The sequence below is a fragment of the Brevibacillus sp. DP1.3A genome (assembly GCF_013284245.2).
GTDB lineage: Bacteria > Bacillota > Bacilli > Brevibacillales > Brevibacillaceae > Brevibacillus.
The window spans coordinates 3,479,444-3,594,786 of record NZ_CP085876.1 but is presented as its reverse complement, the minus strand read 5'-3'; the positions used below and the strand labels follow the sequence as shown (position 1 = coordinate 3,594,786).

The following is a 115,343-nucleotide window of genomic DNA, read 5'->3' as shown; positions in this document are numbered from 1 at the left end:
GGCGGTTTATCTTGTTTATGGAAGAAGGGCGCCGAACGTTTGCTGAGGCGGTCATGCTGGCTTACTCCAAGGAAGAGGTTGAAAAGTGGGGCGAAAAGATGATGCATCAATATTGCGAGCTCATGCAAGCGAATCTTTTGATTGTCATCGAAGCAGATCCGCGCCAAAAACAGTTCGAAGATGCTTTCTCGGCAGCAGCAGCGTTCATACAAAATTTGCAGCTGCTAGCTTGGGAGAGAAAGGTCGGAGTAGTCTGGAAGACGAACGATTACAATTGGCATCCGAAGTTTCTGCAAGCCGTTGGTGTTAAGCAAGGAGAGAGAGTTGTGGGCACATTACATCTCGGTTATTTCAACGACAACAAAGTTCCGCGACCGAAGATGCGTACACCGATTCGTGAGCTGCTTACTGTCCATCACGAATAGGTGCCTATCCCAATACTTCATAGAAAAAACAATCGGTCCTCCACGTGAGACCGGTTGTTTTTTCTATTTGTTTACAATTAAATGATTTAAAGAAAATTTTATCTTTTGATTACTATTTCATTTAACATTACCTATTATCATTAGATTGAAAAAGAACAACGTGTGTTCGAACCATGGAGGAAATGGAAATGGAAATGGAAATGAAAAAGCGATTTCTCTTACTAGGTATTCTTTTATTGCTACTGGGTTATCCATTTTTGCACCCTCTTGTAGTGGATGTATGGCAAAAACAGCCGGATGCAACAGCTTTCCCGAAATACAAAGAGATTCGCGTTGAACAAGATCAGATTTATCAGGGCGATCTGTTACTGGTCAACAAGGACGATCCGATCCATTCAGAGGCGGTGCCATCCGATGTGATCCATTTGTCTTCGCATAATTATTTAGTGGAGGGCTATCGCTTGCAAGACAATTCCATTGAATTGTCTGAGAACGCAGCGAAGGCGTTCAACGAGATGGTCCATGCAGCAAGCAGTGACAATGTAAAGCATTTTATGATCAAAAGCGGCTATCGAAGCTTGGAAAAACCGGGAAAACTGGTTGAAGAGAAGGGACATGCCTACGATACATTGCCAGATTGTTTTCACGAACATCATCTGGGTACAGCCGTGGACGTTACATCCACACAAATGAAAATCGACCAATCCCCAGAAGGGAAATGGCTACAAGAAAACGCTTGGAAATACGGGTTCATTTTGCGCTATCCGAGGGAAAAGGTCACAAGCACTGGCGTTCCTTACAATCCTATGCATTACCGATTTGTAGGTTTGCCGCACAGCGCCATTATGCGAGAGCGTCAATTATCCTTGGAGGAGTACGTGAATTATTTGCGGGAGAAAAAGGCAGTGTCAGGGACGATAAATGGTGGAGACTACAAAATTTATTATTATCCAGTGGCGACTAGCATCATGATTCAAGTGCCTACCAATGGGAAGTATGTGCTTTCTGGCGACAATCAGGGTGGTGTCATTGTGACAGATTTTTTGTAGTTTGGTCATTCTTTTGCACAGCGTGCGAAAAAGGCTGCTGAAGCACTCAGCAGCCTTTTTTTGTTGCGCCCAAGAAGATGATTAAATCACACGTCTTCCAAGCTCAAAACGTTTTTCCCAGGAAGTCCCTTTGAATTTGGTTGTCGTAACTCCCGGCTTACCGTACGTATGCAGTAGCTTATTGTCTCCAGCGTAGATGGCAACATGGGTAATGCGAGAAGAAGAGCTGCCATAGCTGCGGAAGAAAACGAGATCTCCTTTTTGCAGCTGATTCTTCGAGACTTTTTGACCGACTTTGGACTGTTGACGTGAGTCTCGAGGCAGATTCACTCCGACCTCTTTAAACACTCGCTGTGTAAAGGAAGAGCAATCAAATGTACGCGTTGTTTTTTTGCTCGAACCAAATTTATAAGGTACGCCTTTATACTTCAATCCTTCTGAAATGACCTGATCGGCAATGTCGGAAGAGGAAGCAGTGCTACTATCTGACTGTTTATTCTGATTACTAACAGTAGTACTTTCCTCATTGGCTGTCAGGTCGATATTCGTACCATCTTGCAGCATTTGATCCAATTGCTCATTTTCAGCCTGTTGATTCTGCTGTTTATCCTGATTAAGTGTAGTTGTGGAGGTGAGACTTGTCTCAGAAGCCGCATAGGCTTGTCCGTTCATGAGAAGAGAAGTCCCCATTAGAATAGCTACGACCGTAGTAGTTGTACCTTTCCAGTTTCGCTTTGTCATGATGTTCCTCCTTCTGAATGGTTGATCTTGATGTGTGTTTCTCATCCACGCTCTTATCGTACAGAACAAAACTAAGATTCCCGGTAGAATTTCATGAGAGTTTCCTGAGAAAACTGTTGGTAAGATATTCAAACGGAGATGATATACATGCCTACACCAGATGGAAAAGGCTATTTGCTACTCGTGGAAGATGAGCATAACTTGGCAAGATACTTACAGTTGGAGCTGGAGAATGAAGGATTTTCGACGGATATTGAATACGACGGGCTTTGCGGATTAGAAAAGGCACTAACGATTGAGTACGACCTCATCCTCCTGGATGTCATGCTGCCCGAATTATCGGGGATAGAATTATGCCGACGAATTCGGGAAACCAAAGATGTCCCCATTATCATGATCACGGCTCGTGGAGAGGTTCCGGATATTGTGACGGGATTAGACAGTGGAGCAAACGACTATCTGGCGAAGCCGTTTGCAATCGAGGAGTTGTTCGCCCGGATTCGTGCCTTATTGCGTCAGCGGGAATCAAAAGCGAACCAGGAGATAGTGGTTGGCCGATTGCGTATCCAGCCCAACGCGCGGCGAGTGTTCCTCGATGAGGAGGAAATCATGTTGACACCACGCGAATTTGATTTGCTTTATTATCTGGTTCAAAACAAGGAGCAAGCGGTCTCGCGAGAGCAAATTCTCACAGCCGTTTGGGGTTTTGACTTTATGGGGAATACCAACATCGTGGATGTGTATATCCGGTATTTGCGGAACAAAATTGAAAGTGATCCATCCGTCAAACTGATTCATACCGTGCGAGGAATTGGATATACACTACGAGATTAAAAGGAGAACGCAGTGCTTACACATCGCAGATACTCGCTCAAATGGAGACTCACGCTGTTCTTTAGCTCTGGCATGCTGGTTTTGCTTCTCTTTTTGTCCATATTTATTTTTTTCAGCACCTCTAATCTCGTCCATCAACATGAGCAAAAATTACTCAATCAGAAGGCAACGGCCATCGCAGCCGATTTGAAAACGGAAATCACCGAAGAAGCATCGCTGACGATTACCTATTTGACGCGTTTGTTAATCAATTACGCTGACGTCAATCAATTCATAAACATTAGCGACCAAAACGGCAAGGAAATCGCTTCGATACAGGGAGCCAATTGGACAAAAGAGCCAGAAGACTATTATGAAAGGACCTTGGTCGCTAAAGAACCTGTGCAGCTGCCGTTCACATCCGAACTTCTGTTTGTGCAAATTTCTACTACGACAGAGGCGCTTGAATGGTATTTTTCCATCTTGCTGACGATTCTTTTTCTCTCTTCCTTTTTTACCTTGCTACTTTCGGCAATTGGAGGCTATTGGTTGAGTAACTGGGGACTTAAGCCTCTCGATCATCTTATCCAGCAAATCCATTCGATTTTCCCTCAACGTCTCTCCCAACGAATTCACCATCATCATGTAGAGACTGAAATCTACGAGCTGATCCATGCCTTTAATCTGTTATTAGATCGTATGGAAGAAGCAATGGTCTATCAGCAGCGATTCGTCACAGATGCATCTCACGAGTTGCGAACACCACTCTCGATTATTGAAGGGTATGTAAGTCTTCTGCAAAGATGGGGGCAGCACAAGCCAGAAGTAAGGGACGAAGCACTCGCAGCTGTTCAACAGGAGTGTAGACGACTTTTCAAACTGATTGATGACCTGTTGGCGCTAGCCAAATTGCAGCATACCTCTCAACTAGGCTCAACGAAAGTCGTGCAGCCATTAACCCCTCTGCTCCTTGAAGTAAAGCAAGCGTGGGTACCGATTTTTCCTCCACAAATTAAGCTGCTTTTTGAATGGGAGGAAGCTCTTGTCCTTTTGATGGATCGAGAGAGGATTCGACAGTTATTGGACATCCTTTTGGACAATGCACGGAAATACACAGATGAAGGACAAGTGAAGGTACGAGCATATGGGGATGAAGAGACCGTGCATATTGTGGTAGAGGATACAGGGATCGGTATTCAAGCAAAAGAGATTCCCCACCTTTTTAAGCGATTTTATCGTGTGGACAAATCCCGTACACGAAAAAGGGGAGGAAGCGGGATCGGTCTGGCCATCGCCCAAGCGATTGTCGCGGATCACGAAGGAAGCATCTCCATTGCTCCTTCCGCGGAAAGAGGCTTGATCGTTCATGTTTTGTTGAAAAAAGCGGGAATGAGTTGACGTTTAAGGGGAATAGACAAAATCATATTGTGCATCTGCTTGAAGTGAGTAAGCAGGTGCCTTTTCCGCGTTTATCAGAAGAGTCTCCATTTCTAAAAAATAAATTGGTAAAAAATAACTATTTAATATATTTTTTCCGAAAAATGGTTGTCTTCAAATTATTAATTTGATATAACAAATAAAGGGATTATTTGGAAAATATCGGGCCCTATATTTTTCTGATTATCCCAAAATTACAATATTTTTAGAGTATGAGGAGGAATTTCGAATGATTTGCAAATACGATTGCCCAAGTGGTTATACTCCATCTGCAGACGGACTAATTGCAAGTAATACCGAAAAAGGTTGCATGAGCCACAAAGATTGCTCGTGGCAACGTAATTACCAACAATACTACCAGCGTTGCATTAAATTTGACGATAAAGTACCCGGAGACTCCTTTACCGATAAATACTGCAATATCTCTTGGGGTTCTTGCTGCTAAAGATTCTATTACATGGGGAGCGGGGAATACCGCTCTCCCTTCATTCATTTCATAAAGAGGAGACCGATAAGACATGATGCCAGAAACAAATCACCGCAGGTTTCTAAAAAGTCAACCAGTACCAATTTATCAAATTGGAAATTATTTACCCTCTGAATTGGTATTAAACAAGCAAGGGGAAACCCTACAATTGGATTGGATTAGAAATGTCCCTTATTCAACAATCATTTTTGTGATGAGTAAAAGGTGTGCAGCTTGTAACTACGATGCAGCGGAAGCATTCATTAACAAGTATCCAAAGTTCACGTATCACATGTTAATTGAAGGCGATGAGGAATACCTTAACGCGATAAGAAACAGATTTCCTGAAGTTCCAATTGTCCAATGTGAGTCAATATTTGTGCAGAAAGAATTAGACTTTTACGGAATTCCATGGATGTTTGGTGTTAACAAAGTAGGGCAAATCGTTGCAGGCGGGTTATGTAGCGAATTTGAATCGATGGAGAGACAAGCACGCCCTTTTATTAACGTGTTTTATCAAAGGACGAAGTCAGTATGATTGTCTTGCGTAAGAATATCAGTATCATCAGATATGTCATGTACAAAGTCTGGAAAATAAACAAGTTTGTCATCATTCTAAATTTGATCATTGCTCTGTTATTAGCGGTACAGACTAACTTAAACGTATTTCTAACGGATCAGCTAGTACGTGCACTGACAACATCCGCGGTTGAGTTAAAGATTGTACTCATGTTAGTCGGATTGATGACTGGATTGGAGGTCCTTTCAACTGTACTCAAGGCATATCAGCAGCATGTAGAAAACAAATTTCAAGCGGAATTTGAAATACATAACCAGGTGGATCTACTTGATCATCTCTATCATGAAGACTTGGTCAAAAAAGAGGACCCGCAATTTTATGGTCAGTATCACCAGCATCATTATGCACTTTCAAAGTATCTAGAAACTTTCTACAACACGATAAACTTATTCCAAGTATTTCTAAACGTAATTTTAAGTCTTAGCTTTTTGTTTGCTTCGTTTGTTGCGCTTGGTTTTTTTGTTATTATCTTCTCCATGTTGCGAGGCTACATCGAATTGAAGATTACCAACGAAAGAGTTCATGTAACGAATGAGATCAATCACACATATCGTGAACACAATTACTTTTTTCAACTCTTAACCGACTTTCGTTATCACAAAGAAATCACCTTAATGCAAATCTATGATTACCTCAAAGTTCAATGGGTTCAAAAGAAGGAAAAAGCGATCGCTAAACAACTGAATATGCAAAAAAAAACCAATGTACATACAACATGGAGTCTGCTACTTTCTCAACTAAACAAGACACTGATTATTGTGACTATCGCGTATTTGATCAGCCAAAAAACATTTACAATCAGTGATTTTGTTGCCATTACTATGGCTTTTAGCATCGCTGAGAATAGCATGGTCAGTTTTATTCAACGCGTAGGATCTATCTATGAGAATAATAAATATATCGAGTCAATTAGATCGACATTGGTTGATAATAAGAATAAACAAGAGAAGTGTGAGGAGGAATATGTCCAAGCTTCCTTCCTAAAAGAAATACGAGTAGACAATCTAACATTTACCTATCCGAATCGAACAGAGCCAGCGATTGAGAACATCCACATGACAATCCAAAAGGGGCAGAAGATTGCTATTTTAGGTGATAATGCAGCCGGTAAATCGACTTTGATCAAAAATTTGCTTGGGCTGTACAAAGCACCACACGACACCATTTTTTTCGATGGGAATGACCTTGGGAACATGCAAACGAGGGACTTATGGAATAAAACGAGTGTGGTATTTCAGGATTTCATCAATTATTCAATGAGCATTCGTGAAAATCTGGCTTTATCCAATATGCATGATTTGCACAACGATGAAAAAATGAGAATCATGCTTAATCGGGTTGGATTAGAAAAATTAACGGAACTTCCTCAGGGGATCGATACGAAGTTGGGTTTTTTATACGACGATGCCACTAATTTATCGGGAGGTCAATGGCAACGATTAGCTTTATGCCGTGCGTTTATGAGAGACTTTGACCTTCTCGTGCTAGATGAGCCGACATCTGCTCTTGATCCTAACAGTGAACTGGAAATCTTTAACCAAATCCTCAATATGTCAGTAGATAAGACAGTTATTATTATCTCCCATCGTGTAGGCATCGCAAGCAAAGTCGACCAGATATACTTGATGAAGGAAGGAAAGATTATTGAAGCAGGTAACCATCATGAATTGATTGCCAAACAAGGAGAGTATCATTCCATGTGGGAAAAGCAAATAAACTGGTATAACATTCCAGTTACTGTATAAATGGAGGTTGAAGCATATGCATAGCATGATCAGTACTCAAATCGAGGAGAACTTGTCTTCTCTCATACTAAAAAATCACGATGGAAGCGAAATCACTGTGAAGGACTATCATTCGAACAGTGCAATCGTATGTGTCTCGCTTTATTGCGTATATTGCGTAGACCTGTTGCCACATTTAAAAGAATTATCGGAAGCATCTGCCTATCATTTTATCGTCTTAGCGAATGGAGAACCGGATGACCATAAAGAAATGATGGAGTATTTCGGATGGGAATTTCCCCTTGTTTTAATGGAGTATGAACAAATGGACGACATCTTTGGAATGAATGAGCTCCCGTTTGTATTATTTCTAACCGAAGGCAAAATAGTTCAGTCTGGTGTGGTGCACAAGCCGGAAGACTTCCATTTTCTCTTAAAGAAGGCAGGATAGGAATATGACAATTATTGAAGGAATGGCATTGGGATTTGGACTGCTGTTCTGCATTTCGTTTTGTGCTAAGTGTATGGATCGGCGAGATTATTTTGAGACGATCAGAAGTTTTGAAATGATTTCTGACAAACTAGTTAAACCAGTTGGTATTGCTGTTCTGGCAACAGAATTGATACTCAGTATCTTCTTCACTCTATTCTTTTGGGTCCAGTTTACTTTTTTGTTATCCCTCCTATTATTAATTGGCTTTTCAATAGCCTTACTCAAGGTCAAACTCGCCAAGAAAAACGTCTCTTGCCATTGTTTTGGCAAAGGTAATGGGGAGACCAATTTAGTGGCGGCACTCATAAGAAATGGATGTTTAGTGAGTATTGCCCTGTTTGGCGTTTATGCTGGGGTGAACGTGGTTCCAAGCATTAACAGTAATCTCCATCAACTATTCATGACTTTCAGTGCTGCACTTGTTTATTTGTTAGCAAAAGAATGGAGCGTCTTGCTGAAGCACCAGTAAGAAATGAGGGAGCCAATTGTTTGAAATTACAGAACTGATAATTTGGTTAGTAATTTTAGCGCTAACCATCTCCAATATTATGATCGTTCGTCAACTTCTCATACTAAAAAGAGAGAATGTTCTTCATTTGCAGAAAATGGGTTTCATAAACGAGCCGAATATACAGATGCAACCAGTGTTCAATGTAGAAGCGACGTATTTGTTTCTAACTTTTACCGATCGAAATAATATCGATTATATAGAACAAGTAAGTTCTTCAATCGGAGCTACTCCCTTGTATGTGATCTACCATGCTCCAAAATGGAAAGCGCATCTTCTTTCAAAAAAAGTTAGCGATAAGGCTAAAGTACTCTATGACGAAGAGCAAGCCATCATGAAATATTTAGGGATTAGCATGTATCCATATTTTATAAACGTGGATTGCACGGGCAATATTCAGAGACAAGGAAAATGGACATTCCATGAACGGGGAGATCACGATAATGGAAGCACAACTATTAATGCTGGATAACGTACATATGGTGCAAATGGAAGATGGAACAAAAGCCTTACAATTAGGGAGGGTTCTGAATACACTCACTGTGGAAACTCTGCCTTTTGTGTCTAAGCTGTCATTCTTTGTGAAATTACAAAATATCCAATCGGATGAAATGATCAACATTGGTATTAATGTCTACGACGAGGAAGATCTAGTTGCTTATACTGGAAAGATGCATGTGTACAACCAACGTCAAAAAGACCAAGTACCAGGTGTAGACACTTGGGCGGACTTGTCCATTACTATGACAATGGCAGGCTACTATAAAGCCATACTTTTTGTAGAAGATAGGGCAACTGCAATGTATTCGTATAATGTAAGAGTGAAAGATATATAATACAATTCCACTAATATGTTCAATCATCGTGATTCCCTATGATAATCATAGGCAATTTGTAATTGTTCCAAAAGATGGTCACTCCTATAATCAAATACGTAGCAATGCTACATAAAATCGATAGGAGCTGATTTCAAATGTTAAAAGCCATTTTTTATCATGCAGGGTGCCCAGTATGTGTAGATGCGGAGCAAGTCGTCCTTGATTACCTGGATCAAACAAAAATCGATATTGAAATTGTCCACCTTGGTACAGAGCGGAATCGCCTTGAGGATGCAGAGAAGGCTGGTATTCAATCAGTTCCTGCTCTCGTGATTGGCGGGAACGTCTACCACATTAACTTTGGTGCAAGCTTGGAAGATGTGAAAAACGGCTAAATGAGAAAAGGAGGTGCTTTTGAGGCGCCTCCTTTTTCCTATGCTTTTACACGACCATGTTTCCATTTACAATGGATAGAAGAATGGAACAGGGAAGGTAAGATACGATCATGATGTTTGATCCCCAACAACGTAAGGAAAATCGCTCAGCTCGTATCATGATGGCTCTATTTCGAATGTCCCAAGCGATTAAAAAGGTGACCCAGGCAGAGAGTGATGAACAGGGACTGTCACCCGTACAAATTCAGGCGTTACTGTTCGCTTTGTATACGAGAAGCGACGTGGCTTCCATTGGTAACTTTGCCAAGGCAATCGGAACGACGCATGTGACAGCTGTTAAGATCATCAATGGACTCGTAACGAAAGGACACATGACGAAAGTACCTAAAAAAGAAGATCGACGAGTGACGCTGCTTCAATTGACTGCAAAGGGAAAAGAAGCAGCATCGAGCCTTGAAAAATGGGGGTACACACTGGAGGAAGCCCTTCATTCTATTCCGGATGACATACTGGAAGATTTCGAGATCGGGCTCAGCTCCGTGATAACAGCGATGCAAAGACGTGGTCATCTCGTTGTAGCGGAGCCCTGTCTAGGCTGCATTCATTTTCGGTCGAATACAGGTGATTCCCATACACCTCATTATTGCGCGTTCATTGAAAAGTACCTCACGCATGAAGCATCCTTGAAAGAATGCCCCGAGCATATTTCCACTGGGAATAACTAAATAATGATAGGCAATACCTATCGAAATGATAACAACGCTGCTATTGAACAATGATTTGCCTCGTCATAAACTGATCTTGACTCTGGCATCATCGAACATCATCGTGTTTTACCGTGGCAATTAACTGCTCCATAAAGACTCGGCTTGCTGCACACAAATACTTGTTTTTCCGGTAAACGATACCGATTTGCGCCGTGATAGTGGGCTGTTGGATCGGAATCGTTCGAATCCGTTTATCATCGATATAGTCGAGGTAGCCTTTCGAAAGTACCGTGACACCAACACCTTGCCCGACCATATTCGTAATCGATTCCATTGTGGTCATCTCCAAAACAGGCTGTGGCGCGAAGCCCAGCTCCTGACACTTTTCATCAATCAACTGACGCAAAAAGTACGTGTTGGGCAATAAAATGGAGGGGGTTTCTTTCAAAATCGCAAGCGAAACAAACGGTTCCTTTGCGATCGGATGATCCACAGGTACGCCTAGGGCCAGATTTTCTGTATAGAGCGGAATGGTTTCTAGATCGTCATGCTCCATAGGCAAAAAAACAATGCCGAGATCGAGTTCGTTTTTCAGAAGACCTTCATAAATATCACCGGTTCTCAACCCAAAAATAGACAATTCAACCTTCGGATAACGCTGGTGAAACTCGATAACAGTAGGCGGGAGCAAGTAATTGACAACTGTCAGCAGTACGCCAATTTTTAATGCGCCTCTGCTTAAGCCTTGCAGCTCACTAATCGCTGCACGTGCCTGTGACAACTCATGAAACACATTATAGCTATGGTGAAGCAATGTTTTTCCTGCTTCCGTCATAACCGTTCGTTTGCCGACGCGATCAAACAAGGGCATACCGATTTCATGCTCAAGCAGGCGGATTTGCTGACTGAGTGAAGGCTGCGCAATGCCCAATTTCTCGGCTGCGCGAGTAAAATTCAACTCTTGGCACAGTGCCATAAAGTATTCTAATTGCTTGAGCTCCAACGACTATCCCTCCGGCGATTTATGATCGAACAATAGGTTTTTCCTATCATTATAGAACAAACCATTATGGATTTGTATGAATAAAAGAATGAGGTGATCGCTTGTGGATATCGAAATCATTTCACTGAATGTAGGTAAACCCAAACAAGTACAGTATCAAAACAAAGAGGTTTCTACCAGCATTTTCAAAAGCCCTGCAACAAAAGCTCTATATCTATCCTTTTTGAATTTCGAGGGAGATGGACAGGCAGATCTGGTCCACCATGGGGGCAAGGAGAAGGCCGTATGCGTCTATCCGTATGAACACTACCCATTCTGGGAAGCTGAATTACAGAGAGAGCTGGCAATCGGTGCCTTCGGAGAAAATCTGACGATTCGGGGATTAGTTGAGACGGACGTATGCATCGGCGATACCTTTCAGCTAGGGGGAGCGATCGTACAGGTCAGTCAACCGAGACAGCCTTGTTATAAATTATCCGTGCGTTACGGTGTGCCCGAAATGTTGGTTAGGGTCCAAGAGACCGGCTATACTGGCTTTTATTTTCGCGTGCTAAAAGAAGGGCTTGTATCTTATACGGATGGATTGATAAGACTCTCATGTCATCCAAAAGCGATAACGGTCTCTTATGCAAACCGAATCATGCATCAAGAAAAAGAGAATATCGACGGCATGAAAAAGCTGTTGGAAGTAGACGAGCTGTCCTCCAATTGGCGAGCGACCTTTACCAAACGATTATCCGGCATAGAAATTGATACGCGCGAAAGGCTGACAGGCAACCAATCATAGCTACAGGTATGTAAATATTTGCTCTTCAGAATAGTTACCTGACATCAGGTAGCCACATAGGCTAAAGGGTAAATCCTTTACACTGGAGAGGAGATTGAGATGTACAACAATTCTTACCATTACTATCAATGGTATTATCCTGTGCTTGCCGGATGGAATAACAACCATTTTCACTATGGGTGGAGTCCTCATTATTACAGCTGGAGCCATGCGAATGGAAATCGATACTGGAATCGTGATCAGAATACCATCGAATTGAGAGATTATGGACCAAAGCCATTTGTCGTGAATATTGAGCAAGCCACAAAGCAAAACAACACATTCCGTACGGCATTATGGACAGGGAAGCACTTGCAGGTGACGCTAATGAGTATAAATGTTGGAGACGACATCGGTTTAGAAAATCATCCGGATACGGATCAATTCATCCGAGTGGAAGAAGGCCAAGGACTTGTTCGGATGGGGGATCGACAAGATCATTTAGATTTTGAACAAAGAGTAAATGATAACGATGCCATCATGGTCCCTGCGGGCAAATGGCACAATGTTATCAATACGGGTAATACGCCGCTTAAAGTATATTCCATCTACGCGCCACCTCATCATCCTTTTGGCACCGTTCATGAGACGAAAGCCAGTGCCATGGCTTCTGAGCAAAGCACTCAATAAGAATCGAGTTGATAGGAAATGGTGCCGGACATCGAGGGAGTGACTAAAAAAAATAGGGGAAGTTATGCCGCTCCTTTTTAAGGGGCGGGATTTTTTTAGTGGGATAGATATTTTCCCAAGGATATTTTCAACAAGCATAGAATATTATCATTATTCACAATCTTCGTTTAAGGAAGGTATAAACCTATGGATAAAGAAGCTCAGAGAATCGACCTTAGACAAGAACAGTTCAACATGAAAGAGCTGCTTCAGTCACTTGTTGAAACGACTACGGACGCGATTTCAGTTAGGGACATGCAGGGTAAAATACTTTTTGTGAATAGTGCTTTTGAAAAAATCTATGGTTGGACGTATCAAGACCTCCGGAATGACCCGTACTGTCTCGTACCTGAAGATCTTATTGACGAGACAAAGGAAATTTTCCACGAGGTTAAATATGAAGGGAAAAATATTACGGGATATGAGACCGTGCGTCAACGAAAAAATGGCCAGATCGTGCAGGTTGGTCTAACAGCTTCCCCTATAAGAGATACAGAAGGAACGATCATAGGCACTTCCGTCATCGCAAGAGATATTACGGACCGCAAAATGGCGGAAGAGGCTCTCATGACAAGCGAGGCAAAGTACCGTATCCTCGTAGAAAATACAAGCGATGTTATTTGTCAACATGATGTACACATGAATAATCTTTTTGTATCTCCTTCTATCGAGCACCATTTGGGATACACACCGGATGAATTTCTGCAAACGAATAGTTTTGATCTCATTCACCCCGATGATGTGAAAATCGTGAAAGACCTGCGTTCCTTACTCTCCACGAATCCCCAAAATGTACAAATGGAGATCAGAATACGCCATAAAAATGGATCGTGGGTGTACTGGGAGTCGCGTTGTGTTCCGATCATGTCTGAGAACAAAGAGGTTGATAGCTTTCTATTCGTTTCACGCAGTATCACCGAGCGAAAACAGTCTGAAGAAGCTTTGCGCAAGAGCGAGGAACAGTATAGATTCATTGCCGAACACACAGCAGACTTCATATCCGTGATTGATAAGAACGGTCACGTATCGTATGGTTCACCTTCACATCTGAAGAAATTAGGTACGAACCAAATTATCATTGAAAACATTCATCCAGAAGATGCATCACTCGTCTTTGAGCGATTTTCCACTATGCTTCAATTCGATATACCTATTACATGTGAGTATCGATACAAAGTGGAAAACGAGAAATGGATCTACCTCGAATCAAAAGGAATGCCTTTTTTCAGCTCGGATGGCGAAAGTCAATACTTTATCAACGTTACACGTGATATTACGGAGAGGAAGCAGAACGAAGAACTTCTCCGCAGAACAGAGAAGCTGTCCGTAATCGGTGAATTGGCTGCAAGTATCGCGCATGAAATAAGGAATCCTCTTACGTCATTGAAAGGCTTTATCCAGTACTTGCGGCCAACGCTATCGGAGGGCGTCATTTTTACAGACATTATGTTGTCCGAGCTAGATCGCATCAACTTTATCGTGAGTGAGCTGCTTGTATTGGCCAAACCGCAAACTCTGAATGTGAAGCGGATTCTTTTACATCCTCTCATTGAAAGTGTGGTAAAGTTTCTCGAATCAGAAGCGAATCTCAACAACATTTCGATCAACACCATATTCAGCCATATACCGATAGCGATTAAAGGAGAAGAAAATCATGTAAAACAAGTCTTTATCAATATATTGAAGAATTCCCTGGATGCTATCACGGCGAATGGCGAAATCAGCATAGAAACCACATGCCTTCATAATAACCAAGTGCTGATTCGTTTTACCGATAATGGTTGTGGTATTTCCCAAGAGCTGCTGCCTAGGCTTGGTGAACCTTTTTATACCACGAAAGAAAAAGGAACAGGCTTAGGTTTACTTATCAGCAATAAAATAATCAAAGACCATCAAGGCACCATCACCATCTCAAGTGAGGTTAACAAGGGTACCATCGTGGAAATCATGTTGCCCATTTCGAATTAGGAAGGTGATCCTAATGAATACTCAAATCGTTGGCAATAAGGTAACATTCACCAAATCCCCACCTACGTGTGCTGAAAAAGCCAGAATTATTAGAGGGGGAGAAAATCATGTGGAGGAAGTTACAGCTTCATCCGCTTGCAGTTCGATACAGTGTGTTTATGATCGGACTGGCGGTTATGGCGTTTGGCATTGGTATGATGATTGAGGCGCATTTAGGTGTTGCGCCGTGGGATACATTGCATATCGGATTACAGAAAACATTTGGACTGACCATCGGCATATGGTCGCAAATCGTGGGAGCCATGATCATTCTCGCTTCCTACATCATTGGCAAGATCCGGCCTAACGTGGGTATGTTTTTAAACATGTTTTTCTTCGGACTGTTTATTGACTTATTCATGTGGCTGAACTGGATTCCTACAGGAGAAACCGTTATAGAACGAGCCATTTTGTTCGTTGTCGGATTGCTCATCTATACGGTCGGCACGGGTATGTATATTTCACCGCGATTGGGAGCCGGTCCACGTGATAGTTTTATGTTAGCTCTGCATGAGCGAATGGGATGGGGCATCGGTAAAGTTAGGATCGGTATAGAGTGCACGGTCATGGTGTTGGGCTTGTTGCTTGGTGGACCCGTTTCTGTGGGAACCTTTGTGACGGCCCTTGCGATCGGACCGCTGATCAAGCAGTTTATTCCGATGTGGGAGCGAATCCTGGCAAAACCGTACGGAACGGCTTAAACAGCGCAAAAGAAAAAGGGTGCTCAAATTGAGTACCCTTTTTCACTTTGTTGCTGCTTGCGTTCAGCCATATAGGATGCGATTCCTAAAATCAGACCCAGTGCTACGAGCATAGCGCCGACCCATGGGAGAGAGGTAATATGAAGATGAGTAATAACCCATCCGCCAATGAAAGCACCAGCTGCATTTCCTAGATTTCCGGCAGAATGACTGGAGGTAGAAGCAAGCGCTGGCGCATTCTGTGCGAGATTCATCACACGCACTTGCAGCCCTGGAAATACAGCGAAAGAAGCAGCGCCCCATAGAAAAATGGTCAATACGGCAGCTATTGGACTGTACAGGGTAAACGTAAAGAGCGTGAGAATGATGCAAATAGTAAAGTAAAGTCCGAGTATGGATGGCATCAGCTTCCAATCCGCAAGCTTTCCGCCCACGATATTGCCGATGGTCACTCCACAGCCAAAGAGGACAAGAATCCACGTTACATGATACTCAGCAAAACCGGTAATTTGCGTCAACAGAGGCGCAATATACGTAAATACGGTGAATAGACCCGCATTGCCCAGTGCTCCGATCAGGAGGTACAGAAGGAGCTTGGGCTTGAGAAGAGCGGTAATTTGCCCAGTGATACTTCCGGTGTTTTTTTGCCGCATGTTTGGGACGAAAACGAGTATTCCGATCAGTGCTATTACTCCCATGATTGCTATAGTGCCAAATGAGGCTCGCCACCCCATGTGTTGACCGATGAAAGTCCCCAAAGGTACACCAATAATATTGGCGATCGTCAGGCCGGCCATCATAATGGAAACGGCTGCGGCACGTTTGTCAGGACTTACAAGACTAGAGGCTACAACAGCCCCAACTCCAAAGAATGTCCCGTGTGTCAAAGCGGTGATCAGGCGTGCCCCCATCAGTATTTCGTAGTTGGGAGCAAAAACAGAGATTCCGTTCCCGAGAATAAATAGAACCATTAGTAGACAGAGTAGCTTCTTTTGGGGAATTCGGTGGGTGAGGACTGTCAGTATCGGTGCACCGATGGCTACCCCTAGAGCATACATGGTAATGAGTTGACCCGCAGAAGAGATACTAACATCTAAATCCTCTGCAACATTCGGCAGTAGACCCATAATGACAAATTCCGTCATCCCAATGCAAAAAGAGCCCACTGTAAGAGAGAGCAAAGAGATAGAAGACTTTTCCTTTTTGGTCTGTTTCTTGGTAGTAGTGTGAGATAACTCCATGAAGTCAATACAACCTTTCTGCATTATAAAATCCCGTTTGTGGTGCGGGTAAAGATTACCTGTTCTACTTTGTTAAGTCAAGGCATTATTTTTACGCTTTATTCGTTATCAAGCGAACCTTCAATCATCCATCTGGCATTCGTATTGTGTCAGAAACCCACTAAGATAGGGGAAGGTACCTATTTGAAACACTCCCCCTGTCTCTTACGATTAGATAAAAACAAAACTTGTAGCTTGGAGGACCAATGATGGATCAAAGTCCAACTTATTTTGAATGCTATGGAGATGAAGGGAAGGTGATGGATAACGGTTATCTGAAGCAAATCTTCGACCACTTGCAGGACGGGATTATTCTCATGGATCAGGAACGAAAAATTATGGTGATGAATCCATCCGCAGAAAAAATGACCGGTTGGAAGCGAGGAGAAAAGGTGCCGTTCTGCTCCTACTGCCAGAGCAGAGAGCTGGAAGAGGGAGAAGAACGATGTTATTTGCTCGCCAAACGGGAGGTTCCCTATTTTCTTTCTGCGATGCCCACGTATGAAGGACGGTACGTTGACATGGAAATGAGCACGGCTGTCATCTATGAAAATGGCGAACAAAACATGCAGGATGTACTTCTGGTCTTGAAAGATATGACGGTCAAGAAAAAAGAAGAGGAGGTCAGAATCTCCAAGCAGGTGCTGCAAAAAACGCTAGAAGCCCAGGAAAACGAACATAAGCGTCTGGCCCAGGAGCTGCACGACGGCGTAGGACAGTCCTTGTATTCCGTTTCGGTTGGTATTCAAGCGATTCAAACGCGTCTCAACCAAGAAGGACAATTCCGGGAATTCATGCAAGAGATCGTGAATGAGTTGGAAAAAGCGATGCAAGACGTCAAGCTCTATTCACTTCAGCTACGTCCGCATAGTCTCGATCAACTGGGGCTGATTCCTACGGTTCGGCATCTTGTTTCTAGCTTGAACAAAGCACATCAGGATGTTTCCATTACCTTTTCTTACAGCAATGTCAGCGATCATTTTCAGCCAATCTTGGAAATTAATCTGTACCGTGTCATCCAAGAAGCCTTACATAATGCACTAAAATACGCGAAGGCGACACTCATTGAAGTCATCTTGTACAACGAAGAGGACCAACTGACTTTGCTGATTCAGGACAACGGAATCGGATTTGTTCGCGATCAGGTTCAGGTCGGTCTGGGTCTCAAACATATGGAAGAGCGAGTGGATCAGATGGAGGGAATTCTTCAGATTCAATCTGTGCTCCACGAAGGTACATCGATCAAGGTAACGGTAGTGGGAGAAGGAGGGAGAGCAGAGTGATACGAGTGCTTTTGGTTGATGATCACACGATGATTCGGAAGGGATTGCGTGTGCTTCTCGAAAGTTACTCTCAAATAAAAATTGTCGGAGAGAGTCATACAGGCAACGATGCTATCCTTAAAGCGAATCAGCTGGAACCCGATGTAGTGCTGATGGATTTGTCATTGCCCAATGGGCTGGATGGGTTTACAGCGAGCAATGAGATTCGCAAGTCGAATCCTTTCGTGAAAATTGTCATATTGACCATGCATGACGAGGAGATTTTTGTCCAGAAGGCTATTACCGTCGGAGCTCATGGGTATATTTTAAAAAACAGCCATGGCGAGTTGCTGTTTCAAGCCATTGCGGAAGTCTACAGAGGTAAGCGCTTTTACAAGACTTCCGTATCGCAAGAGATCATCAATCTATGGCTGAAATCGGATGCCAAAACGATGCCTTCTGTTTTAACGCTACGTGAAAAGGAGCTTGTCAGACTCATTGTGCTTGGCTATACGAATAAGGAAATGGCAGATAAGCTGTTGATCAGCGTCAAAACCGTGGAGAACCACAAAACGAATATCATGCAGAAACTAAGACTGGATTCCAAGCATCAATTGATCCAATACGCCATTAAAAATAAATATCTCGATCTGGCATTTTAATCGCATAGATCAAAAAGTAGGGGACTTCCCCTATATGGAAAAAATATCAGAGGAATAAACTGAATAGAGAGACTACACCTCATGAACCATCATCGTACGATTGGAAACCATATCGTCGTCGAAGGAGGAACTATGGCAAAACAAGCTCATTATACGGTTGTTATCGTGGGAGCAGGCTCAGCCGGTATCTCTGTTGCTGCCCGTATCGTCCGGGCTTCCAAAAGGCTCAAGGGACAAGTCGCCATCATCGATCCCGCGTCCAAGCATTATTATCAGCCTTTGTGGACATTAGTCGGAGGTGGTGCCGCGAAAAAGGAGGAATCCGAGCGCGACCTCTCCTCTCTGATTCCCGCAGGCGTCGACTGGATTTGCGATGCGGTCACCATGTTTCAGCCGGAACAACACACGCTCAGTACGAAGCAAGGAACCATCTTTTCCTATGACTACCTCGTTGTTGCTGCTGGTTTGCAAATAGATTGGGAGAGGGTAAAGGGCCTGAGGGATGCCGTCGGCAAGAACGGCGTTTGCAGCAACTACGCTTACCAAACAGTAGAAAGTACATGGGAAGCGATCCGGAGCTTTAAAGGCGGCACTGCCATTTTTACTCACCCGAATTCACCCGTAAAGTGCGGTGGAGCCCCTCAGAAAATCATGTATCTGGCTGATGATTACTTTCGTAAGTTACATGTGCGCAACCAGTCAGAGATCATTTTTGCATCGGCGAAGGGAAGTATTTTTGACGTTCCTACGTATGCCAATACCCTCAATAACGTCATTCGTCGCAAGAACATCGAAACCAGATACAAGCATAATCTAATGGAAGTGCGAGCGGATTCCAAAGAAGCCGTATTCGAGAATCTGGACACGAAAGAGCAGGTAGTATGGAAGTATGACATGCTTCATGTGACCCCTCCCATGAAAGCACCTGATTTCATTGCAAACAGCGCATTGGCAGACACAGGAGGCTGGCTCGATGTCGATCCATTTACGCTTGCGCACAAAAGATTTCCCACTATTTTCAGCATAGGCGATTGCACGAATCTTCCCACGTCCAAAACCGGAGCTGCTATTCGCAAACAGGCGCCTGTCGTCGAGAAAAACCTCCTCGCGCTGATCAATGGTAATCCATTGGTTGCCAAGTATGACGGTTATACATCCTGCCCGCTCGTAACAGGGTACAACAAACTGGTGCTGGCCGAATTTGATTACAATCTGACGCCGTGTGAAACCTTTCCTTTTGACCAATCTGAAGAGAGATTCAGTATGTACTTGATGAAAAGAGAACTGCTTCCCATCCTTTATTGGAATGGCATGCTTAAAGGATTGATGTAAGGCAGTCTTGAAAGAAAGGGGGGAGAGCAACATTTCGAACGCCAGGAAGGAACAGAGAAGCTCTGACATGTTTTTAGAGGATTTGTCTGATCCAGAAGTTCAGGAAGCAATCACCATATTGATCCGAAAGCTCCCGAAGATAAAAGATACCGTCCTTGCAGTCGAAGAGGGACTTGAAGTAGCCACATCGATCTTACGCGATCAGGAATCACTACGGTATTTGTTTGAGCGCGTAGATGGTCATCTGTCCCGTTTCTTTGTGGAAAAAGAATCGGTAGATGCCCTGTTTACTTTGCTTGATAAGATGCCAAAGCTCGTTAAATATGTCAGCGTTCTCGAACAAGCTGCTGATTTTTTGGAAAGCCTTGGAGAGGATAAGCAATCGCAACAATACTTGCTAAACGGTATGAAGGCGTACATCGCTCCTGTGTCCGCACAAGTGGAGCATGGAGTGGCTGTCTTCCAGGAAGCAAAAGTACGAGCCGAACATAAAAGCGAACCCGTTTCCGTGTTCACGCTTTACAAGCTCATGAAAGATCCCACCGTCCAAAAGACACTTCGCTTTACCCAATCGCTGCTCGAAGTACTCGCGGAAAAATCAAACAAATAACAGACGTGTTAAAGGAGGAATGTATCATGTTGTTGCGTTACTTTTATGATGAAAAACTGGCCCATGCATCTTATCTGGTTGGCTGCCAAAAAACCGGGGAGGCGATTGTGATCGATCCCGCCCGCAATCTGGCTCCTTATTTTCAAGTCGCTAAAGCAGAGGGAGTTACCATTGTAGCCGCAACGGAAACCCACATTCACGCTGATTTTGTGTCTGGTGCCAGGGAACTGGGCGCAGCCTATCAGGCGAAGCTGTTTTTATCCAATGAGGGCGATGAAGATTGGAAATATCAATACTTGGAAGGTTTGAACCATCAGCTTGTCCACGATGGGGATCGCTTTTTTATCGGGAACTTGCTATTTGAAGTTATGCATACGCCTGGCCATACACCCGAAAGCATCTCCTTCCTTTTGACAGACCTCGGAGGGAATGCAGATCGCCCCATCGGGATCTTTACGGGAGATTTTGTCTTTGTCGGCGATATCGGCAGACCGGACTTGCTCGAAAAAGCGGCGGGAATGAAGGGTACGTCCGAGTCAGGTGCAAGAGCCATGTTCCAGTCCCTCCAAAAATTCAAGCAACTGCCGGATTATATGCAGGTATGGCCAGCTCATGGCGCAGGAAGTGCTTGCGGCAAAGCACTGGGGGCCGTGCCGTCTTCTACCGTCGGTTATGAAAAGCTCTTTAACTGGGCGATGACACACTCCAGTGAAGAGGAATTCGTCAAGGCACTCCTGGATGGACAACCAGAGCCACCAACGTATTTTGCAGTGATGAAACGAGTGAATAAGGAAGGTCCTGCCTTGCTTAACGAACTCCCTGTTGTTCAAGAGTTCAACTCGTTTGAACAGGTAAAGGAATCGCTGGAAAACGGACAGATTATCGATACGCGTCCTTTCCAGAATTTTGCGAAGGGGCATCTGGAGGGAACACTTCACATTCCTTTTAACAAGTCATTCGCCAACTGGGTGGGCTGGATCGTCGATTACGATCGTCCGGTTCATGTCATGACTACCCCAGATGAGCTGAACGAGATTTTGCAGGCCTTGCATTCCGTAGGGATTGATCATGTTACAGGCTTTATCGACAGCGGCAAGCTGATGGAAAGTGAAGTGTCTTCGCTCGAGACAATCGAAGAGGTAACACCGTTGGAGATTGCAGAACGGGTGGGAAAGGGAGAGGTTCACGTAGTAGATGTACGTAATCTGACTGAGTGGAAGGAAGGACACATTCCGGATGCACAGCACATCATGCTCGGTACGCTCGCCATGCGGCTGGATGAGATTCCTCACGATAAGCCTCTTCTCGTACAGTGCCGTTCCGGTGCCCGATCCGCTATTGGCGCAAGCATTCTTCAGGCAAATGGATTCAAGGATGTAATGAATTTGAGCGGCGGAATCTTGAAATGGCAAAAAGACGGCTTGGCAGTCGTAGAACGAGGGTAAAACGAATCGAGGTGTTGCAAAGGGTGAGCGTATGACTATCGACCTTGTGATCACACTGTTTGTTATCGGTTTCGCGGGATCATTTATTTCTGGTCTCGTCGGAATCGGGGGCTCCATCATCAAGTATCCGATGCTTCTGTACATTCCGCCCGCCCTTGGATTCGTTGCTTACACAGCTCACGAAGTATCCGGAATAAGTGCAATCCAAGTATTTTTTGCCACCCTAGCTGCTGTTTGGACTCTGCGAAAAGATAAGCTTATTCACTACCAGCTCGTTCTGTACATGGGAAGTGCCATTATCGTAGGAAGCTTGCTTGGAGGGTATGGAGGAAAATATCTATCGGCAGAAGCCATCAATATCGTTTACGCCATCCTGGCCACCATTGCTGTAATCTTGATGTTCCTGCCAAAAAAGCGAATGGACGAACGTGAACAGTACGAGGTTATCTTTCATAAACCAACAGCCGTATTATCCGCTTTGATTGTCGGAGGCGCCTCCGGAATTGTCGGGGCAGCTGGCGCTTTTATTTTGGTTCCCATCATGTTGATCATCCTCAAGATCCCGACAAGAGTTACGATTGCTTCATCTCTTGCCATTACCTTTCTTTCTTCCATCGGTTCGACTGCAGGGAAATGGATGGCGGGGGACATATTACTGTGGCCATCCGTGATCATGGTAATCGCCAGTATCATGGCAGCGCCGCTCGGTACGAAGGTCAGCAAACGTTTGGATACACGGGTTCTCCAAACCATTCTGGCCTTGTTGATCCTAGCCACCACGATTAAGATTTGGGCTGACATCCTTATATTCATACGTGTATGAAGATTTGCTTTTCCAAAATAATAAAGAAAAATCAATTGTCATTGAACAGGATTGACATATCCGAGTAAAATGATAAGATAAAAAAGAATTTTACGATGAAATTAAATTTCATAGAACATTCTTATCTAGAGTGGTGGAGGGACTGGCCCGATGAAACCCGGCAACCTTGGTCTGATTGACCTTACGGTGCCAATTCCTGCGGAGTTATTCTGCGAGATGAGAAGGTGGGAACCGTGTAATTGCCCCTCTTCTTTTCGGAGAGGGGTTTTCTATATTTATAATTCATAGTATTCATATCTTTTTACTTTGTATTATGTGAAGGAGGAAACAACGTGCTTCATTATTCGGTCAAGCGTGGCTTTCTCATGATCGTTACCCTTTGGATTATTGTCACGGTAACGTTTGTGACCATGCACCTGATTCCGGGTGACCCGTTCGCGTCTGACGCCAAAATGCTTCCAGAAGAAGTGGTAAAGAACATGCGGGCGGAGTACAACCTGGATCAGCCAATCACGGTACAGTACCTGCTCTATCTGAAAGGATTGCTGCAATTTGACTTGGGGCCCTCTATCCAGTCCAAGACGAGGGATGTGAACACGCTGATTGCAGAGGGATTCCCCGCATCGGCTGTTCTGGGACTCCAGTCGTTTATTGTCGCACTGGCAGGTGGAATCACACTGGGAATCGTAGCGGCACTCTATCACAATCGAACCTTGGATTTCTTGTCTATGTTTGCAGCCATCATTGGGATCTCCGTCCCCAGTTTTATTCTGGCGCCACTTTTGATCAAGTACATGGCGGTCAAATGGGAGCTTCTGCCCGTTGCTGCGTGGGGGAGTTGGGAGCATTCGATACTTCCAACGCTTGCGCTCGCTATCGGTCCGCTCGCCATTATCGCCCGTTTCGTACGAGCCAGCATGCTTGAGGTTTGGCAACAGGAATACATAAACACAGCGGAGGCGAAAGGGCTTGGCACCTTTTCTATTGTCGTTAGACACGGGATGCGTAATGCCATCCTACCGGTTCTTACCTTTATCGGTCCGCTGTTTGCCAACCTGATGACGGGAACCTTTGTGGTGGAAAAGATTTTCGCCATTCCCGGGCTCGGCAAATACTTCGTGGAAAGTATTTTTAACCGCGATTATCCCGTTATTTTGGGAACGACAGTGTTTTACAGCTTTGTGCTCATTTTTACTTTGTACATCATCGACCTACTGTATCGGGTGATTGACCCGCGCATCAGATTGACGAGTGGAGGGAAGTAGCGTTATGGCCAATCAGGCAACACAACTGGATAGCCTGTTTCGACCAGTAGACCGAAACAGGCTATCCGAAGAAATTCGGAAACGTCCCAGTCTCGGATATTGGCAGGAGGTATTGCAGCGGGTGTGCCGCAACAAGCTGGCAATGCTCGGGTTCTTCCTGCTCATGGCAGTGGTAACCCTCTCGATCATCGGTCCGATTCTCGTTCCCCACAGCCCGCATGAACAGTCATTGACGAAGGGTAATCTGCCGCTGTCGGACGAGCATTGGTTTGGAACGGATGACTTGGGTCGGGACATGTGGGCACGTACCTGGGTAGGCGGTCAAATCTCTTTGTTTATTGGTGTGGCGGCAGCTGCTATCGACCTAGTGATCGGTGTATGCGTCGGCGGGATTTCCGGTTACATGGCAGGGAGGAACAAGCTGGGCGACCGTGTGGACAACATCCTGATGCGATTGGCTGAAATTCTGTACAGCATTCCGTATCTGCTGGTGGTAATCCTGCTGATGGTGGTTCTGGAGCCTGGTCTCACTACGATCATTATTGCCCTTTCACTAACTGGGTGGGTCGGAATGGCCCGCCTGGTCAGAGGACAAATCATGCAGATCAAGCGTCAGGAGTTTGTGCTGGCTGCAGAAAAGTTGGGTACCTCTCATGCCAAAATTATCATCAAACATCTGCTGCCGAATACGATCGGCGTCATCATCGTCAACCTGACCTTTACGATACCGCATGCGATTTTTGCCGAATCGTTTCTCAGCTTTCTTGGGCTGGGTGTGCAAGCGCCAACCGCCAGCTGGGGAACCATGGCCAACGACGCGCTAGCGGTTATGCTGAGCGGACAGTGGTGGCGGCTGTTTTTTCCGGGATTCATGATTTCCCTTACCATGTTCGCGTGCAACGCGCTCGGGGATGGTTTGCAGGACGCACTGGACCCGCGGATCAGGAAATGAGGGGGAGTACATCGTGAAACCATTGTTGGAAGTAGATCAGCTGCGCGTCTCCTTTCGCACGTACGGTGGAGAGGTGCAGGCGGTAAGAGGGGTTTCCTTTTCTGTGAAGGAGGGAGAGACGCTGGCGATTGTCGGGGAAAGCGGCTGTGGAAAAAGTGTGACTGCTCGAGCATTGATGGGGATGATTCCTCCGCGATCCGGTCAGGTAAAAGGCGGTAGCATTCGGTTTCGCGGGCGTGAACTGACGGGGCTGCCGAAGCTGGAATGGCAGCAGGTTCGTGGCTCGCAGATCGGTATGATCTTTCAGGACCCGATGACCTCACTGAACCCCACGATGAAAATCGGTCAGCAGATTGCGGAAGGGCTAATCAAACATCTTAAGCAGACGAAGACGGAAGCAAAGGAAGAGACGTTGAAACTGCTGGAGAGGGTAGGCATTTCGGAGGCGGCGAGACGATTTGAACAATATCCGCATGAGCTAAGCGGAGGTATGCGGCAGCGTGTCGGTATCGCCATGGCGCTTGCTTGCCAACCGCAGTTGGTTATCGCCGACGAGCCGACGACAGCGCTCGACGTGACCATTCAGGCGCAGATCCTTCGTCTGATGAAAGAGTTGCAAGAGCAGTTGAACACCTCGGTCATTTTGATCACACACGATTTGGGCGTCGTCGCAGAGGTGGCCGATCATGTCGCGGTAATGTACGCAGGCGTAGTGGTGGAGAGCGGCCCGGTTGGAGAAATCTTTGACAACCCGCGCCACCCATACACACAAGGACTGTTGCAGTCTGTGCCACGTCTCGAAGCAGGTAAAAAAGAGCGGCTGATCCCCATCGAAGGGACACCACCGGATCTGTTTCGTCCGCCTGCCGGTTGCCCGTTCGCTGCACGTTGCCGATTTGCCATGGAAATTTGCGTAGAGCATATGCCGCAATCGAATTCGTTTTTTAATCAGCATGAGGCGAGCTGCTGGCTGAACGACCCGCGTGCCCAAAAGAGCAGAAGCGTGGATGGTAGCAGGGAGGGAGACACATGGTTGACAACATTGTAGGGGTGGAGAATCTCGCTAAATCGTTTGAGATTGGCGGAGGCCAACGGGTTAGAGCTGTTGACCGAGTCTCTTTTGAAATCAGGCGAGGGGAGACGCTCGGAATCGTTGGGGAAAGCGGCTGCGGCAAGTCTACGCTGGGCAGGACGATCGTGGGCCTGTACCCGGCTACTGCGGGTCGCATTCTGTTTCAAGGCAAAGACATCGCCACGATGGATAGACGTGAGCGATGGGAAGCAAACCGCCACATGCAGCTGATCTTCCAGGATCCGCAGGCCTCACTCAATCCGCGTTTACGGGTGGGCGACATCATCGCCGAAGGAATCGACTCCTATGGTTTGGCAAAAGGAAAAGAGCGAGAAGAACGCATCTATCGGCTGCTGGAGCTAGTAGGATTGCACCCAAGCCACGCAAAACGCTTTCCGCATGAATTCAGCGGCGGCCAGCGACAACGGATCGGAATCGCCCGTGCGCTTGCGGTGGAGCCCAGCTTTATCGTGGCAGACGAGTCCATCTCCGCACTAGATGTGTCCATTCAGGCGCAAATCGTCAATCTTTTAGCCGATCTTCAGGCAGAGCGGTCCATCACCTATTTGTTTATCGCCCATGATCTGTCGATGGTGAAGCACATCAGCGACCGGATTGGTGTGATGTATCTGGGGCAGATGATGGAGCTTGCCCCGAGCGAGGAGTTGTTTGCCACGCCGCTACATCCGTACACGCAGGCGTTGATCTCGGCTATGCCGATCTCCCATCCTGCCCAGCGCGAAGAGCGGGAGCAGATTGTACTGACCGGAGAACCGCCCAGCCCGATTCATCCGCCAAGCGGTTGCCCGTTTCGCACCAGATGTCCGGTTGCCCAAGGCGTTTGCGCCAGAACAGCGCCGGATTGGAAGGAGGTGAGGGACGGACACTGGATCGCTTGCCATCTTGTACAGTAGACAGAGGAGAACAAGGAGGAAATCATAATGAAAAAGGGATTGCTCGCTTTTGCCGCATTGCTGGCGCTCGCTGTACCTGCGCTTTCTGCGTGCGGCAGCGATAAACCGGCTACGTCTTCCGATCAACAGACGGGAGCAGCCGTCAAACAAGTCATTACCGCTAACCTGCGGGGCGAACCGTACACTTTAGATCCGGCATTCGCTTCCGATACCACCTCGTACTGGGTGATTGACCATCTGTACGAAGGATTGTACCGATACAGCCAAAATGGAGACATCAGCGAAGGGGCAACAGAAAAGGTGGAAGTCTCCCCGGACGGAAAAACCTACACGTTTACCCTGCGCCCCGAGATGAAATGGTCGAACGGCGATCCCTTGACGGCGCATGACTACGAATACTCATGGAAACGCGTGCTGAATCCGCAGACTGCCGCCTATGAACCATCCGCACTCTACTACATACAAGGCGCGGAGGCATACAACACGGGCAAAGGTAGCGTGGATGACGTTCAGATTAAGGCAAAGGATGACCGCACACTCATCGTCGGATTGAAAGACCCGATCACCTATTTCCCGAAAATCATGATGAGTCGCGCCTATTTGCCGGTGAACAAAAAAGTCGTGGATGCAGACAAAAACTGGGCGGCCGAAGCGAAAGGCATCGTGACCAATGGCCCGTACACCGTGGAGAGCTGGGACCACAACAGTCAACTGACAATCGCCAAAAGTCAGAGCTACTGGGAGAAAGAAAAGGTAACGATGGAAACCGTCCACTTCAAGATGGTCAACGAAGCAACTACCTACTACCAGATGTTCAAAACAGGAGCGCTCGACCTGATTGACTCCCTGCCGATCGACGTAATTGAGCAAGAAAAAGAAAAAGAAGAGTACAAATCATTCCCGGACTACAGCATTTATACGTACACGTTCAACGTAGAGGAAAAGCCATTCACTAATGCGAAAATTCGTCAGGCCTTTTCCTACGCGATCGATCGGGACATCCTGACGAAAAACGTGACCAAGGGAGGCCAGCTCCCGGCGTACGGTTATACACCATTTGGGGTAAAAACTCCTTCGGGCAAGGACTTCCGAGAAGAAGTAGCGCCTTACTATCAGTTTGATCCGGCTAAGGCGAAGCAGTTCCTGGCTGAAGGTTTGAAGGAAGAAGGCTGGACAGAGCTTCCGCCAATTACACTGAAATACAGCACCGCGGAAAACCACAAGAAGATCGCCGAAGCGCTACAAGAAATGTTCAAGCAAAACTTGGGTGTGCAAGTGAAGCTGGAAAATCAAGAGTGGAAAACGTACATCGATACGTTCAAGCAGAAAAACTTCCAGATTGCCCGCATGGGTTGGGGCGGCGATTACCTCGATCCGCTCGCGATGCTGGAGCTGTATACAGGGAAAAGCTCCCGCAACTTCACCAACTGGGCCAATCCGAAGTTTGACGAGCTGATCGAAAAAGCAAAGGTTGAGCAAAACGAGGAAGCACGCATGAAGCTTCTGCACGACGCTGAAACCATTTTGATGCAGGACATGCCCGTCATCCCGGTTTATTTCAATAACGAAAACTACCTCAACAGCAAAAAGGTCGAAGGCATCCGCTTCAGTGTAACCGGGACACCGGACCTGCGTTGGGCGAAAAGAGTGGCAGAGTAACGATTAATAAAATGCTGTCGTCATTTACTAGAACAAAGAGCAGATTGCCTAAAGCATCTGCTCTTTGTTTTATGAACGCAATAATAGGTTTATTGCGAAACTCGTTTCCCAAATGATGAAAGTATCCTAAAATATAGAAGAAAGGATAAGAGCGCCTTTCCTATGCTGGATCAAGCCATGAAGAAATTCACGAATGAAGGGGTCTACTACAAATGACAATAACTATGGATTCAAAAGAGTTTATCAATCGCCGTCAAAGACTCGCGGAAAAAATGCCTGATCACAGCGTACTTGTCCTATTTTCAGGGGTTGTCAAGACACGCAGCAATGACGATAAATATCCGTTTTCACCGAACCGCAACTTCTATTATCTAACGGGCATTGCGCGAAGCAACCTCATTCTCATGATTACGAAACGCGCTGGCATCGTGACCGAAACGTTATTTCTTCAGCGCCCAAATGAGCTGGAAGCGAAATGGACAGGGGCCGTCTTATCAGATCAAGAGGCGAAAGAGCAGTCTGGTATCGAACACTTTGACTATCTCGATGAGTGGCTGGAGTCATTTGGAACCTTTATGAGGCGCTGTGAAGGCAAGTACTCGCTCTATCTTGACTTGTATCGCTATCTGTGGAGCGACGAGCAGACTCCTGCAGAGACTTTTGCCGAAGACGCACAAAAGAAATACCGGACCCTGCAGATTCACGATGCGGGCCCATGGCTGAAAGAACTGCGTATGGTGAAAAGTCCGGCAGAGATCGTAGAAATCAGACGTGCGATTGCGATCACAGATGAAGCAATCCGGCGCATGTGGTCGCATGCACGTCCTGGAATCATGGAATATGAGCTAGAGGCGCACTATGATTTCACGTTGAAGTCGCATGGTGTTCGCGAGCTTCCTTATTTACCTATTATCGCTAGCGGAATCAATGCTACTGTCTTGCACTATGAAGCGAATAATCAGCGTGCGGAAGATGGTGACTTGGTCCTCCTTGACCTCGGTGCAACATCGAACTACTATGCGGCTGATATTTCGCGAACGTTTCCCGTGAATGGTCGCTTTACAGAACGTCAGAAAGTGATCTATCAACTCGTGCTCGAAGCAGAAATCAAGACCATCGAAGCAGTCAAGCCTGGTGTCACACTCACACAACTCAATGATGTCACGAAACAAGTCCTGACAGACGGCTTACTGCGCCTCGGCCTCATCCAAGAAAGCAGTGAGCTCCCCAAATACTACTATCATTCCGTGGCTCATCACCTTGGACTGGATACGCACGATGTCTCGGATTACAGTGCTGCTTTGCAACCTGGTATGGTGATCACGATTGAACCTGGTCTGTACATAGAGGAAGAAGCGATTGGCATTCGGATTGAAGATAATGTGTTAGTAACAGAAGACGGCTGCGAGGTGCTCTCACCGCAGATCCCGAAGGAAATCGAAGACGTGGAATTGTTGATTGGCAAAAAGGAATAGCGAACGCTTACGAGCGAATGGATTCATCCATTATAGAAAAAAACATCCTTTCGATAGGATGTTTTTTTCTATTCAATTTTTTCTTAGTTGTTGAATTCTTGCATATTCATTTATACTTGTTAATGTAATAATTTGTAAAAATAGGAGGTGCTTAACATAAAAGCTCTCGCAAGTTCATTAGAAAGGGACGTCCCTGTGCACCTAGGAACATCCCCGAAAAGAGAATTAGAAGGTGCCCCGAAAAGTAAGTGCACGATCTGGGGCGCGGGAATAGAAGCAAGTCGCCATCACTTAGATCTAGAAACAAGCATCGAACAACTACGACAACAAATGATTGAATTGGCAGGAACACATGGTCTTACTAGTGACGCAGTTTTGGGTGTAAGCCAGCAATTGGACAAATATATTGTGATGGCACAAAACACCCATAAAGCAGATAGCATCTGGTGAAGGATTCACTATCGGCCTACTAAAAAATGATCGCAAAAGAGGAACCACCGAAGGATGAAAAATCCAGTGCGGTGGTTCTTTTTTTCTCTCGTCTCCCATGCCATCATTATAGACGGGGGCGATGAAGGATGTTCCAGGATTTCAAGCTTGTTGGTGACCGTCCAGTCGCGATACAAGTGAAAGAATACGTCAAACGTTTAATAATCAAAGGCGCGCTTCAGGCGGATCAAAAGCTGCCCTCCACACGAGAAATGAGCAGTCTGCTAAAAGTGAGTCGCAATTCGGTGATTGCAGCCTATGAAGGCCTAGCCGATGACGGATTTGCGTATGCGATTCCCGGCAAAGGCAGCTATGTTACCGCTATGGAGGGCCATTTGGCTGCGGATAAAGGAGGAGCTGACGGCTCCGACTCCTGGCAGATCGACTGGAAGGCACGGATGAATGAATATGCTGTATCCGCTGCAGAGCTGGACATGATGAAGCAGGGCATTCGCGCCAAAAAAGAAACTATTTCGTTCACAAGCATCGCGCCGGATGAACAGTTGTTTGATCTGGGGGATGTAAGGCGAGCCTTTATGGATCGGATGGCAATCGAAGGGCAAGTGCTGCTCAATTACGGGTATGCCAAGGGCTACAAGCCACTGATCGATTACTTGATGCGTTATATGGAGAATAAGGGCGTCGATGTAAGCGGCAAGGATATGCTGATTACAAGCGGGTTTACAGAAGGTTTTGACATAGTACTGTCAGCACTGCGCCCTTCTGCTCGCCGTGGAGCAGCCATTTGTGAAAATCCAACTCATCATACAGCGATCAAGAATTTAAAGCTGCAGGGATTTGAGATTACTGGCATTCCGATGGAGAGTGATGGTATTGATGTAGAGCAGCTCGAGGCTGTATTGCAGAAGCAGACAAACAGCTTCGAGCTGGCCTATTTGACTCCTTCCTATCACAATCCGACAGGCATTGTCATGTCGCCAGCGAAGCGCAGTGCCGTTATGAAATTACTGATGCGCTATCAGATTCCGGTGATCGAGGATGGATTCAATGAGGAGCTGCGCTACTCGGGAGCGCATGTTGCGCCATTAATCGCAACAGCAGGGCAAGGAAACGGAGTCATCTATATAGGTAGCTTCTCCAAAGTACTGTTCCCTGGATTGCGAGTGGGCTGGGTGCTCGGAGACAAGGCACTAATCGATAATCTGGAAAGCATTAAGCGTGCACGAACCATTCATACATCAACCATCGATCAATCGATACTCTATCAATATTTGCTGAATGGAAATTTCGATAAATATGTAAAAAAGGCCCGTATGGAATATAAGCGCAAATATGAGCTGACGAAGGCTTGCTGTGAAGCACATCTCCCCGAGGCACAATTGTCTGGCGACGGGGGCTTGCATTTGTTTCTTACCTTTCCGATAGCGGTAAATACACGCCAACTGCTAGAAGCTTGCACAGAGCACGGTGTCATTTTTGCACCGGGGGACAAATTTTTTATTCAAGAAGGAACAGGGACGAATACCTTGCGACTTGGTTTTTCACGAGTAACGGATGAAAATATCGAGCGGGGGATTCAGATCATCGGCAAACAAGCGCGTCGCTTTCTTGAGACATAACGATTACAAGCCGCACAACCATTTGAGAAAAATGAGGTGTCATCATGAAGATAGGCGTTATTATGGGTGGTATTTCTTCTGAGCGTGAGGTTTCACTGAAGACTGGTCAAGAGATGATCAATCATTTGGATCGCACTCGTTATGAGGCAGTTCCCATTGTCGTTACGCAGCGAGCGGATTTAATCACTCAGATTCAGCAGGAAGGCATCGATTTCGCGCTATTGGCGCTGCATGGCCAATATGGTGAGGATGGCACGGTACAGGGAGCGCTGGAGACACTGGGTATTCCATATACAGGAAGCGGTGTCCTGGCAAGTAGCCTATGTATGAATAAGCAACTGTCCAAAATGCTGCTGAAGGAGGCAGGCATTCAAACGCCTGTAGGACTTTACTGGAAGGACGTTTATGATCCTCAGGCCGTAGAGCAATTAAGTTACCCGGTGATTGTGAAGCCGAACATGGGAGGATCCAGCATCGGTGTCCAGCTCGTGCATAATGAGAAGGAGCTGCTGTCAGCAGTTCAGGAAGCCCGCCATTTGGATCAGGGAATCTTAATTGAGCCCTATTTGAAAGGGACGGAGCTTACCTGCGCAATTCTGGATGGCGAAGTACTACCGATTATCGGCATTCGCTCCGCGCATTCAGAGTGGTTCGACTACCGAGCGAAATATGAGGACGGTGGCGCGGAGGAGAAGGTGATCGAGCTTCCTTCCGTTACTCAGCAGCGTGTCCGCGAGGCGGCGCTCGCCAGCTACCGACTGCTGCAGTGCAAGGTCTATGCAAGGGTCGATATGATTTTGTGTGAGGATATGCCTTACGTGCTAGAAGTGAACACCTTACCGGGGATGACTGCCAACAGCCTGTTTCCAAAGAGTGCAGCTGCAGCAGGTATGACTTTTACACAGCTGCTGGACCGTATTATTGCGAGCTCTCTCCATGAGCGGAAACAGGAATGGGGGAACACTGCTAACGACTAGCAATTATGCTAGTGACCTAACGGAAGAGAAACCCTACATGTAGTGGGGTTTCTCTTTGTTTTCATTGACTAGAGTAGTGAATGACTACGGAACACTTTACGATACGATCTCCGTTGTTTCGATAAATGTGAGGCCTGTCTGCTTTAAAAATAAGAGTATCCTCAGGCTCAACTATATAAACTTGTTCATTGACAACAACCTCTAGCGTGCCTTCATTTACGAGAATGAATTCCTCAACCCCTGTTGAATGCGGTTCTGCTATATGCTCGCATCCTGGTTCAAGGGTTACCAAGAAGATCTCAAACTGTTGTTCTGGATTGTACGGTACCAGTGGATATACACGATACTGTCCGTTATTTTCAATAATCGGATTTACTTCCTTCTTTTTTACGATCGTAACATTCGGCTTGTATTGACTAACGAGTGAAGAAAAGGATAAGCGCAACCCGCTAGCTATTTTCCAAAGGGTTGTGATAGTTGGAGCCGACTTGCCTCTTTCAATTTGTCCTAACATTGTTTTGCTAACTCCTGTTATTTCAGAAGTTTTATCCAAGCTCAAGTTTCTTTCTTTCCGAATACGCTTTATGTTCTCTCCAATATTTGTCTGAAATTCCTCCATTAAATACCCTCCATCGAGTACGGACGCTATATTGCACGCATGTACGTTATACTTTACAATCGAGCTATATATAGTTTGAAGCAGACACTATATAGTCCAAAATATACGAAAAGAGGCGCTATGTCTATGGAGAACACGATTTTATCGGGCGTTCATCAAGCGATTGGTAACACTCCCATGGTTCATCTTTCTAGGCTAACAGAAAATCTCGATGGAAATATTTTCGCCAAACTGGAATATTTAAATCCAGGCTTTAGCAAAAAGGATAGAATCGCCTTGCAGATCATTGAAGAGGCTGAGAAGGCTGGAATACTAAATCCAAATGATACTGTGGTGGAATTAACGAGTGGCAATACAGGGACAGGGCTTGCGATAGTTTGCGGAGTCAAAGGGTATAAATTCGTTGCTGTCATGTCAAAAGGAAATTCAATGGAAAGAGCGAGGATGATGCAAGCACTGGGAGCAGAAGTTGTTTTAGTAGACCAAGCGCCTGGTTCTCCAATAGGGCAAGTTTCTGGAGAAGATCTTGCTAAAGTGGAAGAAGTTGCGGAGCAAATAACAAAAGAAAGAAATGCATTCCGTGCAGACCAATTTCATCACATTGGCAATATTCATGCTCATGAATTTCACACGGGGGAAGAAATTTGGAAACAAACGAATGGAAAAGTAGACGTTTTCCTTGATTTTGCAGGTTCTGGTGGCACTTTTACAGGTTGTGCAAAAACGTTAAAAAAGTATAATCCCAACATTCGGTGTTATTTAGTTGAACCAAACACCGCACCGTTCTACTCTGGCAAAGCTGCCACTAACCTCAATCACAAGATCCAAGGTGGGGGATATTCCATGGATTTACCTCTTCTGGATAAAAACTTGGTTACAGACTACATCCATGTTACAGATGAAGAAGCGACACAAGTTACAAGAGAACTAGCAAGAAAAGAAGGAATATTCGCAGGATTTTCTTCAGGAGCAAATGTTGCGGCTGCCTTACAGCTTTTGAAAGGGAAAGAAAAAGGAGCAGATATTGTGTTGACGATTAATGATTCAGGGCTCAAATATTTAAGCACAGATCTCTATGAATAACCTTCAACCGTCCGATCATGTAAACCTTACGAGTTTACGAAGCCAGGTGACAACAAGCACCAGGCTTTTTCATGTTCAAATTACACTACGGTGAACGCATGATCATCAGTTGACATATTGCCCCTTGAATCTCAAGTTACTAGAGGTTTTATAATTGGTTAGGAGGTGTTGTAACGTGCACGGAAAGGCGAGGAACAGATTAGACACCACACAAAATCAACAAACTGAACGAACAACGAAGGACGTGAAGTTCTTCATCGGACAAGTGGCGAAAATGACAGGCTCTTCTGTACCCACTGTTCGGTATTATGACGAGATCGGCCTGCTTTCACCTGCTGAGATAACTCCTGGAGGTCATCGTATGTATACGGCAGAGGAAATATGGCGGTTAAAACTGATCCTAACCCTTCGCTATTTAAACTTTGGGATTGATGAGATCAAGAGAATGTTAGCTGGGGATATACCTGTTGATATGGCGATAGAATGGCAAATTGAAGCTTTGGACATCCAAATGCGTACTCTTGCCAGCATGAAATCCATTTTGGAACAAACAAAGGAGAGTAAGGGTGGCAGTGATTCTTTGAGCTATATGCACGAGCTAATTGAATCCATTTCTACAGATGCATTGGAACGAGAAAAGTTTATTTTGGAAAAAATGGTTTCGTCCGTTTTTCCTGAACAATTCCCAGTTGAATGGCGAGAAATATTTTTGTTAGGGGTTAACGTCTCTTCGTTGCTGGAAGGCAAGCTTTCGGCAGCACAAACGGCTGCATTAGATGAGTTGGAGGAAATGTTTAATGATCCACAGATTGTCCAGGAGATGCAGCAAGATGTTATGTCCTTCCTAGAAGTAGTTCACCTACCTAAGATCACTGTGGAGATGTGGAGCGCCAGAATGCTTAAAAACCTTAAACAGTTGTTGAAAGCAGCGGAGCAACATGCACCCCCAGACAGTCCTGTCGTACAGGCGAATATTCAAGAGTATGTCTTGCTGTTTGCCGATGTTGACGAACTCCCTGTCTCGCAGTCATTTTTCCGTCGATTTGCTGAAAGGTTGCTTTCAAACCAATCAGAAAATCTCGAACGCTTCAGAAGAATTTGTTCAATCCTGTACCCAGGTCTGCAAGCGTATATGAAAACAAATGAATTATTCTACCAAGGATTACAGTGGAAGCTTCAACAACTGGATGAAGAGTAATGCACTCTTTGTTACAGCTTGCGAAGGAGGTGAAATCATCTGTCATCATCGGAAGTTGTTTCCAAAAGAAAAGGCTAGGAGGTGGCATGCTGACACATGAAGAGAAACAAGCGAAAAACGTACAGTGTCTTTTGGAGGGGATTTGTCACTCTATGTTTGTTCTTGGTGGTTGGTTGCAGCACGCAAACAACTGTGCCAGCCGAGCAACAGGAGAGTGCTGAACCTAAAACGGGTGGAACCATTACAGTAGCGTACCCTTATGAACCGGATACGTTAGATGCTCACATGTCTGCTGGATCTGCTGGGGTCTATACCTGGTTGCTCGGTGGATCACTGCTATATAAGGATCCTGCCTCAAACGAATACAAGCCCTCTCTGGCTAGTGACTATAAAATTTCTGAGGATGGCAAAACGTGGACCTTCACCATTCGTTCCGGGATTACCTTTCACGATGGAACACCTCTGACTGCAAAAAGTTTTAAGGAAACCTTCGATCGTGTTCTCAATCCGCAGACAAAAGCAAAAACAGCCGCTGAAGTAATGGCTCCAATAAAAAGTGTGAAAGCGCCAGACGATCAGACCCTCGTTCTGGAACTACATGAACCTAATACTGCCTTTCTCGATTCGCTAGGGAATTATGTAACACAGCCGCTATCGTTAAAAGCGATTGAAAAGGCAGGAGAGGACTATAGCCGGAGTCCTGTCGGAGTAGGCCCGTGGAAGTTTGAGAGCTGGAAAACGGGCGAAGGTGTCACCTATGTTAGAAATGAAGCTTTTCAGTGGGGAGAGCCATATTATGAAAATCAAGGTCCTCCAAGAGCAGACAAACTTGTCATAAAAGCGATTGCTGACAGCCAACTCAGGTTGTTATCGCTAGAGAGTGGTGCTATCGATGTAGCCACGGAAATACCTGTGAAAGATGCAAGTTATTATCGGAATAATTCGAAATATGAAGTGATAGAGCGCTTACGCCCTGGTCTGGGATTATTGATGGAGATGAATCTGAAGAGACCACCATTTGAAGATATTCAGGTGCGAAAAGCATTTCAAATGCTCGTCAATAAAGAAGCCATTATCCAAGCTGTTACGCAGGGAGAAGGCGAAGTAGCCCATACACCGTTATCTCCATCGACGCTAGGGTATGACAAATCCTTAGAGAAGTACGGGTACGCGTATAGTGTGGACGAAGCACAGAAATTGTTGGACGATGCTGGTTGGAGAGTAAACGGAAATGGTGTGAGAGAAAAGGACGGAAAAACACTGAGTCTGAAGTTACTCAGTACCGCAGATTTTGACAAAGAAGCCCAATTGCTCCAAGCCATGCTGAGAGAGGCTGGTATCAACATAATGATTCAGAATCTGGAAATAGCAGGGTACATGCAGGAAGTCGTAAAAGGAAATTTTGATGTAACGTTGATATCCGGCGCCTATGATGACCCTGATATTTTATACTTTTATTTTCATTCCAGCGGTGTCTACAACCTGTCTGGTGTAAAAGATGACAAGCTGGATGCCCTCCTTTTAAAAGGGCGTACAACCATACAGACTGATGCCAGAAAGCAAGTGTATATGGATGTACAAAAGCAACTGATTGAGCAAGCGTATGTTGTCCCTCTCTATTACGAGAAGGCCTTTACTGTCATAAACGCTCGAGTAAAAGGAGTAAAGTGGACATCTGTCATGCCGACATATAATGACAGCTGGGTCGAGAACTAACTACATGTCAACAAAGGAGAGAAGCGCATGCAAAATATTGGATGGATTGATTCTTTTGAAAAATATGCTCAAAAAATGATAACAGACGGTCAGGTTCCTGGTGTTTGTATGGGATTAGCAAAAGATGGTCAAATCTTCTATAGTAACGAAATTGGCTTCCGTGACGTGGAACGGCAGTTAGGAGTTACAATCGATACGGTCTTTGGAATAGGATCGATAACAAAATCCTTTACCTGTGTGGCGGTCATGCAATTACAAGAAGCTGGTAAGTTATCCGTACATGACCCTGTTGTCAAATACTTGCCGGAATTCCGTCTGAAAAATCTTGATGTGGGGCAAATCACGATTCATCATTTTATGACGAATACGAGTGGAATTCCCCCCTTGCCAACATTTTTTGCAAGTGTGATGCGAAGCTTGGAAGAGAATGAGATAGAAGACCATCCATTTCTACAAAACTATACAGATGATGAGCTACCAATCGATACGTACGAAGACCTGATGCGTGTTATCGCTTCATTAGATTTAGAGCTTTTAGGGCCACCAGGTACAGAGTTCAGTTATTCGAATGATTGTTTTGCCTTGCTGGGAGCGATCATTACGCGCGTCAGCGGGATGTCATATGAGGCTTATGTTAAGGAGCATATCATAGATCCAATCGGGATGGAGCACACGAGCTTTTTTCTGGAAGAGCTGAATGGCTATGAGAATATTACAAATCTGTATATCAAGCAAGACAGAGGTGATCACAAGGAAGTGATTCCATCTCTGAATTGGTGGGATACTCCCTCTTCTCGTGCGGCAGGATTCCTAAAATCAACGGTGCGGGATATGCTGCAATATACGGACATGTTCTGCAAAGGTGGGCTTATAGCAGGGGGAAAACGTATCCTGGCACCTGAAAGTGTACAACAAATGATGACCCCTTATTTTCCGACTGATATGGCACCTGGTCAATTTTACGGGTATGGCTTGGTCATAACTACTGACTACTACGGAAAAACGCTAGTTGAACATAGTGGTGGTATTAAAGGGGTTACGGCTCAGATGTGCTTCTTTCCCGAAACAGGACTGGCCGGAGTGGCACTGTCCAATCTAGAATTGTCGCCGGTTTTGGCGGTTATGGTGGGTGCGCTAAATAGTCTGGAAAACCGCCCTCCAGAAACCTCTCATCTGGTTAGCAAGATTGATTTCCTAACCGAGGAAGCGATGAATCAATTCGTGGGGGACTATCACTCTAGTGAGTTTGGGACATTGCCGATCCGATTGGAAGATGGTCAACTGATGCTCTCCTTTTTGGGAGAAAACTACGTAATGAGACCATTTGCTGAAGATATCTTTGTAGTCCGGGCTTTTGGAACAGATTGCTCTGCACGGTTTATTAGATTAGAAAATAATAAGATTGCTCGAATGGCTTTTGCTGGAAGACAATTTACTATTCAAGATAAAAAAACGAGTGGGGGAAACGAAAAATGACCCAGCAAGCCAATGTAAGTGATACGAGATGCCGCCAGCTTGATGAGCTTTTATCAACGATTGCTGAACAAAACAATTGGAACGGCAACATCCTGATTTTGGAAGAAGGGAAACCTTTTTATCAAAATTCCATAGGATTCGCCAATCTGGAAACGGCTGAGAGATTGTCACCGCATTCGGTATTTGAACTCGCATCAGTTTCCAAGGCGTTTACAGCAATGGGCATCATGATCCTGCAAGAGCAAGGGAAGGTCGACTATACAGATAAAGTCGACAAATTCTTTCCTGATTTCCCTTATGCTGATATTACTGTAGAGAATCTACTTGTGCACACATCCGGTTTGCCAGATTACATGGAGTTGTTTTCTCAATATTGGGATAAATCTCAAATCGCTACGAATCAAGACATACTCGAACAACTAATCAAGCATCGGCCCGACGTGTTGTTTCAACCCAATGAAAGGTATGAGTACAGTAATACCGGCTATGCTTTATTGGCTTCTATCATAGAACACGTAGCTGATACACGATTTGTCGATTTCTTGCAGCAACAAATTTTTCAACCATTAGGTATGCAAAACACGAAAGTGTACAACCGAAGATATTCTCCTGAGTTGATCCAGCATTACGCCTATGGATACGTATATTCTCCTCAATCTGAAGCATTTGTGTTACCGGATCAATCAAGTGAGCACGATTTTGTTATTTATCTGGATGGCATTCAGGGAGACGGCGCGGTCAGTTCAACACTGGATGACTTGCGTAAGTGGGACAGAGCTCTTTACACAGAAAAGCTGGTAAAAAAAGAAACGCTAGAGAGAGCGTTTTCCCCCGTGCAGCTAACTGACAACAGCATATCTCATTATGGTTATGGCTGGCGGCTGCGTGAAGGTCAGGTGACAGGAAAAGTCGTGCATCACAGTGGAGGCTGGCCGGGGTATCGAAGCTACTTGATACGATATATTCAAACAGATAAAACGATTATTTATCTCACAAACGTGGATCAGGAACGTGAGTTGACGGAAAAGGCTGTAGGGGCAATCGAGAATATTTTATTTGAACGACCTTATGTCATGCCCTAGCCATTTAAAAAAGAGGAGCCGCCATCTACGGTTCCTCTTTTTTCGTCCTACACAAGCATTTTTTTCACTAACTGTGTCCGGTTGCTGACATCCATCTTTTCAAAAATCGATTTCAAATGCTTTTTTACAGTGACTTCACTCAAATACAAGCGGGCAGCGATTTGCGCGTTCGTCAATCCCTCCAAAACAAGGGCGGCTACTTCTTGTTCTCGTGCCGTCAGCATGCTCATGTCCAGTGTTGTGACTATGCCCGTTGATGTCGGTGGAGCAGCAGCTGGAATCGCTTCTTCTTCCAGGGGCAAATCCGCATCCAATCCGGATCGTTTGAGTAGCTTTTGCAAATAAGCGGGGAGATGCTCTCCTTGCGTATCACGGAAAAATACGAGGGAGGGTGTTACTCCGTCATAGTTGGTGTGGGTGGCGAATTCAGCTATATCAAATCCCAAACTTTCGTGAGCGGCTTTGAAAAAAGGAAATGGTGCAGGGGAACACAACAAAAATTCTCCGGTGAACATCAAACCGTGCAGCATATGGCCAATGGCTGTATGTTGAGAAACATCCTCGTAATCGTCTTGATGAATCGTGTGAATGAACCAGCCAGCCCGTGTGTGTTCCGGCACGCTAAACCGTTCTAGCTCTTGTTTGGATAGAGGGGTGAAATAGGAACGGGAGCCAGAATGCTCCATCAGGTAAGGAAGGGTTTTTTCGTTGATGGGAACAACTGCGGCAAGTGCCGAGATCGCTCCGTTTTCATTACGCAGAACGCGAAGCACGTCGTACCCCAGCGAGAATAAACGGTCATGATCAAGCCAATTCAACGGGTACAAGGTTTGCTCCGCTGTCAGGTGAAAATCAAAATGGCGGTTTGTGTGCGGATCAAACAGCTTGATCGTTTTAGGGGAGGGAGAGTGCCGCTGATTGCGGATATACTCCAGCAGTTCTTCTCGATGACTAGTATGGATCGATTCGAACGGTTTGGGTAATGGATCGAACCAATTTAAAAAGGCGCGAATGAGTGCGTCACCTAAAAAGAAGGTAAGCTCCAAAGCTTCTGGTGTGCGGACCGAATGCGCTGATTTGGTAAACTTCTCATAATAGTAGTGAACGGCCCGCTTCTGCAAATCTGCAAAATGAAGCGGAGTCCGTGCCCGCATATCCTGGGCAATGGATTCTCTCATCAAGGAATGAATCGTCCAGCCGCTGTCCACTTTCCGTACAAATGAAAATCGGATCAATTGGAAAAACTCGGACGCCGTGATTTCCCTTTTCAATAAAAAAGACAGATTATCCTGATTGAAGTGACGCAATACAGCAGCTGCTTCCACGAGCGGACGCAAATGCTCGCCGGGAACTTCGCGCAGCCATTGACTTACGACAAACGGCAGCGTATCCATTTCCTCATGAAAAGCACCGTTTCCTTCTTGATCTTTCGGTTGCAAGGTAAAGGACAGCAATGAAAGGGTAAGGGGATGCCCTTTGGAGCGACGCCACATTTCTTGGATGATAGGCGGTTCAAAAATGTGACAGTAATGCGCATAGCGCTCAACAGCATCGTAAGGAAGATGAGACAAAGGGACCCTACTGATGAAGTGCCGCCAACCGGGCGAAAGAAGCCAAGCTTCAGACAGCGGATGCCGCCCTGCGATCACGATCAGGATATTCGCGCTTAATCGCTTAAAAAAATATTCGCGCAACCAATGGTCCAAGCCGTCCAAGTTCTCGTAAATGTCGAGAAAGAGGACGAGTCTCTGATCAGCCGCTTTTTCATTCAGCTTCGAAACACATTCCTCCAACAATTGGGAAGGATGGTGCTCTTCTCCCTTATGATAAACGTGCAATGCCTGCAAAATATGCAGGCAAAAATCAGAGGGCGTGTGCCAAAATTGCTCGCTGTCCAAAGAGAGAGTAGCTGCTTGACGCAGATGAGCCTGCCGTCTGAGCTCGTCGAGCAAATAGCTTTTTCCGACGCCTGCGGTCCCGAAGAGATTCATGATTTTTTTGGAGCGCCGCTCATCCGCAAGCAACTTCAAAAAATGAAGGACTTCCTCGGTTCTTCCCACCAATAGACGACTTTCCAGCTCTTCAAGGCTATCCTGATAATTCATAGCATCACCTGCTCCATCACAAGTTTTTCCTTTTTCTTCCTACGATTTTACTACGCTTCTTTTATACTGGGTACTCATATTTATCGCACGGGTATCCTTTTGGATGCATCCTTTCGAGTAATATCGAGCCCCATATTCTCGGTGTTAGGATGAAACAGGCGAGTCAATACGAAAGGATGGAGGGAACATGTCAAAGCTAAGCCGCTTGGGTCACATTTCCTTATACGCGCATGATGTTCGCAGATTGGCCTCTTTTTATGAAACCGCACTTGAATTGGCAGTAGTGAACCCTGGCGACGAAACGGCATGCTTGGCGATTGATCCGCAATCGGGCAGGCATGATTTGCTCATCCTGAACAATCCGCATCATGTGCATCTGGCTTTTTGGGTGGATACGTTGGATCACTTCAAGGAAGTGTGGAGGAGGCTGACGGATCACGGTATTTTGGCACATGGTCCGTATGTGGAGAGCGAATATGCACGTTTTTCTTTTCTTGATCCGGAAGGCAATCATGTGGAGATCATTTGGGAGCATCGAGGAGAAACAACACATCCACAAAGAAGAAAAATCAGCTTTCGGGAGTTAGAGGAATTCGGCGTTAGCCAAGAATGATCGTCCGTGCAATGGAGACTGGCTCGCACAAACTATTTCATTCATTGTGATAAGGGAGAGGGAAAAAGAATGTCAACTTCTACAAACACTTTCAATGCAGGGGGAAATACGCTCGGGATTACGACGATGGCTGTGAATCCGGCTTCCTTCCAAGCAGCACCCCAAATGGTTCAGGATCGAATGACGTATCATAAAGCGGTGCTAGAGTCATTCGGGATTACGTCCCTGTCCAGTCTGGGGGCGCTCAAGATCCGCGGAACGGTTGTACCTCAGTCGGGATTGACGAAACCAACCCCCACGCTCGTCAGTGGGAATACCATGATTCAGTCTGCGTATCGAATCGACTCAACCAAATCTACACCAACGTTGCAAATGTTGAGTGGAAAAGCAGAACTGTTGCAAACCATCCCGTTCCCTAAAAAAATGACGGCTACACTAGCTGTTCCGTCTCCTGCATCGGCCTTGAATATATCGGTCGACACTGCCTATTGGGCCGCATCAGAAATTTATATCGAGGATGGAACCAATGTTATTTTGAAATATCCGCAGCGCTACTTGATCATCATCGCCGAAAAGTTGACGGTCGGACAAAATGTAACGTTTACATGGGAGCGTCCTTACCGCTATGTTCCAGCTAAACGACAAAAACCAATAACACCGCCTGATGCACCGATGTCTTCGACGCTCTCCGGCATTCCGGGGACACCTGGAACACATGGATTGCCTGGAGACCGTGGATTCGACGGCGCTGCTGCTCCTGAACTCGAATTATGGGTCCTCAATATGGCGGGACGCCCTCATTTTGACTTGAAAGGGCAAGATGGCACACAAGGTGGGTTTGGGCAAGACGGTGGAGATGGTGGCAGAGGAGGAAAAGGCAAGCCAGCCGAATTGGATTGGGCAGGTTTCTGCAAAGCTGGAGCAGGAGCAGGTGGAAATGGAGGAAGTGGCGGTGCAGCTGGATACGGAGGCCCGGGTGGCAATGGGGGCGCTGGCGGTCGGCTGACTCTGTACGCGCCACAAACGATCATCCAAAATTATTCGCAGGGCTTTGCGATCACGATTGAGGGAGGCAGCCCGGGGGCAGGGGGAATTCCTGGCAATCCTGGAGCAGGCGGACCGGGTGGCGCCGTGGGTGACACCAAGAATGGAAAATTCGGTACGGCATGTGGTCCCGGGCCGAGAACGGCAGGTCAACCGGGAGTGCAGGGTTCATTTGCCGATGCTGGTCGTGTCGGATATGCGGGAGGCAGATTGTCTGATCCTGTGAGCTTTCGAGCCATCGACGCAGATGAATTCAGACGCAAGCTCCTGGAGCCGTCGATTAGCCATGTATCTCCGCTCTATGCATTCGCAGGTGATACAGTGACGCTGGAAGGAAGTCGGTATACCAAAACCGATGTCGTTCTGATCGATGGCACGGAAACGAAAACCCAGGTAGTAAGTGATACGATGCTCCATTTTGTCTTGCCTTTTGTGACAGGAGGCTCTCATACACTTCAGGTTCGACAATCAGATATGACTCTTTCCAGCAAGGCATCCGTCTTCGTGAATCCACGAGTCAGTTCCGCTCAGCAAGAAAATCAAGTGAAAACGCGAGTGAGACCTGGACAAAAAGTGATCGTGAATGGAAGCGGCTTTTCCGAAGGGTCACGCGTCTTGGTAAACAACCAAGAAATGCCCGAAGTACGGATGGTAAGCTCGACTCAAATGGAATTTACCATGATTCGACCTGCCGATGTGGAGAGCAATCCAGCGGGTGAGCATGTGACCCTGAAAGTACGGCTATCCGATGGCACACCTTCCAATGAAATTCCACTAACACTAGAAACCTTCCATATGCTCGTGATGGGCGATTCCGTGAGCTGGGGGCAAGGCTTGCAAGAGCATGAGAAGTTTTATTCCATCGTGGGTGCAGCCGTTCAGGCCAGAGAAGGAAATATCAAGCAATATACACAAGTACTCGCTCATTCCGGCGCCATTATTGGAGAGGGTAAGGATGATGTAGTGGCCCCCGTAGACGGTGAGGTACCTAAATCATTCCCAACGATCCTACAGCAATGTGCGTTCTTCAAAGGCGAGGCTGACTTGGTGGATCTGATTCTTTTGGATGGAGGTATGAACGATGTCGATGTTCGGACAGTTCTGAATCCTTTCCATCCAGCCGATTTGGGGAAATTACATTATGACTATTTCTTTGTGAGCATGAAGAAATTGCTGGTCGAGGTGACGAATAAATTTACACAAGCCAAAGTCATCGTTACCGGTTATTATCCACCTGTGTCTGAAAAGAGCGATATGGCTGTGGTAGAAGCACTGTTGATCGGCGTAGGGGCCATTGTCGGAGGAGTCGGCGGCGGTGCAGCCGGAGGGATTCTGGGTGCAGCTGAGTTGGAAAAGGTATACAAGCGCTGTGCCCAGCTAGAAGCAGAATCAAAGCTCTACCTGCGCAAAGCAATCGATGAGAGAAATGCGGAGCTCGATAAACCGCGTATCTTTTTCGCCGATCCGAATTTTGGTCCCGAGCACGCTGCCCTGACTGATGACCCCTATGTATTCGGCATCAATTTGGACCTGACTCCACAAGACCTGATCGCAGCTGAACGCCTCGTTTCTTGCACAGAAGCAGGGTGCACGGGCTTGGATTTCGAGATTTGCAAGCGTGCCTCCATCGGTCATCCAAATCAAAAGGGAGCCCAGGCGTACACAAACGCAATCTTGCCTCTTCTGTAAGTAAGCAATAGAATCATAGGATGATTGGCAGTGATAAGCTGTCGGAGGAACTGATGTTCCCTGACAGCTTTTTCATGTGCACAATCCTTCCATAAAAAAAGTTGGAATACCATGTAGATCCGGTGATATAATGTACCCGTAGCTGATCATTGATGGTTAGTAATGATGAATTGCTCAATCATCCTGATCTCACTTATATGTACGTTGGGACGGATAACGAGTATCCTTGGATGCTTAGGAATTAGCCCACCATTAAACAATTTGCGCATGTTCATGTGTTCATGCTCAGGTTGTTTGATGGTGGGCTTTTATTATTTTCTTGGAGGTTTTAAAGAAGATGAAAAAAATAAGCTTTGAACTAAATGGAGTGAAGCATGAAGCGAAGGAAGGAACCCGTATCCTGGATTATTTGCTGCAACAAGAAATAGAGCATCCTCACATCTGCTACTCACCCATAGTAGGGCCCATTCAAACTTGTGATACGTGCATGTGTGAAATTGACGGAAAAATGATGCGGGCGTGCTCGACTCCTATCGAGGAAGGGATGCACATCCTTACATCCTCTGAACGGGCAAAAGGTGCACAGGCAGAAGCAATGGATCGGATCTTGGAAAACCACATGCTTTATTGTACCGTCTGCGACAACAACAACGGAAATTGTCGGGTTCACAATACGGCAGAGCTGCTCGAAGTTGACCACCAAACACGCCCGTTCCGAGAAAAAAAGGAAGAGGTGGATATGTCGCATCCGTTCTATCGTTATGATCCCGATCAATGCATTCTCTGTGGACGTTGCACGGAGGTTTGTCAGGATTTACAGGTAAATGAAACGCTCACCATCGATTGGGAGCGAGAGATTCCTAGATTGATATGGGATGACAATCAATCAATTAACGAATCATCTTGTGTGTCATGTGGTCAGTGTGTGACAGTCTGTCCGTGCAACGCGTTGATAGAGAAATCCATGCTCGGTGAAGCTGGCTTTCTGTCAGGGATTAAAAAAGACTTGTTGAATCCGATGATCGATCTCATTAAAGAAGTCGAGCCAGGTTACAGCAGCATTTTTGCTATCTCTGAAGTAGAGGCGGCGATGCGGGAAACACGGACCAAGAAAACGAAAACCGTATGTACGTTCTGTGGGGTAGGCTGTTCATTTGAGGTATGGACCAAAGGCCGCCACATTCTGAAAGTCGAACCAACGGAAGACTCCCCAGTCAACAGTGTCTCTACTTGTGTGAAAGGAAAGTTCGGTTGGGATTTTGTTAACAGTGACCAACGCTTGACCACACCCTTGATTCGAAAAGGAGACGCATTTGTACCAGCTACGTGGGATGAGGCACTATCACTGATCGCTGAGAGAATGGGTTCCATCAAGCAAAACTACGGAGGCAACGCGCTGGGATTTGTAAGCTCATCCAAAACAACCAACGAAGATGCTTACCTCATGCAAAAACTGGCGCGGCAGGTATTTGAATCAAACAATATTGATAACTGCTCCAGGTATTGCCAGTCACCAGCTACTGACGGATTGCTGGCAACGGTAGGATACGGTGGGGACTCGGGAACCATTCAGGATATCGCAAGTGCCGGACTAGTCATCATCGTCGGGGCGAATCCAACTGAGGGTCATCCCGTTTTGGCAACCCGCGTAAAACGGGCAAAGAAATTATACGGTCAAAAACTGATTGTCTCTGATCTGCGCAAGCATGAAATGGCCGAACGTTCTGATCTCTTTCTGCATCCAAAACAAGGGACCGATTTTGTCTGGCTGACGGCAGTCGCGAAGTACATCATCGATCAAGGCTGGCATAACGAAGCCTTTCTCCAAAATCGAGTAAACGATTTTGAGGCTTATCGGAAAATGCTTGAAAATTACACGCTGGATTACGCTGTGGAAGTAACCGGGCTGATAAAAGAACAGTTGATTCAAACAGCCAAAATGATTGTCGAGGCAGATGGTACTTGCATCTTGTGGGGAATGGGTGTGACGCAGAATATCGCGGGTTCGCATACGTCAGCCGCTATCTCTAATCTCTTGCTGGTAACAGGAAACTACGGTCGACCAGGAGCAGGAGCCTATCCATTGCGTGGACACAACAACGTACAAGGCGCATGCGACATGGGAACACTCCCTACATGGCTTCCAGGTTATCAGCCTATTACGGATGATCAGGCGAGGCTCAAATTTGAAGAAGCATATGGCGTAACGATCTCGAACAAACCAGGCCTAACCAATATCGAAATGCTGGAAGCAGTGGAGAAAGGTGAACTGAAAGCCATGTATCTGATGGGGGAAGACATGGCTTGGGTCGACTCCAACGCCAACCACGTGCATGATACGCTCAGCAAGCTTGATTTCTTTGTCGTACAAGACGTATTCCTGACCAAAACGGCTCAATTTGCCGATGTCGTTTTACCTGCGTCTCCATCCCTGGAAAAAGAGGGTACCTTTGTGAATACGGAGAGACGTATCCAGCGGTTGTATCAAGTAATGGAACCACTGGGAGAATCAAAACCAGACTGGTCGATCATCCAACTGATTGCACAACGCCTGGGCGCAAACTGGAGTTACGAACACCCTGCTGAAATCATGGACGAAATTGCGAGCCTGGCACCCATTTATGCTGGAGTCTCATACGATCATTTAGAAGGATGGAGTAGCTTACTTTGGCCCGTGCAACAAGAAGGTACCGACGAGCCGCTTCTGTACAAAGAACAATTCAACTTCCCAGACGGTAAAGCAAGACTTTCGCTCGTCGAATATGTTCCGCCTATGGAGTATCCAACGGAATTTGATCTTACCTTAAATAATGGACGACTACTGGAGCATTTCCATGAAGGTAACATGACGAATAAATCAAAAGGCATCCAATATAAGCTACCGGAAGTTTTTGTGGAGGTTTCCCCTGAGCTTGCCAGCGAGCGGGGGCTAAAAGACGGTTCATTGGTTCGTCTAGTCTCTCCATACGGTGCCATTAAGCTTCGTGTTCTCGTGACAGATCGAGTCAGCGGCAAAGAGTTGTATGTACCCATGCACTCTGTTAGCCATGAAAATGCCATTAACCTTTTAACCGGCAGCGTCGGGGACGTTCGCACGCAAACCCCTGCCTACAAGCAAGCAAAGGTACGTATGGAGTTTCTTAATGAAGAAGGAATGACTCCACTACCTATGTACAATCCCCGTTATGCGAAGCGAAATCCTCAGATGGGTGTCCAAGTAGAGCGCAAATGGGCCAGAGATGATTATGAACCGATTGCAGATGTAAACATGGTGGGAGGTAAAAAATAATGGCTAGACCGATTTCAAAAGTGGAAGAACCTGTTCTTACCGAAAAAGAAAAACAAGATCAATCGGTAGAAAGTGTCATACAAGCGCTCGCCAAAAATCCGGAAGGGATCCAGGCAACGATCAAGCTGCTCCAGGAACTCCATGCAAGTGGAATTCTTGGAGCACTCAACGCCGCCGTCGAGGCGAAGGAGGATATTGCCAAAATTGTCGTAGGGCAAATGGTACGTCCTCCTGTCACTCATATGATCAACAATGCTATGGCTGCCGCAGGTGGGTTAACTGAGCTAGATCCTGAAATGACAAAAAAGCTGATGGGCGGTGTTACAAAGGGTCTACAAAGGGCAGATGATGCTCTTCGCTCTGGAAAAAAGGCAGGTGTCTTCGATTTGATGAAAGCTCTGCGTGATCCAGACATCAATCGGGCGATGGGTTTTGGCATAAACCTGCTGAAAGGATTAGGAGCGGGCTTAAAGGAATGATGAAAGAGACATCGATCGTGCACTTCTATCAACGGATATTAAATACTTCACTCATCATTCTGGGGCTTGTGTTGAGCTTTTATCTGGTACGCGAACTGTATTTCATTGTGACAGCTGCACTTCTTGGTAATACTAACGTTCATGATATTTTGGAGGAAGTCTTAGCCTTTTTTCTGTACTTTGTTTTTGTTTCTATGATCGTCAAATATTTTAAGGAAGAGTATCATTTTCCGCTACGTTACCTCGTCTATATCGGCATTACCGGCACGATACGTTTTATCATCGTCAATCGTGATGATGCTATGAATAATCTGATTCTATCGCTAGTTATTCTGATCCTGATCATTTGTTACCTACTGTTGGCTCCTCGTAAGAACAAACTGGGAGAATGAAAGGAGAACATCGAATGACGAAAAATCTCGAACATCAATTCAGTATGCTAGTTCGTGAGATTCGAAAAGAATACGTTGGTAACGGCCCAAAAGAAATCGTTACACGTTTTTGTGGTCCATGGGTGATCTGTGAAATGAAAGGGAACCTGACCAATGTAGAAAAATTTATGATTCTGTCTGATGAAGGCAAACGAATGGTACACGATGCACGCACGAAGCTCGTGAAGAATATTTACAACGACCCTGCGGTAGTAGCAAAACTCGAGGATATCATCCACGCAAAGGTCCTGCGGATTTTTTCAGATATCAGTATTGAAGAGGATATTGCCATGACTGTCTATGTATTAGATAGATCAATTTCTTGATCCGTATGGTAGGAAGGGGGAAAACGCTCGTGATTCAACCGGTGTGCGTTTCATCACATGTCCTGCATGATGAATATGGTACGTTGAAGGCAGTGGAAGATTCCATCGTAACAGAGTCACCGATGATTAAGGTTTCACCCGAAAAGATACGTTTCTTCCTATTGTGGGAAAAGTCGGCAAAGTTTTTACTTTTATAATGATGCGAACAAGGGGGCGTTCATAATGCTGAAAGGGGGAAGTCCAGTGATTCCAAGTGAATTGGTGGACGCTTTTGGTCGTGTCCATGACTATCTACGCATTTCAGTAACGGATCGTTGCAACTTGCGGTGTGTTTACTGCATGCCTGCTGATGGAATGGAATTTGAACCGGATGAAAATATCTTGTCTATGAAAGAAATCACAGAGGTTGTGAGGGTTTTGGCCGAAATGGGGGTCAAAAAAGTAAGGCTGACAGGTGGAGAACCATTGGTCCGCAAAGGCATAGAAAATTTGGTATCGGCGATAGCGGAAATTCCAGGAATCGAAGATATCGCTATGACTACCAATGGGATTTTCTTGGCGAGAAAGGCCCAAAAATTAAAAGAAGCCGGCTTGAACCGTGTGAATATCAGTCTGGATACGTTGAAAGCGGATCGTTTTTCGTTGATTACCCGCGGTGGAGATGTCCATCGAGTTCTGGATAGTATAGCTGCATGCCAACAAGTAGGGATAGAACCGATTAAGTTGAACGTCGTACTTATGAAGGGGATCAATGATGACGAAATAGAAGATTTTCTTCAGCTCACGATCGATAGTCAGTTACAAGTTCGCTTTATTGAGTACATGCCCATCGGCCACAACGATATGAGATGGAAGCAATCCTATCTACCTTTGTCCACTGTTTTGGACCGCTGTCATCAATTGGGCTGGAAAGTGGCTGAGAGTCATCATGTGCGAGGCAACGGACCCGCACAAACGTTTCGGATAGAAGGCGCCAAGGGGAGTTTTGGGCTTATTCATCCCGCAGCGATCATTTCTGCGAAACTTGCAACCGACTTCGTTTGACAGCAGATGGAAATATAAAGCCATGCCTATATTGGTCGGATGAGTTTAACGTTCGTAAGTGTATTGGAAACGATGAAGCAGTACGCGACCTCTTTTTCCGAGTACTGCATATCAAACCACTGAATCACGAAATGGCTAAAGCTTTCGTCGATGAGAGTCAAACGCATGTACCAACAGTTAGGCGCATGTCTCAAATTGGAGGGTAGTGTAGACGACATGGATAAAGTAGAAAGCGTGAATCGAATTCACCGCAATGCGGTTCAAGTCATGGAAGCACAGCGCAGAATTGAGCAACATCTGAACCATCTCGGTGTAGAAGAAGTCTCATTGGAAAATGCCTACAGACGTACATTGGCGGAGGATATCATTGCGTCTGACAACATGCCTCATTTCCGGCGTTCCGGGATGGACGGTTTTGCGATCATATCCAGTTCAACTCGCGGAGCATCCCCTGAGTCTCCAGTCCTTTTGGAAGTGATCGACAATATTCCGTGTGGTGCTCTTCCTACAAAAAAATTATCGCAAAAAACAGCCTCCCGAATCATGACGGGAGCCATGGTACCTGAAAATGCAGACGCAGTCATCATGCTGGAAATGACAGACGACTTTGAAGAGCAGGGCAAAACATACATTTCGATTAAAAAAGAAGTCCAGCCTGGGCAGAACCTGACTCCGATTGGTCACGAAATCACAATGGGCGCTTGCGTCCTGCAAAAAGGTACAGAAATCCTCGCTGGTGAGACCGCCTTGTTGGCTACATTCGGTTTCTCCCGCGTCAAAGTATATAAGCGCCCAACCATCGCGATATTTGCAACAGGTTCGGAGCTTTTGCCTGTAGATGCGCCACTTTGTTCAGGGAAAATTCGAAACAGTAACTCTTACATGCTGGCGGCACTTATTCGGGGGTCAGGAGGGATTCCATTACTGATGGGTTCCATCCCAGACGAAGCGGACCAAGCACAAGCTCTTATTCTTGAAGCATTTTCCGTTGCAGATTTCGTGATTACATCAGGTGGGGTATCGGTAGGTGACTACGACATTCTCGTAGATATTTTTGAAAAATGGAATGGGAAGGTCCTGTTTAACAAAGTAGCGATGCGTCCCGGAAGCCCTACGTCAGCAGGGATTTGGAATGATCAATATTTGTTTGCCTTGTCAGGTAATCCGGGAGCGTGCTTTGTTGGTTTTGAGCTATTCGTTCGTCCTGTGATTTTGGGTATGCAGGGTATTCAAAATCGTTACTTGCAGGACTTTACTGCTTTTCTAGGCGAAGACTTTACAAAGGTAAATGCGTATCCTCGGTATGTCCGGGGAAAGTCGTATGTAATCGATGGTAGAGTATTCGTAAAACCTGTCGGGATGGATCAATCAAGCGTTACGGTCTCCATTAAAGATTCCGATTGCTTAATCAAGATTCCACCTGGAGGGAAGGGAATGCTACAGGGTGAGCTTGTCTCCGCCTTGATGCTTAGAGGATAATACTCACCTTGCGGGCGTTATGGTGAAAGTAACGACCGTTCCTTGGAAATAATAGGTAGGAGAGCGCGGGTTGGAAGCGAGAACAGTCAGGTACGAAAGATCTCCTTCTGAATGGTACAATGTAAATATAAGTAGAAATGAATACTATCGGAAGGATGTTTGGCATGAGCGAATCTAATCAGGAGTATATCGTAATCTCCGGTGCGAGGGAAAACAATCTCAAGAACGTATCCTTGCGCATTCCTAAGCGGAAGATTACGATCTTCACCGGTGTATCTGGATCTGGTAAGTCATCGATCGTCTTCGATACGATCGCTGCAGAATCCACGCGATTGCTGAATGAGAACTTCAGCATGTTCGTGCGCAATTTCCTGCCCCGCTATCCGCAGCCGGATACAGACGCGATCGAGAACCTCAGCATGGCGGTTATCGTAGACCAGAAGCGACTGGGGGGCGGTTCCCATTCCACGATGGGCACGATTACCGATATTTCTCCCATTCTCCGCCTGCTCTTCTCCCGAGTGGGCCAGCCTTATGTTGGACAAGCGCATATGTTCTCTTTTAACGATCCACAAGGCATGTGTCCCGAATGTAACGGTATCGGTCGCAAATTAGGCGTCGACATCAGCAAAGCGGTTGACATGTCAAAGTCGTTGAATGAAGGGGCAATCAAGCTGCCGGACTATAAGGTAGACGGTATGGAATGGAATATGCTCGTGCAGACGGGCTTCGATCCTGACAAGAAGCTGAGCGATTATTCGGATGAGGAGCTTGAACAGCTGTTGTACGCTAAGGCGAGGAAAGTGGAGATGCAATTCGCCGGGAAAGCCGTGAACATTACAGTAGAAGGCGTTCTTGAGAAGTTCACCAACAAATACATCAAGCAGGATGTAAAGACGAAGTCTGAGCGTACACAAAAAGCTGTTGCGCCGTTCATCACTGAAGGTCCCTGTCCAAGCTGCCACGGCGCAAGACTTAGCAAGGCTGCACTCAACTGCAAAATCAATGGCCTCAACATTGCAGAGATGTCCTCCATGGAGGTCGGTCGGCTCATCCGGGTCATTCAGGAGATTGACGATTCGGTCGCCGCACCGATGGTCAAGTCGCTGACGGAGCGGTTGCAGCATCTAGTGGATATCGGTCTAGACTACTTGACGCTGGACCGTGAGACGGATACCTTGTCCGGCGGCGAGTCGCAGCGTGTCAAGATGGTGAAGCATCTGAGTGGCAGTCTGGTGGATGTTACTTACATTTTTGATGAGCCCAGCGTTGGTTTACACCCCCGTGATGTACATCGGTTAAATGAATTGCTTCAGAAGCTGCGCGACAAGGGCAATACCGTCATTGTCGTCGAGCATGATCCCGATGTGATCAAAGTGGCAGATCATATCGTCGACGTCGGGCCTCACGCCGGCAGCCACGGCGGTACCATCGTGTATGAAGGAAACTTCCAAGGCCTGCTTGAATCAGGGACACTGACAGGCACCGATATGAAGCGGCCGATCCAACTGAAGCAAGATTCCAGGAAGCCGTCCGGCAAGCTGTCCATCGAGGATGCCACACTGCACAATCTGCGGAACGTGAGTGTAGATATTCCAACCGGAGTGCTGACAGTAGTTACGGGTGTCGCAGGCTCAGGTAAGAGTACGCTGATTAACGATGTATTCCTCAGCAACCATCCGGATGCGATCGTCATCGACCAATCGGCGGTAGGCGTGTCCACGCGCTCGAATCCAGCGACTTACACAGGGATCATGGATGATGTGCGCAAGGCGTTTGCTTCCGCGAACAAGGTCAATCAAGGCTTGTTCAGCTTCAACTCCAAGGGGGCTTGTGAGAACTGTCAAGGTCTAGGTGTTGTGTATACAGACCTTGCATTCCTTGAAAGCGTAAAGCTGCCGTGCGAAGTCTGCGGAGGTAGACGGTTTAAGGAAGAGGTGCTCGCGTACAAGCTGAATGGCAAGTCAATTGCAGAAGTGTTAGAGATGACGGTGGAGCAGGCATTGGAATTTTTTGAGCTAAAAGAGGTAATGCGCAAGCTCCAGGCGATGAGTGATGTAGGGCTGAACTATATTACACTCGGCCAACCACTCAGCACACTCTCTGGCGGGGAATGCCAGCGCATCAAGCTGGCAAGCGAACTGCACAAGAAAGGCAGCATTTACGTGATGGACGAGCTGACGACTGGCTTACATATGTCTGATATCGGTCACCTTCTGGAGATCATGAATCGCCTCGTAGATGCAGGCAATACGGTAATCGTCATCGAGCACAACCTCGATGTGATCAGCCAAGCGGATTGGATTATCGATATGGGACCGGACGGAGGCAGTAACGGCGGTCAGGTGGTCTTCGAGGGCATACCTCCGCAGATCATCCATGCGGAACAATCGATCACGGGAAGATACTTGAAGTAATGCATCAAATCCACTTTCGTAATGTATGGGATTCCGACGTAAAAGCTGCTATGGCATAACGAATTCAGATCTCCTCATGGGAAACCGGGGGAGATTTATGTTATGCCAAAGCAAATGTCAGAAAATAAAAAATAATCTTGACATTGAATTGAGTGATTAGTAAAGTGGTGATTACAAACAACCAATCGATCGATCGATCGACAAAACCCAAAAAGCAAATGATGTAACCGCCACATGTAAATGGACATGAAAGGAGCGCGCTTTTTTGACGAAAGAAAAAATATTTCAAGCAGCATTACGGCTATTCGCAAGAAAAGGTTTTGAAGCAACCAGCATACGTGATATCGCTCTAGAAGCAGAGGTAACCTCCTCCACCCTCTATCATTACATGAAGACAAAAGAGGATCTGCTCGTTGCCATCATGCAAGAAGGGTTACAGACCCTTCTTGGAAATGCAAAGGAAGTGCTCGCTGAGCTTGAAGCACCCGAACAACAATTGGCAGCGTTTGTACAGCTTCATGTTACCAGCCATGCCATTGACAAGCTAACAGCGCTAGTAGTAGATACCGAGTTCCGTGCGCTGACAGGAGATACGCGCGTAGAAATTGCCAGGTTGCGCAGTGAATATGAGCTGCTCTGGCAGCGTATTTTAACGGGCGGATTAGAGCAGGGCGTATTTACGATAGAAAATACCAAGCTTGCCGTCCTGGCTTTGCTTCAAATGTGCACGGGTGTCGCCCATTGGTACTCGCCTGATGGTCCAAATTCATTGGAAGAAATCAGCTTGAATTTTTCCGATATGGCGCTTGCACTCGTTCAGGCAAAGCGGAACGGACAGCAACTGACTGTCTCCGATTTGGATCTGCCTGAACCCGCTCGTTTTTTTATGAAACCATGGCTGGGGGCTGCTGCGCATGAACATTCTTGATGCTCGTGTCCGCTTGCCACAGCAGTTCCGTGAGGCACGCATAGGTGAAATGCGAAATGAGTACGTCGCTCAATATGATGCGGTGTTACAAGTAAGATCGACTATCGCGAAAACGCTCGACGATTTGATTCAAGAAATGAAAGAATCAGGAGTAGACCACGCCATTATGCATGCAGAATACGAATTCGGCGAGGATGGGGATGCGCTGAATGAAGCATTGGCAAAAATCATATCCGCTCACACCGAGCTCTTCTCAGGGTTCGGTACGATTTCAATGGAGCATTTCAGACCGATGCGCGCTGTCCAACAAGTGAGCCGCATCAAAGAGCTGGGTTTTCTGGGAGTAAACATCCAGCCTGCATTTTTTGAGATGCCGATCGATGATCGCAAATTATATCCCGTATACGCAAAGGCTGCCGAGTTAGGCTTGGCAGTTGCTATTCATACGGGAATTAATTATTCGATGATTCATCCCATCCGGAATGAACACCCGCTGTTGCTGGATCAAGTCGCCTGTGATTTTCCGGAATTAACATTGATCGCGTGTCATGGGGGGTGGCCCTGGGTGCCAGAAATGGTTGCTGTAGCGCGCAAGCACCCCAATGTTCTGATGGATTTGGGCGGGCTTTCTCCAAGGTATTTGGGGGTGCAAGGAGCAGGGTGGGAGATGATGTACAGGTTAGCAAACAACCTCTTGCAAGATCAAATCCTCTTTGCAACAGACTGGCCTGTATTTCCTCTGAAACGCGCGATTGCAGAATGGAAGGAATTAAGCATAAAGCCCGAGGTGCTAGAGAAGGTGCTCGGTTCGAATGCAAAAGCATTGTTTTCCAAAATAAAGGCGGAGGTAAAAAAGAATGACAACACGTAAGGCGGTGGTAGAGTGTGAGATCCATCAAGAGATAGGCTGGATTCACCTGAATCGCCCCGAGCGGTTAAATGCGGTGATTCCACAATTGGTAGAGGAGCTGTATGGATCGCTCGATAAGTTGGAACGGGAAGGAGTAAGGGCAGCAATACTGGCTGGTCGCGGGAATGCTTTTTGTGCAGGACATGATTTGCGTCATGAAGAAAAGCCTGCAAGTGAGGCTGAGATTCGTCTTAATTTACAGAAAATTCAAGATATAACACGAAAGATCCAGCGTGTTCCTTTCCCGGTGATCGCTGCGGTCCATGGTTATGCATTAGGAGCAGGCTGTGAGTTTGCGCTCGGATGCGATTTGATCATCGCCGCTCAAGATGCCGAATTTGGCTTTCCGGAAGTGAGTGTGGGACTTAGTGTTACCGGAGGAATCTCGCATATCCTTCCCATCGCAATCGGACTGGTCCGGGCGAAAGAATTGCTGTTTTCGGGCGAAAGGTTCGGTGCATCGCAAGCACTGCATCTAGGACTCATCAACAAGGTAGTGGATCATAAAGTGTTAGCTGAAGAAGCTGACAAGTGGGCGAAACGGTTAGCTGAGCTCCCGCAAGTAGCGCTTGCAAAAGCCAAATTTGCGCTAAATCGCGGGGCACAATGCGATCTGGAGGCAGCTTTTGAATTGGAGATCGAGCATGCGCTGGCAACCGTGCAAACGATCGAATCCAAGCAGGCGGCTGAAGGGTTCCGAAAAAAAAGATCGGTATAGAGAAGGAGGGCTGAAACCTTTTGGACATGCAAGAAATCAAGTCTTTGACGGCACGGGCGGCCAAACGATGGGGAGAAAAAATCGGGCTTGTCTTTGATGAATGGAATGAACAACTGTCATTTGAGGAGATAGAAGACCGTTCCAACCAGATCGCCAACATGCTCCAAGTGCTGGGCGTAGGCTATGGGGATCGGGTAGCCGTCATGCTGAGGAACCAGCCGGAATTCCCGCTTACCTGGCTGGCGTTGGCAAAACTAGGCGCGACTATCGTGCCGATAAATGTAAATTACAAAGAGTACGATGCACAGTATATCCTCCACCACTCCGAAGCAATCATTATCATAACTTCACAGGAATTTATATCCCTGCTACAGAAGATCAGACCTTCCTTACAAACCCTCAAAACAATCCTCTCAGTAGACCAATCAGACGATCCCAACGCTGTCGATTTCAGAACGATGTGTGAAACCGCGCCCACGACTCCAACAGCGCTTACCGTTTTTCCTGAAACTTTAGTCAACATCCAATATACATCTGGTACGACAGGCTTACCCAAGGGGTGTATGCTTTCACATGAATATTGGATCACCATAGCAAAAAAGATGGTCGAGCAGCATCCCAATTTGACCAATTCAGATGTACTGTTAACGGCGCAGCCCTTTTACTATATGGACCCGCAATGGAATTTGCTGGGTGCGATCGCTGTGGGGGCAAAGCTTGTGGTTCTCGATCGATTTCATCCCTCTACTTTTTGGCAGAAAGTACGGCAATATGGCGTTACCTTTTTCTACTGCCTGGGGATCATGCCTACGCTAATGGTCAAAGCACCACGCTCGCCAGTGGACAGGGAAAATAACGTTCGCACCATCCTTTGCTCGGCCATTCCCCCGCATCTGCACCGCGAATTGGAAGAGCGATGGGGCGCGCCATGGTATGAGGTTTTTGGCATGACAGAGACAGGTGGAGATATTTCGGTAAAACCACACGATCATGACCGATTGCTCGGAACAGGCTGCATCGGAAAACCGGATAAAGACCGGACCGTCCGCATAGTTGATATTCACAACCACCCCGTTTCGAGGGGCGAGGTTGGCGAGCTCCTCCTACGGGGCTTGGGGATGATGGATGGCTACTATAAAGATCCTGATGCGACTTGCGCTGCCTTTCAGGGCGGCTGGTTCCACACCGGAGATTTGGTGCGAATGGACGAAGACGGATACATCTATTATGTCGGCAGAAAAAAGGAGATGATTCGCCGGAGCGGGGAAAATATTTCGGCTGCTGAGGTTGAGGAAGTCATGAAAATGCATCCGGCCGTGCAATATGCTGCCTGCCTTCCAGTGAAAGACGAAATACGCGGGGAAGAAATCAAGGCATACGTGGTAGTGAAAGCGGGCCAAACGGTGCCTCCTCACGAATTGATCTCTTATTGCACCGAGCATCTTGCTTACTACAAGGTTCCACGATATTGGGAATACCGCAGTGAATTGCCTCGTACCCCATCTGAGCGTATAGCCAAGCATGTACTGGCGAACGAAAAAGCAGATCTTCGCATCGGTTCCTATGATCGCATGGATGATAGCTGGAGATAACATGCAAATAGAAAGGAAGATAGGGATGAATAGTTGGGTAAAGGTACTGAAAGAGCTGACAGAGGCTGCCGGAGTTCCCGGACAAGAACAGGAAGTGCGAGAATTAATGCATACGTATTTGGAACCGCTTACAGAAGAAGTGTTCACAGATAATCTGGGAAGCATAATCGGGCGAAAAACAGGCCTGGCCAATGGACCCAAAATCATGATGATGGGCCATATGGATGAAGTGGGGTTCATGGTAACGCGTGTCATGAAGGATGGATTCATCGCCTTCCAGCCGCTTGGTGGCTGGTGGTCGCAGGTGATGTTGGCACAGCGCGTGAACATTAAAACAAGCAAAGGGGATATTGTCGGCGTAATCGGGTCAAAACCGCCGCATCTGCTGTCTTCGGAAGAACGAAAGAAAGTGGTTGAAATCGAGCGGATGTTCATTGATATCGGAGCATCCAGTGCAGAACAAGCGAAGGAGCTGGGAATTCGCCCAGGTGATCCGATTGTGCCGATCTGCCCTTTCACGGTGATGGCGAATGACAAGATGTATATGGCAAAAGCGCTCGATAATCGCGGCGGTTGCCTGACAGCCATTGAAGTAATGAAACAGTTGCAAGAAACGGATCACCCCAACATCGTATTTAGCGGCGCTACTGCACAAGAAGAAGTGGGATGCCGCGGCGCATTCACGAGCACGTATATGGTGCAGCCAGATATATTCATTGCATTGGAGACGGGGATAACGTTTGACACGCCAGGAAGCGCCGACTCTCCTAATTTGCCTGATATCAAGTGCGGTGGCGGGCCTACGATTGGTCTATTCGATGGCTCGCTCGTGCCCAATCGGAAATTGCGGGATCTGTTATTTGATACGGCTGAAGAGGAAGGCATCCCTTATCAATATGCTGCTATTGCAGGTGCGGGTACGGACGCAGGAGCTGCTCATATGGTTGGCAAAGGGGCTCCATCCATCGTCATCGCAATCCCAGCGCGTTACATTCACAGCCACGCTTCGATTCTCCATCATGATGATGTGGAAAATACGGTGAAATTACTGACGGCTCTCGTCAAAAAGCTGGATCAAAAAACGGTTGAATGGCTCAGATCGTAGGAGGCAAGGATATGTTCCAAACATGGGAGAGTGGTGTCATTCATGGGGATAAGAAAGCGGGAAACCGCCACGTTTGTGAGCATTGTCCTTTCTTGTTTCGTACTGCTGGCAGGTGTGGCCGGCTGCGGTACGCTAGCCACGAAACCAGATACTGATGAAGGAAAAAGAGATGCCAATATATCCGAGAAAAAGGGCGGAACGATCACTGTTGCGATCGGCAGTGAACCAGATACACTGGATGTCCACAAATCGACAGCGTTAAGCACGGAGGCGGTCGCACTCAATCTAGGGGGGGCTCTGCTTTACAGAGACCCCCAAACAAATGAGGTCAAGCCTCATCTGGCCGAATCGTACTCCATTTCGGAAGATGGGAAGACATGGACATTTCGCATTCGCCAAGGCGTTACCTTTCATGATGGGACACTGCTTACTGCACAGGCGTACAAGCGAACGTTTGAGCGGGCCATGTCTCCGGAAATCGCTCCCAAAGGCGTAGGGATGGTTCTTGGCATCATCAAATCGATCAAAACACCAGATGATCAGACCCTTATTTTGGAGTTGAATGAACCGTCTGCCACGCTTCTCACCTATTTCACTTCCGCGAGCTGGATGCAGCCGCTCTCGGTGGACGCGGTGCAAAAGTTTGGGGATCAATACGGAAGGAATCCGGTCGGTGTCGGTCCATGGAAGATGGAGAGCTGGAAATCAGGAGACTCTATCACGCTGATTCTAAATGATGCGTATCGCTGGGCAACGCCCTTCTTTAAAAATCAAGGACCACCGAGGCCAGACAAATTAGTTCTGAAATTGATTCGAAATCCGCAAACGGCTGTCGCTGCTTTGGAAAGTGGAACCATCGACATCGCTGATCTGCCTGCGAAAGACGCGAAGAAATTCAAGAACAACAATCGTTTTACAGTACTTGAGCAGACAAAGCGCGGCTTGGGACTGTTTGTCGAGCTGAACTTGAACAGCGAGATTTTACAAGATAAAAGCGTACGCAAAGCGTTACAAATGGCAGTAAAGAAAGATGCTATCGTGCAGTCGCATCTGCAAGGCGAAGGAATTGTTGCAGATGGTCCGCTGCCAGCAAATTTGTTCGGATACGATCAATCCATTGCCCAATATGCATACAAATACAACCCCGAGGAAGCGGTGAAGCTCCTGGAAGAAGCCGGATGGAAACTGAATGCACAAGGGATAAGGGAGAAAGCAGGAAAACCGCTTCATCTCGAAATGTTGAGTATGGAAGTATGGTCTCAACCTGCCCAGTTGATGCAAGGAATGTTCAAAGCGATTGGGGTAGACGTGAAAATCATTACTCTGGAAGGTAGCGCAGTTGACCAGTTAACTGCTGCCGGCACATTTGACTTGGCGCTGGATGGATACGTCGCTGATGACCCTGATATCTTGTTTCCGTTCATGCATTCAACTCAGATCGGTGGGATGAATCGTTCAGCCATCCATGACAAAACGATCGATTCCTTGCTGGAAAAGGGACAGGTGACGATGAAGAGCGACGATAGAGCGAAAATCTATGAAGATCTTCAGAAGCGCTCTGTGGAGGAGGCTTTTTGGATTCCCATTTACACGGAAAAACGATTTGTCGTGGTAAATAACCGTGTTCAGGGTCTGATGCTTGATCCATCCGGACTGAAATTGTATCAGGACGTGTGGGTTAAGTAAGCGTGGAAACAAAAAACAAGGAGAACAGGTCATGAACAATCAGGAATGGATCGTGAGTTATGAGGAGTTTGTCCGAGAAACAATGATGGAAAGCAAGGTGCCTGGAGCTGCAATAGGAGTGGCCAAAAACGGACAGCTCGTTTATGCCAAAGGCTTCGGCTATCGTGATGCCGAGCAATGTCAGGTAGCGACAGTTGATACGATATTCGGAATCGCTTCGATTACGAAATCGTTCACCGCTATTGCGATCATGCAGCTACAGGAAGCCGGAAAACTGACGGTTGCAGATCCTGTTTCCCGCTTTTTGCCAGAGTTTCATGTGAAAACGGGAAGTGGAACGGAAGCAATCACCATTCACAACTTTCTAACCCATTCCTCCGGTTTGCCGCCATTATCTTGCGTCGATGAAGCACTCAAGCATGGAATGAACACCTATGAGGAATTGATGACCTATCTGGCACAACTGGAATTTACTTTATTGGGCGCACCAGGTACGGAGTTCAGTTATTCCAATGATTGCTATACGCTACTGGGAGCAATTGTTGAGCGGGCAAGCGGCAAGCCATATTCGACGTACATGAAGGAGCATATCCTTCAACCAGCGGGAATGCAGCATAGTTGCTTTTCTTTGGTGGAGTTGCACGGGTACGAGGATAGGACACCGCTATTTGAGACACCGCCGTTTCAATCATCCGGCGGATTAAAATCAACGCTCACCGACATGATGAGATACACCGAGCTGTTTCGAACGAAAGGTTTGATTGGCAAGGAACGAATTCTTCGCACGGAAAGTGTGCAGCAGATGACCACCCCTTATTTCCGATGCGAACATAACCAATATTACGGGTATGGTGTAGCGATTACACCCAATTTCTACGGTGCTTTGATGCTGGGCCATAGCGGCAGAGAGAAAGGGATCCAAGCCTACATGAGCATCATCCCCGAGAACGGATTGGCTGCCGTGGCGCTCACCAATCTCAGCGGTTCGCCGGCTGCCGCATTGGCACATGGCACGTTTCACTGTATCGAGAATCGTCCTGCGAAATCAACGCATGTCACGTATAAGGAATATGACCTCCCGACAGATCGTCTGCTTGAATATGCGGGCGAGTACGGCTCTATGGAAGGTATTCATCTACAGGTAAGCGTGGATGCAGGCACGCTGATCGTAACGGTCGATCATTCGGACTCATTCTCTTTAAAAGCTATCGACGAAGACGTTTTTCTCACGAACGTTGAAGGGTCGGATCAAACCGTACGCTTTATACGAGACGGAAGTCAAACGGTCATTCGCATGATGGGCTCCTATCGCCAAATTCCCAAGCGAGTTTAGCCGTAAGCAATGAATACGCATTCTGGAAGAGAGGAGTGAACGAATCATGAAACAGTATTTGTTAAATCGGATGCTATCAGGAGTGATTGTCCTCCTCGGCATTTCCATCTTTTCGTTTGCGCTCGTTCATTTTATTCCTGGAGATCCGGTACGGATCATGTTAGGGGAAAAGGCTACAAAAGCACAAGTGGAACAGTTACGTGAACAAATGGGGCTAAATCAGCCCCTTCCTCATCAGTACCTGACCTACATGGAAAAAGTCATCCAAGGGGATTTCGGGACTTCCTTACAAACAGAAAGACCTGTCATCGTGGAAATTATGGAACGGTTTCCGGTAACGGCCAAGCTAGCCTTCGCTGGGATTGGCATCGCGGTCGCGATTGGCTTAGCGATGGGAATTATCGCTGCGAAATACAAAAATACGCTCGTGGACTTTATGCTGATGGCGGTAGCTTCGATCGGATTATCGCTGCCGAGCTTCTGGCTGGGGTTAATCGTAATCATGTTTTTTTCCGTTCAATTAGGCTGGTTTCCAATCGCGGGCGGTACGGGATGGAAGGATCTTGTTTTGCCTGCTTGTACCTTGGGCATTTTGTCTTCCGCGATGATCAGTCGCCTGACGCGTTCCGGTATGGTCGAAGTGCTTTCCCATGATTACATTCGAACGGCACGGGCCAAGGGATTGAGAGAGTCGATCATCCTATTCCGACACGCCTTGTGCAATGTCATGATTCCTGTTGTTACGGTGGTAGGCTTGCAAATCGCGACTCTGCTGGGCGGGGCGGTGATAATCGAACAAGTGTTCAACTGGCCTGGAATCGGCACATTGGCTATCCGTGCGATTTCAGCCCGTGATTTTCCGATGATTCAGGGCATTGTGCTGCTTATGGGCTTTGTCTATGTCTTGGTAAATATGATGGTCGACCTCCTCTATGGTTTGATTGATCCGCGTGTCGACCTCATTACGGAAAAGGAGGGGCGGTAACTTGAATGAGGTGAGCAAAACCGTCGCGCCGCAAGCCAAGTCCCCGATTTTTCCCAAGCTTGCCTTTTGGGGAAAAATCAAGAAACAACGAGCAGCAAAACTAAGCTTGGTGGTGCTTTTACTCATTTCTGCGATCGGAATCGTCGGGCCTTGGATCGCTCCTTATGACCCTACTGAAAGTAATTACGAAGCCTTTTTGCAAGGCCCGTCTGCCAAGCATGTTCTCGGAACGGATGCGATCGGCCGCGATTTGTTTTCCCGTATTTTATACGGAACGCGCGTTACGCTTGTGGTTGCTGTCATGGCGGTCGGCATCACAGTATCGGCAGGAACGATGATTGGTGTCATCAGTGCGTATGTGGGAGGATTTATTGATCACCTGCTCATGCGGATTATGGATATTTTGCTCGCCTTGCCGGGGATCATTTTGGCCTTGGCCATTGTCGCGGCGCTTGGACCGAGTCAAACCAATGCGATGATCGCAATCGGTATTTCTTCGATTCCCAGCTTTGCTCGTCTGATCAGGGCAGCGACGCTCGTGATCATGTCTTCTGGATATGTGGAAGCCAGCAGATCGATCGGGACGCCGAGTTGGTGGATCATTCTTTTCCAGGTTCTCCCCAATATTACGAATGTATTGTTCGTTTACATGACACTGTTCGTGGGGGGAGCGATTCTTGATACGGCTGCGTTGGGCTTTATCGGCTTGGGCGCGCAGCCGCCGACTCCCGAATGGGGGACCATGTTGAACGAAGGAAAAGATTATTTGTCCGATGCCTGGTGGCTTGCGACATACCCGGGATTGGCCATCACCATTGTCGTGTTGGCAGTAAACCGACTGGGAGATGCCTTGCGTGATATTTTTGATCCTCGTACGCAAAAGTAAAAGGGCAATAAGAGGATTGGAGAGGGGACTCCATTTATGGACAATGTATTGGAAGTGACAGGGCTGACAACCCGGTTCACGAAAGAGTCGGGTACGATTACGGTTGTTGATCAGCTTGATTTACATGTGAAAAAAGGGGAGACGCTGGGAATTGTCGGAGAGTCGGGGTGCGGCAAGAGCGTCACTTCGCTCTCGCTCATGCGACTGTTGGACAATACGGCCACTTTGACTGGAAGCATTCGATTCAACGGGAAGGAAGTGCTTGCGATGAGTGAAGCCGAGATGCGCAGTCTCAGAGGCAAGGAAATGGCGATGATTTTTCAGGAACCGATGCATTCGTTAAATCCGGTGTTGAAGATCGGCCGACAAATCAGTGAGGTACTGCACGAGCATGAGGGTGAAAGCAAAGCGGCGGTAAAGCAACGGGTACTGGATTTGCTTACCTTGGTGGGCATCTCCCGAGCGGAAGAGATTTACAGGGATTACCCGCATCGTTTGTCAGGAGGAATGAGGCAGCGGGTGATGATTGCCATGGCGATCGCATGCAATCCGTCATTACTGATCGCTGATGAACCGACGACCGCATTGGATGTGACAATTCAAGCGCAAATCTTGAATCTGATCAAAAAAATCAGAAGGGATATCGGCATGTCAGTGATCATGATTACGCATGATTTAGGGGTGGTCGCTGAAGTATGCGACCGCGTCATGGTGATGTATGCGGGACAAGCGATTGAAACAGCGGACGTACGCTCGTTGCTGCGCAATCCGAAGCACCCTTACACCGTAGGTTTGCTCCAATCGACACCAAGGAAACGCGCAAAGAGGCTTCACAGCATAGAAGGCAGTGTGCCGACACCGGAAAACAAACCCAATGGATGCCGTTTTGCCCCGCGATGCGATAGAGTGATGGCGATATGTTGGGAGCGAAACCCTGTGCTCCATCCAGTGGATCAGCATTCTTCTTGTCGATGCTGGTTATTTACCCAAGACAAGGATTATGAACAGGAAAGCTCGGTGGTAGGTGGATGACGACTCCAATCCTGGAAGTGAAAGGGCTACGCAAGCTGTTTCGCATGAAAAAAGGGTGGTTTCAACAACCGCATTATGTTCATGCTCTAAACGGGATTGATGTGAGCGTCTATGAAGGAGAAACGCTGGGGATTGTCGGGGAGTCAGGCTGCGGAAAGTCTACATTGGGAAAATGTATTCTGCGTTTGCTGGATCCAGTCCAAGGCGAAATTCGTTTTCAAGGTAACGAAATAGGAAAAATGAACAAAAATGAAATGCGTGCAGTAAGGCGAAATATGCAAATGGTTTTTCAAAATCCATTTGAAACATTGAACCCGAAACTAACGATCGGGCACATCTTGACAGAGCCGCTGATTTCGCACTGTATTCCCCGAGAGCAGCGACAAGCGCTACTGGAAGAAACGATTGAGATTGTCGGCATGAGCAAGCAGCATCTATCTCGCTATCCTCACGAATTTTCCGGAGGGCAAAGACAACGAATTGGCATCGCCCGTGCCCTGATTCTTCGGCCAAAGCTGATTATCGCAGATGAGCCTGTCTCCGCCCTAGATGTGTCGATTCAATCGCAAATCCTTAATTTGCTGCAGGATTTGCAAGAACAATTTTCCTTGACCTATGTCTTCATTTCGCATGATTTGAGCGTAGTTGAGCACATTGCCGATAAAGTGGCGGTCATGTATTTAGGTGAAATCATCGAGTATGCTGAGAAAGAGAAGCTGTTTGAACGACCGCTGCATCCCTATACACAAGCATTACTTTCAGCCAAACCCATTACCGATCCTGATGATACGCGCGAGCAAATTGTGTTGACGGGCGATCTCCCGTCTCCGTCTAATCCGCCGGAGGGATGTAAATTCCATCCGCGCTGCCGTTCTAGAATGGAAATATGCAAAGTCGAGTTGCCAAAGCTGTGTGAAATAGAAGGGCAATCAGTCGCTTGTCATCTCTATCAATCATTTCCCGCAATCGATCCTTCTTAAAGCAAGGTGACTGCTCCATAATCCTGGAACTTTTTTGCACGGTACATCGGATAAAAGGAGGAGTGAAATGTTTGATCTTGGGATCCCGTTTAAAAAAATGAATGGCTGTGGCAACGACTTTATTGTAGTAGACAATCGCGATGGCATGTTGAACGAGGTTGCGCTTTCAGCCTTTGTCCAAAATGTATGCAGGCGGGGCACTTCAATCGGTGCGGATGGGTTCATGCTGCTGGAGAACTCCAACATCGCCGATTTTAAGATGAGGTATTTTAACGCAGATGGCAGTGAAGGAGAAATGTGTGGCAACGGTGCAAGGTGCATGTCGCGCTTTGCTTACCACATCGGAGCAGCCAAGGCGAAGATGAGTTTCGAAACGATGGCCGGCATCTATCAGGCAGAGCTGAATCAGAACGGCGTGAATGTCAAGTTCCCCGACGTTCAATTGCAAGCGCTGAAGCTGAATCAACCATATGAGTGGGACGGACCAAGCGGCGTCTACCATTACGGTGTTGTCGGAGTTCCCCACACGGTCTGGTTTGTCGAAAATGTTTTCGCGATAGCGGACGACCAGCTCAGAGAATGGGGACGAATGGTCAGAAATGATCAGCAGCAGTTTCCCAATGGTACGAATGTAAATTTTGTGGAACTGATTGATAGGCAAACGCTTAGCATCAGAACCTATGAGCGCGGAGTAGAGGCAGAGACCTACGCGTGCGGTTCCGGATCGACTGCTGCAGCAATCATTGCCGGTATTTTAGGACATGTAGACACCTCTGTGAACCTGCTCACTCGAGGGGGACCCCTTAAAATTTCTTACCATCTCACAGATTATGCTGCCGAATCCGTTTACTTGGAAGGCAACTCGAAGCTGGTAGCAGAAGGACATTTGTTGCCCGATGCATGGACATGAGAACGCCACACAATATCATCCATGTGGAACAGTCGATCACGGGAAGATACTTGAAGTAATCCATCAAATCCACTTTCGTTGCATGGAGCACGATAATGAAATAGCCGTACCTCATAAAACAGCTCACTCAATGGCATCTATCGCCAATGAAGTGAGCTGTTTTTACACTAGGAATAAGACACAAGATGACATATTTAAAAGTCTAAAATGGGTGGTAGATCAACGAAAGGAGAACTATTTATGAAGCGAAAAATCATTTTAGATTTAGCCGTTACTTTAGATGGTTTTATTGAAGGGAAAAATGGGGAAGTTGATTGGTGCATAATGGACGACGAAATGGGGTTTGTTCATTTCTTACATCAAATCGACACTATTCTTTATGGAAGAAAAAGTTATGATTTATGGGGACAATTTACGCCAGAAATAGAACATACGGATACGGAAAAAGAGATTTGGGCATTGGTTCATAGTAAAGAAAAATATGTGTTTTCCAAGACACAAAAAGGGACTGATCATAAAGCAATATTCATCAACGATCATATTCTTGAAGTAGTCAATCAATTAAAGAACATGCCTGGCAAAGACATCTGGCTATATGGTGGAGCCAGTCTTATTACAACTTTTATCAATTTAGGGCTTGTCGATGAATTTCGATTATCTGTTCTCCCTGTTATTTTGGGAGAAGGAAAACCGTTGTTTATAGATATAAAACAGAGGTTGAATTTGAGTTTGGTGAATACAAAAACGTTCTCCTCTGGCGTTGTGCAACTCATCTATCATTTGAATGGGAAATCATATACTGGATAGATATTTCAATCAAAACAGCGGTGAGTCCAAGACTGCATTTTCAGGTCTTGAGTCGCCGCTGTTTTATTTTTCAGAGTCAGTCCAAAGCCAATTTTTATGGGGCTGGAGGTTACATTATTCACTTCATCACTTTGTAGTTATATAACCAAATGGTAATATAATTACCAATAACAGTAAATTTGAAGTCTCGGAGGGATTGTATGGACGGAAAGATTATACAGATGGATGGACGCCGTGTCGTTAGCTTCGAGCGTTATTTGAACCATCCGGTAGAAAAAGTATGGAGAGCGATCACGAGCCCAGAGCAACTTGCCAAATGGCTAACCGTGCAGACTGAGTTGGATTTGAATGTGGACGGCAAACTTGCATTTCGGTGGGAGAATGGAGATCTCGTACATGGCCATTTCACCAAAGTCGATCCCCCTTACGAGTTGGAGTACACATGGCTAGAGCAAACATCGGGACACTCTATAGTGCGATGGAGTCTAAAGGAAGAAGGGGAAGGGTGCCTTCTACATCTCACACACACATTTAACGGACCCGCTATTGTTCCCGATTTTTTGGCGGGCTGGCATGTGCATCTTGATGTGCTGGATATCGTCCTTCATGAACAGTTTCGCCAGTTTCCTTGGGAACGCATGAAGGAAATACGCGAGAAATATGCTTCTAATTCTAATTTAAGTTGAATGGGGTGAAGCATTGACTTTACTGAAATATTACTTGGAGCATGGGCTTACTTAAGGATTTGTCCCACGGCATGATTTGGAGATACCGATGACAGAGCAGTACGCAAAAAGAACGGCCAACTTCATGAAATTACAACAATAAAAGCAGGGATTACAATGAAAACCATGAATATATTTGAAATTTTGGCTGAGCCGCACAGACGGACTATGCTTGATTTCCTGCGTATCCGTGATCGCTCAGTTGGTGAGCTCGTAGACAAGTGTCAGTTAAGTCAACCGGGTGTTTCCAAACATTTGCGAATCATGCGGGAAGCTGGTTTGGTTACTGTGCGATCGGTTGCGCAAAAAAGCATCTATTCGATACGGCCGGAACCTCTCCAAGAGGTCGATCAATGGCTGGAGTCATATCGTCACTTCTGGTCGAGCAAGCTGGATGAGCTTGAGACATTTCTTGACCACACGGAAGAATAAATAAGCGAAGACAGTTTGAAACCTTGAATAGCCCACCCCTCCTGTTACGGAGAGCATAGTGGGCTATTTGTGCAGTCCGTTCGTTTGAACTGGAAGCATGAAGACAACTGGCTGTATACCATGGACAACCGAGTTCAATCGTTCTATATGGCGTACGGATTGAAGAATAGACGGGGATCGTGGTAGAATTTGTCACGAGATTGCCTCTTTTGACTAATTGTACTGGAGTTGAGATAAGACCATGAAAACGGAAATCATGAATAGATTCATCTCTTACGCACAAGTTGATACACAATCCGATGAGAACAGCGAAACTTGCCCCTCTACACCAGGGCAGCTAGTGCTTGCCCAAATGCTCGTAGACGAGCTGAAAGCCATAGGTATGCAGGAAGTTACGATGGATTCGAACGGTTATGTAATGGCGACCCTACCGTCCAATACAGACAAAGAAATTCCAACAATCGGTTTTCTTGCTCATATGGATACGGCCACCGATTTTACCGGCGCTGGCGTGAAGCCGCAAGTCATTGAAAATTATAACGGACAAGACATTGTCTTGAATGAAGTACTGAATATTGTCCTTACACCGCGCGAGTTTTCAGAGCTGGCTGGCTACAAAGGCCATACCTTAATCACGACAGATGGTACCACATTACTTGGCGCGGATGATAAAGCCGGTATTGCCGAAATCATGACCGCTATGGCTTATCTGATTCGACATCCAGAACGAAAACACGGGAAAGTAAGAGTAGCTTTTACCCCTGATGAAGAAATCGGCAGAGGCCCAGACAAGTTTGATGTGTCCGCATTCGACGCAGTATATGCTTACACGATGGATGGTGGCCCTCTTGGCGGGATCGAGTACGAGAGCTTTAATGCTGCATCAGCGATCATTACCTGTAAAGGGAAGAATGTTCACCCCGGCTCAGCCAAAGGTAAAATGGTCAACGCTGCTAAAATAGCTATGGAGCTGCATGGAAGGCTGCCAGCTAATGAAACTCCTGAGGAGACGGAGGGTTACGAAGGCTTCTATCATCTGTTTTCCATTCAAGGTGACGTCGAACAAACTCAGCTTCGTTATTTGATCCGGGATCACGATTGTAATCGGTTTCAGGAAAGAAAGTCCGAACTGACTCGTATTGTGGAAGAATTACAGAAAAAATACGGAGAGAAGCGAATTGAGCTCGAAATCAAAGACGAATACTTCAATATGCGGGAAAAGATTGAGCCTGTAATGGAAGTAGTGGACATCGCTACACAAGCACTAGAAAACCTCGGAATCGTGCCGATTATTCAGCCGATTCGCGGTGGCACGGATGGCTCCCAGCTATCCTACATGGGATTGCCAACACCGAATGTTTTCACAGGCGGAGAAAACTACCACGGACGGTTCGAGTATGTTTCCGTTGACAATATGGTGAAGGCTGTAAAAACCATCATCGAGATTGTTAAGCTGTATGAGCAAAGATCCTGAAGACGGCTATCCTTCATGTGTAGCATTTTTACGTGGATGTCCTAGGGGTAGAAATTGCATAGGGGATGTTATCAGGAGGGAACTCTCACGATGAAGAAACAAAAAATTGTAGTGGTTGGTGCTGGTATTGTTGGTGCATCCATGGCCTATTATTTATCAAAGCAGAATCAGAATGTCACTTTACTAGAGACGAATTCAACTGCTGCATGTGAAGTCACTAATAAATCTTTCGCTTGGATTAATCCATCGGGCCGGGTATTAGAAAATTTTCGACATTTGTATGATGCATCGATAGCCGAATATCATGAATTAGAAAAAGAGATACCTGATCTAGAAATAAAATGGGATGGATCACTGACTTGGGAAACCCCTACAGATTATGACGAGTCTCGTAAACAACCATTAAAACGGCAGCAAATCATAGAATTAGAACCGAATCTAAAGGAATACCCCGAGGAAGCTTATTATGCGAACGAAGAAGGCGCACTAGATCCAATTTTGACTACAAAACTTTTAGTGAAAAAAGCAGAAGAAAATGGAGCGAACATACTGTTTGATACAAAAGTGATGCAAATAATCACAGAGGGTTCTAAGGTTGTTGGGGTAAACACCTCCCATGGTTTAATAGAATCAGATGTGATTGTATTAGCAACTGGCACAGCTATATCCGAACTCTGTCAGCCAGTAGGCTTCAATGTTCCTGTCGCTCCTTCGCCTTCTATACTGATCCGAATGAAATCGAAAGAAAAGCTGATCCACACCTTAGTTTCAAATTCTATGTTTGAAGCGAGACAACTAACCGATGATACGTTACTAGCAGCGGAAGATTATATCGATGAGTCTGAACAAAATGGACCAGAGGCAGTTGGAAAGCGGGCGTTTGAAATTCTACGGCACAATTTAAAAGGAGGAGAAAAGTTGGAGCTGGAAAGCATCACAGTAGGCTTGCGACCCATGCCTGAAGACGGTTACCCCATTGTGGGATTTCATGACCAAATAAAGGGTCTTTATCTGACCGTTATGCATTCAGCTGTTACACTAGCTCCCATCATTAGCCGCTTAGCTGCGAAGGAGATAATAAACAACGTACAGATGAAAGAATTAGAGTGCTGTCGACTAATCCGATTTTCTCGTGAAATAGATTAATTGAAAGACACCTTTCGTTCAGAGATTACCTTCGCGAACAGCCAGATATATGTAAAGAAATACGGAGAATGAAAGAGGAAGCTAGCGAGCAAAGGGCGGATTCTAGTAGAGACGATTCGCCCTTTGTCATGAGTTATTTTAATCTCTTCACCATGTAACTCCATTTTTTCTCTTTGAATAAAATATGTGATAGGAAGCTGCTTTCTCGCAATTGCGTATGGAACGATAATCGCTGGTAAAGCTGCTCTGCCCGGGGGTTTTTGCCTGCGACGTACAAGCTTAACTTGTCTAGGCTAGGTTGTGTTTGTGCGAAATTCTGCGCCCACTGCAATAGCAGGTTTCCAATTCCTTTGCCTTGATGATCCGGATGGACAACAACGTCTGTAATATAACATTCTCCAGCCTCTGGTTTATGGTCTAAGAAAGATAACCCGATGAACATTTTCAGGAGATTCCATTTTCCAAAACGATGGAAGTTCTTCCATCCAGGAAATGTTTTCATGCTAGTAGATTCGGTCTTCCACTTGATGGATATCGTCCCGATAACTTCTCCCTCTTGTAGCGCGACCATTCGTTGACTTGCAGGATCTGAAGGAACATGATCCAATAACTTTTCGAAAAAAAGGGCGAGATCGCCATCATTGAGCTTCGTAAGGGTTTGGAATTTCCCACGAAACCCGTGAACAAGAAGTTGACCAATCTGTTGATTGAACATAGAATGCATAGGTTCTATCGTAATTGGTGATACAGTCATGATCGGGTTCCCCTTTCGAAATGGGTAGTCGGTTCGATCATAGCTTGTAGTTCATAATGCAGCTGGCTTTGACTAAATAGGGATAAGTAAGATCTTTCAATGAGAATCAAGGGTCCCTGTATAACATGAGACTGAGCTGCGGCATAGGTGTAAAACTGTTCAATCACTTGTTCAAGCTCATCCTCTTCATGGACTAGCCTCTGGGTAGACAGATAGTTGCCGCTGGGTATTGAAAAATCGCCAGGCGCTTCTGTTTCCGTGTATAACGTAAGGGTACTGGAACCATCCTCGATAAAATGAATGTCCGATTCGAACAAGTTCGGGACTGACTTGGCCTGTTCAGCTAACAGTTTGGCGTTTAGCGTCATTTGTGAACTCATTTCGATCCACCGTGCCAAATAAGTGGTTTCACGCCACTTTATTTGGTAGGGATTCGTGTGAGATTGAAAATTCTTTTGTTCATGCAAAACCTTTGTTATGAATTGCTGAAGCTCTTGAAGGCGAAGCAACTCTTTATTTATTTCTCTCAAAGAACGATTGAGTAGCTGCCCGTATTGATCAGCAGAATAGGAAGTCATGCATTCTTTAATCGACTGGACAGGCACTCCCAATTTGCGAAGCAACAGAATATGGGCTAGCTGGTAAACTTGATCCATGCTATACATTCGATACTGATTGTTATCTACGTAAGCAGGTAGAAGAACCCCTTTCTCTTCAAAATAACGAATCTGATGAACAGACACATTCATAAGCTTAGCTAATTCGCTAATGGTGATTTCACTCTTCATAAACGTTACTCCCTTAGGATGTGGTAGAATATCTTAACCATACACCTTAGGTCAGACCTAAGGTCAAGAGGTACGTTCAAAGGTAGACTCTTTTTTAGATGCTCTCGATACCACGGGATATTGACACATCCATGTCTTTGGAGATATTGTAGATATAATAAATCTACAATGGATTTTAATGACAGGAGGCCGATGAGTATGGCGAATATTTGGAATGAGCGCTTTCATTCGGAAGAATATTATTATGGGGAAGAACCTAACGTTTTTATTCAACAACAAGCTTTTCGGTTAGAACAAGGACAAAAAGTGATCGCGTTTGCAGAGGGTGAAGGCCGGAATGCAGTTTTTTTAGCAAAAAGAAATCTTGAAGTGACAGCCATTGACTATGCGGAGAGCGGATTGCAAAAAACGAAAAAACTGGCTCGGAAGCATTCCGTTGACGTACAAACCCAAAAAATTGACCTTTTGGAAGAGGATGTGCCGAGCGAACAGTATGATACCGCGATTATGGTATATGGACATTTTCATAAAAATGCTCAGACGATGGTTCTGAATAAAATGAAAAAGGCAATAAAGCCCAAAGGAATTCTCATGCTTGAGGTATTCTCGGAGAAACAATTAAAGTATGGTACAGGCGGCCCCCAGGAACTTGACATGCTTTATGATCCAAAAGAAATTCTTGCTTGGTGCAAAGGTCATGAGGTGATCCATTTCTTCTATGGCGAACAAGAGCGTGTGGCAGGAAAGGCGCACACCGGATTAGCCCATGTCATTCAACTGGTAGTAAGAAAATGATGGGTATCTGCCCCAATCTCTTTATCCTAATTTTCTTCAATCCGCAGCTTCTTACCAAGTACCGTACCGTCCACACAAATCTTGCATTTTAAATGTTATCAACTCAAAAACCTCTTTCTAAGCTCAAGTTACAATCATCTGACCATTCAGGCGGGAGCAAAGATAACTTGTCACACCTTTCGAAGACTTAATATGCCTATAATGACTTCTTCTAATATTACTTGATCTTAGGTCTGACCTAAGGTGTATGGTTGGAGATATTCACTATGAAATCTTTTCAAGAGGAGAAGGGTAGATGAAAAAGAAAATAATGATTTCCATGATGATCATCGTCCTGCTATTTGGCGGTGCAGGACTATACATATGGGAGCAAAACAGCTTTGATATGATTGAGCAAGCCGTTGAAATCCAGACATCTGAAGGCAAATTGACCGGTACGTTCGTACTGCCTAAAAACTACACGAACAAATTGGGCTTAGTCTTGTTTATACATGGTGATGGACCTATTGATGCCACGCATGATGATGGCTATAAGCCGCTATTTGAGCGGTTAGCCTCTCTTGGTTACGCCTCCTTGTCCCTTAATAAGAGAGGAATGAACGGTTCCGAGGGCAATTGGTTACATCAGAGTATAGATGACCGCGTGGAAGAAGCGCGTGAGGCTATTGCTTGGGCAAAAGAGCAGCCAATGATTGACGAGAAACAAATTGGGGTTTGGGGAGCAAGCCAGGCAGGATGGGTCATTCCAAAGCTCGCCAAGAAGGAACCGCTCGCATTCAGCCTTCTTCTATCGCCCGCCATTAATTGGGTAAGTCAAGGGCAATACCATACACGCAAAAAAATGGTGATAGACGGGTACTCAGAAGCGGAAATTCAAGACAAAGAGGCGTATGACTTGCAAGTACTCACCCTTTTGGAAAAACAGGTCTCCTATGAGGAGTATGTAAAAACCGCTCGCGAAAATAATTTGATGTCAAAAGAAAGATGGACATTTGTGAGCAAAAATTTCTTGTCAGATGCCACTGATGACCTTCGAAATTTCAATTCGCCTGTGCTTCTGCTTCTGGGGGAAGAAGATATACATGTCGATGTGAAGGATACAGAAAGGGTATATCGCGATATCGTAAAACCTGAGCTGCTGACCGTATCGGTCTTCCCTGACGCTGATCACTCCATGTTAAGCAAGCAAACGGCTAATTCAAATATACGTGCAGTCCTCATTAGTCTTTTCGCTCCCAGACAAATTACGATACCGGGTTATATGGATGCAATCGATCAATTTCTAAAGAAACTTCCGAAGCATACATAATGGCGGAAGAACTATTCGATGAGTCTAAACAATGAAGGTGATGCATTCCAATGGTGTTTTGTTGTTGACCTTCACACTATATCAAGGTAAAGAATGTGCTTCACATAAGTCTAACGTATAAGGAAGTGAACATAATGACAAATCCAGTAAGAAGTGCGCCTGTATTTTCACAAACGATCACTGACTTTTGGCGGGAGCAATTTTTGAACGGTGACGTCCTCTATAGTGATGACTCTTTTACTGTTGCCATAAACCCTGCACTTGACGAAGATAGTCGGGTCATGGTGTTGGAAACCTCCGACGGACGTGTTATGGCGGTCTTGACGCCTGCGCTGGCTGATAAGATAGGCCTCTCTCCACGACAATCCTTGTCTGAGTCGATCTTTCGCCAGAAATTGAATGAAGCGGGCGTCACACTGCATGGCGCAGACTATCTTTTTTATTTTTCAAAAGCCGATAAGAACGTATTGCTGCAAGAAAACCTCGAAGGTGACTTACGCCGGTTAACCGTGCATGATGAGGCGGTTTTCTCCGAGTTCGCATCCTCCGCCTCGGAACAAGATTTGGATGACGCTTATGTGGAATTGGATCATTGGGCGGTGTTCGGGTCTTTTGAGCAAAATCGCTTAGTCAGCGCTTCCAGTATGTATCCATGGGAGGAGGATGCGCAAATTGCGGATCTTGGGGTACTGACGCTGACATCCTTTAGAGGAAAAGGTCACGCCCGCAAAGTGGTTCGTTCTATCTGCAAATACGCCTATGGTCAGGGATACGAACCGCAGTATCGATGCCAACTCGATAACCATACGTCTACGGCTTTGGCGAAAGCAGCGGGTTTCACGCTGTTTGGAAAATGGGAAGTGATTTCTCCCGACTGCATGGAATGAGAGTCCCATGTCTCGTCTCATATTGATTGAATCATTCATTTGCTCAGATGGCAGAGACATTATTACGAAGAAAATGGGGGCTTACTTGCTTTGACTGTGATAGCACCAACCGGAGCAACGGCTGCAAGCGTCGCCCCTGCGGTTGCGGATAGCCAAGGATTGGAGAAAATCGCGGCAGAAGCAATAGGCAAAACGATAACGGTCAAACTACCAAAGGAGGGGTCTTTCGCTGTATATGATAAGGAAGGCGAATACCCTCTCAACTATTCCATCGTCAGTGGCAACAACAAAGTGACTCTGCCGAAGAGCGGAACAATGGTATTCACCGGTGCTCCAGGCTCGGAATTTCAAGTAACAATCAAGTAAGCCAGTTACGCCCAAAAAGCCCACACATTCCGTTACGCGGATAATAGTGGGCTTTTTGTGATGGATCGAATAGAAGGCGAACAATGGAGTTTGACAAGATCATAATCTACACGGTCCATGCATACGTTAGAATCAACCTTTCGGAAATGAAAGAGTTCATATATTTTAATCCTCAGGAGGAAAAAACAAAAAGATGTTGATTTCTCTTGTTAACTGCTATATAAATTAATTAGAAGTATTATTATGTAATACTTAATTTAAATGACGGGAGAGGGACAAATGGACTCTATGGCAACCGCTAACACTGGAAAGTGCCCGTTTTCGCACGGTAGCACTACGAATCACAACCCTAGTGCTACGTCGAACAAACACTGGTGGCCCAACCAGTTGAACTTGAACATCCTGCATCAGCATGACAGAAAATCTAACCCTATGGGCGAAGAGTTCAATTATGCAGAAGAGTTCCAAAAGTTGGACTACCAGGCTTTAAAACAGGATCTTTATGATCTAATGACAAACAGCCAAGATTGGTGGCCTGCCGACTACGGACATTACGGCCCATTATTTATCCGTATGGCTTGGCACTCCGCTGGTACATATCGTACAGCAGACGGACGTGGAGGTGCTGGAACCGGCACACAGCGTTTTGCTCCACTTAACAGCTGGCCAGACAATGCCAACCTTGACAAAGCTCGTCGACTTCTATGGCCGATCAAGCAAAAATATGGCAACAAGATCTCTTGGGCAGACTTGTACATTCTAGCAGGTAATGCTGCTATTGAATCCATGGGTGGGAAGACAAGCGGTTTTGGAGGCGGACGCGCGGACGTTTGGCATCCAGAAGAAGATATTTACTGGGGCGCTGAAAAGGAATGGCTAGGCGATAAGCGTTACTCCGGCGATCGTGAGCTCGAGAATCCGCTTGCTGCTGTTCAAATGGGTCTGATTTATGTGAACCCAGAAGGTCCGAACGGGAATCCAGATCCGCTTGCTAGTGCTCGCGACATTCGCGAAACCTTCAAACGCATGGGAATGAACGATGAAGAAACCGTTGCACTCGTGGCAGGCGGCCATACATTTGGGAAGGCTCACGGGGCAGGAGATGCTGCTCTTGTAGGCCCAGAGCCGGAAGCTGCTCCTTTGGAAACAATGGGCTTAGGATGGCAGAGCACACACGGTTCCGGTAAAGGTCGCGACACCATCAGCAGCGGTATAGAAGGTGCCTGGACTGCGAATCCAACACAATGGGATAATGGTTTCTTTGAACTACTTTTCGGATATGAATGGGAGCTGACTAAGAGCCCGGCAGGTGCCCACCAGTGGATTGCTGTAAATCCTGCTGATGAGCATCTTGCACCAGATGCAGAAGATGCATCCGTTCGTGTTCCAACGATGATGACCACTGCGGATATGGCCTTGCGTATGGATCCCGCATACGAAAAGATTTCTCGTCGTTACTATGAGAATCCAGAGGAGTTTGCAGATGCATTTGCAAGTGCATGGTTCAAACTCACACACCGCGACATGGGGCCTCGCTCAAGATATTTAGGTCCAGAAGTTCCAGCAGAAGATTTTATTTGGCAAGATCCTATACCCGCTGCTGATTATGATTTGACAGATGCAGATGTAGCAGAGCTGAAAACAAGGATCTTAGAGTCTGGCCTTACCGTCAGCGAGCTGGTAACAACGGCTTGGGCTTCTGCTAGTACCTTCCGTGGCTCGGATATGCGTGGTGGCGCTAATGGTGCTCGCATCCGTCTTGCTCCACAGAAAGAGTGGGAAGCGAATGAGCCGAAAAAACTTGAAAAGGTGCTTACGATCCTACGAGTCATTCAAGAGGACTTTGGTAAAAAAGTCAGCATGGCCGATTTGATTGTACTCGGCGGTAGTGCCGCAGTAGAAAAAGCCGCACTAGATGCTGGCTTTGATGTAACGGTTCCTTTTGCTCCTGGACGTGGCGATGCAACACAAGAGCAAACCGATGCAGAAAGCTTCGACGTACTCGAGCCAATCGCTGATGGTTTCCGGAACTACCAGAAGAAGCAATATCGTGTCAGTCCTGCGGAACTCCTGATAGACAAGGCACAGTTACTAAATCTTACTGCTCCAGAAATGACTGCACTCGTTGGCGGTATGCGTGTTATCGGTACAAACCACGGTGGCACACAACACGGTGTATTCACGGATCGCGTAGGTACACTCACAAACGACTTCTTCGTTAACTTGCTAGACATGGGCGTACAGTGGAAGCCTGTAGACGGCGGTGTATTTGAAGGACGTGATGGCAAATCCGGTGAAGTCGTGCGTACAGCGACTACTGTTGACCTCGTGTTCGGATCAAACTCCGTTCTGCGTGCCATTGCAGAAGTTTATGCGCAAGACGATAACAAAGAAAAGTTTGTGAGTGACTTCATTGCTGCATGGGTGAAGGTAATGAATGCAGATCGTTTCGATCTTAAAAAAGCATAATCTGAAAATGAAAAGCAAAGAACAGTATTTGTTGTTGGATACTGTTCTTTGCTTTTCTTTTCTATAGTAATATTAGAAATTGAATCGGTTACGATGTTCTAATCTCATTCAACGGTAGGAATGTGAAACCCGCTCTTGAAAACCATCTGAAGCAAGCCTCCAGGTGGTTTTCAATCTTCCCTGTAACAACGAACGAAATGGTTTTTATAGAATTTACAACTTGGAGACAACTGAAAGATACTTTTAACATATGAACGCTATATTCTATTAACTGTAACAAGGGTTTCGTGCCCAAACCAAAAACAAAAATTTCAGGAGGCATTACCATGAACAAAAAAAATATTCTCGTTTTGTCAATGGCACTAACAATTGTAGGCGGTGCTACAGCAGCTGTATTTGCAAGCGATAACGCAGTTAATTCTACTAAAAACAAAGTCGTAACGTTGGCAAGCAAAGAAGGAAATGGCACAAATCAAACCACTACAAATGATGTAGTCAAAGTAGCAAATGGAAAGATTAGTGATGAAGAAGCGGTAAAAATGGCAACCAAAGCTCTAAAAGACTATATGGGGCTTGACGCGAAATCTTTTGGTGAGGCGCGTGTAAATCGAACGAACAACCAAGATAACTTTAAGTTCTTTATGGATTTATATTCAAAAGAAGATGCAGCTGTATTAAAAGAAAACGCCAAAAAAGATACAGCAGATGTTATCGTTGTACAGTTTGTTCGTGCTGAAGACTTAAACCAGCCCATGGCCGCTTCTAATCAGATTGTCATAAATGAAAAAACAGGTGAAATTGTTTCTTTAACTGCTTTCACTAATGAAGCTCAAAGCTCAGTGACAACAATCGATGATGAGAAAGTTAAATCTGCGGTTATCAACTTTTTTGATAAACAACAGAAAAATGTTAAGGAAAATACCATGAAGGTTAGTAAGAATGCTAGTTCCGGAACCGTACGTGTTCTTTGCAACCTGGAAGATGGAAGAGATGTAGATATGACAATTAGTCTGAAGAATTATTCAGTATCTAGATATGAGATTAATTATGACAGACTAATCCCTCTACCTTCCGAAGAAAAAGATTACCGTGAGAATTTCAGAGAACTGTAAGTAAATTAAGATATTGTAGGACGTAAAAGATGGAGTAAGTGCCCAAAATGGTACTTACTCCATCTAACCGTTACAAAAGGAATGAGGTAAAAACAGATGATAAAAATTTTAGTTGTAGAAGATGATATCGCAGTAGCAAATTTAATAAAATTGAATTTAAATACCGCAAATTATGAGAGTTCAATCGTTTTTAATGGAGAGGAAGCCCTGAGTGTAATTGAAAGCGATCGTTTTGATCTCATACTTTTGGATGTCATGCTTCCAAAAGTTGATGGATTTACTTTATTTGAAAAAATAAAACCTTTAGGGATACCTGTCATTTTTTTAACTGCGAAAAGTTCAGTTGCGGATAAGGTGTATGGATTAAAAGCGGGAGTAGATGACTATATGACGAAACCCTTTGAAGGGATTGAATTACTGGCCAGAATTGAAAATGTATTAAGGCATTACAATAAAAAAAGCAACATCATAAATTTTAAAGACACAGAAGTATACTTGCAAGAAATGCAGGTGAAAAAGAACGGTGAAATGATTGAGCTTACCTTGAAAGAGTTCGAGTTATTGGTGTTTTTAGTACAAAATAAAAACATCGTATTAACGAGGGAAAAAATCATAGAAAAAATTTGGGGATATGACTACATTGGCGAAACTCGGACGATAGACAATCATATACAAAAGCTAAGAAAAAAGCTGGGATGGAAAGATGAAATTAAAACAGTATTTAAATTGGGGTATAGGCTGGAGGAATAAATGAAATTTTGGCAGAGGATATTTTTATGTACATTAATCATATTTGAGATCTTTTTTGTACCAGCATCCATTTACCTTATTAATAGCAGCTTTGAACTCAATCTCAATATGGAGATCCGTTCCGGGATAAGTGAACAGAATCGATTTGCTAACTCTTTAGAATCAAATCTATATCTACTTAAAGTTCAAAAATCTTCAAACCCGGATGCTGAAGGAGTTGGCAAACCAAACATAGATTCCATGATTCGTACGTACTTGGACAACCTCGGAGAACAGGATGTGTATCTGGATGTAATAGATGAAAATAACGAAGTGATTTTTAGCCATTTTAAAAACAACAAGATAACTCTTACTCATCGAGAAGAATTAAACATCCCATCCGATAAAGTAAATTACATCATACGGGATCTAGGGGAAAAGACTTACTTATTTATAGCTAAGAATATTTATTTGGAAAATAATCACTATAAGCTTTCTTATGTGAAAGATATTTCGAGTGTTTATGAAAATAGAGAAGACTTATTAAGCCTTTTAATCAAGTTAAATGCTCTTGTTTCAGCAATTTTGGTCATTGTTACCATAATCATGAGCATGTTTATCGTAAAACCGATTAATAAACTGATCCAGTCAACAAGAATAATTGCAGGCGGGAATTTCAGCGAAAGAGTAAAGGTGAAATCGAATGATGAAATCGGGTTGTTAGCGGAAAATTTCAATTTGATGGCCGCTGATGTAGAAGATAAAGTAAACCAGCTTAAAAAAACTTCAGAAGACAAGCAAAGGTTTATCGATAACCTGGTACATGAACTTAGGACTCCTTTAACTTCGATCATAGGCTATGCGGATTATTTACGAACGAATAAACATGATGAAGAGACTTATATCAACTCATTAAGCTTTATCTATGAAGAAGGAAAGCGGCTAGAGAAACTGACATTTAAGCTTATGGAGCTCATTGTTTTGCGAGAAGAAGATTTTGAGTTGAAAAAGGGAAAACTTGACGAACTTTTTGTGGAAATCAAACATTCCTTTATTCCAAAGCTGAACATAAAGAATATGGATCTGGAAATATCGACGGAGCATCTGAGTGTTTTAATGGATAAGGATTTGATGAAAATTTTACTTGCAAACCTGATAGACAATGCGATTAAAGCATCGAAGAACAACGATAAAATACTTGTACGTTCATACAGAGATACGGAGTCAAAAATTATTCTTGAAGTGAAAGATACAGGGATCGGTATTCCTGATGACGACATAACAAAAGTCTTTGAGCCATTCTTTATGTCCGACAAATCGAGATCGAGAGCGAATGGAGGAGGCCTCGGGCTCGGGCTTTCATTATGTAAGGAGATAGCTAAAATTCATGACGCAGAAATTAGAATAGAAAGTAAGCTCGGTGAAGGTACAATTATCCAATTGGTTTTTCATTGTTAACACCCGGGAGCGGATCGGTTCAATCTTAAAAAAGCATAATCTGAAAAAGTAGAGAGGACTGTCCCAAAAGTCATGAACAATGACTGCGAGACAGCCTTTTTCTTTCGAACAAACGTATCATTATCTCCATTCTTACTAAAATGTAAGAAAGAAGGTCAAAATCGTTAGACAAGAGTCATTCAATTACATGAAAGTCTCGTCTATAATCCAGACATAAATAGTTTATAAGGGAGCAATTAAGATGAAAAAAGTAATAGGTTTCTTATTGGTTATTGTGATTTTTGCAGGGATTGGATTCGGAGTAAAACGATTTGTAGAAGGTCCATCGCAAGCGGTCGATGGCGTGCTCGTTATTGGCACAGAAAACAACGCGAATAAGGTCAAAGAGTTGTATAAAGATGACACCAAACAAACGATGGACTACAAAATGAAATTGGTTACAACGAAAAAAATTACGAAATTGTCAGAGCAAGATCAGAAAGAAACAGGTCAAGAATTTGATACTAGAGAGATCAAATATTCGGTTGTTACTCGATCCACCGCAGAGCAATTCGTCAAGAAGGGGATTCTCAGAGCCAGACAAGATCCAGACAGCACGTCTATTATTTCAGACCCTGTTACCAGCATCAAAGAATTATCGAATGGTCAAAATCTGTTTTACTCTATAATTGATGCAGAAATGAAGAATAACCAAATCGATTTGAACGGCAAGATGGTACCTGTAGCGTATGTGAAGCATCAGATGTGGATCGGGTATATACCACAAGCGGATCTTGTTATTGTTGACGAACAGACTTACAACCAATTAACCGAAGCAGAGTCAACGCTCTCCTTGATCCAGTTTGAAAATCGCAGCTTCGATTATAAGAAGAAAGATCAGGTGAACCAAGTCTTACAAGAAATCGGGAACGTATACGCAAATAGTGAAGACAAAGTAAACTTCGTAGACGTACAAGATTGAGTTTGGGTGATGAGAGGGTGAACGGTATGGAAGTTGTACGGATGGAAAACGTAGTAAAAAGTTATGGGGAAGGTAATAACAAGGTAGATGCGTTAAAAGGGATTCACCTTTCGATTCAGCAAGGAGAGTTTGTTTCCATCGTTGGTGTTTCCGGCTCAGGTAAAAGTACACTGCTGCATATTTTAGGCGGGTTGGATCGTCCAACTTCAGGACAAGTATTCATTGGGGATCATAATATTTACGATTATACAGATGATGAGCTTTCGATATTCAGAAGAAGAAAAGTCGGGTTTATTTTTCAATTTTTTAATTTGATCCCGGTATTGAATGTCCAGGAAAATATCGCGTTGCCCATGTTATTGGATGATGAACCGATAGATATGACATATTTGGATGAACTGATTGAAATCCTGGGTCTCCATGAACGGAAAGACCACTTGCCTTCCGAATTATCGGGCGGTCAACAGCAACGCGTCTCCATCGGCAGAGCCTTAATGAATCGACCGCATTTGATTTTGGCGGATGAGCCCACAGGTAATCTGGATACGCGAAATACGAAGGAAGTCATAGATTTATTACGATTGACTGCTAGAAAATACAATCAAACCATTGTCTTGATTACGCACGATCTTGCGATTGCTTCGGCTTCTGACCGGATCATCACGATAGAAGACGGTACGATCATTTCAGATCAACGGCTTGCTGCGAATTAGCCAAAAGACTGGAGGAGAATGATTTTGATCAGCAGTTATAAACAATTAAGCAGCAAGTATTTAAAGGGGAATATGAAACGAACGATTTTGACTTTGATCGGAATCATACTCTCTGTAGCGTTAATTTCCACAGTCGGCCTTTTTATGAAAGGATCACAACTATCCCAAATCGAGAACATCAAGAAGATAAACGGGTTTTCTTTTCATCTCGGTATTTCAAATTACGATGAAGCACTATTAAACAAAATCAAATATAATCCACAAATAGCATCGTATGGCTTGATGTCTCAGGGCGGGATCGTTCCGGTTGGAGAGGTTTCTGTTCAAAAGAATTTCGCTGATCATAGCGCCATGGAGTTTTTAACCTACAGTCTCATTGATGGCAGATTACCGGCCAATGACCGTGAAGCAGCTGTCGATTCATGGACGCTTCCTTATATGAAAAAGGGTCTTCAGATCGGCGACTCATTTGTATTGGATGGTCAAACCTATCAACTAGTTGGTTTACTAGATAATCGGGCGTTCACTCAGATAAATAAAGTGGGACGTTTACTAACCTATAAACATGATTTTGCTATCGGAGAGGGTAGGATCTTAGCCGAAATAAACGAGAAGGCGGACTTTAAAGCGGTTGTAGAGGAGATAAAATCACTTACGAAAGACGAGAATCTGGTTATCAATGAGGAATTGATCAAAGTTTTGAAACCGGGATCGAATCAATCGATTTTGGCTGTTCTCGTCATCGTCGTTAGTATTGTTGTGATCGCGACAGTCGTGGTGATTTACAACGCTTTTCAAATCAGCGTCGTAGAGCGAATGAAGCAGTTCGGCTTGCTCCGAAGCATCGGCGCTACGCGAAAGCAAATTAGACAAATCGTGATGAGAGAAGCTGCTGTGCTGGCTGTTATCGCCATACCGGTTGGGCTTGTATGTAGCATATTGGCGGTTGCTGCACTCCAATCCATTTTCTCGATCATTTTAGAAGATGGTGCAGGTGTTTCGTTCTTCCATATCGATTGGCAGATTTTATTCATCAGTTCGATCATTACGCTGACGGCCGTACTAGCGTCCAGTTATTATCCGGCTTTTTTTGCGGGTAGAATATCCCCACTGCTGGCAATCAGCAGCAGGCTATCCATTAAAAAAGAGGCGATCAAAAAACACAAGAATACCGTGTTGAGAAAGCCGTTATCTTTTCCCTTGAGCCTAGCCTTGAAAAATGTCAAAAGAAATAAAAATCGTTATACCATTACGATTCTATCTATCATTATATCCAGTGTATTGTTTATTACTTTCTCGTCTATGATGGATATCGCATTTGCATCCAAATATATGAAGGACTTATCCACGAAATCAGATCTATCCATCTATCTGGAACAAGATCATGAAGATTCTTTAGCAGAAAGACAGCAAATGTTGGAGCTTTTGAAGTCGGTTGAAAATGTATCCGGAGTGAAGGAACAGGACCTCCATTTTGAAATCGATTTGAAGGATAAGACACAATCTCTTGCAACAGTTACTCACATCGAGGAGTCTGTTGGTAAAAAACACGCCATTACCATTGTGAATCACATCGAAGAGAATAAAGTGAAGAAAGATTCGGAGCTCGTCATAAAAGTGCTGGTATACAGTTTTATCACAGTCATTTCTTTGATTGGCAGTCTCAATATCCTTAATACGATTACGATTAGCATTATCATCAGACGAAAAGAACTGGCTGCGTTAAAATCCATAGGCATGTCACAAAGGAATTTGAAAAAAATGATCATCTATGAAGCGCTGATTTACGGTTTTTCTGGAAGTTTGCAAGGGATCTTTTTCGGTTGTATACTTTCTTATATTATCTATTTGGCGGCTTCCGGTGTCTTGAGGGTCGAATGGACGATCCCCTACGAAGCTTGTCTCATTACGTTTGCTTCAGCTTTGATCATCAGCTTTTTATCTGTTCTATTACCACTGAGAAAAATCCAAAAAGATAATCTTATCGATGTTATCAGGGAACAATGATAGAATGGGCCTGGCTATTTTATAGTCGGGCTATTCGGATTTGGTTAATGGCTGAAATGGAATGATGATAGGGAGAGGACAACCTTGAATAAAATATTGCTTGTGGAAGATGATGAGGCGCTAGGTCTAGCCATCGAATTCTCATTGCGAAATGAAGGCTATGAGGTGGTCAGAGCCTCTAGTGTAAAAGAAGCGAAACGCCAGTTTGATCATCAACCTTTTGATTTGGCGATCCTAGATGTTGGCCTTCCAGATGGAAACGGCTATGATTTATGTCTGCATTTCAAAAAACAAAACGATTCATCGGTTATTATCTTCTTAACGGCCTTGGATGAAGAAGCAAATGTAGTAATGGGCTTGGATATTGGCGGGGACGATTATATAACGAAACCATTCCGAGTCAAGGAATTCATATCCAGAGTGAAAGTGCAATTGCGTAAACGTGGGCGGTTGGAGACTTCCTCCATCACCTTAGCATCTGAAAATATAAAAATGGATACGAACCTCGTCAAGGCTTTTAAAAATCAGGAAAACATTCCATTAACCAATCTTGAATACAAGCTTCTGTTAACTTTCATGATGAACGCCCATAAAGTACTAAAAAGAGATGATCTCTTGATGAAAGTATCGGAAGGAGAAGATGCTTTTTTTGATGAAAATACGCTTTCTGTATACATTAAGCGTCTAAGAGATAAAGTGGAAGATGACCCCAAAAATCCGCAGTTTATCGTCACCCAAAGAGGATTAGGTTATCGGTGGAATAAGGATGTGAGTAGAGAGTAAGATGATGAAGAATACCGAATTGAAAGGGTATATGACGATACTGGCCGTTCTGTTATCACTATTTACCATTCACCAGTTTATTGCACATCAACTGTTTTATGATGCTTTGAAAAGCGACTCTATTGCAACCTGGAGTGAAATTACGGCTAGATTGGTTGAACAAAATCCCGAGAATGAAGCGGAAATTATGAAAGTCTTAACAAGTCACGCATCTAATTCAAGTGTGTATCAGGAAAAAGGAAGAGAGATCTTTAGACAGTATGGATTATATGAAGATTTGGAATCAGAGCTTTTTCCCCTATTAAATAAACATATTGCCAGCCATAATCAATGGATTTATTGGGGATTGATTTGTTTCGGATTGATATTGCTTGGGGCAAGCTATTTGCAATACAAGATGGTCTTCCATAAAATTAGACAACTTACTTCCGCAGCAAAAAAAATAATCGATGGGGACTACACGGTAGTCATCAATGAAAATAAAGAAGGGGATCTCGCCAAACTAGCGGCTTCCTTTCGTTCCATGAAAGATATCATTCGAAAAAGCATGCAGGATCTTCTGGAAGAGAAAGAGTTTTTAGCACTAATGCTGCAAGATATCTCCCATCAATTAAAAACGCCTCTTTCAACGATATCCATCTACAATGAAATGTTGTTGAATGCAGAGCTGCCTCGTCAGCAGCAAGTTCAACTCCTGCAAAATAATGAAGTTCAAATCGCGAGAATGAATGTCTTAATTCAAAATTTGTTAAAAGTAGCGAAAATCGATGCCAGAGCTATTTCATTTGATAAAGAGCCAGCCAATTTGGTGGAGACGATCGAGGAAGTTTTGGATCGCTTGGCAAGCATGATCAGTGATAAGCATATAGCGATTGACTGGGATGCGCCAAAGGAAATCGTCGTTGCCCACGATAAACTATGGATGCAGGAAGCTTTGTTGAACCTGCTGAAGAATGCGATCGAGCATTCCAAACCCAGCAGTACAATCATGATTCAAGTAAAAGATACGCCAATTTATACGGAGTTGGTGATTCAAGATTTTGGAGAAGGAATTGCACCTGAGGAATTGTCCCATATTTTTGATCGATTTTACAAAGCAACAGGTTCTAAAAAGCATGATTCGACTGGGATTGGATTGGCGCTAGTCAAAGCCATTATCGAAGCACATCATGCCTTGATTAAAGTGGAGAGTGAGAAAGACAGCTTTACAAGATTTACGATTACTTTCATGAAGTTTTAAGTACAGAAGAAAAAGGGTAGTAGAGAAGTTAAATTCTTCCTTACGCTTAATTGACCGTCCGATAGTGTTTTATGGATAGAAGCGCCGCAGGCAGCCCAAAATGGCTGCCTTTTTGCATTTTAGGGGAAAGAACTGTTCAAAAAGGCGAACCAATTTATTTAATTGGCTCCGCCAACTCTAAAACAATTCCCTCTGGCCCACGACAGTAGGACCTCAAGGCCAAAATCGAGAAAAAACTCTTTTTCATGTGGAGTTTAAAATAATGTTGACATGACACTAAATGGTGTCATAAAATTAAAACGTCACCAAATGGTGTCCTATAATCAATGAGACACGAAAAGTGGTCCATTTTGGGGTCCGCGCCTCGTGGGCACTAGACCCGAAGACATGAATGGCTGCCCCTTGGTAAAAATATTAAGGAGCGGGTGATGTGAGCGAGAACAACCAGTTGCGGGATGTGTTCGCCGCGATTGCAGATCCTACTAGGCGCCGACTGATTCGTCTGTTAGCAGAGGCAGAGGAGTTGCCGCTTCACGAGTTGACGTCGCAGTTTCCAATGGGCCGTACAGCGGTATCCAAGCATTTGACGATTCTCAAAGAGGCTGGACTGGTACTTGATCGAAAAGTCGGCAGAGAAACGCGTTTTAGGCTCAACGCCTCTCCACTCAAAGAAATTCAAGATTGGGTGGCTTTCTACAGCAAGTACTGGAGTATGAATATGTTGCGCTTGAACCAACTATTTGAGGAGGAAGAAGAATGAGTTTAGCATTGTCCTTGGATTTTCAGTACACGACATCGATTGAGAAGGCTTGGTCCGCACTGACCGATTCAAGCAAGTTAGCAAAGTGGATCGCGGAAAATGATTTTAAACCCGTCGTGGGGCATCGCTTTCAGTTTCGCCATCAGCCATCCGAATATTGGGATGGAATCGTTGACGGTGAAGTGCTTGTCGTGGAAGCACCACACCGGTTGTCCTATTCTTGGGCTACCGGAGACGAGCGGCATACGGTCACCTGGACGCTGCAGGATTTAGGGGACGGAAAGGTTAACCTTCATCTCGAACAAACTGGATTCTCAAATGTTCACGGACTCGAAGGCGCCAAGTATGGCTGGAGTGCATGGTTCGGCAAGTTTGAAACGGTATTGGAACAATAACCGCGGAGGAAACAACATGGAAGTTTTTGAAGAATATTTAGCGCGTATTGATAACCCGCAACATCATGCCCGAACGGAAGAAGTTTTGGGGTGGGTAACTAAGAAATTTCCAAATTTAATGCCAAAAATTGCGTGGAATCAGCCTATGTTTACCGATCACGGCACATTTATTATTGGCTTTAGCGTTGCCAAACATCATTTGGCTGTTTCCCCAGAAAGGGTAGGGATTTCTCGTTTTTCTGATGAAATTGTACAGGCTGGCTATGATCACACCAAAGAGTTGGTACGTATCCGGTGGGATAGTCCGGTTGATTTCGCATTACTTGAGAAAATGATCGAATTTAATATCTTGGATAAGGCAGATTGTTCAACTTTTTGGCGGAAATAGCTCACCATCATAAAACAGATCACTTGATTGGCCTAGATACCATTCAGTGATCTGTTTTTATATGTTTCTCTAATCCTAGCTTTTCAAGCAAAAATCCAAAAAGGTCTCAACGCAAAGTGAACAACTTGAGAAGCTATAAAGTAGACGAAAGAACGTATTGACGAGAACGTAGCTCAATCTAGTTGTTCACTAAAAATAATGTTTTAGATTCAATATGAAAGTGTTAGACTGTGAAAAAATAGACTTAGATTACTCTCTCTGTAGAGGAAGATTGATGGTATATGCACAAAACCGAATGGAAGTACTACCGAACGATACCTATGAGCACATGTAACAAGCACTCCGCATGTCGATGGAGAGAGAGGCTCGCCTATTTCGTGGCCGTTTTTGTTGTCATGGCTTTGGGCTTAGGGTCCAGAGCGTTCGCCGATGTGTTGCCTGTCTTTGTAGCTGAGCATTTTGGCGATGCATTATGGGCGTGTATGATCTACTTCGGCTTTCGCACCTGTTATGCTCATAAAAAGATTTCTTTCGCGCTGTGGTGCAGCCTCGCGTTTTGCTTTGCGATCGAGGCCAGCCAATTGTATCAGGCCGGTTGGATCAATTACCTCCGGGCGACAACTATTGGGGCGTTGGTATTAGGAAAAGGATTTTTGACGGCGGACCTTGTACGGTACACTGCGGGAGCTGCCGTCGCTGCCCTGCTCGATCTAGCTTGGCCTTGGCGTAAGCGCTCGTGATTTTTGGAGGATGTAACTATCGTAAACTTCTAGGAGGGATCAAGTTGCAGCAGATCTTTACCGATATGATTAAACAGGATGTAAAGCCGTTCCTTTCCAAACGTGGCTTCGCAAAGAAGAGTTTGAATTTCACTAAGAGAACGGAAAGCCTCATCTACATGTTCAACCTCCAAAAATCTGCTGGCAATGCAGCGGACAATGTAATGTTTTATGTGAACTGTGGTATTTATGCAGCGGAGTTGGCACAAATACAATCGAGAGAGATTCTAACAGCACCTCAAGAAGCGGAGTGTCACTTCAGAGCAAGAATTGGGGAAATTGTTGAGTCTGTTCCAGATCGATTTTCAATCACTCTTGATACGAATATGGATGATTTAAGAAAAACGTTGCTAAGTGGATTAGATGAGGTTATTCAGTTTTATGATACTATGACCAGTGCCAGATCCATTGTTGATTATTACACTTCAGGTCCATTTTTACATCTGAGCGAAGAGAGCTTTCATTTGCTCTTACAATCCAATAATGTAGTAGAGGCGAAAAAATATTTGAAGGCTTTGCAGGAAAAGTACGGAACTGAAAAGCGATGGACCATATTTGAGAATAAATACTCGGCCATCTTCAATAAATACGAAGTGGAAATTGATAAGCGATAAGTCAGCACAAAGGGGTCTCACCCATTCCTCGGGCTATGACATGAACCTAACGGGAACGTTCGTTTAATAATAACAGCGGTCAGTCTAAGACTTGATTTTCAGGTCTTAGGTGGCCGCTGTTTCATTTCGTGGAGTTAGTATAAAACCAATTTATGGTAAAATAGGCGAACAATTAGGCAGAAAATCCATAACGTAAAGTGTATCAAAGCCAATAGAGGAGGGAATTTATGTACGGGTGGTATCCACAAGAGGGCTATTATCCAATTTCGGCGGGAGAAGGCAGACAATACAACGATTACGAATTACTGAGACACATTGCCAGATTAGAGCGACGTCTGGCGGAAGTACAAGAAGCCTTGTCAGCATGTACGAAAAAGAATGACGCATTAAAAAAGGATTTAGAAGTTGTTAGACAGCAAAGCTCAATGCAAACTCAAAATGATCAAACCTATCAACAACCAGCAGTAGATAAAGTAAATGTCAAATGTATAGCAGCTACAGGGACATCGGTAACCTTTGAAATATCGGGAAGAAGATTAACATTTGATAGCGATTATTATGGTAATTATGTAGGCGAATATACCCCTGGAAAAGTATACGTAGCCATGGCGGATTATGGAGCGGGGCAAATCTATCTAACCATTCAGGATGATAATGGAATTTGGCATACATTTCGATATTCACGTATCCAATCGTAATTGACAAGTTGTGCTCATGTGTCGAGTGATATAACCAAGGATACTGACTGCGTGTTGCTAGAAAATGCTTATGTCACTCGACATTATACATACTTCGGAAAGTGCTATGTAAGCAAATATTTAGCCCAAACCAAAAAAGTGGCAGACTGATGTCATTTTGATGGTTGAGAATAATAGCCTATAAAAAGAGACTTGAATATTCAGTGAAAGTGTAATTAAATGTAATTGTGCGTATAAGTTGGGATAAATTGTATATTTGCAAACTCCTCATGAAACGTCCCTTTATTCACGAAATGGAAAATGGAGATACTCACTGATTTGGAGATCACGGGCATAGGGGATGGCTGCTTATATTCGATTTCATTGACGAATTACATACCATGTGCAAATTATTGGAGGAATTTTGAATTTATGGTAGAATTGATAAACTACACGAATATCCTAAAACTCCCTCCATCCAGTGGTTACTTACGAGCTGGCACAAGGCATTTCTAAACGCGATATTTAGATAAATTCCTAAATATCTAAAAATGATGGATGAAAGTAGGATGGATTGATTATGTCAATGAATTACGCATTTAAGGCACTCTCTGATCCCACAAGAAGAAAAATTCTTGACCTGTTGAGGGAGAAAGATATGACGGCTGGAGAGATAGCCGACCATTTTCAAATGACAAAGCCCAGCATCTCCCACCACCTCAGTTTGTTGAAACAGGCACAAATGGTTTACGACGAACGAAAGGGGCAAAACATCTACTACTCACTTAATACGACCGTTTTTCAAGACTTATTAAAATGGTTTATCCAATTCCATTAGAAAGTGAGGTAATCACATGAATAAATCGAATTTGTCTATTTTATTTTTTTTCATCAGTGTTGTCTTGGGCGTCATTTGTTATCCCTCCATGCCAGATCAGATGGTAATTCATTGGGGACCAAATGGCGAACCGAATGGTTTTGCGCCTAAGTTTGTGGGTGTATCCTTTATTCCGGTTGTGATGCTGTTTATTTTCGTGGCTGTTCGCAGTCAAAAACAGTATTACCAAAAGTTCCAAAGCAGTCACGATACAATCTTGAATACATTAATGATCGTACTTCTCGTCATCCATAGCGTGATAATCGCATATGGATATGGATATATGTTAAATATTGGGATTTTTGTCACGCTTATTTTAGGAATTCTCTTTGTAACGATAGGAAATTTTATGCCTCGTTTTCGACATAACTATCTGATTGGGATACGCACGCCATGGTCACTCGCTAGTGAAGAGGTCTGGAAAAATACCCACCTATTGAGTTCCCGTGTGTTCTTCTTCGGAGGAATCCTCATCATGCTCACCTCATTTTTACCAACGACCATTCATTATGTCCTGATGTTAATCATTGTATTGGTGACGATTCTGATTTCTTTCGGAAGCAGCCACTACTATTACAAAAGAACAGGAAGGGGAAAGTAGAATGAAAAACTTAAAAATAGCAATTCTGTTATCATTGGTGAGCGCTATTGGTTTTATCGCAGCTATTCCATATATGCTGGCAATCGGTGGGGATGCATTGGCAATGATACCTCTCCCGATACCGGTTGCAATGGCAATTTTCGTCTTGCAAGGAAGCATTATGGCATTTTTGTTTTCGTGGATTGGATTGACCTTTGCAATCAAGGTGGGGCTGGATGCCCCTGTCATTCGGAAGTGGCTATATAAAACAGGTGGAGAATCCTTCAACAAAAAGGGAATCATTCAGGCAGTCATCTTTGGATTTGCAGCAACAGGTCTTCTCCTCATACTGGAACTCGCTGTTTTCCAACCATTACTACCAATCTTGGCGGAAAAAGCCCAAGACGTAGAAGTGTCGACTTGGGCAGGTATCCTGACATCCATTCAAGGCGGAGTATACGAGGAAGTCATGGTTCGCTTGTTCATGATGACAATGATCGTGTGGATTTTGAGCAAGTTATTCGGACGTAAAGCCTCCCCTAAGCCCTGGATGTACTGGGCAGGCATCATTGGGGCAGCCCTTATATTTGGGCTTGGTCATCTCCCTGCGGCAAATGTCTATTTTGGTGAGATTACCCCGCTGTTGTTCATTCGCACGATGGCTCTTAACGGGGTGGCAGGAATATTATTTGGTTACCTCTATTGGAAGCGCGGGCTGGAGTACGCAATGATTGCTCACGCGATAGGGGATATCATCCTTCATGGTTTCATTAAATAAGACCGCCTCGCATACGATTCTGTTGTGTGTAGAAACATACAATTTCTTTACATTTCGAGAGATGATTCGAGTAAGTAGATCAAAAACTCCGTCACAAGGGGTTTTTGGTCTTCTTTCCTGTTTCGTAAAAAAGCGGAATGAAAAACAAATTTTAATTTTTATGGAAATTTATTGAATACCAAAAAAATGAGCGGTAATATAGAGAATGGAATTTATTAGGAATGAGGGGGGCATGCCTTGCGTTTTCTAACGAATTTTTCTCTCAGAAACTCAACAGCTATTATTATTATGAGCCTGCTTGTCGTAGTCAGTGGAATCATTGCCGCCATGTCTCTCAAGGTAGAGAACATGCCAGATGTCACTTTCCCTGTGCTTCTAGTCAATACTACTTATCCGGATGCATCACCAGAAGATGTTCTCGATGATGTAACGAAGCCATTGGAACGTGAAATTGCGCATGTAACAGGCGTTAAGGCAGTGGAGTCATACTCAAGCAACAATAGTTCCACGCTACAGGTCTACTTGGAGACTGGTTCAGATGTACAAGCTGTCAGGGACGAGCTGGAAAGAAAAATTTCCAGTATCGCGCTTCCTAGCAAAGTAAGCAGACCACAAGTGATGATTCAGGGCTTCAGCAATCAACCCGTCTATTATTTGTTTGTGACAGGACAGGATAAGGAGAGTGGACTCGATCATTTTGACAACGATGTGAAAGAAACACTGCTCAAAGAGTTAGAAGGTATTGAAAGTGTTGATAAAGTATCGACAATAGGCGGACAATTCAAAGAAATGAAAATCCTGCCAAATATAGATGCGCTAAACTACTACGGAATCACTCCGTTGCAGTTGAAACAGCTTTTACTAGACAATCACGTAGCTCTGCCAATCGGTTCGATCACCGAGGATGGGGAAGAGCGCGTCATTCGCGTGGTGAGCCGTTACCTCAATGTGGAGGATATCCGTAACACCAAGATATTCCTCCCAAGTGACCCCAAAAATGGGCTTACCTACGTCAGGCTTGGCGATATCGCAGAAGTCAATTTTGATCAGGTCATTAATTCGATCAGCCGCTTTAACGGCCAGAATGGAATTAACATCAATATTTACAAAACACGTGACGCCAATGCAGTAGAAACCGGTGATGCCATCAATGAAAAACTATCCCTATTAAAAGAAGAGTATCCGAACTTAACCTTTACCACGATTTATGACACCTCTGTCGATATCAAGAATTCGATTAACGGCATGCTCAAGGAAGGCATGCTCGGAGCTATTATGGCTTCTGTAGTCATCTTGCTGTTTTTGCGTCATGTGAATGCAACCCTCATCGTCCTAGTCTCTATCCCAACATCCATCCTAGTGAGTATGATCTTCATGTCCTGGATGGGCATTACTCTCAATATGATCACACTGTTCGGGATGGCAGTGGCTGTAGGACGAGTAGTGGATGACAGTATCGTCGTCATCGAGAATATTTTCCGCCATTTGCAATTGAACAAAGAGCGCAAGGAAAACTTGATTCAAATTGCCACCCACGAAGTGCTACATGCAATTACCTCATCGACTTTTACGACAACTGCCGTATTTTTACCCATTGTGTTTGTTGGAGGGATGATCGGAGAAGTATTCCGCCCATTTGCACTAACCGTCGTCTGCTCGTTGTTTGCCTCACTATTAGTAGCCGTGACGATTGTTCCACTGTTAGCGAAGCTGTTGATCCTAAAAGACCACAAGATCAAGGAATATGAACATGGGAAAGGGTCTGATACGTACAGGAAGTTACTGCACTGGGCGCTCAACCGCAAGCCTGCTGTCGGATTTCTGGCACTCGTTCTATTTGTCGCAAGTCTAGCGCTTCTCCCGTATATGAAATACGGATTGTTTCCTGATCCAGAAGCGAAGTTCATATTCGCGCAAGTAACTATGCCAAAAGGTACTCAACTAGATGGTCTCGATCAAACGGTTGCCCAGGTCGAAAGTAAATTGCTGGAGCAGCCTGAAGTAGAGTACATAGAAATCAATCTTGGCTCTGAAAATGAAGCGGAAATACGCCAATCGAACCAAGCCCTCTTAATAATCAAAACAGGGCCAGATGTGAATCTCGACCAAACCATCAAGAAATTTGAGGGAATCGTCAAACCAATGATTCCACTAGGATCTGAAATGGCCTTGACTAAACCTGGTAGCAGCGATACCAACAAGTTCAAGGTAATCCTGTACGGGCCAGATCTGGATCGTTTGAAAGAGGCAAGCGAAATAGTCAAATCAAACTTGAAAGTAAGTCCTTTGTTGACCAACGTGAAGGACAATTTGAACGATTTCAAAAATGAAGTTGTCATCAAAGTCGATAGAGACAAAGCTTCGGAGCTGGGAGTTTCCCCTGTACAGGTGGCTCAAGAGGTCAACCTCCTAGTCTCGGATACTCAAATTGGCAAAATCAAAGTCGACGACAAAGACTATAGTCTTTTCTTTGGACTCGGTCAAAACCATGCGAAATCGCTAGAGGAACTGAACAATATCTACATTCAAACGCCAAGCAAGCAACAAGTGCGTTTGGTGGACTTTGCTGAGATTGATCAAGAAAAAGTGCAATCACAAATCATGCGCAAAGAGGAAAAACAATTCGTACAAATTACAGCAGATATCACGAGCGACAACAAAGGAGGAGCGAGTAATTTCCTGTTTGCGATGTTGCAAGCGGAAAAATTACCTGCTGGAGTTACATTGTCATCTGAAGGTGTCTCAAGTGACATGGAAAAAAGCTTTAAAGATATGCTCTTAGCTATTGGAGCAGCCATTTTTATCGTCTATATTGTCATGCTCATCACTTTTGGCAATGCTACGGCTCCGCTCGCGATTCTACTGTCCCTACCACTTGCTGTGATCGGTGGATTATTTGGCCTGTTCATTTCGGATACCGTTCTCGATATAACGGCACTTATCGGCTTTTTGATGCTGGTCGGAATTGTTGTTACCAATGCAATCGTGTATGTGGACAATATCCAGCATCGAAGACTGGAAGGTACTTCTATGCGTGAGGCAGTTGTCGAAGCTGGCGTTACCCGATTACGCCCCATCATTATGACAGCAGTTGCGACAGTCAGCGCGCTCTTGCCGCTTTACCTCGGCTTTTCTGAAGGAGCCTTGATGACCAAAAGCTTGGCGATTGTGGTTATTGGTGGACTTGTTACTTCGACGATCCTGACCTTAATCGTAGTTCCTGTCGGGTATGAATTACTGTATCGGATCAAAAAAGAGTTTTTTGCCCCGGATACCAAAGAAGCAGAGATCGAGCCAAGTGAGGATATGTTTATTTCCGTGCTGAGAAGTTTACGCGATATGAAAAAGTCTGGGTAAGGCAGAGGGAGGAATTTACTAAAAATGAAGAAGACGAAGCTAATCAGCTCAGTTGTGACATGTCTTTTAGGCTTGGCGATCATCTCGGGATGCAATTCTCAATCCGCAGAAAAGACCAATTCTAATGAAGGAAGAACACAAATCGAAAGCCCGTCGAGTACTGAAATTGAAACCATTAAAGTGGAGAATTCCGTTGATGTTCAAGTAGAGGAAGTAATAGAAGGAGAACTCAAAGAATCCGACAGGTTGCTGGCGGAGGTATTTGCTAACACGGATGTGAGTATTTACGGCAAAACTACCGGGACCGTCTCACAAATCCTAGTGAAAAAAGGGGACACAGTCAAAAAAGGGCAAGTCATCGGAAAGCTGGATCAAACCGAAGCGCAATTGAAACTACGTCAAGCTGAGGCGGCATTAGCAGTCGCCAACGCAAATCTAGAGCATTCCAACAAAATGGGGACGTCCAGTCAATTGGCAAACAGTCATCTGAAGCAGGCGGAGCAAACCTTTGCGAATGCAAATCGTACGATTGCACAAGGATTGACGCTGGCGAAAGCAAATTACGATCGCGCTAAAAAGCTGTTTGAAGAGAAAGCATTGTCCAAAAGTGAGCTTGACAATGCAGAAAACGCATATCTGCAAGCAAAAAATCAGTATCAAAGCCAGCTAGATCAGGCACAAATCGCTTTAATTAATGCTCGGACGCAAGTGAATACAGCCGATAAAAATGGACGAGTCACGCAAGCAAATGTTCAACAAGGAAAGGTTGAAGTGGATATTTCCAGAAATGCGTTGGAAAACACACTGATCAAATCAACAGTAGACGGCATTGTCACCGATATACAAGTCCAAGAAGGTGATACGATTAACCCGCAAAAGCCTGTTGCAACGGTAATTAACCTTGACCCGATGATTGTGAAGGTGAATGTGTCAGAAAAAGCGTTGGCAAGCTTCCAAAAAGGAATACAACTAGATTTGCAGGTTCCATCTCAAAATATCAAGGTCAAAGGTAGTATTACCTACGTGGGACTAAAGGCCTCTGACCAATCTAAGCTTTTCCCTGTGGAAATAGAAGTGCCAAATCCAAAAGGTACGCTACTTCCTGGAATGAAGGCGGTTGTGTCTTCAATCAAAGGACAAGCAGGCATTCTCATACCGACAGATGCCATCCTTGAGCGAAATGGGAAATCGGTTGCCTACGTCGTGAATGGTGAAAGAGTAGCTGAGAAGGAAATCTCGATCGCTTCAAAAGGAACTGAGAAGACGCTTATCGGCTCTGGAGTGAAATCAGGAGACAAGGTAGTTATCAAAGGACAATCACAATTAAAAGATGGCGCAAAAATTCGCATTGTTCCCTAAGTAATATCGAGGAGGATACCTATGCAAAAGATGTACGCTTCCCAGAACCGATGGCTACTCTCTGCAAAAATGACAGCAGAGGCAGAAGTGCTATTATTTTGCTTTCACTATGCTGGTGGTCATGCTGGTATTTATCGGGATTGGCAAAAAAAGCTGCCCGTTCAGATTGGCGTTTGTCCTGTGCAGCTACCAGGGAGAAGTAATCGCTTTTTAGAGCCTTGCTACACGGATTTGTCTGTAATGATTCGTGATCTGGCAGAAGCGCTACTTCCCTATCTGAATCGACCGTTTGCCTTTTTTGGACATAGCATGGGAACGCTGGTCAGCTTTGAGCTGGCCAGATATTTACGCAAACATTACGACCTCAAGCCGCAGCACCTGTTTGCATCCGGATACCATGCCCCGCATCTGCCAGATCCGGGTGAAGCCATCCATCATCTCCCAGATCATGAGTTTCTGGAGGGCGTACGAACGATGAATGGCACGCCAAAGGAAGTTTTTGAGGACAAGGAGATTCTGAACATGCTTCTCCCTACGCTTCGGGCTGATTTCACGATATGCGAGACGTATCGCTATCAAGACGATCAACCGCTGGAGTTCGGACTGACGGCCATTGGCGGTTGGCAGGACCCGGATTTTTCCGTAACCCATCTCGAAGCCTGGAGAGATCACACGAACGCTTCTTTTCAAACGCACATACTAGAAGGGGACCATTTTTTCATCCATTCTCAACAGGACCAAGTCCTTACTATTGTCGGGTCAACTCTTCAAAATTATCTTGCTGGGTACAGGGGGATAGGATGATGACAGGAAAAGCAACGCGAGAGGGGACACAGCGCCTAGCACAGGCCAATACCCATCTTTTCTATAAGCAATTTGGTAGCTTCGATGTGTGGATCAGTCAGGTTGGATTCGGAACGTACCGGATTGATGAACAAGATGAGCAGTACCAGCAAGCTCTCCGTAAGGCACTGCTCGAAGGAATCAATCTAATAGACACGAGTAGTATGTATACAAATGGTAGCGCTGAGAAAGTCATCGGTCATGTGCTGAAGCAGCTGATAAGTGAAGAAAAAATAAAGCGGGAAGAGCTTGTAATCGTGTCCAAGGCTGGTATCGTCCAAGGCGAGGATTCCGAAGAGACGACGAAGAGGACAGCGGAAGGCAAACCGTATCAAGACTTCACAACGGTACATGATGGAATGTCGATATGTATCCACCCAGAATACCTTCAAGACCAGCTGACACGCAGTCTGCAGCGCCTGCAGGTGGACACGATTGATTGCCTCATGCTGCACAATCCAGAGTGGTATTTGCTATGGGCAAAGATGAAAAAGATCAAACAACAGGAAGCGTATGATGAATTATTAGAGCGAATGGAGAAGGCTTTTCGACATCTGGAGAAAGAAGTAGAATCAGGCCGGATTCAATGCTATGGAGTCAGTGCCAATTCGTTTGTCAGCAATGTCAAGGAATTTGATTTTGTTGCGCTGGATACCCTTTGGGAGATTGCAGAAAAGATTACGCCGAATCACCATTTTCGCGTCATACAGTTTCCAATGAACATGTACGAATCCGGTGCCATGCTGGAAAAAAGCCATGCGCAAGGCAAGAGTGCCTTGTTATTTGCCAAGGAAAAAGGACTTGGTGTAATGACCAACCGGACGCTAGATGTGACAGCGAAGGAAAAAATCTTCCGCCTGACGAACTTCCAACTAGATCAGAGCACAGTCATTGACGAAAAAGAAGCCATTCGTCAAATCAAGGATTGTCTGAATCGTGTAGATGATGTAGAGGATCAGATCGTCTATCGTGTCTTGCCATTACTTAAAATGGAGAAAGAAGATGTGAAAGAGCTGAAGAAAAAAATATCATCTGGAGCTACACTCCGCAAATACTGGAAAAAGCTATACTCTACCACAAATGTGCAAAATGTGAGAAGCTTCTTGTTTGAGCCGGTCATCGAAGATATTCGCAATACGATTAAAAAACATGAGGGCTTGGACGACCAGACGCAGCAATGGCTGGATACCTACAAGGCAACTCTCATGGAGACAGCTGAAGCTTTGAAGAACTACTACGCCCCCAAAGACTACCAGCGTTCACTGGATATCTCGAAAGAGGTGACGAGGGTGAAACCGCATTTGATGACAACAGATAACCTCAGCCAAGCTGCGATTAGAACGATGCGCGCCACTCCAGAGGTACACAGCGTCCTCGTAGGGATGAGACGTGAGCATTATGTAGATGATGTACTCATGGAATTGAAGAGACCTTTGGATACGATCATGCAAGAAGAGGACTGGCATACAATGACCCAAACCCTTAAAGCGGTTATTGGCTAAAAACACTCCCCAAATAGTAAAACCACCTGATGAAATCGTGTGACAACAACGATTTCATCAAGTGGTTATTTTTCATACTTTCGGTTATTTCCACTTGCTGATGATATGCTCACGATCAAACACCTTAATACTTATCTGGAACATGATCAGGGCAACCACCGCACAAATCGTGACCATTCCCAAATAGATTACCGGATTGCTCATCATGGAGAGGAAGATGACCTGACTGACAGCAAGTCCGATGATCGGCAGAACCAGTATGGCACCAAATTGTTGGGCTGCTGCGACATTGTCAACTTTGGAGGAAACAATGACGCTCATGGATACGCTGATGATCGAAATAAATGGGACGAGCAGGAGCATCGCGAGAATAAATACGATGGAAAAATACTCGCTAGCATTGTCAAAGGTTGCAAAGATGAACCCTAGAAAGATTAGCTGGACCACCCAGGTCAGAGCGATGGAAGGCAAGGAGTAAGCTAGGACCTTACCAAGCAAAAACTCCTTGGTGGAAATCGGGGTGACCAGTACGCTTTCTAATGTTCCTGTCATTTTTTCCATGATGATGCTCGTCGTGGCAAATGTTAAGGGGATCATCGCCGGTACGATCAGGAACAAGAGGAAATAGAAGCGGGCAATGGCAATATGACCATCTTCACCTGCCATGTTAAGGAGGGGATTAGTCAATTTCATTAGATTAAGGATGAACTCCATCTTACCGTTTTGGGCAAATACAGTTGTGATCAGAGCTACAACCAATATTACGAATGGTGCAGCAAGATTCGTAATCAATACGGAACGGGCTGCGAAAAGCTCTTTCCATTCCCGGATAATAACAAATCCCGGCATCCTAGATCGCCTCCTTTTCTTGATTCAACAAGCTGAGATAGGAGTCCTCCAGTGACACGGAGATGGGGGCTATGTAATTGACGGTAATATCCGCTGCGACCAGCTTTTTGATCAGCTGTGGGTTCGAGGTCTTTGGATTGGCTACCCTCAGATGGAACTGATCTTCGGTGCGCTGATACGTCTCCACTTCCTCGGAGGCTTTAATAATCTGTTCTGACTTTTGTGAATCCGATCCTACATCAAGAAGCACATTGTAGGTGGTCCACTCTTCGCGGAACTTCTGTGGGGTAGTTAAACGAATCACCTCACCCTTAATGATGGCGAATTCATGACATAACTCATCAATTTCTGCCAGGATATGTGAACAAAAGATGATCGTTTTTCCAGCGGCAGCCCACTCCCGAATCAGATCTTTCAGCTTCCGAGTGCTGACAGGATCGAGATTGGCTGTGACCTCGTCTAAGAAAAGCACTTCTGGATCGTGTAAAATCGCGCAAACAATCGAAAGTTTTTGTTTCATTCCTTTAGACAATCTGCCAGCAGGATCGTTTCTTCTGTCCCACAAATCGAACTGGCGAAGCAAATACTCGATGCGTGAAGCACGCTTGGCTTTGGGAATCTGGTAGCAGGAGGCGAAGAATTCCAGGTTGTCCAACAGAGAAAGCTTGTCATACACCCCGGGAGATTCTGTTACACAACCAATTTTTTTGCGAATCTCTTCTTTATTCTTGCTGATTTGATGACCGAGGATGGTGACTTCTCCTGACGTAGGCTCAATGAGGCAGGAAAGGATTCGGAGGGAGGTTGTTTTTCCAGCTCCATTAGGCCCAAGTAGACCAAAAATAGTACCTTTGGGAATCGAGAGGGAAATGCCATCGAGAACTTTTTTGTCTCCGAACGACTTTTTGAGATCCTTAATTACGATTGCAGGCTCCATAAAAAAATCTCCTTTTCTAGACTTTTCTGTGACTCCGATTGAGTGTACAACTTCCATATTAACTTTTTTATCCAATTCAGAATATTGAATGTTTGTAAATATATTGAGTTCATTACAAAAATGGGCAGAAACAACTGGAGATTGAGAAGGAAATTCCTTGTGGCAATTTCATATCAGAGTGATATGTCATGTTGAACGAAGTGCAGCATTGAAAATGGAAGTTGTCAAAGATTGTCATTTTTTACCAGCTCTGTACTTACCTCCTTTCATCCCTTAAAAACCAGCAGAGTATTGCCTTTTGGCATTCTTTACTCTAATTGTTGGGAACCAAAAAATAAAAAAATTTACATACAACCACTTGCAGAAAACCATATTTTTGAGTTATATGTAAAATCATGTAACAAAAAGTAAAATTGTGGAACCACTTCCATCTAAAACAATTTTCAATCGAAGTCAACTTTTTGTCAACGAAATTATGAGAAATGCTGGTGATGTTTTTTTGAGAATATTATTCCTAACAACATTCATGAGCAAAGAAAACAAGATTGTGCAGTACTTGGAATCAAGAAACCATGAAGTCATCGTGTGCGAGAAAAAATGGGAGCAACAACAAGCTGAATATTTTGAACAAATCGACTATATTGTCAGTTACGCGTACGGCTATATTCTGAGTAAGGATATCGTTTCCCGTTTCAAAGGGCGCATTATCAATCTACATACATCCCTCTTGCCCTGGAACAAGGGGAGAGATCCTGTTTTCTGGAGTATTTGGGATGAGACACCAAAAGGGGTTACGCTCCACCTCATAGACGAGAACATAGATACAGGCGATATCCTTATTCAAGAAGAGATTGCTTTTGATGACGCAGATACACTGATCGATTGTTACAACAAAGCGAATCAGGTGATTGAAGACCTGTTCATCCGAGAGTGGGAGAATATTGTAAGTGGGCGGATCACACCATTTCCGCAACCATCTGGTGGAACGATTCACTACAAAAAAGACCGAGATTTCTACAAAAACCTGAACATGACCACCGTAAAAGAGCTGCTGGCATTAAAGCGTTTTTGTGGAGAACGAACACAAGTAGAGATGCAGAGTGATAAAACCTACCATCAGTTGTTTGAACGACAAGTAGATATGTCACCGGACAGTCTAGCAGCTGTATGGCAAGACCAGTCCCTGACATACAAAGAGCTTAATGAGCGAGCCAATCAGTTAGCCCATAATCTTTGTGCCAAAGGAGTTAAGCCTGACGATTTTGTGGCGCTCATGATGGATAGATCACTAGACATGCTGGTTAGTATTCTCGCCGTTCTAAAGGCCGGAGCAGCATATCTCCCTATCGATCTGGATTATCCGGATGAACGAATTGCTTATATGCTACACGACAGTAGCGCACCCGTTTTATTGACACAGACTTCCCTTATTGAGAAGGCGAAAAGTATTTGCGAAGTAGAAGTGATCGACGTGTGTGACTCTGGTAGCTTTAGCGACAGAAAAGAAAATCTACCGCGCGTCAATCGATCAACAGATCTCGTCTATGTCATGTATACATCGGGATCGACAGGTTTGGCCAAGGGCGTGATGATCGAGCATCGCAACTTGGTAAATTTTTGCGAATGGCATCGCCAGTACTTTGAAGTGAGCGCTGAAGACAAAGCCCTTGTCTATTCCAGTTTTTCATTTGATGGGTCTGTATTGGAAATGTTCCCCTATCTACTCACGGGCGCTTCGTTACACATCGTGCCAACTACACTGAAGTATGATCTGATTGCCTTGAATGATTATTGCAACCAAGAAGGCATTACGATCAGCTTTTTTCCGACGGGAGCAGCTGAACAGTTCATGCAAATGGATAATCGTTCTTTTCGAGCGATGCTCACAGGCGGGGATGTGCTAAAAAAGGTTGATCGGCACGGTGCATACAAGCTGTACAACTTGTATGGACCAACAGAGTGCACGATTGTTGCTACTATTTTTGAGGTGGACAAGCAATACCAGAGCATTCCGATTGGCAAGCCTATCGCTCATACCTACATCTTCATTTTGGACGAAAAGCTGGCATTACAACCGATTGGGGTAGTGGGCGAGGTATTTATCCTCGGTGAAGGGCTGGGACGAGGATATGTGAACCGACCAGATTTGACCGCAGAGAAATACATCATTCATCCACAGACGGGCCAGCGCATGTACCGCACGGGAGACAGAGCACGCTGGTTGCCTGACGGGAACATCGAGTTTTTGGGCCGCCTCGATAATTTGGTAAAAATTCGCGGATATCGGATCGAGCCAGGAGAAATTGAACCTTTCCTCATGAATCATCCAATGGTCGAAATGGCAACGGTTATCGCCAAAGAACGGGAGGATGGCCGCAAATACTTAGTTAGCTATTACGTTGCTCCTGATGAAATCCCTTTTCACGAGCTGAGGGAATGGCTCGGAAATGATCTTCCTGATTACATGATCCCGACGCACTTTGTTCACATGGAGACTTTACCGCTCACCACGAATGGAAAGGTAGACAAGCGGGCATTGCCAGATGTACAGGGAGATGAGGAGCTGCTGAGGGAAGATTATGTCGCGCCCACTGATGAGCTTGAACAACAATTGGCTCAGGTGTGGAGCAACGTGCTAGGAAATTTGCAGGTGGGAATCGACGACCATTTTCTTGAAAGCGGTGGGGACTCGATCAAGGCCATGCAGCTCATTTCCCAGTTCAAGAATATCCGATTCGATTTGAGATATGACCAGCTTTTTAAGCATCCAACGATTCGCCAATTGAAACGTTTGTTCACAGAGCAAGAGCAAACGAACATACAACCATTGCAGGAGCTGATCGTGCAACAGGAATACGAAACATCCGCGGTGGAGAAACGAATGTACATCATCCAGCAGCAGGATGTCGAGTCGATCGCATACAATGTGACATTCACGGTTGACTTTCCCCAATCCGTAGATGTGGAGCATATCCAGACGGCCTTGCAGCAGCTGGTGATGCGCCACGAAGGATTACGAAGCACGTATCACATGCATCATGACGAAATCGTAAAACGAATTGTCCCGTGGTCCGAACTATCATTAGTCCGTCAAACGGGTGCAGAAGAGGTGCTACACAGCCTACTTGCAGAGCACATCAAGCCATTCGATTTGGCAAAAGCGCCATTGCTCCGGGCTGGAATCATTGAAACTTCTGACAAACAGGTTCTCTGGCTCGACTCCCATCACATCCTCATGGATGGCTTATCCAAGTCGATTTTGTTGCGAGAATTACAGACTTTACTCGAACGACAGCAGCTTCTCCCTTTAAAGAATACCTATAAGTCGTTTGCACGATGGCAAAATGACTGGCATTCAAGCGAGGAATACAAACAGCAAGCTGCTTACTGGAAAACCCTTCTAGAGGGCGAGCTTCCTGTTGTCCAACTTCCTACACGAAAACGTCCGCCGCAACTGACATTTGATGGGGCTACGATCACGTATCGCGCAAACAAAGAACTCACTAGAAAGCTCAAAACGACAGCAACAAAACATGATGTAACCCTCTATATGCTGATGCTCACCATTGTAGCTGTATGGCTATCCAAAATGAATAACGACAGCAAGCAAGTCATACTAGGTACCGTAACAGATGGAAGACAGCATCCAGATACGCGAGAGATACTTGGGATGTTCGTTAATACGTTGCCACTTCTACTCTCGATTGAGCATGAAGAAAGCTTTTTACATAACCTGCAACAGGTAAAGCAAGAGCTTTTGGCTGCTTTGCAAAACCAGTACGTTCCCTTTGATAAAATTCTCGAGGGCTCTGGCGCCAAACGCGACGGGAATCGTCATTCCTTGTTTGATGTGATGTTCATGATGCAAAGCTCACCAGAGACAGGGGTGGAAAACCAAACGCATCATATCAACAACAGGATTAGCAAGTTCGACCTGACACTAGAAGCAGTGGAGCGGGAGAACGAGCTGCACATTGTTTTTGAATACAACACACTGTTGTTTGATGAACGCATGATCCACCGTATGATTGCACAGTTTGAACATCTCCTTTTGCAAGCTGTTCACGGTTTGGAGGAGCAAGTTAAAACGTTTGGACTAATGACCCAAGCACAGCGCCTCGATTTGTTTCTAGGGGTAAACGATACATCCAAAACATACCCCGACAAATTGATCATGCAGTTGTTAGAAGAATGGGCTACTGCTACACCTGACAAGAGCGCATTGGTACTCCGCGAACAGTGCATGACGTATCGAGAGCTGAACGAACGAGCAAATCAACTGGCACATACCCTCCGTACAAAAGGGGTGAAACCAGACGATCTAGTGATGCTTATAACGGAACGATCCTTCGAGATGATAGTGGCAATTTTCGCCGTGTTGAAAGCAGGTGGAGCCTATCTGCCGATCGATCCGAACAGTCCAACTGACCGAATTTCCTACATTTTCACAGATAGCGGCGCCAAGATGGTGGTAGCACAGTCTCGTTTCGTTGAAAAAGCAAGCTTTACAGCGGATGTTATTGATTTGAACAGCGAGAGTAGCTTTTCCCCAGATACAAGCAATCTACCGCTGGTTAACAAACCGGATGACCTTGCGTATGTTATGTACACATCTGGCTCAACCGGGAAGCCAAAAGGCGTGATGATTGAACACGAGGCTCTGCTCAATGTACTCCATGCCATGCAAGACGAATATCCGCTTATGTGTGAAGATGCATTCCTGCTGAAGACGACCTACATTTTTGATATCTCTGTAGCGGAAATTTTCGGGTGGATTCCTGGTAATGGCAGATTGGTAATTCTCGAGCCAGAGGCAGAAAAGAGTCCCGAAGAAATATGGCAAGCGGTAGTCCAAGAAGGAATAACTCACATCAATTTTGTGCCATCCATGTTGAATCCGTTCGTCGAATATCTGGAAGGGCGAAACGACGCCAACCAATTGCGTTACATCCTTGCTTGCGGGGAAGCGATGCCAGATGATCTCGTGCCAAAAGTATTTGAAGTACTGCCGGAGGTGAAATTGGAAAACATCTACGGGCCAACAGAAGCGACTATATATACTTCCCGCTATTCGCTCGCAAAAGACTCACTGGAGAATCCTGTTCCCATCGGAAAGCCACTGCCCAACTATCGCATGCATATCGTCAATCAGTACGGACAATTGCAGCCAATAGGAGTACCGGGCGAACTATGTATTGCCGGAATTAGCTTGGCGAGAGGATATTTGAATAACGAAGAGCTGACAGCGGAAAAATTTGTTGCCCATCCATTAGAGGCTGGTAAGCGTATCTATCGCACAGGCGACCTGGCACGCTATCGTGAGGATGGCAATATCGAGTATCTCGGACGCATGGACCATCAGGTAAAAATTCGTGGATACCGCATCGAGTTGGATGAAATTCGTAGCAAACTGATCCAGGAAGAGTCCATTTATGATGCGGTGGTTATGGCCCGAACCGACGAGAACAATCAGGCATACTTGTGCGCCTATCTGCTTTCCGCGAAGGAATGGACAATCAGTCAATTACGCGACCTGCTTCGCAATGAATTGCCAGAATATATGGTACCTGCCCACTTCGTTCACTTGAAGGAGTTTCCGCTTACATCCAACGGTAAGCTGGATCGCAAGGCCCTGCCTGAACCAGATGGAAGTGTGAGAAGCGAAGTGGAATACGTAGAACCGCGCTCTGAAATGGAAGAGATTCTTGCCGGAATTTGGGGAGAAGTACTAGGCATCGAGAGGGTAGGGATTCAAGACAGCTTTTTCGAGCTTGGTGGAGATTCGATCAAGAGTTTGCAGATCGCGTCTCGTCTGCAACGGATGAATCTCATGATGGAAGTCAATCACCTATTTAAATATCCGACGATCGAACGAATTGCACCGTTTGTCATTTCCGAGAGGATCACTATTGATCAGGGATTGGTAACAGGGCCTGTCTTACTTACACCAATCCAGGACTACTTCTTTGAACGGATTACAACAAGTAGACATCACTGGAATCAAGCAATGATGCTTTTCAGCCAAGAGGGCTTCCATAGCGAACTACTGATGGAGTCTCTAACTGCGCTTGTGCTTCATCATGATGCCCTGCGCATGAGTTTTACCGAATCGGATGAGGGATTTGTCCAGTTTAATCGGGGCGATGATGGTAATCTGTTCGAATTCCATGTGTTTGATTTTACAGAAGAGCTGGACGCTCGAAACAAAGTGGAAGAAGAAGCAAACCGCTTGCAAGCCAGTATGAATTTACAGGAGGGACCGCTGGTTCAAGTAGCGCTCTTCAAGACAAGAGTAGGTGACCATCTGCTTTTTGCGATTCACCATCTGGTTGTTGACGGTGTTTCCTGGCGCATTATTCTGGAAGACTTCCGAATCGCCTATCAACAAGTAGCCTCAGGTAATCCAATTGCTTTACCGGAAAAAACACATTCTTATCAAAAATGGGCGAAAGAGCTAAAAAACGTAGCCAATAGCAAGAAGCTTGTAAACGAACTAGCTTATTGGAAAAAAGTCGAATCCATTCCGACCCGTCCGTTGCCAAAAGATCAGGAGACCATTTACCAGACCGAAATGGAGACGATAACAGCTTCGGTTCGTTTCTCCAAAATGGAGACTGAAAAATTACTGCGCCATACAAATCACGCCTACCAAACAGAAACGCAAGAGATCCTGTTGACTGCCTTGGGAATGGCGATGCAGGAATGGACAGGGGCAAACGATGTTAGGGTCTTTTTGGAAGGACATGGACGTGAAGAGATTGTCAAAGGCTTGAATGTCTCCCGGACGGTAGGTTGGTTCACTTCCCTTTTCCCAGTAATCCTGCCTGCTACCAAATCGGGCCAATTGGCGGAGCAGATCAAGCAGGTCAAAGAAATGATGCGCGCTATTCCTAATAAAGGAATCGGGTATTCCATCTTAAAGCATCTCACAGAGACAGAGCACAAACGAGACATCCATTTCACACACCAGCCCGAGGTTGTGTTCAATTATTTGGGACAGTACGATGCCGATCTGGACAATGATCTATTCACGCCATCGAATCTACCAGAGGGTAGAGTGCTAGGACCTCATACCGAACGCATGCATCCGTTAGATATCTATGCCAAGATTATCGGTGGAGAGCTGGTTATCTCTATGAATTACAATCGCCATGAGTATCACAAAACGACGATAGACAGGCTCATGGGACTCTATCAAATTCATTTGAACGCTATTATTGTACATTGTATACAAAAGAAAGATTCTGAGTTAACACCGAGTGATTTTGTGGACAAGAAGCTCTCTCTGGAAGAACTCGATGACATTATGGACTTGATAGGCGATTTGTAAGTAAATGTAGCTCAGGAGGAGAGTAGACGTGTCAAGTAAAAAGATCGCCAATATATATCCGTTATCTCCCATGCAAGAGGGAATGTTATTTCATTCCCTCCTGGACGAAGGAACAGAGTCCTATTTTGAACAATTGCGATTTACCATTAGAGGACTCATCGATCCAGCTCTTCTCGAACAAAGCTTAAACGCGCTGATCGAGCGACACGATATTCTCCGAACTGTCTTTATCCTTGAAAAGGTTCAAAAGCCGCGACAAATTGTACTCAAGGAAAGAAAGACAAACGTGCAGGTGATAGATATCACACACCTCTCTGAAGACGAGCAAGCTGTCTTTTTGGAGGACTTTGCTAAAAGAGAACGTCAGAAAAACTTTGATTTGGCAAAAGATGTGCTCATTCGCCTCACTCTTGTCCAAACCGCTTCTGATGCCTATACACTGATCTGGAGTCACCATCACATTTTGCTTGACGGCTGGTGCATTCCGATTGTGTTACATGACTTTTTCCAAATCTATCAACAATTAAAAGACGAACGACCAGTAAATCTCGGCCAAGTTTATCCGTACAGCACGTACATAAGCTGGTTAGGGGAACAGGATGCAGAAGAGGCAAAAGTCAACTGGTCACGGTATTTAAGTAGCTATGAGCCGAGCACATTTATTCAAAACCAGGGTACCGGAATCAAATACAATCAAGCAGAGCTGGTCTTCACGATTGGTCAGTCGTTGACGAGCCACTTGAATAAAATCGCAAAACAATTGCAAGTGACTGTAAACAATCTCTTTCGTACCATCTGGGGTCTCATGTTGCAGCGCCAAAGCAATATCGATGACGTTGTATTCGGATCGGTTGTCTCTGGCCGTCCAATCGATATCCCGAATGTCGAGCAGATGGTTGGACTTTTTATCAATACCATACCTATCCGTGTTCAGATGAGAGAGAATCAAACGTTTTCTGATCTGGTGAAACAAGTACAAGAAGAGTCGATTTCGCTGGAAAAATATCATTATCTTTCCCTCGCGGACATTCAGAAAAATCAACAACTGATCGATCATATTATTCTGTTCCAAAACTATCCGATGGGCGCAGAGCTTTTGACCCGTCTGAACCAATATAACCAAGAATTCACTCTCACAAATCTGCATGCTTTTGAACAAACCAACTACGACCTAAACATAATGGTCACCTCAGACGATACCCTCACAGTTACGTATATATACAATGCATCCGTATTTACGGAAGATCAACTCCAGCACCTCAACCAACAACTCACAACGATCATGACGCAAGTGACAAATACACCGGATATCCTTCTAAAAAATCTAGAAGTGGTAAATTCCGAAGAGAAGCACCTTCAGCTCCATACTTTTAATGATACATATCGCAATTATCCTATTGATTATCTGATTCACCAGATTTTTGAAGAGCGTGCAGAGAAACAACCACACTTCATTGCGCTGGTCATGGGAGAGCAAAAGCTAACTTATCGTGAGCTAAACGAAAAGGCTAATCAACTTGCTACATTTTTACGTGCAAAAGGGGTCGGACCAGAAAGTATTGTCAGCTTGCTCACAGAACGCTCACCGGAAATGATCATTGCCATTCTTGCGATTTTTAAAGCAGGCGGAGCATATTTACCAATAGACCCGACTCATCCGAAGGAACGCATCGAATACATTTTACAGGATAGCGGCAGTGTGCTACTTCTTACAAAAAAACGCTTTTTAGAGACAATTGATTTTGCAAATCGGATCTTTGATCTAGAGGCGGAGGAGCTTTATCAGGGAGCACCGGGTAATCTTGCGAATGTTGTCCAAACGAGTAATCTTGCATACGTCATCTATACATCGGGTTCGACAGGCAAACCGAAAGGCGTCATGATCGAGCATGCGAGTCTATTGAATCAAATCTTCGCACTGCAAGAGAAATATCCGCTACAAGAAAAAGATGCGTATTTGTTAAAAACGACCTATACCTTCGACGTATCTATCGCAGAAATCTTCGGCTGGATTCCCGGCAACGGCAGACTGGTGATTCTCGAACCTGGCGCGGAGAAAGAACCTGACAAAATTTGGGGATTCATTGTAAATTATGACGTAACTCACGTCAATTTTGTTCCATCTATGCTCATTCCTTTTGTCGAGTATCTAGAGGGGCGAAAAGAGAGAAACCGCCTGCGATACATCATGGCTGCCGGGGAAGCAATGCCGAATGATCTTGCGCCAAAAGTATATAACGTATTGCCAGAAGTGAAAGTGGAGAACATCTATGGTCCGACCGAAGCTACGATTTATGCTTCCTGCTACTCACTCACGGTAGACTTGATAGAAAATCCTGTGCCTATTGGAAAGCCATTGGCCAACTATCAAATGCATATCGTCAATCAGTATGGTCAATTGCAGCCAATCGGAGTTCCTGGTGAATTATGCATTGCCGGAGCTGGATTGGCGAGAGGATATCTAAATAATGAAGAATTGACGAACGAAAAGTTTGTTCCCCATCCGTTTGAAGCAGGCAAACGCATGTACCGTACAGGCGACCTGGCTCGTTATCGCAAGGATGGAAACATCGAATACCTCGGACGTATTGACCATCAAGTGAAAATTCGTGGCTTTCGGATTGAGTTGAACGAAATTCGTAACCAGTTGATTGAAGAAGAATCGATTCGTGATGCAGTGGTAGTGGCACACACAGATCATAACAATCAAGCGTATCTATGCGCCTATATCATCGCCGATCAGGTGTGGACTGTTGCCTCATTACGTACACTGCTTCGCGAAACGCTGCCAGATTACATGGTTCCGTCTCATTTCATTCAAATGGAAGAGTTCCCACTGACCTCGAGCGGCAAAATTGATCGCAAAGCTTTGCCACTCCCAGATGGCAATGTGCAAACAGGCAACGCGTACAGTGCGCCGCGCAATCCAATTGAGGAATTGCTCGCCCGGATTTGGGAGGAGGTTCTTGGTGTATCACAAGTCGGGATCCACGATAACTTTTTCGAATTGGGAGGGCATTCGCTTTTAGCGACACAATTGCTGTCCCGTACATCCAAACTATTTCAAACTCAGCTTCAGATGCGTGAGATTTTTACCTATCAGACGGTAGCAGAATTGGCTGAACGTATTCAATTCACTCGCCAAGGTGCGGAGCCGATAAAGCAAAGTCCGATAAAACCGCTTTCATTGGACAGTTCTCAAGAGTTACCGCTGTCTTACGCCCAACAACGTCTATGGTTCCTTGATCGGCTTATTCCGAATAGCGCCATGTACAACATTCCGGTCGGATTCCATCTGCGTGGAGCAGTCGATACGAATGTAATGGAACGTGCTTTGAATGAAATCATCAAGCGGCATGAATCCCTTCGAACAACGGTTAAGGACATAGAAGGACGAGCGGTTCAAGTAATTCATTCAAATGTACATTTGTCACTTCCTGTCACTGACCTACGCGACATGCCAGCAGCGGAAAAAGGCGCTATATGGATGAGTAAGGTGGAAGAAGATGGCGCGACTCCATTCCAACTGGATCAATGGCCGCTGATGAGAGCAGCGTTGATCCGACTGGAGGAACAAGAGTCCGTTCTCTGGATGAATATGCATCACATCATCTCAGACGGTTGGTCTATGGATGTAATGGTAAACGAGCTAAGCACAGTGTATGAAGCATTCGTCAAAGAAGCAGAAGTACCGCTTGCCGATTTACCCATTCAATATCGCGATTACGCAATCTGGCAACGAGAGAACTGGCAAGACAATGTATGGGAGCAGCAGCTCAGCTATTGGAAAAAGAAACTGGGCCAGAGTGAACCACTTTTGCCACTTCCGACGGATCGCCCACGGACAGTCGTGCAAAGCTATCGCGGTGACAATTATTCTTTCTTCGTGCCAGGTGAAGTGGGGCAAAAGCTACGCGAGCTTGGGCGACAAGAAGGCGCGACACTGTTCATGACGCTCTTAGCGGCATTCAAGCACTTCGTGTACCGCTATACACATACCACAGATATTCTGATAGGCACACCTGTTGCGGGACGTAATCGTCAGGAAA

At 45.1% G+C, this 115,343-nt stretch carries 100 protein-coding genes, 1 pseudogene and 1 riboswitch (2 of these 102 running past the window's edge); of the genes and pseudogenes, 92 read left to right on the top strand and 9 right to left on the bottom strand.

Going from position 1 to position 115,343, the window contains the following annotated elements; translation table 11 throughout:
- Window positions 1–425, top strand: partial view of a nitroreductase family protein gene (locus HP399_RS16385; protein WP_173617612.1) — the 3' portion only. The gene continues 151 nt to the left of window position 1, outside the view; only the last 425 of its 576 coding nucleotides appear in the window; its start codon lies beyond the left edge, outside the window; the stop codon is at window positions 423–425.
- A 200-nt stretch (window positions 426–625) separates the two neighbouring features.
- On the top strand, window positions 626–1,474 hold the full coding sequence (locus HP399_RS16380; RefSeq protein WP_173617983.1) for a M15 family metallopeptidase: 849 nt from the start codon (window positions 626–628) through the stop codon (window positions 1,472–1,474).
- An 81-nt stretch (window positions 1,475–1,555) separates the two neighbouring features.
- Here the strand turns inward: HP399_RS16380 and HP399_RS16375 are convergent, their stop codons facing one another.
- Entirely contained in the window at window positions 1,556–2,215 is a 660-nt protein-coding gene (locus tag HP399_RS16375; RefSeq protein WP_173617611.1) for a C40 family peptidase, read from the bottom strand.
- A 147-nt stretch (window positions 2,216–2,362) separates the two neighbouring features.
- Between HP399_RS16375 and HP399_RS16370 the strand changes: the two genes are divergently transcribed.
- The 10 genes from HP399_RS16370 to HP399_RS16325 all read left to right on the top strand — a co-directional run bounded on the left by HP399_RS16370 (window position 2,363) and on the right by HP399_RS16325 (window position 10,174).
- Window positions 2,363–3,049 (top strand): response regulator transcription factor, encoded by a 687-nt coding sequence (locus tag HP399_RS16370; protein WP_173617610.1) that lies wholly within the window; start codon window positions 2,363–2,365, stop codon window positions 3,047–3,049.
- Window positions 3,050–3,061: 12 nt separating this feature from the next.
- Window positions 3,062–4,426, top strand: coding sequence for a sensor histidine kinase (locus HP399_RS16365; RefSeq protein ID WP_173617609.1), 1,365 nt, complete (start codon window positions 3,062–3,064; stop codon window positions 4,424–4,426).
- A gap of 557 nt (window positions 4,427–4,983) precedes the next feature.
- Window positions 4,984–5,469: a hypothetical protein gene (locus HP399_RS16360; RefSeq protein WP_173617608.1), complete on the top strand. Its 486-nt coding sequence runs from the start codon at window positions 4,984–4,986 to the stop codon at window positions 5,467–5,469.
- The gene (locus HP399_RS16355; protein ID WP_173617607.1) at window positions 5,466–7,256 is read left to right on the top strand and encodes an ATP-binding cassette domain-containing protein; all 1,791 of its coding nucleotides are present in this window, start codon (window positions 5,466–5,468) and stop codon (window positions 7,254–7,256) included. The genes HP399_RS16360 and HP399_RS16355 overlap by 4 nt, the downstream gene beginning before the upstream one ends.
- 16 nt (window positions 7,257–7,272) lie before the next feature.
- Window positions 7,273–7,686: a TlpA family protein disulfide reductase gene (locus tag HP399_RS16350; RefSeq protein ID WP_173617606.1), complete on the top strand. Its 414-nt coding sequence runs from the start codon at window positions 7,273–7,275 to the stop codon at window positions 7,684–7,686.
- Between the two features lie 4 nt (window positions 7,687–7,690).
- Complete coding sequence (locus tag HP399_RS16345; protein WP_173617605.1) at window positions 7,691–8,197, top strand: MauE/DoxX family redox-associated membrane protein; 507 nt, start codon at window positions 7,691–7,693, stop codon at window positions 8,195–8,197.
- 16 nt (window positions 8,198–8,213) lie between these two features.
- Window positions 8,214–8,708 carry a hypothetical protein gene (locus tag HP399_RS16340; protein ID WP_173617604.1) on the top strand — a complete coding sequence of 165 codons (495 nt, stop codon included), beginning with the start codon at window positions 8,214–8,216 and terminating at the stop codon, window positions 8,706–8,708.
- Window positions 8,680–9,072 (top strand): hypothetical protein, encoded by a 393-nt coding sequence (locus HP399_RS16335; protein WP_173617603.1) that lies wholly within the window; start codon window positions 8,680–8,682, stop codon window positions 9,070–9,072. The genes HP399_RS16340 and HP399_RS16335 overlap by 29 nt, the downstream gene beginning before the upstream one ends.
- Window positions 9,073–9,209: 137 nt before the next feature.
- Window positions 9,210–9,449, top strand: coding sequence for a glutaredoxin family protein (locus HP399_RS16330; protein ID WP_173617602.1), 240 nt, complete (start codon window positions 9,210–9,212; stop codon window positions 9,447–9,449).
- Window positions 9,450–9,559: 110 nt separating this feature from the next.
- A complete protein-coding gene (locus tag HP399_RS16325; RefSeq protein WP_173617601.1) occupies window positions 9,560–10,174 on the top strand; it encodes a MarR family winged helix-turn-helix transcriptional regulator in 615 nt (204 codons plus the stop codon).
- 88 nt (window positions 10,175–10,262) lie between these two features.
- Here HP399_RS16325 and HP399_RS16320 read toward each other — a convergent pair whose 3' ends face one another.
- Window positions 10,263–11,159, bottom strand: a complete 897-nt coding sequence (locus HP399_RS16320; RefSeq protein WP_173617600.1) for a LysR family transcriptional regulator — start codon at window positions 11,157–11,159, stop codon at window positions 10,263–10,265.
- Window positions 11,160–11,262: 103 nt separating this feature from the next.
- On the opposite strand from HP399_RS16320, the gene HP399_RS16315 reads away from it, so the two are divergent.
- The 4 genes from HP399_RS16315 (at window position 11,263) to HP399_RS16300 (ending at window position 15,362) form a co-directional block, all read left to right on the top strand.
- On the top strand, window positions 11,263–11,946 hold the full coding sequence (locus HP399_RS16315) for an MOSC domain-containing protein (RefSeq protein WP_173617599.1): 684 nt from the start codon (window positions 11,263–11,265) through the stop codon (window positions 11,944–11,946).
- Between the two features lie 99 nt (window positions 11,947–12,045).
- A complete protein-coding gene (locus tag HP399_RS16310) occupies window positions 12,046–12,615 on the top strand; it encodes a cupin domain-containing protein (protein WP_173617598.1) in 570 nt (189 codons plus the stop codon).
- A gap of 186 nt (window positions 12,616–12,801) precedes the next feature.
- Complete coding sequence (locus HP399_RS16305; protein WP_173617597.1) at window positions 12,802–14,622, top strand: PAS domain S-box protein; 1,821 nt, start codon at window positions 12,802–12,804, stop codon at window positions 14,620–14,622.
- A gap of 107 nt (window positions 14,623–14,729) precedes the next feature.
- The gene (locus HP399_RS16300) at window positions 14,730–15,362 is read left to right on the top strand and encodes a YczE/YyaS/YitT family protein (protein WP_173617596.1); all 633 of its coding nucleotides are present in this window, start codon (window positions 14,730–14,732) and stop codon (window positions 15,360–15,362) included.
- Between the two features lie 23 nt (window positions 15,363–15,385).
- Here the strand turns inward: HP399_RS16300 and HP399_RS16295 are convergent, their stop codons facing one another.
- The gene (locus HP399_RS16295) at window positions 15,386–16,603 is read right to left on the bottom strand and encodes an MFS transporter (RefSeq protein ID WP_173617595.1); all 1,218 of its coding nucleotides are present in this window, start codon (window positions 16,601–16,603) and stop codon (window positions 15,386–15,388) included.
- Between the two features lie 245 nt (window positions 16,604–16,848).
- Between HP399_RS16295 and HP399_RS16290 the strand changes: the two genes are divergently transcribed.
- The 15 genes from HP399_RS16290 (at window position 16,849) to HP399_RS16220 (ending at window position 33,159) form a co-directional block, all read left to right on the top strand.
- Window positions 16,849–17,925 (top strand): PAS domain-containing sensor histidine kinase, encoded by a 1,077-nt coding sequence (locus HP399_RS16290; RefSeq protein ID WP_228088270.1) that lies wholly within the window; start codon window positions 16,849–16,851, stop codon window positions 17,923–17,925.
- Window positions 17,922–18,566: a response regulator gene (locus HP399_RS16285; protein ID WP_173617594.1), complete on the top strand. Its 645-nt coding sequence runs from the start codon at window positions 17,922–17,924 to the stop codon at window positions 18,564–18,566. Before HP399_RS16290 ends, HP399_RS16285 begins: the two co-directional genes overlap by 4 nt.
- A 132-nt stretch (window positions 18,567–18,698) precedes the next feature.
- Window positions 18,699–19,898 carry an FAD/NAD(P)-binding oxidoreductase gene (locus tag HP399_RS16280; protein ID WP_173617981.1) on the top strand — a complete coding sequence of 400 codons (1,200 nt, stop codon included), beginning with the start codon at window positions 18,699–18,701 and terminating at the stop codon, window positions 19,896–19,898.
- Window positions 19,899–19,965: 67 nt separating this feature from the next.
- Window positions 19,966–20,508, top strand: a complete 543-nt coding sequence (locus tag HP399_RS16275; protein WP_173617593.1) for a helical membrane plugin domain-containing protein — start codon at window positions 19,966–19,968, stop codon at window positions 20,506–20,508.
- A 26-nt stretch (window positions 20,509–20,534) separates the two neighbouring features.
- On the top strand, window positions 20,535–21,953 hold the full coding sequence (locus HP399_RS16270; protein ID WP_173617592.1) for an MBL fold metallo-hydrolase: 1,419 nt from the start codon (window positions 20,535–20,537) through the stop codon (window positions 21,951–21,953).
- A gap of 31 nt (window positions 21,954–21,984) precedes the next feature.
- Entirely contained in the window at window positions 21,985–22,776 is a 792-nt protein-coding gene (locus HP399_RS16265) for a sulfite exporter TauE/SafE family protein (protein ID WP_173617591.1), read from the top strand.
- 118 nt (window positions 22,777–22,894) lie between these two features.
- Window positions 22,895–22,999, top strand: a riboswitch (SAM riboswitch).
- 109 nt (window positions 23,000–23,108) lie between these two features.
- Window positions 23,109–24,041 carry an ABC transporter permease gene (locus HP399_RS16260; protein ID WP_173617590.1) on the top strand — a complete coding sequence of 311 codons (933 nt, stop codon included), beginning with the start codon at window positions 23,109–23,111 and terminating at the stop codon, window positions 24,039–24,041.
- Window positions 24,042–24,045: 4 nt separating this feature from the next.
- Window positions 24,046–24,993, top strand: a complete 948-nt coding sequence (locus HP399_RS16255; RefSeq protein ID WP_173617589.1) for an ABC transporter permease — start codon at window positions 24,046–24,048, stop codon at window positions 24,991–24,993.
- Window positions 24,994–25,006: 13 nt separating this feature from the next.
- Entirely contained in the window at window positions 25,007–26,041 is a 1,035-nt protein-coding gene (locus HP399_RS16250) for an ABC transporter ATP-binding protein (RefSeq protein ID WP_228088269.1), read from the top strand.
- A complete protein-coding gene (locus HP399_RS16245) occupies window positions 26,023–26,979 on the top strand; it encodes an ABC transporter ATP-binding protein (RefSeq protein ID WP_173617587.1) in 957 nt (318 codons plus the stop codon). Before HP399_RS16250 ends, HP399_RS16245 begins: the two co-directional genes overlap by 19 nt.
- A gap of 27 nt (window positions 26,980–27,006) precedes the next feature.
- Window positions 27,007–28,638, top strand: a complete 1,632-nt coding sequence (locus HP399_RS16240) for a peptide ABC transporter substrate-binding protein (protein WP_173617586.1) — start codon at window positions 27,007–27,009, stop codon at window positions 28,636–28,638.
- A gap of 212 nt (window positions 28,639–28,850) precedes the next feature.
- Window positions 28,851–30,113 (top strand): aminopeptidase P family protein, encoded by a 1,263-nt coding sequence (locus HP399_RS16235; protein ID WP_173617585.1) that lies wholly within the window; start codon window positions 28,851–28,853, stop codon window positions 30,111–30,113.
- 195 nt (window positions 30,114–30,308) lie between these two features.
- Window positions 30,309–30,563 carry an aspartyl-phosphate phosphatase Spo0E family protein gene (locus HP399_RS16230; protein WP_173617584.1) on the top strand — a complete coding sequence of 85 codons (255 nt, stop codon included), beginning with the start codon at window positions 30,309–30,311 and terminating at the stop codon, window positions 30,561–30,563.
- A 128-nt stretch (window positions 30,564–30,691) separates the two neighbouring features.
- The gene (locus tag HP399_RS16225; RefSeq protein ID WP_173617583.1) at window positions 30,692–32,182 is read left to right on the top strand and encodes an aminotransferase-like domain-containing protein; all 1,491 of its coding nucleotides are present in this window, start codon (window positions 30,692–30,694) and stop codon (window positions 32,180–32,182) included.
- 44 nt (window positions 32,183–32,226) lie between these two features.
- Entirely contained in the window at window positions 32,227–33,159 is a 933-nt protein-coding gene (locus tag HP399_RS16220; RefSeq protein ID WP_173617582.1) for a D-alanine--D-alanine ligase, read from the top strand.
- 61 nt (window positions 33,160–33,220) lie between these two features.
- On the opposite strand, the gene HP399_RS16215 is transcribed toward HP399_RS16220, so the two are convergent.
- A complete protein-coding gene (locus HP399_RS16215) occupies window positions 33,221–33,778 on the bottom strand; it encodes a helix-turn-helix domain-containing protein (RefSeq protein ID WP_173617581.1) in 558 nt (185 codons plus the stop codon).
- Window positions 33,779–33,904: 126 nt separating this feature from the next.
- On the opposite strand from HP399_RS16215, the gene HP399_RS16210 reads away from it, so the two are divergent.
- The 5 genes from HP399_RS16210 to HP399_RS16190 all read left to right on the top strand — a co-directional run bounded on the left by HP399_RS16210 (window position 33,905) and on the right by HP399_RS16190 (window position 40,333).
- Complete coding sequence (locus HP399_RS16210; RefSeq protein ID WP_173617580.1) at window positions 33,905–34,861, top strand: PLP-dependent cysteine synthase family protein; 957 nt, start codon at window positions 33,905–33,907, stop codon at window positions 34,859–34,861.
- Between the two features lie 175 nt (window positions 34,862–35,036).
- On the top strand, window positions 35,037–36,059 hold the full coding sequence (locus tag HP399_RS16205; protein WP_173617579.1) for a MerR family transcriptional regulator: 1,023 nt from the start codon (window positions 35,037–35,039) through the stop codon (window positions 36,057–36,059).
- Between the two features lie 96 nt (window positions 36,060–36,155).
- On the top strand, window positions 36,156–37,775 hold the full coding sequence (locus HP399_RS16200) for an ABC transporter substrate-binding protein (protein ID WP_173617578.1): 1,620 nt from the start codon (window positions 36,156–36,158) through the stop codon (window positions 37,773–37,775).
- 27 nt (window positions 37,776–37,802) lie between these two features.
- Entirely contained in the window at window positions 37,803–39,251 is a 1,449-nt protein-coding gene (locus tag HP399_RS16195) for a serine hydrolase domain-containing protein (protein ID WP_173617577.1), read from the top strand.
- The gene (locus HP399_RS16190) at window positions 39,248–40,333 is read left to right on the top strand and encodes a serine hydrolase domain-containing protein (RefSeq protein ID WP_173617576.1); all 1,086 of its coding nucleotides are present in this window, start codon (window positions 39,248–39,250) and stop codon (window positions 40,331–40,333) included. Before HP399_RS16195 ends, HP399_RS16190 begins: the two co-directional genes overlap by 4 nt.
- Before the next feature lie 47 nt (window positions 40,334–40,380).
- On the opposite strand, the gene HP399_RS16185 is transcribed toward HP399_RS16190, so the two are convergent.
- Complete coding sequence (locus tag HP399_RS16185; RefSeq protein ID WP_173617575.1) at window positions 40,381–42,438, bottom strand: LuxR C-terminal-related transcriptional regulator; 2,058 nt, start codon at window positions 42,436–42,438, stop codon at window positions 40,381–40,383.
- A 187-nt stretch (window positions 42,439–42,625) separates the two neighbouring features.
- Between HP399_RS16185 and HP399_RS16180 the strand changes: the two genes are divergently transcribed.
- The 28 genes and pseudogenes from HP399_RS16180 to HP399_RS31165 all read left to right on the top strand — a co-directional run bounded on the left by HP399_RS16180 (window position 42,626) and on the right by HP399_RS31165 (window position 73,056).
- Entirely contained in the window at window positions 42,626–43,051 is a 426-nt protein-coding gene (locus HP399_RS16180; RefSeq protein WP_173617574.1) for a VOC family protein, read from the top strand.
- Window positions 43,052–43,120: 69 nt separating this feature from the next.
- Window positions 43,121–45,784, top strand: a complete 2,664-nt coding sequence (locus HP399_RS16175; protein ID WP_173617573.1) for an IPT/TIG domain-containing protein — start codon at window positions 43,121–43,123, stop codon at window positions 45,782–45,784.
- 337 nt (window positions 45,785–46,121) lie between these two features.
- On the top strand, window positions 46,122–49,073 hold the full coding sequence (fdhF, locus tag HP399_RS16170; protein ID WP_173617572.1) for a formate dehydrogenase subunit alpha: 2,952 nt from the start codon (window positions 46,122–46,124) through the stop codon (window positions 49,071–49,073).
- Window positions 49,073–49,552 carry a helical membrane plugin domain-containing protein gene (locus HP399_RS16165; RefSeq protein WP_173617571.1) on the top strand — a complete coding sequence of 160 codons (480 nt, stop codon included), beginning with the start codon at window positions 49,073–49,075 and terminating at the stop codon, window positions 49,550–49,552. The genes fdhF and HP399_RS16165 overlap by 1 nt, the downstream gene beginning before the upstream one ends.
- Window positions 49,549–49,944, top strand: coding sequence for a phosphate-starvation-inducible protein PsiE (locus HP399_RS16160; RefSeq protein WP_173617570.1), 396 nt, complete (start codon window positions 49,549–49,551; stop codon window positions 49,942–49,944). Before HP399_RS16165 ends, HP399_RS16160 begins: the two co-directional genes overlap by 4 nt.
- A gap of 14 nt (window positions 49,945–49,958) precedes the next feature.
- Window positions 49,959–50,309, top strand: a complete 351-nt coding sequence (locus tag HP399_RS16155) for a Na-translocating system protein MpsC family protein (RefSeq protein WP_026043098.1) — start codon at window positions 49,959–49,961, stop codon at window positions 50,307–50,309.
- 29 nt (window positions 50,310–50,338) lie between these two features.
- On the top strand, window positions 50,339–50,506 hold the full coding sequence (locus HP399_RS16150; RefSeq protein WP_173617569.1) for a hypothetical protein: 168 nt from the start codon (window positions 50,339–50,341) through the stop codon (window positions 50,504–50,506).
- A gap of 25 nt (window positions 50,507–50,531) precedes the next feature.
- A pseudogene (gene moaA / locus HP399_RS16145) lies at window positions 50,532–51,559 on the top strand (GTP 3',8-cyclase MoaA).
- Window positions 51,519–52,832 (top strand): molybdopterin molybdotransferase MoeA, encoded by a 1,314-nt coding sequence (gene glp / locus HP399_RS16140; RefSeq protein WP_173617568.1) that lies wholly within the window; start codon window positions 51,519–51,521, stop codon window positions 52,830–52,832. The pseudogene moaA and the gene glp overlap by 41 nt, the downstream one beginning before the upstream one ends.
- A 164-nt stretch (window positions 52,833–52,996) precedes the next feature.
- On the top strand, window positions 52,997–55,249 hold the full coding sequence (locus tag HP399_RS16135) for an ATP-binding cassette domain-containing protein (RefSeq protein ID WP_173617567.1): 2,253 nt from the start codon (window positions 52,997–52,999) through the stop codon (window positions 55,247–55,249).
- A gap of 265 nt (window positions 55,250–55,514) precedes the next feature.
- Window positions 55,515–56,177: a TetR/AcrR family transcriptional regulator gene (locus HP399_RS16130; RefSeq protein ID WP_173617566.1), complete on the top strand. Its 663-nt coding sequence runs from the start codon at window positions 55,515–55,517 to the stop codon at window positions 56,175–56,177.
- Complete coding sequence (locus tag HP399_RS16125; protein WP_173617565.1) at window positions 56,164–57,048, top strand: amidohydrolase family protein; 885 nt, start codon at window positions 56,164–56,166, stop codon at window positions 57,046–57,048. Before HP399_RS16130 ends, HP399_RS16125 begins: the two co-directional genes overlap by 14 nt.
- Window positions 57,035–57,805, top strand: a complete 771-nt coding sequence (locus HP399_RS16120) for an enoyl-CoA hydratase/isomerase family protein (RefSeq protein WP_173617564.1) — start codon at window positions 57,035–57,037, stop codon at window positions 57,803–57,805. The genes HP399_RS16125 and HP399_RS16120 overlap by 14 nt, the downstream gene beginning before the upstream one ends.
- 26 nt (window positions 57,806–57,831) lie before the next feature.
- A complete protein-coding gene (locus tag HP399_RS16115) occupies window positions 57,832–59,397 on the top strand; it encodes an AMP-binding protein (RefSeq protein WP_228088563.1) in 1,566 nt (521 codons plus the stop codon).
- Window positions 59,398–59,422: 25 nt separating this feature from the next.
- Window positions 59,423–60,502 (top strand): M42 family metallopeptidase, encoded by a 1,080-nt coding sequence (locus HP399_RS16110; protein ID WP_173617562.1) that lies wholly within the window; start codon window positions 59,423–59,425, stop codon window positions 60,500–60,502.
- Window positions 60,503–60,544: 42 nt separating this feature from the next.
- Complete coding sequence (locus tag HP399_RS16105) at window positions 60,545–62,188, top strand: ABC transporter substrate-binding protein (RefSeq protein WP_173617561.1); 1,644 nt, start codon at window positions 60,545–60,547, stop codon at window positions 62,186–62,188.
- A gap of 31 nt (window positions 62,189–62,219) precedes the next feature.
- A complete protein-coding gene (locus HP399_RS16100; protein ID WP_173617560.1) occupies window positions 62,220–63,521 on the top strand; it encodes a serine hydrolase domain-containing protein in 1,302 nt (433 codons plus the stop codon).
- Window positions 63,522–63,567: 46 nt separating this feature from the next.
- Entirely contained in the window at window positions 63,568–64,506 is a 939-nt protein-coding gene (nikB, locus tag HP399_RS16095) for a nickel ABC transporter permease (RefSeq protein WP_173617559.1), read from the top strand.
- 1 nt (window position 64,507) lies between these two features.
- Complete coding sequence (locus HP399_RS16090; RefSeq protein WP_173617558.1) at window positions 64,508–65,392, top strand: ABC transporter permease; 885 nt, start codon at window positions 64,508–64,510, stop codon at window positions 65,390–65,392.
- Window positions 65,393–65,428: 36 nt separating this feature from the next.
- Complete coding sequence (locus tag HP399_RS16085; RefSeq protein WP_173617557.1) at window positions 65,429–66,424, top strand: ABC transporter ATP-binding protein; 996 nt, start codon at window positions 65,429–65,431, stop codon at window positions 66,422–66,424.
- Window positions 66,421–67,404, top strand: coding sequence for an ABC transporter ATP-binding protein (locus tag HP399_RS16080; RefSeq protein WP_173617556.1), 984 nt, complete (start codon window positions 66,421–66,423; stop codon window positions 67,402–67,404). Before HP399_RS16085 ends, HP399_RS16080 begins: the two co-directional genes overlap by 4 nt.
- 67 nt (window positions 67,405–67,471) lie before the next feature.
- On the top strand, window positions 67,472–68,314 hold the full coding sequence (gene dapF / locus HP399_RS16075; RefSeq protein WP_173617555.1) for a diaminopimelate epimerase: 843 nt from the start codon (window positions 67,472–67,474) through the stop codon (window positions 68,312–68,314).
- Between the two features lie 240 nt (window positions 68,315–68,554).
- The gene (locus tag HP399_RS16070) at window positions 68,555–69,121 is read left to right on the top strand and encodes a dihydrofolate reductase family protein (protein ID WP_173617554.1); all 567 of its coding nucleotides are present in this window, start codon (window positions 68,555–68,557) and stop codon (window positions 69,119–69,121) included.
- A 200-nt stretch (window positions 69,122–69,321) separates the two neighbouring features.
- Window positions 69,322–69,807: an SRPBCC family protein gene (locus HP399_RS16065; RefSeq protein WP_173617553.1), complete on the top strand. Its 486-nt coding sequence runs from the start codon at window positions 69,322–69,324 to the stop codon at window positions 69,805–69,807.
- A gap of 156 nt (window positions 69,808–69,963) precedes the next feature.
- Window positions 69,964–70,278, top strand: a complete 315-nt coding sequence (locus HP399_RS16060) for an ArsR/SmtB family transcription factor (protein ID WP_173617552.1) — start codon at window positions 69,964–69,966, stop codon at window positions 70,276–70,278.
- 241 nt (window positions 70,279–70,519) lie between these two features.
- A complete protein-coding gene (pepT, locus tag HP399_RS16055) occupies window positions 70,520–71,752 on the top strand; it encodes a peptidase T (RefSeq protein WP_173617551.1) in 1,233 nt (410 codons plus the stop codon).
- A gap of 90 nt (window positions 71,753–71,842) precedes the next feature.
- Window positions 71,843–72,898 (top strand): NAD(P)/FAD-dependent oxidoreductase, encoded by a 1,056-nt coding sequence (locus HP399_RS16050; RefSeq protein WP_173617550.1) that lies wholly within the window; start codon window positions 71,843–71,845, stop codon window positions 72,896–72,898.
- Window positions 72,898–73,056: a GrpB family protein gene (locus HP399_RS31165; RefSeq protein WP_173617980.1), complete on the top strand. Its 159-nt coding sequence runs from the start codon at window positions 72,898–72,900 to the stop codon at window positions 73,054–73,056. Before HP399_RS16050 ends, HP399_RS31165 begins: the two co-directional genes overlap by 1 nt.
- Here the strand turns inward: HP399_RS31165 and HP399_RS16045 are convergent.
- On the bottom strand, window positions 73,032–73,652 hold the full coding sequence (locus HP399_RS16045; protein WP_173617549.1) for a GNAT family N-acetyltransferase: 621 nt from the start codon (window positions 73,650–73,652) through the stop codon (window positions 73,032–73,034). The two genes, HP399_RS31165 and HP399_RS16045, sit on opposite strands and share 25 nt — an antisense overlap.
- Entirely contained in the window at window positions 73,649–74,440 is a 792-nt protein-coding gene (locus tag HP399_RS16040; RefSeq protein WP_173617548.1) for a MerR family transcriptional regulator, read from the bottom strand. Before HP399_RS16040 ends, HP399_RS16045 begins: the two co-directional genes overlap by 4 nt.
- Before the next feature lie 198 nt (window positions 74,441–74,638).
- On the opposite strand from HP399_RS16040, the gene HP399_RS16035 reads away from it, so the two are divergent.
- The 26 genes from HP399_RS16035 (at window position 74,639) to HP399_RS15910 (ending at window position 102,178) form a co-directional block, all read left to right on the top strand.
- Complete coding sequence (locus HP399_RS16035) at window positions 74,639–75,235, top strand: class I SAM-dependent methyltransferase (protein ID WP_173617979.1); 597 nt, start codon at window positions 74,639–74,641, stop codon at window positions 75,233–75,235.
- A gap of 295 nt (window positions 75,236–75,530) precedes the next feature.
- The gene (locus HP399_RS16030; RefSeq protein ID WP_173617547.1) at window positions 75,531–76,544 is read left to right on the top strand and encodes an alpha/beta hydrolase family protein; all 1,014 of its coding nucleotides are present in this window, start codon (window positions 75,531–75,533) and stop codon (window positions 76,542–76,544) included.
- A 134-nt stretch (window positions 76,545–76,678) separates the two neighbouring features.
- On the top strand, window positions 76,679–77,431 hold the full coding sequence (locus tag HP399_RS16025) for a GNAT family N-acetyltransferase (RefSeq protein ID WP_173617546.1): 753 nt from the start codon (window positions 76,679–76,681) through the stop codon (window positions 77,429–77,431).
- 90 nt (window positions 77,432–77,521) lie between these two features.
- Entirely contained in the window at window positions 77,522–77,797 is a 276-nt protein-coding gene (locus tag HP399_RS16020; protein WP_173617545.1) for a hypothetical protein, read from the top strand.
- Window positions 77,798–78,076: 279 nt separating this feature from the next.
- The gene (gene katG / locus HP399_RS16015; RefSeq protein ID WP_173617544.1) at window positions 78,077–80,266 is read left to right on the top strand and encodes a catalase/peroxidase HPI; all 2,190 of its coding nucleotides are present in this window, start codon (window positions 78,077–78,079) and stop codon (window positions 80,264–80,266) included.
- 326 nt (window positions 80,267–80,592) lie between these two features.
- Window positions 80,593–81,378 carry a hypothetical protein gene (locus HP399_RS16010; protein ID WP_173617543.1) on the top strand — a complete coding sequence of 262 codons (786 nt, stop codon included), beginning with the start codon at window positions 80,593–80,595 and terminating at the stop codon, window positions 81,376–81,378.
- 96 nt (window positions 81,379–81,474) lie between these two features.
- A complete protein-coding gene (locus HP399_RS16005) occupies window positions 81,475–82,128 on the top strand; it encodes a response regulator transcription factor (protein ID WP_173617542.1) in 654 nt (217 codons plus the stop codon).
- Window positions 82,129–83,565: a sensor histidine kinase gene (locus tag HP399_RS16000; protein WP_173617541.1), complete on the top strand. Its 1,437-nt coding sequence runs from the start codon at window positions 82,129–82,131 to the stop codon at window positions 83,563–83,565.
- Window positions 83,566–83,806: 241 nt separating this feature from the next.
- Entirely contained in the window at window positions 83,807–84,526 is a 720-nt protein-coding gene (locus HP399_RS15995) for a lipoprotein BA_5634 family protein (RefSeq protein WP_173617540.1), read from the top strand.
- A 26-nt stretch (window positions 84,527–84,552) separates the two neighbouring features.
- Window positions 84,553–85,239 carry an ABC transporter ATP-binding protein gene (locus HP399_RS15990; protein ID WP_173617539.1) on the top strand — a complete coding sequence of 229 codons (687 nt, stop codon included), beginning with the start codon at window positions 84,553–84,555 and terminating at the stop codon, window positions 85,237–85,239.
- 24 nt (window positions 85,240–85,263) lie between these two features.
- Entirely contained in the window at window positions 85,264–87,246 is a 1,983-nt protein-coding gene (locus tag HP399_RS15985; RefSeq protein ID WP_173617538.1) for an ABC transporter permease, read from the top strand.
- Between the two features lie 84 nt (window positions 87,247–87,330).
- Window positions 87,331–88,029: a response regulator transcription factor gene (locus HP399_RS15980; protein WP_173617537.1), complete on the top strand. Its 699-nt coding sequence runs from the start codon at window positions 87,331–87,333 to the stop codon at window positions 88,027–88,029.
- 4 nt (window positions 88,030–88,033) lie between these two features.
- Window positions 88,034–89,269 carry a HAMP domain-containing sensor histidine kinase gene (locus tag HP399_RS15975; RefSeq protein ID WP_173617978.1) on the top strand — a complete coding sequence of 412 codons (1,236 nt, stop codon included), beginning with the start codon at window positions 88,034–88,036 and terminating at the stop codon, window positions 89,267–89,269.
- A 430-nt stretch (window positions 89,270–89,699) separates the two neighbouring features.
- Window positions 89,700–90,029, top strand: coding sequence for an ArsR/SmtB family transcription factor (locus HP399_RS15970; protein WP_173617536.1), 330 nt, complete (start codon window positions 89,700–89,702; stop codon window positions 90,027–90,029).
- A complete protein-coding gene (locus tag HP399_RS15965) occupies window positions 90,026–90,424 on the top strand; it encodes an SRPBCC family protein (RefSeq protein ID WP_173617535.1) in 399 nt (132 codons plus the stop codon). Before HP399_RS15970 ends, HP399_RS15965 begins: the two co-directional genes overlap by 4 nt.
- Window positions 90,425–90,440: 16 nt before the next feature.
- Window positions 90,441–90,812, top strand: coding sequence for an iron chaperone (locus HP399_RS15960; RefSeq protein WP_173617534.1), 372 nt, complete (start codon window positions 90,441–90,443; stop codon window positions 90,810–90,812).
- 320 nt (window positions 90,813–91,132) lie between these two features.
- On the top strand, window positions 91,133–91,552 hold the full coding sequence (locus HP399_RS15955; RefSeq protein ID WP_228088562.1) for a ribosomal maturation YjgA family protein: 420 nt from the start codon (window positions 91,133–91,135) through the stop codon (window positions 91,550–91,552).
- Between the two features lie 44 nt (window positions 91,553–91,596).
- Window positions 91,597–92,205, top strand: a complete 609-nt coding sequence (locus tag HP399_RS15950; protein ID WP_228088268.1) for a DUF4304 domain-containing protein — start codon at window positions 91,597–91,599, stop codon at window positions 92,203–92,205.
- Between the two features lie 227 nt (window positions 92,206–92,432).
- Complete coding sequence (locus HP399_RS15945; protein ID WP_173617532.1) at window positions 92,433–92,903, top strand: hypothetical protein; 471 nt, start codon at window positions 92,433–92,435, stop codon at window positions 92,901–92,903.
- Window positions 92,904–93,462: 559 nt separating this feature from the next.
- A complete protein-coding gene (locus HP399_RS15940) occupies window positions 93,463–93,720 on the top strand; it encodes an autorepressor SdpR family transcription factor (RefSeq protein WP_007729097.1) in 258 nt (85 codons plus the stop codon).
- A gap of 16 nt (window positions 93,721–93,736) precedes the next feature.
- On the top strand, window positions 93,737–94,360 hold the full coding sequence (locus tag HP399_RS15935) for an SdpI family protein (RefSeq protein ID WP_173617531.1): 624 nt from the start codon (window positions 93,737–93,739) through the stop codon (window positions 94,358–94,360).
- A gap of 1 nt (window position 94,361) precedes the next feature.
- Window positions 94,362–95,117 carry a CPBP family intramembrane glutamic endopeptidase gene (locus tag HP399_RS15930; protein ID WP_173617530.1) on the top strand — a complete coding sequence of 252 codons (756 nt, stop codon included), beginning with the start codon at window positions 94,362–94,364 and terminating at the stop codon, window positions 95,115–95,117.
- A gap of 237 nt (window positions 95,118–95,354) precedes the next feature.
- Complete coding sequence (locus HP399_RS15925) at window positions 95,355–98,474, top strand: efflux RND transporter permease subunit (protein ID WP_173617529.1); 3,120 nt, start codon at window positions 95,355–95,357, stop codon at window positions 98,472–98,474.
- 24 nt (window positions 98,475–98,498) lie between these two features.
- The gene (locus HP399_RS15920; protein WP_173617528.1) at window positions 98,499–99,833 is read left to right on the top strand and encodes an efflux RND transporter periplasmic adaptor subunit; all 1,335 of its coding nucleotides are present in this window, start codon (window positions 98,499–98,501) and stop codon (window positions 99,831–99,833) included.
- A 21-nt stretch (window positions 99,834–99,854) separates the two neighbouring features.
- Entirely contained in the window at window positions 99,855–100,637 is a 783-nt protein-coding gene (gene lgrE, locus HP399_RS15915) for a linear gramicidin aldoreductase LgrE (protein WP_173617527.1), read from the top strand.
- Window positions 100,634–102,178, top strand: coding sequence for an aldo/keto reductase (locus HP399_RS15910; RefSeq protein WP_173617526.1), 1,545 nt, complete (start codon window positions 100,634–100,636; stop codon window positions 102,176–102,178). The genes lgrE and HP399_RS15910 overlap by 4 nt, the downstream gene beginning before the upstream one ends.
- 84 nt (window positions 102,179–102,262) lie before the next feature.
- Here the strand turns inward: HP399_RS15910 and HP399_RS15905 are convergent, their stop codons facing one another.
- Window positions 102,263–103,027, bottom strand: coding sequence for an ABC transporter permease (locus HP399_RS15905; protein WP_173617525.1), 765 nt, complete (start codon window positions 103,025–103,027; stop codon window positions 102,263–102,265).
- Window position 103,028: 1 nt separating this feature from the next.
- Window positions 103,029–103,964: an ABC transporter ATP-binding protein gene (locus HP399_RS15900; protein ID WP_173617524.1), complete on the bottom strand. Its 936-nt coding sequence runs from the start codon at window positions 103,962–103,964 to the stop codon at window positions 103,029–103,031.
- 499 nt (window positions 103,965–104,463) lie between these two features.
- On the opposite strand from HP399_RS15900, the gene HP399_RS15895 reads away from it, so the two are divergent.
- Together HP399_RS15895 and lgrB are read left to right on the top strand one after the other, a co-directional pair.
- Window positions 104,464–111,294, top strand: a complete 6,831-nt coding sequence (locus tag HP399_RS15895; protein WP_173617523.1) for a non-ribosomal peptide synthetase — start codon at window positions 104,464–104,466, stop codon at window positions 111,292–111,294.
- Between the two features lie 28 nt (window positions 111,295–111,322).
- Window positions 111,323–115,343, top strand: the 5' portion of a protein-coding gene (gene lgrB, locus HP399_RS31025) for a linear gramicidin non-ribosomal peptide synthetase LgrB (protein WP_255653594.1). 19,187 nt of this gene lie beyond the right edge of the window; 4,021 of the gene's 23,208 nt are visible here — the first part of the coding sequence; it begins with the start codon at window positions 111,323–111,325; the stop codon falls past the right edge of the window.

Excerpts from the sequence above, each read along its gene's own strand:
- HP399_RS16220 (WP_173617582.1), top strand. The coding sequence starts at position 32,227 with ATGAAGATAGGCGTTATTATGGGTGGTATTTCTTCTGAGCGTGAGGTT.
- HP399_RS16345 (WP_173617605.1), top strand. The coding sequence starts at position 7,691 with ATGACAATTATTGAAGGAATGGCATTGGGATTTGGACTGCTGTTCTGC.
- HP399_RS16160 (WP_173617570.1), top strand. The coding sequence starts at position 49,549 with ATGATGAAAGAGACATCGATCGTGCACTTCTATCAACGGATATTAAAT.
- HP399_RS16040 (WP_173617548.1), bottom strand. The coding sequence starts at position 74,440 with ATGAAGAGTGAAATCACCATTAGCGAATTAGCTAAGCTTATGAATGTG.
- HP399_RS16300 (WP_173617596.1), top strand. The coding sequence starts at position 14,730 with ATGTGGAGGAAGTTACAGCTTCATCCGCTTGCAGTTCGATACAGTGTG.
- HP399_RS15975 (WP_173617978.1), top strand. The coding sequence starts at position 88,034 with ATGAAGAATACCGAATTGAAAGGGTATATGACGATACTGGCCGTTCTG.
- glp (WP_173617568.1), top strand. The coding sequence starts at position 51,519 with ATGTACCAACAGTTAGGCGCATGTCTCAAATTGGAGGGTAGTGTAGAC.
- HP399_RS16155 (WP_026043098.1), top strand. The coding sequence starts at position 49,959 with ATGACGAAAAATCTCGAACATCAATTCAGTATGCTAGTTCGTGAGATT.
- HP399_RS16050 (WP_173617550.1), top strand. The coding sequence starts at position 71,843 with ATGAAGAAACAAAAAATTGTAGTGGTTGGTGCTGGTATTGTTGGTGCA.
- HP399_RS15920 (WP_173617528.1), top strand. The coding sequence starts at position 98,499 with ATGAAGAAGACGAAGCTAATCAGCTCAGTTGTGACATGTCTTTTAGGC.
- HP399_RS16125 (WP_173617565.1), top strand. The coding sequence starts at position 56,164 with ATGAACATTCTTGATGCTCGTGTCCGCTTGCCACAGCAGTTCCGTGAG.
- HP399_RS16255 (WP_173617589.1), top strand. The coding sequence starts at position 24,046 with ATGGCCAATCAGGCAACACAACTGGATAGCCTGTTTCGACCAGTAGAC.
- HP399_RS16290 (WP_228088270.1), top strand. The coding sequence starts at position 16,849 with ATGATGGATCAAAGTCCAACTTATTTTGAATGCTATGGAGATGAAGGG.
- HP399_RS16025 (WP_173617546.1), top strand. The coding sequence starts at position 76,679 with ATGACAAATCCAGTAAGAAGTGCGCCTGTATTTTCACAAACGATCACT.
- HP399_RS16185 (WP_173617575.1), bottom strand. The coding sequence starts at position 42,438 with ATGAATTATCAGGATAGCCTTGAAGAGCTGGAAAGTCGTCTATTGGTG.
- HP399_RS16240 (WP_173617586.1), top strand. The coding sequence starts at position 27,007 with ATGAAAAAGGGATTGCTCGCTTTTGCCGCATTGCTGGCGCTCGCTGTA.
- HP399_RS15945 (WP_173617532.1), top strand. The coding sequence starts at position 92,433 with ATGTACGGGTGGTATCCACAAGAGGGCTATTATCCAATTTCGGCGGGA.
- HP399_RS16005 (WP_173617542.1), top strand. The coding sequence starts at position 81,475 with ATGATAAAAATTTTAGTTGTAGAAGATGATATCGCAGTAGCAAATTTA.
- HP399_RS15990 (WP_173617539.1), top strand. The coding sequence starts at position 84,553 with ATGGAAGTTGTACGGATGGAAAACGTAGTAAAAAGTTATGGGGAAGGT.
- HP399_RS16175 (WP_173617573.1), top strand. The coding sequence starts at position 43,121 with ATGTCAACTTCTACAAACACTTTCAATGCAGGGGGAAATACGCTCGGG.
- dapF (WP_173617555.1), top strand. The coding sequence starts at position 67,472 with ATGTTTGATCTTGGGATCCCGTTTAAAAAAATGAATGGCTGTGGCAAC.
- HP399_RS16275 (WP_173617593.1), top strand. The coding sequence starts at position 19,966 with ATGTTTTTAGAGGATTTGTCTGATCCAGAAGTTCAGGAAGCAATCACC.
- HP399_RS16030 (WP_173617547.1), top strand. The coding sequence starts at position 75,531 with ATGAAAAAGAAAATAATGATTTCCATGATGATCATCGTCCTGCTATTT.
- HP399_RS16270 (WP_173617592.1), top strand. The coding sequence starts at position 20,535 with ATGTTGTTGCGTTACTTTTATGATGAAAAACTGGCCCATGCATCTTAT.
- HP399_RS16105 (WP_173617561.1), top strand. The coding sequence starts at position 60,545 with ATGGGGATAAGAAAGCGGGAAACCGCCACGTTTGTGAGCATTGTCCTT.
- nikB (WP_173617559.1), top strand. The coding sequence starts at position 63,568 with ATGAAACAGTATTTGTTAAATCGGATGCTATCAGGAGTGATTGTCCTC.
- HP399_RS16135 (WP_173617567.1), top strand. The coding sequence starts at position 52,997 with ATGAGCGAATCTAATCAGGAGTATATCGTAATCTCCGGTGCGAGGGAA.
- HP399_RS16295 (WP_173617595.1), bottom strand. The coding sequence starts at position 16,603 with ATGGAGTTATCTCACACTACTACCAAGAAACAGACCAAAAAGGAAAAG.
- HP399_RS16380 (WP_173617983.1), top strand. The coding sequence starts at position 626 with ATGAAAAAGCGATTTCTCTTACTAGGTATTCTTTTATTGCTACTGGGT.
- HP399_RS16305 (WP_173617597.1), top strand. The coding sequence starts at position 12,802 with ATGGATAAAGAAGCTCAGAGAATCGACCTTAGACAAGAACAGTTCAAC.
- HP399_RS15905 (WP_173617525.1), bottom strand. The coding sequence starts at position 103,027 with ATGCCGGGATTTGTTATTATCCGGGAATGGAAAGAGCTTTTCGCAGCC.
- HP399_RS16065 (WP_173617553.1), top strand. The coding sequence starts at position 69,322 with ATGGACGGAAAGATTATACAGATGGATGGACGCCGTGTCGTTAGCTTC.
- HP399_RS16010 (WP_173617543.1), top strand. The coding sequence starts at position 80,593 with ATGAACAAAAAAAATATTCTCGTTTTGTCAATGGCACTAACAATTGTA.
- HP399_RS15935 (WP_173617531.1), top strand. The coding sequence starts at position 93,737 with ATGAATAAATCGAATTTGTCTATTTTATTTTTTTTCATCAGTGTTGTC.
- HP399_RS16235 (WP_173617585.1), top strand. The coding sequence starts at position 28,851 with ATGACAATAACTATGGATTCAAAAGAGTTTATCAATCGCCGTCAAAGA.
- HP399_RS15955 (WP_228088562.1), top strand. The coding sequence starts at position 91,133 with ATGAGCACATGTAACAAGCACTCCGCATGTCGATGGAGAGAGAGGCTC.
- HP399_RS16245 (WP_173617587.1), top strand. The coding sequence starts at position 26,023 with ATGGTTGACAACATTGTAGGGGTGGAGAATCTCGCTAAATCGTTTGAG.
- HP399_RS15900 (WP_173617524.1), bottom strand. The coding sequence starts at position 103,964 with ATGGAGCCTGCAATCGTAATTAAGGATCTCAAAAAGTCGTTCGGAGAC.
- HP399_RS15930 (WP_173617530.1), top strand. The coding sequence starts at position 94,362 with ATGAAAAACTTAAAAATAGCAATTCTGTTATCATTGGTGAGCGCTATT.
- HP399_RS15910 (WP_173617526.1), top strand. The coding sequence starts at position 100,634 with ATGATGACAGGAAAAGCAACGCGAGAGGGGACACAGCGCCTAGCACAG.
- HP399_RS16120 (WP_173617564.1), top strand. The coding sequence starts at position 57,035 with ATGACAACACGTAAGGCGGTGGTAGAGTGTGAGATCCATCAAGAGATA.
- HP399_RS16265 (WP_173617591.1), top strand. The coding sequence starts at position 21,985 with ATGACTATCGACCTTGTGATCACACTGTTTGTTATCGGTTTCGCGGGA.
- HP399_RS16080 (WP_173617556.1), top strand. The coding sequence starts at position 66,421 with ATGACGACTCCAATCCTGGAAGTGAAAGGGCTACGCAAGCTGTTTCGC.
- HP399_RS16035 (WP_173617979.1), top strand. The coding sequence starts at position 74,639 with ATGGCGAATATTTGGAATGAGCGCTTTCATTCGGAAGAATATTATTAT.
- HP399_RS16100 (WP_173617560.1), top strand. The coding sequence starts at position 62,220 with ATGAACAATCAGGAATGGATCGTGAGTTATGAGGAGTTTGTCCGAGAA.
- HP399_RS16215 (WP_173617581.1), bottom strand. The coding sequence starts at position 33,778 with ATGGAGGAATTTCAGACAAATATTGGAGAGAACATAAAGCGTATTCGG.
- HP399_RS16370 (WP_173617610.1), top strand. The coding sequence starts at position 2,363 with ATGCCTACACCAGATGGAAAAGGCTATTTGCTACTCGTGGAAGATGAG.
- HP399_RS15960 (WP_173617534.1), top strand. The coding sequence starts at position 90,441 with ATGGAAGTTTTTGAAGAATATTTAGCGCGTATTGATAACCCGCAACAT.
- HP399_RS16110 (WP_173617562.1), top strand. The coding sequence starts at position 59,423 with ATGAATAGTTGGGTAAAGGTACTGAAAGAGCTGACAGAGGCTGCCGGA.
- HP399_RS16280 (WP_173617981.1), top strand. The coding sequence starts at position 18,699 with ATGGCAAAACAAGCTCATTATACGGTTGTTATCGTGGGAGCAGGCTCA.
- HP399_RS16165 (WP_173617571.1), top strand. The coding sequence starts at position 49,073 with ATGGCTAGACCGATTTCAAAAGTGGAAGAACCTGTTCTTACCGAAAAA.
- HP399_RS16200 (WP_173617578.1), top strand. The coding sequence starts at position 36,156 with ATGAAGAGAAACAAGCGAAAAACGTACAGTGTCTTTTGGAGGGGATTT.
- HP399_RS16115 (WP_228088563.1), top strand. The coding sequence starts at position 57,832 with ATGCAAGAAATCAAGTCTTTGACGGCACGGGCGGCCAAACGATGGGGA.
- HP399_RS16180 (WP_173617574.1), top strand. The coding sequence starts at position 42,626 with ATGTCAAAGCTAAGCCGCTTGGGTCACATTTCCTTATACGCGCATGAT.
- pepT (WP_173617551.1), top strand. The coding sequence starts at position 70,520 with ATGAAAACGGAAATCATGAATAGATTCATCTCTTACGCACAAGTTGAT.
- fdhF (WP_173617572.1), top strand. The coding sequence starts at position 46,122 with ATGAAAAAAATAAGCTTTGAACTAAATGGAGTGAAGCATGAAGCGAAG.
- HP399_RS16190 (WP_173617576.1), top strand. The coding sequence starts at position 39,248 with ATGACCCAGCAAGCCAATGTAAGTGATACGAGATGCCGCCAGCTTGAT.
- HP399_RS15995 (WP_173617540.1), top strand. The coding sequence starts at position 83,807 with ATGAAAAAAGTAATAGGTTTCTTATTGGTTATTGTGATTTTTGCAGGG.
- HP399_RS15965 (WP_173617535.1), top strand. The coding sequence starts at position 90,026 with ATGAGTTTAGCATTGTCCTTGGATTTTCAGTACACGACATCGATTGAG.
- HP399_RS16350 (WP_173617606.1), top strand. The coding sequence starts at position 7,273 with ATGCATAGCATGATCAGTACTCAAATCGAGGAGAACTTGTCTTCTCTC.
- HP399_RS16310 (WP_173617598.1), top strand. The coding sequence starts at position 12,046 with ATGTACAACAATTCTTACCATTACTATCAATGGTATTATCCTGTGCTT.
- HP399_RS16000 (WP_173617541.1), top strand. The coding sequence starts at position 82,129 with ATGAAATTTTGGCAGAGGATATTTTTATGTACATTAATCATATTTGAG.
- katG (WP_173617544.1), top strand. The coding sequence starts at position 78,077 with ATGGACTCTATGGCAACCGCTAACACTGGAAAGTGCCCGTTTTCGCAC.
- HP399_RS16085 (WP_173617557.1), top strand. The coding sequence starts at position 65,429 with ATGGACAATGTATTGGAAGTGACAGGGCTGACAACCCGGTTCACGAAA.
- HP399_RS16360 (WP_173617608.1), top strand. The coding sequence starts at position 4,984 with ATGATGCCAGAAACAAATCACCGCAGGTTTCTAAAAAGTCAACCAGTA.
- HP399_RS16060 (WP_173617552.1), top strand. The coding sequence starts at position 69,964 with ATGAAAACCATGAATATATTTGAAATTTTGGCTGAGCCGCACAGACGG.
- HP399_RS16375 (WP_173617611.1), bottom strand. The coding sequence starts at position 2,215 with ATGACAAAGCGAAACTGGAAAGGTACAACTACTACGGTCGTAGCTATT.
- HP399_RS16335 (WP_173617603.1), top strand. The coding sequence starts at position 8,680 with ATGGAAGCACAACTATTAATGCTGGATAACGTACATATGGTGCAAATG.
- HP399_RS16355 (WP_173617607.1), top strand. The coding sequence starts at position 5,466 with ATGATTGTCTTGCGTAAGAATATCAGTATCATCAGATATGTCATGTAC.
- HP399_RS16210 (WP_173617580.1), top strand. The coding sequence starts at position 33,905 with ATGGAGAACACGATTTTATCGGGCGTTCATCAAGCGATTGGTAACACT.
- HP399_RS16325 (WP_173617601.1), top strand. The coding sequence starts at position 9,560 with ATGATGTTTGATCCCCAACAACGTAAGGAAAATCGCTCAGCTCGTATC.
- HP399_RS16070 (WP_173617554.1), top strand. The coding sequence starts at position 68,555 with ATGAAGCGAAAAATCATTTTAGATTTAGCCGTTACTTTAGATGGTTTT.
- HP399_RS16330 (WP_173617602.1), top strand. The coding sequence starts at position 9,210 with ATGTTAAAAGCCATTTTTTATCATGCAGGGTGCCCAGTATGTGTAGAT.
- lgrE (WP_173617527.1), top strand. The coding sequence starts at position 99,855 with ATGCAAAAGATGTACGCTTCCCAGAACCGATGGCTACTCTCTGCAAAA.
- HP399_RS16225 (WP_173617583.1), top strand. The coding sequence starts at position 30,692 with ATGTTCCAGGATTTCAAGCTTGTTGGTGACCGTCCAGTCGCGATACAA.
- HP399_RS16045 (WP_173617549.1), bottom strand. The coding sequence starts at position 73,652 with ATGACTGTATCACCAATTACGATAGAACCTATGCATTCTATGTTCAAT.
- HP399_RS16195 (WP_173617577.1), top strand. The coding sequence starts at position 37,803 with ATGCAAAATATTGGATGGATTGATTCTTTTGAAAAATATGCTCAAAAA.
- HP399_RS15940 (WP_007729097.1), top strand. The coding sequence starts at position 93,463 with ATGTCAATGAATTACGCATTTAAGGCACTCTCTGATCCCACAAGAAGA.